General features: G+C 51.2%; 92 protein-coding genes and 1 CRISPR repeat array (1 of these 93 running past the window's edge). Of the genes, 43 read left to right on the top strand and 49 right to left on the bottom strand.

Annotated features, from left to right (window positions below; genetic code table 11):
* Positions 1-380: the 5' portion of a sensor histidine kinase gene (locus tag AC23NW_RS24965; RefSeq protein WP_487452882.1), read on the bottom strand. Its footprint begins 619 nt before the window's first position; the window shows 380 of its 999 coding nt (coding positions 1-380); its start codon is at positions 378-380; the stop codon falls past the left edge of the window.
* Positions 381-723: 343 nt separating this feature from the next.
* On the opposite strand from AC23NW_RS24965, the gene AC23NW_RS24960 reads away from it, so the two are divergent.
* Positions 724-1,290 (top strand): cupin domain-containing protein, encoded by a 567-nt coding sequence (locus AC23NW_RS24960; protein WP_487452880.1) that lies wholly within the window; start codon positions 724-726, stop codon positions 1,288-1,290.
* A 4-nt stretch (positions 1,291-1,294) separates the two neighbouring features.
* Here the strand turns inward: AC23NW_RS24960 and AC23NW_RS24955 are convergent, their stop codons facing one another.
* The 10 genes from AC23NW_RS24955 to AC23NW_RS24910 all read right to left on the bottom strand — a co-directional run bounded on the left by AC23NW_RS24955 (position 1,295) and on the right by AC23NW_RS24910 (position 25,081).
* Complete coding sequence (locus AC23NW_RS24955) at positions 1,295-2,374, bottom strand: AAA family ATPase (RefSeq protein WP_487452901.1); 1,080 nt, start codon at positions 2,372-2,374, stop codon at positions 1,295-1,297.
* A gap of 80 nt (positions 2,375-2,454) precedes the next feature.
* The gene (locus AC23NW_RS24950; protein WP_487452879.1) at positions 2,455-3,387 is read right to left on the bottom strand and encodes a PorP/SprF family type IX secretion system membrane protein; all 933 of its coding nucleotides are present in this window, start codon (positions 3,385-3,387) and stop codon (positions 2,455-2,457) included.
* A 148-nt stretch (positions 3,388-3,535) separates the two neighbouring features.
* Positions 3,536-5,938, bottom strand: coding sequence for an OmpA family protein (locus AC23NW_RS24945; protein WP_487452877.1), 2,403 nt, complete (start codon positions 5,936-5,938; stop codon positions 3,536-3,538).
* Between the two features lie 203 nt (positions 5,939-6,141).
* Positions 6,142-7,119, bottom strand: a complete 978-nt coding sequence (locus AC23NW_RS24940) for a PorP/SprF family type IX secretion system membrane protein (RefSeq protein ID WP_487452875.1) — start codon at positions 7,117-7,119, stop codon at positions 6,142-6,144.
* Between the two features lie 5 nt (positions 7,120-7,124).
* A complete protein-coding gene (locus tag AC23NW_RS24935; protein WP_487452874.1) occupies positions 7,125-17,630 on the bottom strand; it encodes an SdrD B-like domain-containing protein in 10,506 nt (3,501 codons plus the stop codon).
* A gap of 1,051 nt (positions 17,631-18,681) precedes the next feature.
* On the bottom strand, positions 18,682-21,909 hold the full coding sequence (locus tag AC23NW_RS24930; protein WP_487452872.1) for a hypothetical protein: 3,228 nt from the start codon (positions 21,907-21,909) through the stop codon (positions 18,682-18,684).
* Positions 21,910-21,931: 22 nt separating this feature from the next.
* The gene (locus AC23NW_RS24925) at positions 21,932-22,999 is read right to left on the bottom strand and encodes an NAD(P)/FAD-dependent oxidoreductase (protein WP_487452870.1); all 1,068 of its coding nucleotides are present in this window, start codon (positions 22,997-22,999) and stop codon (positions 21,932-21,934) included.
* Entirely contained in the window at positions 22,996-23,712 is a 717-nt protein-coding gene (gene cmk / locus AC23NW_RS24920) for a (d)CMP kinase (RefSeq protein WP_487452900.1), read from the bottom strand. The genes AC23NW_RS24925 and cmk overlap by 4 nt, the downstream gene beginning before the upstream one ends.
* 111 nt (positions 23,713-23,823) lie before the next feature.
* Entirely contained in the window at positions 23,824-24,414 is a 591-nt protein-coding gene (locus AC23NW_RS24915; RefSeq protein WP_293838243.1) for a GNAT family N-acetyltransferase, read from the bottom strand.
* Positions 24,415-24,499: 85 nt separating this feature from the next.
* Positions 24,500-25,081, bottom strand: a complete 582-nt coding sequence (locus AC23NW_RS24910) for a LutC/YkgG family protein (RefSeq protein ID WP_293838240.1) — start codon at positions 25,079-25,081, stop codon at positions 24,500-24,502.
* A gap of 217 nt (positions 25,082-25,298) precedes the next feature.
* On the opposite strand from AC23NW_RS24910, the gene AC23NW_RS24905 reads away from it, so the two are divergent.
* Positions 25,299-25,904 (top strand): DUF4126 domain-containing protein, encoded by a 606-nt coding sequence (locus AC23NW_RS24905; RefSeq protein WP_487452868.1) that lies wholly within the window; start codon positions 25,299-25,301, stop codon positions 25,902-25,904.
* A gap of 48 nt (positions 25,905-25,952) precedes the next feature.
* Here AC23NW_RS24905 and htpG read toward each other — a convergent pair whose 3' ends face one another.
* Positions 25,953-27,785 carry a molecular chaperone HtpG gene (gene htpG / locus AC23NW_RS24900; RefSeq protein ID WP_293838234.1) on the bottom strand — a complete coding sequence of 611 codons (1,833 nt, stop codon included), beginning with the start codon at positions 27,783-27,785 and terminating at the stop codon, positions 25,953-25,955.
* Positions 27,786-27,906: 121 nt separating this feature from the next.
* Between htpG and AC23NW_RS24895 the strand changes: the two genes are divergently transcribed.
* The 3 genes from AC23NW_RS24895 (at position 27,907) to AC23NW_RS24885 (ending at position 30,322) form a co-directional block, all read left to right on the top strand.
* Complete coding sequence (locus AC23NW_RS24895) at positions 27,907-28,215, top strand: rhodanese-like domain-containing protein (protein WP_487452866.1); 309 nt, start codon at positions 27,907-27,909, stop codon at positions 28,213-28,215.
* 653 nt (positions 28,216-28,868) lie between these two features.
* Positions 28,869-29,462 (top strand): tetratricopeptide repeat protein, encoded by a 594-nt coding sequence (locus tag AC23NW_RS24890; protein WP_487452864.1) that lies wholly within the window; start codon positions 28,869-28,871, stop codon positions 29,460-29,462.
* 38 nt (positions 29,463-29,500) lie between these two features.
* The gene (locus AC23NW_RS24885; RefSeq protein ID WP_487452862.1) at positions 29,501-30,322 is read left to right on the top strand and encodes a type IV pili methyl-accepting chemotaxis transducer N-terminal domain-containing protein; all 822 of its coding nucleotides are present in this window, start codon (positions 29,501-29,503) and stop codon (positions 30,320-30,322) included.
* Between the two features lie 44 nt (positions 30,323-30,366).
* Here AC23NW_RS24885 and AC23NW_RS24880 read toward each other — a convergent pair whose 3' ends face one another.
* The 3 genes from AC23NW_RS24880 to rplS are packed head-to-tail and all read right to left on the bottom strand — an operon-like array spanning position 30,367 to position 32,545.
* Entirely contained in the window at positions 30,367-31,296 is a 930-nt protein-coding gene (locus AC23NW_RS24880) for a bestrophin family protein (protein ID WP_487452860.1), read from the bottom strand.
* Positions 31,297-31,348: 52 nt separating this feature from the next.
* Positions 31,349-32,122, bottom strand: a complete 774-nt coding sequence (gene dapF, locus AC23NW_RS24875; RefSeq protein ID WP_487452859.1) for a diaminopimelate epimerase — start codon at positions 32,120-32,122, stop codon at positions 31,349-31,351.
* 60 nt (positions 32,123-32,182) lie between these two features.
* The gene (gene rplS / locus AC23NW_RS24870; RefSeq protein ID WP_293838222.1) at positions 32,183-32,545 is read right to left on the bottom strand and encodes a 50S ribosomal protein L19; all 363 of its coding nucleotides are present in this window, start codon (positions 32,543-32,545) and stop codon (positions 32,183-32,185) included.
* Between the two features lie 231 nt (positions 32,546-32,776).
* Here rplS and AC23NW_RS24865 point away from each other — a divergent pair, with 231 nt between their 5' ends.
* Entirely contained in the window at positions 32,777-34,279 is a 1,503-nt protein-coding gene (locus AC23NW_RS24865) for an NAD(P)H-hydrate dehydratase (protein ID WP_293838220.1), read from the top strand.
* A 432-nt stretch (positions 34,280-34,711) separates the two neighbouring features.
* Here AC23NW_RS24865 and feoB read toward each other — a convergent pair whose 3' ends face one another.
* Complete coding sequence (feoB, locus tag AC23NW_RS24860) at positions 34,712-36,886, bottom strand: ferrous iron transport protein B (RefSeq protein WP_487452857.1); 2,175 nt, start codon at positions 36,884-36,886, stop codon at positions 34,712-34,714.
* 12 nt (positions 36,887-36,898) lie between these two features.
* Entirely contained in the window at positions 36,899-37,123 is a 225-nt protein-coding gene (locus tag AC23NW_RS24855) for a FeoA family protein (RefSeq protein ID WP_083422020.1), read from the bottom strand.
* A 278-nt stretch (positions 37,124-37,401) separates the two neighbouring features.
* Here AC23NW_RS24855 and AC23NW_RS24850 point away from each other — a divergent pair, with 278 nt between their 5' ends.
* From AC23NW_RS24850 to AC23NW_RS24820, 7 genes are all read left to right on the top strand, one after another.
* On the top strand, positions 37,402-38,064 hold the full coding sequence (locus tag AC23NW_RS24850) for a heme exporter protein CcmB (protein ID WP_487452856.1): 663 nt from the start codon (positions 37,402-37,404) through the stop codon (positions 38,062-38,064).
* Positions 37,982-38,758, top strand: coding sequence for a cytochrome c biogenesis protein CcsA (gene ccsA / locus AC23NW_RS24845; RefSeq protein ID WP_487452855.1), 777 nt, complete (start codon positions 37,982-37,984; stop codon positions 38,756-38,758). The genes AC23NW_RS24850 and ccsA (AC23NW_RS24845) overlap by 83 nt, the downstream gene beginning before the upstream one ends.
* A 90-nt stretch (positions 38,759-38,848) precedes the next feature.
* Positions 38,849-39,064 (top strand): CcmD family protein, encoded by a 216-nt coding sequence (locus AC23NW_RS24840; RefSeq protein ID WP_293838206.1) that lies wholly within the window; start codon positions 38,849-38,851, stop codon positions 39,062-39,064.
* Between the two features lie 40 nt (positions 39,065-39,104).
* Positions 39,105-39,539, top strand: a complete 435-nt coding sequence (locus AC23NW_RS24835; protein WP_293838203.1) for a cytochrome c maturation protein CcmE domain-containing protein — start codon at positions 39,105-39,107, stop codon at positions 39,537-39,539.
* 79 nt (positions 39,540-39,618) lie between these two features.
* The gene (ccsA, locus tag AC23NW_RS24830; protein WP_487452853.1) at positions 39,619-42,282 is read left to right on the top strand and encodes a cytochrome c biogenesis protein CcsA; all 2,664 of its coding nucleotides are present in this window, start codon (positions 39,619-39,621) and stop codon (positions 42,280-42,282) included.
* A 169-nt stretch (positions 42,283-42,451) separates the two neighbouring features.
* The gene (locus AC23NW_RS24825; protein WP_071504362.1) at positions 42,452-42,682 is read left to right on the top strand and encodes a hypothetical protein; all 231 of its coding nucleotides are present in this window, start codon (positions 42,452-42,454) and stop codon (positions 42,680-42,682) included.
* A gap of 9 nt (positions 42,683-42,691) precedes the next feature.
* Positions 42,692-43,972, top strand: a complete 1,281-nt coding sequence (locus tag AC23NW_RS24820; protein ID WP_487452851.1) for a hemolysin family protein — start codon at positions 42,692-42,694, stop codon at positions 43,970-43,972.
* 192 nt (positions 43,973-44,164) lie between these two features.
* On the opposite strand, the gene AC23NW_RS24815 is transcribed toward AC23NW_RS24820, so the two are convergent.
* The 5 genes from AC23NW_RS24815 to AC23NW_RS24795 all read right to left on the bottom strand — a co-directional run bounded on the left by AC23NW_RS24815 (position 44,165) and on the right by AC23NW_RS24795 (position 49,247).
* The gene (locus tag AC23NW_RS24815) at positions 44,165-45,250 is read right to left on the bottom strand and encodes a M20 family metallo-hydrolase (RefSeq protein ID WP_487452849.1); all 1,086 of its coding nucleotides are present in this window, start codon (positions 45,248-45,250) and stop codon (positions 44,165-44,167) included.
* Positions 45,251-45,279: 29 nt separating this feature from the next.
* The gene (locus AC23NW_RS24810) at positions 45,280-46,170 is read right to left on the bottom strand and encodes a trypsin-like peptidase domain-containing protein (protein ID WP_293845410.1); all 891 of its coding nucleotides are present in this window, start codon (positions 46,168-46,170) and stop codon (positions 45,280-45,282) included.
* 98 nt (positions 46,171-46,268) lie between these two features.
* Positions 46,269-47,177 (bottom strand): DUF937 domain-containing protein, encoded by a 909-nt coding sequence (locus AC23NW_RS24805; protein ID WP_487452848.1) that lies wholly within the window; start codon positions 47,175-47,177, stop codon positions 46,269-46,271.
* Between the two features lie 162 nt (positions 47,178-47,339).
* Positions 47,340-48,410 (bottom strand): fatty acid desaturase family protein, encoded by a 1,071-nt coding sequence (locus tag AC23NW_RS24800; RefSeq protein WP_487452846.1) that lies wholly within the window; start codon positions 48,408-48,410, stop codon positions 47,340-47,342.
* A gap of 129 nt (positions 48,411-48,539) precedes the next feature.
* Positions 48,540-49,247 (bottom strand): hypothetical protein, encoded by a 708-nt coding sequence (locus AC23NW_RS24795; RefSeq protein ID WP_487452844.1) that lies wholly within the window; start codon positions 49,245-49,247, stop codon positions 48,540-48,542.
* Between the two features lie 141 nt (positions 49,248-49,388).
* Between AC23NW_RS24795 and AC23NW_RS24790 the strand changes: the two genes are divergently transcribed.
* Positions 49,389-50,804 (top strand): pyridoxal phosphate-dependent decarboxylase family protein, encoded by a 1,416-nt coding sequence (locus AC23NW_RS24790; protein ID WP_487452842.1) that lies wholly within the window; start codon positions 49,389-49,391, stop codon positions 50,802-50,804.
* A gap of 80 nt (positions 50,805-50,884) precedes the next feature.
* Here AC23NW_RS24790 and gnd read toward each other — a convergent pair whose 3' ends face one another.
* Positions 50,885-51,781 carry a phosphogluconate dehydrogenase (NAD(+)-dependent, decarboxylating) gene (gene gnd, locus AC23NW_RS24785; protein WP_487452840.1) on the bottom strand — a complete coding sequence of 299 codons (897 nt, stop codon included), beginning with the start codon at positions 51,779-51,781 and terminating at the stop codon, positions 50,885-50,887.
* 204 nt (positions 51,782-51,985) lie between these two features.
* Between gnd and AC23NW_RS24780 the strand changes: the two genes are divergently transcribed.
* The 4 genes from AC23NW_RS24780 (at position 51,986) to gloA2 (ending at position 53,551) form a co-directional block, all read left to right on the top strand.
* On the top strand, positions 51,986-52,231 hold the full coding sequence (locus AC23NW_RS24780) for a hypothetical protein (RefSeq protein WP_293842863.1): 246 nt from the start codon (positions 51,986-51,988) through the stop codon (positions 52,229-52,231).
* Between the two features lie 204 nt (positions 52,232-52,435).
* Positions 52,436-52,936 carry a SixA phosphatase family protein gene (locus tag AC23NW_RS24775; protein ID WP_293842865.1) on the top strand — a complete coding sequence of 167 codons (501 nt, stop codon included), beginning with the start codon at positions 52,436-52,438 and terminating at the stop codon, positions 52,934-52,936.
* The gene (locus tag AC23NW_RS24770; protein WP_293842867.1) at positions 52,933-53,151 is read left to right on the top strand and encodes a hypothetical protein; all 219 of its coding nucleotides are present in this window, start codon (positions 52,933-52,935) and stop codon (positions 53,149-53,151) included. The genes AC23NW_RS24775 and AC23NW_RS24770 overlap by 4 nt, the downstream gene beginning before the upstream one ends.
* Before the next feature lie 10 nt (positions 53,152-53,161).
* Positions 53,162-53,551 carry an SMU1112c/YaeR family gloxylase I-like metalloprotein gene (gene gloA2 / locus AC23NW_RS24765; protein ID WP_293842869.1) on the top strand — a complete coding sequence of 130 codons (390 nt, stop codon included), beginning with the start codon at positions 53,162-53,164 and terminating at the stop codon, positions 53,549-53,551.
* Positions 53,552-53,806: 255 nt separating this feature from the next.
* Here gloA2 and AC23NW_RS24760 read toward each other — a convergent pair whose 3' ends face one another.
* Positions 53,807-54,991, bottom strand: a complete 1,185-nt coding sequence (locus AC23NW_RS24760) for an aminotransferase class V-fold PLP-dependent enzyme (RefSeq protein WP_487452838.1) — start codon at positions 54,989-54,991, stop codon at positions 53,807-53,809.
* A gap of 68 nt (positions 54,992-55,059) precedes the next feature.
* On the opposite strand from AC23NW_RS24760, the gene AC23NW_RS24755 reads away from it, so the two are divergent.
* Positions 55,060-55,638: a class I SAM-dependent methyltransferase gene (locus AC23NW_RS24755; protein WP_487452836.1), complete on the top strand. Its 579-nt coding sequence runs from the start codon at positions 55,060-55,062 to the stop codon at positions 55,636-55,638.
* Positions 55,639-55,710: 72 nt separating this feature from the next.
* Positions 55,711-56,247 carry a hypothetical protein gene (locus AC23NW_RS24750; protein WP_487452835.1) on the top strand — a complete coding sequence of 179 codons (537 nt, stop codon included), beginning with the start codon at positions 55,711-55,713 and terminating at the stop codon, positions 56,245-56,247.
* 126 nt (positions 56,248-56,373) lie between these two features.
* On the opposite strand, the gene xerD is transcribed toward AC23NW_RS24750, so the two are convergent.
* Entirely contained in the window at positions 56,374-57,291 is a 918-nt protein-coding gene (gene xerD, locus AC23NW_RS24745; RefSeq protein WP_487452833.1) for a site-specific tyrosine recombinase XerD, read from the bottom strand.
* A 15-nt stretch (positions 57,292-57,306) separates the two neighbouring features.
* Between xerD and aroQ the strand changes: the two genes are divergently transcribed.
* From aroQ to AC23NW_RS24710, 7 genes are all read left to right on the top strand, one after another.
* Positions 57,307-57,729 (top strand): type II 3-dehydroquinate dehydratase, encoded by a 423-nt coding sequence (gene aroQ, locus AC23NW_RS24740; protein ID WP_293842879.1) that lies wholly within the window; start codon positions 57,307-57,309, stop codon positions 57,727-57,729.
* Positions 57,726-58,763, top strand: a complete 1,038-nt coding sequence (locus AC23NW_RS24735; protein ID WP_487452830.1) for an aminotransferase class V-fold PLP-dependent enzyme — start codon at positions 57,726-57,728, stop codon at positions 58,761-58,763. The genes aroQ and AC23NW_RS24735 overlap by 4 nt, the downstream gene beginning before the upstream one ends.
* Positions 58,764-58,802: 39 nt before the next feature.
* Positions 58,803-59,369, top strand: a complete 567-nt coding sequence (locus tag AC23NW_RS24730; RefSeq protein ID WP_293842883.1) for a MarC family protein — start codon at positions 58,803-58,805, stop codon at positions 59,367-59,369.
* A gap of 205 nt (positions 59,370-59,574) precedes the next feature.
* Positions 59,575-59,973, top strand: coding sequence for a GxxExxY protein (locus AC23NW_RS24725; RefSeq protein WP_487452898.1), 399 nt, complete (start codon positions 59,575-59,577; stop codon positions 59,971-59,973).
* A 237-nt stretch (positions 59,974-60,210) separates the two neighbouring features.
* Positions 60,211-60,675 carry a pyrophosphohydrolase domain-containing protein gene (locus tag AC23NW_RS24720; protein ID WP_487452828.1) on the top strand — a complete coding sequence of 155 codons (465 nt, stop codon included), beginning with the start codon at positions 60,211-60,213 and terminating at the stop codon, positions 60,673-60,675.
* A gap of 19 nt (positions 60,676-60,694) precedes the next feature.
* Positions 60,695-61,960 (top strand): peptidase T, encoded by a 1,266-nt coding sequence (pepT, locus tag AC23NW_RS24715; RefSeq protein ID WP_487452826.1) that lies wholly within the window; start codon positions 60,695-60,697, stop codon positions 61,958-61,960.
* A 179-nt stretch (positions 61,961-62,139) separates the two neighbouring features.
* Complete coding sequence (locus tag AC23NW_RS24710) at positions 62,140-63,090, top strand: MBL fold metallo-hydrolase (protein ID WP_487452824.1); 951 nt, start codon at positions 62,140-62,142, stop codon at positions 63,088-63,090.
* A gap of 51 nt (positions 63,091-63,141) precedes the next feature.
* Here AC23NW_RS24710 and gldD read toward each other — a convergent pair whose 3' ends face one another.
* From gldD to AC23NW_RS24680, 6 genes are all read right to left on the bottom strand, one after another.
* Positions 63,142-63,690 carry a gliding motility lipoprotein GldD gene (gldD, locus tag AC23NW_RS24705; protein WP_487452896.1) on the bottom strand — a complete coding sequence of 183 codons (549 nt, stop codon included), beginning with the start codon at positions 63,688-63,690 and terminating at the stop codon, positions 63,142-63,144.
* 182 nt (positions 63,691-63,872) lie between these two features.
* Entirely contained in the window at positions 63,873-64,163 is a 291-nt protein-coding gene (locus AC23NW_RS24700; RefSeq protein WP_293844263.1) for a hypothetical protein, read from the bottom strand.
* Positions 64,164-64,244: 81 nt separating this feature from the next.
* Positions 64,245-65,024, bottom strand: coding sequence for a TIGR00266 family protein (locus AC23NW_RS24695; RefSeq protein WP_293844260.1), 780 nt, complete (start codon positions 65,022-65,024; stop codon positions 64,245-64,247).
* Between the two features lie 143 nt (positions 65,025-65,167).
* The gene (locus AC23NW_RS24690) at positions 65,168-65,470 is read right to left on the bottom strand and encodes a hypothetical protein (RefSeq protein WP_293844257.1); all 303 of its coding nucleotides are present in this window, start codon (positions 65,468-65,470) and stop codon (positions 65,168-65,170) included.
* A gap of 170 nt (positions 65,471-65,640) precedes the next feature.
* Positions 65,641-67,167 carry a glutamate--tRNA ligase gene (gltX, locus tag AC23NW_RS24685; RefSeq protein ID WP_487452821.1) on the bottom strand — a complete coding sequence of 509 codons (1,527 nt, stop codon included), beginning with the start codon at positions 67,165-67,167 and terminating at the stop codon, positions 65,641-65,643.
* 73 nt (positions 67,168-67,240) lie between these two features.
* Positions 67,241-67,609: a Rid family detoxifying hydrolase gene (locus AC23NW_RS24680; protein WP_487452819.1), complete on the bottom strand. Its 369-nt coding sequence runs from the start codon at positions 67,607-67,609 to the stop codon at positions 67,241-67,243.
* A gap of 65 nt (positions 67,610-67,674) precedes the next feature.
* On the opposite strand from AC23NW_RS24680, the gene AC23NW_RS24675 reads away from it, so the two are divergent.
* Positions 67,675-68,304 carry a TIGR04282 family arsenosugar biosynthesis glycosyltransferase gene (locus AC23NW_RS24675; protein WP_487452817.1) on the top strand — a complete coding sequence of 210 codons (630 nt, stop codon included), beginning with the start codon at positions 67,675-67,677 and terminating at the stop codon, positions 68,302-68,304.
* A gap of 18 nt (positions 68,305-68,322) precedes the next feature.
* The gene (locus AC23NW_RS24670; RefSeq protein WP_487452815.1) at positions 68,323-70,125 is read left to right on the top strand and encodes a DOMON domain-containing protein; all 1,803 of its coding nucleotides are present in this window, start codon (positions 68,323-68,325) and stop codon (positions 70,123-70,125) included.
* A gap of 5 nt (positions 70,126-70,130) precedes the next feature.
* Here the strand turns inward: AC23NW_RS24670 and AC23NW_RS24665 are convergent, their stop codons facing one another.
* Positions 70,131-71,159, bottom strand: coding sequence for a LacI family DNA-binding transcriptional regulator (locus tag AC23NW_RS24665; RefSeq protein WP_487452814.1), 1,029 nt, complete (start codon positions 71,157-71,159; stop codon positions 70,131-70,133).
* A 275-nt stretch (positions 71,160-71,434) separates the two neighbouring features.
* Here AC23NW_RS24665 and AC23NW_RS24660 point away from each other — a divergent pair, with 275 nt between their 5' ends.
* The 6 genes from AC23NW_RS24660 (at position 71,435) to AC23NW_RS24635 (ending at position 82,566) form a co-directional block, all read left to right on the top strand.
* Positions 71,435-74,467, top strand: coding sequence for a SusC/RagA family TonB-linked outer membrane protein (locus AC23NW_RS24660; RefSeq protein WP_487452812.1), 3,033 nt, complete (start codon positions 71,435-71,437; stop codon positions 74,465-74,467).
* Positions 74,468-74,553: 86 nt separating this feature from the next.
* Positions 74,554-76,035, top strand: coding sequence for a RagB/SusD family nutrient uptake outer membrane protein (locus AC23NW_RS24655; protein ID WP_487452810.1), 1,482 nt, complete (start codon positions 74,554-74,556; stop codon positions 76,033-76,035).
* A gap of 51 nt (positions 76,036-76,086) precedes the next feature.
* Complete coding sequence (locus AC23NW_RS24650) at positions 76,087-77,205, top strand: hypothetical protein (protein ID WP_487452808.1); 1,119 nt, start codon at positions 76,087-76,089, stop codon at positions 77,203-77,205.
* Positions 77,206-77,209: 4 nt separating this feature from the next.
* Positions 77,210-79,027, top strand: a complete 1,818-nt coding sequence (locus AC23NW_RS24645; RefSeq protein ID WP_293843046.1) for an FAD-dependent oxidoreductase — start codon at positions 77,210-77,212, stop codon at positions 79,025-79,027.
* Positions 79,028-79,033: 6 nt separating this feature from the next.
* Entirely contained in the window at positions 79,034-80,047 is a 1,014-nt protein-coding gene (locus AC23NW_RS24640) for an FAD:protein FMN transferase (RefSeq protein WP_487452806.1), read from the top strand.
* A 5-nt stretch (positions 80,048-80,052) separates the two neighbouring features.
* Positions 80,053-82,566 (top strand): glycoside hydrolase family protein, encoded by a 2,514-nt coding sequence (locus AC23NW_RS24635; protein ID WP_487452895.1) that lies wholly within the window; start codon positions 80,053-80,055, stop codon positions 82,564-82,566.
* A gap of 22 nt (positions 82,567-82,588) precedes the next feature.
* Here AC23NW_RS24635 and AC23NW_RS24630 read toward each other — a convergent pair whose 3' ends face one another.
* On the bottom strand, positions 82,589-82,741 hold the full coding sequence (locus tag AC23NW_RS24630; RefSeq protein WP_293843040.1) for a hypothetical protein: 153 nt from the start codon (positions 82,739-82,741) through the stop codon (positions 82,589-82,591).
* Positions 82,742-82,771: 30 nt separating this feature from the next.
* Positions 82,772-83,212: a DUF6934 family protein gene (locus AC23NW_RS24625; protein WP_487452804.1), complete on the bottom strand. Its 441-nt coding sequence runs from the start codon at positions 83,210-83,212 to the stop codon at positions 82,772-82,774.
* A gap of 35 nt (positions 83,213-83,247) precedes the next feature.
* Here AC23NW_RS24625 and AC23NW_RS24620 point away from each other — a divergent pair, with 35 nt between their 5' ends.
* The 8 genes from AC23NW_RS24620 (at position 83,248) to AC23NW_RS24585 (ending at position 95,765) form a co-directional block, all read left to right on the top strand.
* A complete protein-coding gene (locus AC23NW_RS24620) occupies positions 83,248-84,996 on the top strand; it encodes a sodium:solute symporter family protein (RefSeq protein ID WP_487452802.1) in 1,749 nt (582 codons plus the stop codon).
* A gap of 29 nt (positions 84,997-85,025) precedes the next feature.
* Positions 85,026-87,122: a glycoside hydrolase family 2 protein gene (locus AC23NW_RS24615; protein WP_487452801.1), complete on the top strand. Its 2,097-nt coding sequence runs from the start codon at positions 85,026-85,028 to the stop codon at positions 87,120-87,122.
* A complete protein-coding gene (locus AC23NW_RS24610) occupies positions 87,097-89,376 on the top strand; it encodes an FAD-dependent oxidoreductase (protein ID WP_487452799.1) in 2,280 nt (759 codons plus the stop codon). Before AC23NW_RS24615 ends, AC23NW_RS24610 begins: the two co-directional genes overlap by 26 nt.
* Before the next feature lie 194 nt (positions 89,377-89,570).
* Complete coding sequence (locus AC23NW_RS24605; protein ID WP_487452798.1) at positions 89,571-90,710, top strand: App1 family protein phosphatidate phosphatase; 1,140 nt, start codon at positions 89,571-89,573, stop codon at positions 90,708-90,710.
* A gap of 202 nt (positions 90,711-90,912) precedes the next feature.
* On the top strand, positions 90,913-93,225 hold the full coding sequence (locus tag AC23NW_RS24600) for a glycoside hydrolase family 20 protein (RefSeq protein WP_487452796.1): 2,313 nt from the start codon (positions 90,913-90,915) through the stop codon (positions 93,223-93,225).
* A gap of 70 nt (positions 93,226-93,295) precedes the next feature.
* On the top strand, positions 93,296-93,931 hold the full coding sequence (locus AC23NW_RS24595; RefSeq protein ID WP_487452795.1) for an NUDIX hydrolase: 636 nt from the start codon (positions 93,296-93,298) through the stop codon (positions 93,929-93,931).
* Positions 93,932-93,984: 53 nt separating this feature from the next.
* Positions 93,985-94,764: an SDR family NAD(P)-dependent oxidoreductase gene (locus tag AC23NW_RS24590; protein WP_293839720.1), complete on the top strand. Its 780-nt coding sequence runs from the start codon at positions 93,985-93,987 to the stop codon at positions 94,762-94,764.
* A 71-nt stretch (positions 94,765-94,835) separates the two neighbouring features.
* Positions 94,836-95,765 carry a glycoside hydrolase family 43 protein gene (locus tag AC23NW_RS24585; protein WP_487452793.1) on the top strand — a complete coding sequence of 310 codons (930 nt, stop codon included), beginning with the start codon at positions 94,836-94,838 and terminating at the stop codon, positions 95,763-95,765.
* Positions 95,766-95,802: 37 nt separating this feature from the next.
* Here the strand turns inward: AC23NW_RS24585 and AC23NW_RS24580 are convergent, their stop codons facing one another.
* The 15 genes from AC23NW_RS24580 to AC23NW_RS24510 all read right to left on the bottom strand — a co-directional run bounded on the left by AC23NW_RS24580 (position 95,803) and on the right by AC23NW_RS24510 (position 114,956).
* Complete coding sequence (locus AC23NW_RS24580) at positions 95,803-96,438, bottom strand: NAD(P)-dependent oxidoreductase (RefSeq protein ID WP_487452791.1); 636 nt, start codon at positions 96,436-96,438, stop codon at positions 95,803-95,805.
* A 100-nt stretch (positions 96,439-96,538) separates the two neighbouring features.
* A CRISPR array of direct repeats spans positions 96,539-98,738; the repeat unit is 30 nt; unit sequence ATTTCAATTCCACACAGGTACGATTAACGG.
* A gap of 214 nt (positions 98,739-98,952) precedes the next feature.
* Positions 98,953-99,216 carry a CRISPR-associated endonuclease Cas2 gene (gene cas2, locus AC23NW_RS24575; protein WP_293839727.1) on the bottom strand — a complete coding sequence of 88 codons (264 nt, stop codon included), beginning with the start codon at positions 99,214-99,216 and terminating at the stop codon, positions 98,953-98,955.
* Between the two features lie 98 nt (positions 99,217-99,314).
* Complete coding sequence (gene cas1b / locus AC23NW_RS24570; RefSeq protein WP_487452790.1) at positions 99,315-100,322, bottom strand: type I-B CRISPR-associated endonuclease Cas1b; 1,008 nt, start codon at positions 100,320-100,322, stop codon at positions 99,315-99,317.
* A gap of 91 nt (positions 100,323-100,413) precedes the next feature.
* Entirely contained in the window at positions 100,414-100,920 is a 507-nt protein-coding gene (gene cas4 / locus AC23NW_RS24565; RefSeq protein ID WP_487452788.1) for a CRISPR-associated protein Cas4, read from the bottom strand.
* Between the two features lie 73 nt (positions 100,921-100,993).
* On the bottom strand, positions 100,994-101,515 hold the full coding sequence (locus tag AC23NW_RS24560) for a hypothetical protein (RefSeq protein WP_487452786.1): 522 nt from the start codon (positions 101,513-101,515) through the stop codon (positions 100,994-100,996).
* Positions 101,516-101,558: 43 nt separating this feature from the next.
* The gene (locus tag AC23NW_RS24555; protein WP_487452785.1) at positions 101,559-102,623 is read right to left on the bottom strand and encodes a CRISPR-associated protein Cas7; all 1,065 of its coding nucleotides are present in this window, start codon (positions 102,621-102,623) and stop codon (positions 101,559-101,561) included.
* Between the two features lie 13 nt (positions 102,624-102,636).
* Positions 102,637-103,962: a hypothetical protein gene (locus AC23NW_RS24550; protein WP_487452784.1), complete on the bottom strand. Its 1,326-nt coding sequence runs from the start codon at positions 103,960-103,962 to the stop codon at positions 102,637-102,639.
* Between the two features lie 6 nt (positions 103,963-103,968).
* Complete coding sequence (gene cas3, locus AC23NW_RS24545) at positions 103,969-106,146, bottom strand: CRISPR-associated helicase Cas3' (RefSeq protein WP_487452782.1); 2,178 nt, start codon at positions 106,144-106,146, stop codon at positions 103,969-103,971.
* Positions 106,136-106,714 carry a hypothetical protein gene (locus tag AC23NW_RS24540; RefSeq protein ID WP_487452780.1) on the bottom strand — a complete coding sequence of 193 codons (579 nt, stop codon included), beginning with the start codon at positions 106,712-106,714 and terminating at the stop codon, positions 106,136-106,138. The genes cas3 and AC23NW_RS24540 overlap by 11 nt, the downstream gene beginning before the upstream one ends.
* A gap of 5 nt (positions 106,715-106,719) precedes the next feature.
* Positions 106,720-107,376, bottom strand: coding sequence for a CRISPR-associated endoribonuclease Cas6 (cas6, locus tag AC23NW_RS24535; protein WP_487452778.1), 657 nt, complete (start codon positions 107,374-107,376; stop codon positions 106,720-106,722).
* A 144-nt stretch (positions 107,377-107,520) separates the two neighbouring features.
* Entirely contained in the window at positions 107,521-108,351 is an 831-nt protein-coding gene (cas6, locus tag AC23NW_RS24530; RefSeq protein WP_487452776.1) for a CRISPR-associated endoribonuclease Cas6, read from the bottom strand.
* 113 nt (positions 108,352-108,464) lie between these two features.
* Positions 108,465-109,463, bottom strand: coding sequence for a helix-turn-helix transcriptional regulator (locus AC23NW_RS24525; RefSeq protein WP_487452775.1), 999 nt, complete (start codon positions 109,461-109,463; stop codon positions 108,465-108,467).
* Positions 109,464-109,539: 76 nt separating this feature from the next.
* Positions 109,540-110,457 carry an EamA family transporter gene (locus AC23NW_RS24520; RefSeq protein WP_487452774.1) on the bottom strand — a complete coding sequence of 306 codons (918 nt, stop codon included), beginning with the start codon at positions 110,455-110,457 and terminating at the stop codon, positions 109,540-109,542.
* A 146-nt stretch (positions 110,458-110,603) separates the two neighbouring features.
* Entirely contained in the window at positions 110,604-112,031 is a 1,428-nt protein-coding gene (locus AC23NW_RS24515; RefSeq protein WP_487452772.1) for a leucine-rich repeat domain-containing protein, read from the bottom strand.
* A gap of 123 nt (positions 112,032-112,154) precedes the next feature.
* Positions 112,155-114,956 carry a M16 family metallopeptidase gene (locus AC23NW_RS24510; protein ID WP_487452771.1) on the bottom strand — a complete coding sequence of 934 codons (2,802 nt, stop codon included), beginning with the start codon at positions 114,954-114,956 and terminating at the stop codon, positions 112,155-112,157.
* Between the last annotated feature and the right edge of the window lie 387 nt (positions 114,957-115,343).

Below are 115,343 nucleotides of genomic sequence, written 5' to 3'. Positions count from 1 at the left end.
CGGCTGTATGTATAAAACAAACTCAGAACCGAGCAAAGGCATACGTCGAATACCAGTCCGAGCAGGACAATCGTCCGTACTGTCGGCCAGTTAAAGGGAGTATTAAATACCGGAAACAGGTGGTAGGCTGCTACATCGATACTGGCCAGTACGATTGTTAACAGGCCCACGCATACGAACATTACTCCCGTCCGCATTACCGTCTGATGGACCTCCGGAAACCGGTTAATGATTTCACGAATGGTGATTGTCAGGGTAATGATCGACAGCCAGTACAGAAAAAAGAGGAGCACCGTTCCGTAAAACAGAACATCCAGTGACTGAAAATAGCGCGGCCCGACCAGAAAATAATTCCCGATCGGAAACAGGATCGGCATCATCAGGATATGATACCAAAGTTCCTGTTTTGTAAAATAGTGATGTATGATACGGGGGGTCACCATTGCCGGCTCTTTTGTAAGAATATTCCAAATTAAGTTACAATCTACTCAATTTGCAGATGAGTCTGTATGGATTGATATTTCCGGCCGCTCAAACCGTAAAATGCAGGGATGAATTGTCAGGCCACTTAGCGACCGGTCAGCTCCGGATACGGGTACCTGCCCGGCAGCTCATACCGGTCTTTTCACAGTTCAGACTGTGAAGAACTCACTTCAATGGACCTCGCCTTGTTACACACGCGGGGGGACGGCATTTTTGCTCCGTAAACAACACTTCCTGCTTATGAATACGCAACGTTCCGGTTCACGTACCATACACCACCCTGTTATTAATGACCATGTTACTTTTGTCCGGACAGCGCGGGAAAGCGGCTTCAACCACACCTGGGTTGAGGTGATACTGGCTCCCGGACGTGGCGTCCATTTACATTATCATCAGGGGCATGATGAAACATTTATGTGTCTGGAAGGGCAACTGAGCCTGCAGGTCGGTGTAAAGGAGCTGACCCTGAAGCCAGGTCAATATGCGTCGGTAATCGCCGGAAGGCCGCACCGTTTTTTTAACAATACCAGTCAGCCTTGCCGGTTTAAATGCGTTATTTCGCCGGGTAGCCCCGCCTTTGAGCAAACCTTGCAGATCGTTTACGGACTGGCCAATGACGGGAAATGCAGCCCCGAAACCGGTGCACCGGGCAACTGGCTGATACGGGCCTATACCTATGCACTGGCTGGCAGCAAGCTCGCCGGACCAATGGCGGTTTTAAATCCGGTTATTCAATGGCTTTATCACCGCGCTGTTTCGACCGGTATTGCCGCCCGGCTCCAGCAGCAATATGTGAAGATTCAGTAGCGTTTCAGAAACCGACGCGTGTGGAGTCGGGCCGGTCTCCGGATACCGTCTGGTCGTCGCGGTTAAAGATTTCGGCGAGTGTCATAGGCACCTTCGTGCGGAAATCAGAGGCCAGATGCTCCAGCAGCCGGTTCGACTTATCAACCGTCAGTTTCCCGAATGCATAATCCACCATCAGCCGGCCTTTTCGTAAAAGGGCTTTATCCAGCAGGCTTTTATTTGCATTAAAGGTCGCAATGACCTGAATGTGCATACAATCAGCCAGTAAGCCATCGGTCAGGTTAAGGATATTCGAGACACTGTTGGTATCACCTCCGGCCTCGCGGGACTGCAGAATCCGTTCGGCATCTTCAATGATCAGGACTGAATCCTTGTTTTCAAGCAGAAACGGAATGATTTCCGGCGATGTCAGGTAATTGGTCATGTAAGGCGGCAGAATCAGCATATCCTTTTTGACCATGGCACTCAGGTGCTTGATATAGGTTGTTTTTCCGGTTCCCGGCTCTCCGTGCAGCAGCATTAAGCCCTTACTCTTCGGCTCTTCAAGCAGCGATACCAGGCGCTCATGAACCGGGATGAAGTCGTCGTTATAGTGCAGATCAAGGTTAATTTCAGGCGGTTTTATTTCAACCCGTTCGGTATGCATACCGCCCATACCACTCTGAATCAGGTAAATATGAGTCTGATTCTCTTCGTGTTTATACTTATGCTCAAACACATCGCTCAGCAGCTTTCTGGTTAGCTCTTCCTGCCCATAATACCCGTGCATCCGGCAAAACCGGTCGCCAAGTAATTCCAGTTTCAGCAGTATTCCTTCAGGGTGCTGAATGATTTGTTCGACTGTCTGCCAGCCTTTTTCGGTCAGCCGCAGCGACGAGTTAATGATTTCGAAGCCCCGGTTCAGCAGCATATCACGCACGCCGGGCCGGAAATCATCACTGAAATAGACATAGTTCGGGTATTGCCCGAATTTCTGAACAAAATACGGAGCAATCGGAAACTCCCGCTCCAGATCGTTCGGAATGTGTAAATTATGGATCCGCTCCCCTACCTCATCATCACGCTTCTTCCAACCGCCGAACATGGTACGCAATTCTGAATTATCTGACTCGTTTTTCAAGGGAGAAATTGCCGTTAGTAATAGCTGAATATACGAAAAAACCGTCAGAACGTGAATTTCTGCGGATTTGGCACATACCGGAACAGCAGCTCAAATACGCTCTTCTGGAACGTATTGACCGGCGCTTCCGGGGCGGTCGAGTTGTAGGTCAACCCAACGCGGATTGCATCCGAGAGCTGATACTCTGCCGATACCTGTACATAGCTGACGGGCTGATAACCGAGGCTGTTATGCCGGTACGACAATCCGAGGCCGGCTTTTTCCATAAACCACGCCTTGGCATTCACGTCAAAACCAATTGGGCGGCCGGTTGCCTGCGTAACCAGCACAGACGGTATCAGCGACAGGTTTTCACCGGACTCCAGCTTATACCCCGCCTGAATAAACAGCGGCCGGACGCTCTGGTAAGAGCCTAACCCTGTACCCAGTCCGTACACGCCTTTACTAACTTCCGGCATGGAAACCCCGCCAAAAAAGGTATCTGAATAATAATAAACCCCGGCGCCGTAGCTCATGTTGGCTTTGTTGGTACTCGTCAGGCTCACCTGATCATACACGGGTAAAAAGCTTACACCGGCCAACCCGCCAATGGAAACGCTGGCTCCGTCGGGCAGGTTAATCCAATAAGACAGGGTGCCATACACACCGGTCGTACCCAGTGTACCCAGCCGGTCATTAACCGCCTGAAGGCCAATGCCAACCTTACCGTCGGCCACCGCACCATCCATCGCCAGTGTCTGTGAAGACTGTCCGCCACCGCTCATTTGCTGCTGCTGTTTACTCTGCACAAAAAAGCCCCGCTTACGGAACATGGCTGTCATATGCAGTTGTTCGCGTAGCCCGGTTGCGGCCGGGTTAATGGTCATCGGGCTAAATTGGTATTGATAGTAAAGCGTTTCTTTTTGAGCATGAGCACGCTTTCCGCAGAGTAAGCTAATCAGAACAAGCGCACAGATTCGCTTAGACAAGTGGATCATAGACATAAGCATCAGAAATTGTTCTGGAAAATTGATGGATTTCGGTCAAAAATCCTAATTCTGCTCGAGGTTGAGGGGTATAAAAAAACTGCTGAGCAACCCGTGTTAACCGGATATAATCAGCAGTTTTCCATTGCCTTTTTTGTTTTTATTGCAGTGACAGAATCTTGATTTCTGTCCGGCGGTTAAGCTGATGCTCTTCTTCCGTACAGTTTGTCCCGTCTTTGCACTGATTCAGCAACTCGCTTTCCCCATAGCCTTTTGCCACCATACGCGTAGCTTTAATCCCCTTGGCCTTCAGGTAGGCTACGGCTGATTTAGCGCGGTTTGTCGACAGCGTTTTGTTGTATTGCGTTGTTGCACGGCTATCCGTATGCGACCGCATCTCGATTTTCATCGTCGGGTACTTTTTCATCAGGCTCACCAGTTTATCCAGTTCGGCTGCTGCGTCGGCCCGAATCGTGGCCTTATTCAGGTTGTAATAAATGTTATCGATCCGGATTACGTCCCCCTTCTTAAACATAGTCAGGTCAGCAACTCCTGCACCGTCCTTAGAGATGCGCGTACCGGTCGTACCCATGCTATCCTTGATGGCTTCGAGCGAATAATCACAGCCCGCCTTTATCGAAAACTCATAGGCTCCATCAGTATCCGTAACTGTTTCCTGTTTTGACTTATCGCACTCATTGGTCAGGATTACCTTTACGCCTACCATCGGTGCCTTGCCCTGCTGGGTCGTTACGCGGCCACGCAGTTTTGAGTTCGCCAGATCCAGACCACTCACCGGCGGTTCGATTACTTTGGGTTTTGCCAGCGGAATTTCAAGACGCGATGGCATATCGTCGGTCAGACCTACGGTTGAGAAACCTACCTGATTATCGAGGTAACCTTCGGTGCTGGCGGCAAGCTGGAAGTCATTTTCTGCATCCAGACACAGGTGGATATTGCCTTCGCTATCAGTTTTCAGGTCTTTACTGTCGCTTTCGTTTGTTTTGTTATCCACTTTCAGCGCAGCATTAGCCAGCGGCGTTTTTGTCTCGGTATCAAACACAACGACGGTCAGCTCACGGCAAGGATACAGTGGCCCTTCCCGTTTGAAGCGGTAAATATCATCGTCGGTGCCGCCGTTTTTCCGGTTACTGCTGAAATAACCGCCACGACGTTCGCCGTCCGTTACAATCCCGAAATCATCTTTATTGGAGTTCAGCGGTTCGCCGAGGTTCTGCACCCATTTTGCATGCACGCCATCGCTCTCCAGTTGGGCGAAAAACATATCCAGATCCCCTAAACCAGGCTGTCCGTCAGACGAGAAATAGAGATTTCCTTTTTCATCAATAAACGGAAACATCTCGTTGCCCTTGGTATTTACCTCTTTACCGAGATTGACGGGCGTTGACCATTTACCGTTTTCGAGTTTTGTTACATAAATATCCGTTCCGCCGAAACCGCCCGGCATATCCGACGAGAAATAAAGCAACTTATCATCCGGACTGAATGAGGGGTGTCCTGTCGAATACTCGTTGCTGTTGAACGGTAGTTCTTCAACCGCCTGCCAGTCGCCGTTTGTCTGAACGGTTGTATAGAGTTTCAGTTTATTAACCCCATCCGACGATTCACGATACTTACCGTTATTGTAGTTGTTGCGTGTAAAAACCACACGGGAGCCATCTTTCGTAAATGTAGCCGGCCCTTCGTGGTATTTGGTGTTCAGGGTCTGGCTGAAGCGCGCTGATTCGGTCAGCGGCTCATCTTCATAGCCCAGACCGGCATTTACGTTTGTGCCGCCGTAGAAGCCGACAGTACGTGTGTCGTTGGATGTCGGCGCGGTGTAATCATCAATGCCAAGTATCCGCCCGATCTTATGGGTCTGCACTTGTTTTTTACTGACAGAGCCACCCAGGCTAGCGGTTTTATCGCCTTTAATTTCTTTTCGTTCCGGCAGGTAATAAAGGTCCAGAAACGGTGTATTATCCCAATTGAACACACGTTTTATGCCATTGCCACCACCCTGCGCCGACACAAATACCAGACCATCCTTATAATAGACAGGGCTAAATTCAGCAGCCTTTGTGTTGAGGTTAAGATAATCGACTTTGTAACTTGCAGCGTTTTTCGACAAAGAGCTAACGTCTCGGTATAGCTTCGAAAACAGCGGACCGCGCTTGTCATCTTTCTGAACGGCATTATACTTTTCGTACGCCTCCTGCGCTTCCCGATACTTGCCGTTACTGGCCAACGCCTGTGCATAGTACAAATAACACTGCACATACTCGCCAGGCAGATCGCCCATGGTTATCAGATCGCGGTATGCCTGTTCCGCCTTCTGACTATCCCGGATCTGCCGGTAACTGTAGGCCAGTTTGGCTTTGGCCGCCCGAACATCCGTATCGGGCATTGATTTTGTATTCTGAAGTGCCTGCTCATAGTATTCAGCTGCTTTTGAATAAGCCATCAGATTAAACTGATTATCGGCCTGTTTCGTCAGAGACTGCCCGAACACCGGCGCAGCCAGCGCTACCAGTACATAGCAGAGTATACAGTGTCGTTTCATACGCTGTAATTGTTGTGAGAAGATGCAATACCAACAAAAAAGGGTACTTTCTGAACAGACGTAATAATCTGTTAGAAGGTACCCTTTTTATAGCAAATACTGTTCCGAAGTCTACAAATTATTCCAGAAACCGGAGAAAAGTATTTTAGAAATCTGAATATAGGTTTACACCATTACTACTTATCGGTTGTCCTGACTATCGCTTAGAAATAACGAGGCGTAAGGATTTTGTTTTTACCGAATCCGAATTCGTAACGCAGCATTAACTCATGCGAGCTCGGCGCCACCTGACCTAAACGGCTTACCGTACGGTCATACGCATATCCCAGACGGAACTGATCGCTCAACTGTAGCTCCAGCATACCCACAACGGCATCGTTGGTATAGCTGGTAAATGAGTAGAACTGATTTTTCCGGAGAGATACACCCAGTGCCACGCGGTCGTTAATCCAGAGGTTAACGTTACCGTCAAAGCCTAGGGGAGAGCCTTCAGCATATTTAACCAGCATTGACGGCTTCAGTTTCAGCGCAGGGCTCAAACCTACCACAAAACCCGCTGCCGCATAGGCATGACGCCGGACAACGGCGCGATTAACACCTGAATCATAATCAGACAGCTTGTTTTTCAACAGGCGCGGTACTGAAATACTCAGATACGAACGGTCATTGCTGATATAAATCCCGGTACCAAAGTTTGGCAGCATTTTGTTGATGTTCTGGGCAAACGCAGGGTCGGCGGATACACCGGCCGGTACCAGTTTTACTTCAGTCAACATAGCCGACAGGTTGGTGACACCACCCTGGAGACCCAGAGCCAGTGTTGAGCGCGAACCCAATTTGATGCGGAACGCATACGACGCAAACGCGCCGGTTTCGTTATACACCCCTATCCGATCGTTATACAATTGCAAACCCACCCCTACACGCTCACGGTTAAGCGGCATATCGGCGGTGAATGTCGCCGTTTGTGGTGCGCCTTCAAGGCCCGTCCACTGGTTCCGGTACATAGCCGTCATGCTGAGTACGTCACGGCTACCGGCATAAGCAGGGTTCAGCGCCATCATGTTGAACATGTATTGCGAGAACATCTTGTCCTGCTGAGCGTGCACCCGGCCGCTGCCGGCCACAAGGGCCAGCAGCAGGACGATTGCACTCTTTTTCAGAGAGAATTTGATAAACATCAGTATTAGCGGTTAATCGTCATGTAACGCACGAACTGACGGCCATCGCTCAGTTTGACGCGGTAGAAGTACGTACCATCCGGTACACCGTTACCGCCTACATTCACGCCTGTGTTGGATGTACCATCCCAGTCGTTCAGGTAGTTGTCGCTCTTATAAACTACGTGCCCCCAGCGGTTGAAGACTTCTAACTGCACCGTACCTGTAGCTCCCCGGATCACGAAGCGGTCGTTGATACCGTCACCGTTTGGCGAGAAACCTTCAGGAATAAACACAGCTACATCGCTTACACGCAGGTTGAGCGGCGTTGCTTCACCTTCATTCGAGTCTGTCGGGTTGCGGTTGCCATTTACGTCTGGCACCAAACCGTTCGTCGAGATATCAGTGATTTCACTACCCGCCGCCGTTGCTTTGGCTTTCGCTGAGTTCAGGAACGTACCTGTTGTACCGTCGGTCTTCACATTGACCACAAAGCGGATAGTATCGCTTTGACCAGCCAGCAATGTGCTGCTTCCCGGAACTAACAGATCAGCGCTCGTTGAGCCGTTATAGCCAGTATTGATCTTCAATCCTGTCTTACCCGTAGCAATTGCTGTGCCAACTACCTTGAAGCTTGCGCCATTCTGTGCGTTGAATACTTTCGATAACGAATCCGTCAGCGAAACATTAGTCATCGGCACAGTTGCGTAGTTTTTCACAATAGCCATGTACGTTACGTTATAGCTGCCATCAGCCTGACGTACGGTATCTCTCACCGAAAGTGCTACCCCAATATACGGACGGAGCGGTACGCTGTTCAACACAACCGGTGTCGGTGTATTGCTTGTCCGTGGATCGAGTGTATTGTTCGGATCCGGATTTGTACCGGCTGTCGACGTATCGGCCACCATTGCGCTGCCGCTGAAGGCAGTTGCGATAGCTGAGTTGTAGAACGTCTGTGTATTGGCATTGGCAACGTTCACCCGGACAACGAAGTTCAGGACACGGCTTGCTCCTGCCGGCAGCGTGTTGGCAGTCGTATCTTTCAACAGTTTAGTCTGTGAACCCTGACCTGTGTACAGCGGGTTAACAATCAGACCTGATGTTGATGATACCGAGATACCACTGCTCAGGATTACCGCCGTACTGAAGGTCTTCGCCAAATCATCAACCACCTGCACTTTCGTCAGGTCATTCCGGCCCAGGTTCGTCAGCTTGATCGAGTAAGCTACGTCGAACACACCATCTTCAACCTGAGTAGGTGTACCTACTGACTTAGCAATACCAATCAGGGCATCCGGCAGATCGAAACGGACAGCTGTCGGCACCTCACCTGTCGGGTTCGGATCAACACCTGTGTTCGATACATCCTGTACGATAACCGTAGTGCTTTCAACCGTACCTTTTGCGATAACACTGTTGTAGAACGGACCGTTGTTGCCGTTTGGCTGTACATTCACGGTAACCGAAACAACACCTGTTTCCTTAGCCGCCAGTGTACCACCTAACAGAATCTCCTGGTTACTGCCACCGGTAAAGGCCGTATTGGCTGTCAGGCTACCCTGTGCAACGGAAGACCCGAGTACCGAGAAGGCTGCCGGTGCACCGAATGCCTGCGTCAGATTATCAGTGACCTGAATACCATTCAGGGCTTTATCGCTAAAGTTTTTCACTGTAATCGTGTACACGACATCGTAGCTACCATCATCTTTCTTAGTGGTTGCAGCTGCCATGGCTACACCGATCAGGTTAGTAGCTGTTTCAGGAGCCAGACGGAAGGTTGTCGTACCCGCGTTGTTTGTCGGGTTCTTATCACCATCCGGATCCGGATCTGCACCGCTTACTGACGCATCTTCGAGGCGACCTGAACCACCCAGTGCTGAAGCCAGCGCTGAGTTGTTGAATGTACGGGTCGTATCGTTTGCGTTCAGTTTCACCTTCACTCGCAGTGTAAACGAAGCTGTAGCGTTCGGATTCAGTGTACTTGCAGAATCAAGCAACTGAATATTACTGCCAAAGCCTGTGTAGTTATTGTTCAGTTTCAACGTAGGGCTGTAGTTCGATGATGACGCCAACGTTACTTCTTCTACGCTATGAGACGCGAAGACATTCGTTAAGTCATCCTGTACACGAACTTTTGTCAGCGTTTCGTCGCCATAGTTCACCACGTAGAAGCCGTAAGTGATTTCAGCCGTATTGGCATCGATCATACGAGCCTGGCTAACCCCCTTGGCAATACCCAGCGTACTGGCTTTGAACGAAGTCGATGTATCGGAAACCGTTACTGTCGACTTGTTATTAGCCGTATTCGGATCTACCTGATCGGCATACGTTACTTCAGCCGTATTTACGATATCACCTTTCTTCGTCACCCGCGCCTGGAAGCTGATCGAGTCAGCAGCACCGGCGGCCAGTGAGCCATACCACTTCGTGATTACGCCACTCGACAGGTTGAAGTTATACGCACCTTGTACCAGCTCCAGACCCTGCGGCAACACGTCACGGATGTTCACGTTAGTGGCTGCCTGAGGACCGTTGTTGCGTACTTTAATCGTGTACGTTACAAGCTCACCACGATTCAGTTTTGTTTTGTTTACCAGTTTGGTAATCGCTACATCTGCACGTGCTGTATCGTTTTTGCAGTCGAAGATTTTCACATCGACCTTGCCTGGCAGACTCACACAACCTGTCTGCGTGCGCTCGAAGATGTAGTAAGTACCTACACCTACCGACGCCGGCGTCAGAACAGTTGGCGAACTAGCCGACTCACCGGTACGGAATTCATATGTTTTACCCGCGGTATTCAGGCTGCTGATTGCCGTATTCAGGTCAACCGTTACTGCTGAACATGTATTGCGCAGGTTCGACACGATCGGCGCAGGAACTTTGTCCGCTACCGTCACGATTACCGCTTCCGATGGCAGCGAGCTACAACCGCTGGCATCCATCAGCTGAACACTGTAAGAAGCAGTTTTCTTCACTGTAATCCGCTGCGTGGTTGCCTTGTTGCTCCACAGGTAACCACTGCCGGCAGAAGCCTCAAGCGTTACCGAATCGCCGTAGCAGAGGTTCAGGGCACCCTGAACCACGCTTACGGTTGGTACGGTCTTAATGCCCTGGATTGTTAATACCATGGCATCCTGTGCTGTCGGACAAGCCGTGTTGTTTGAGCGGCCGGCAAGCGTCAGTGTGACGCTGCCTGCCTGCACATCGGCAAGTGACGGAGTATAGGTTGCGTTCAGGGCAAACGGATTGTCAAACTTACCGCTGCCTGATGTTGTCCACTGTGATGTGGCAACCGGCCCACCTGCCTTACCCGTCAGCTTATATGTTTTCGCTGCACAAATCGAAGCATCCGCTCCGGCATCCGCTGTTACAGGATTAGCCTGATCACATGGTGTCTGAGAACCTTCGCAGGCAACGATGCCTACGTTGATAACACCTGGTAAGCTATAGCAACCTGATGCAGAACGTTCTACTACATAGTACTTACCTGATGTTGCTACGGCACCAGGGTTAGCAACGCGTGTTGCCTCGCCTAACGTCTCTGATGTGTAGAACTCAAATGTACCACCGGTTGTCGTTGCTGTGCTGGTTACACCCTGAACCAGATTAACTGTGTTGAACGGACAGGCATTCGACAGATCCTTCGTTGTCGGTACACCAACTTTTGGCAGTACCGTGACAGCGATTGTTCTTGAAGGCGCGCTCTTACAGTTTGTAGACGAGCAGCACTGAGCTGTGTACGTCATGTTGAAACCTGGTGTTACCGTGATCGTGCTACCGACGTTACCGTTCGACCAGATCGCGTAGCTACCCGCAGGGCATCCTTGTGCTACCATTGTAATCGGAGCACCGAAGCAGCTTGTGTAGCTTGTTACCACGTTCGTGCCTGACAGTACGCCTGCTGTTGGTGCATTCGGACCACCTACGGCAATCGATACGCTTTCTGACCACTGGCTAACGCAACCACCACCAGCAATGATACACTTAGCACGATAGGTATTGTTACCAACCGTCGGTGTTACCGTGATGCTTGATGTTGTTGCACCGTTCGACCATTCCGGATAACCGCCCTGGCAACCTACGGCTGTCAGTACAACGGCATCACCGGCACATACGCTTGCCTTATCAGCGGCGATGGTTGGCGGACGCTGGATTACCACATCAATATCTATGCTTGCCGAAGGCTTGCTTTCGCAACCGTCTTTATAGCATGTTGCCATCTCCCAAATCGTTGTTACGACCGGCGAAATAACCAGTGTATTGCCAGTATGACCATCCATCCAGCGAACAACTCCACCTTCACAACCTGATGCCGTAATGGTTACAGAAGCACCCGCACACACGGTGAGGTTATCAGTATGCAGTACAGGAGCAGGGATCGATTTAACCTTGATCGGAGCACCCGTTACATCCAGGTCAGCACATACTTTCGAAGAGCTGATCAGGCTGATTACATCCGCCGCTTTCGTTACACCCGGAATTACACCTGACAGGTTCAGATAGTTAGGATCTGACGAGTTAGCGTTGTAAACCAGTGTATGGATCGTGAACGTCGTGTTTTCAGCGACAACTGAGAAGCTTGGTGTGCTGCTTGTCTGCTGAATTACCTTATCTGTACCTTTTGTCAGAACATACAGTACAGAGTAGCCATCCGGTTTAACCATACCACCGTTAGCAACCGCTGTTAACGTCAATCTATCCGATGTAGCACATACTTCAGGTGTTTCTGTCCGTAAAGTACCCGCTTTGGCCAGACAGCCAACCGGTCTAACGGTTACAGTTACTGACCCTTCGCTACGGCATGTACGATATTGACAGTAAGCAATGTACGTACGGGTCGCATCCGGTTGCAGCAGTAGCGTGGTTGACGCCGGTGCACCTGTTACGTTCCACGTTACTGTACCCTGACAGCCTGAAGCGGTCAATAGTACGCTTTCACCTGGCTGCAGTTCTGTTTTCGAAGCCGTTACCGTCAGCGATGCAGGCTGGATGATCTGAATTGTATAGATATCCGACGAAGGACTTACACAAGCACCTGAGCGGCAAGTTACACTGTAACCGGTTGTCACAGTAGGACTTACGTTGATGCTAACCTGACCAACCTGACCTGTGCTCCAGTATGGTGTACCTTCGCAGTTCTGAACAGTCAGAGCCAGCGACTCACCAGGGCAAAGTGCAGAATCACTGCATACTACCGTTGGTTTCGCAATTGTTCTGATGTTGAACGAAATTGTGTTCGAGCGCGGGCTACCGCACTGATCACCTTGCTTACAGATAGCGTAGAACAGGTTGTTGGTAGCCGAAACCGTTACCGAAGCTACTGAGCCCGTCTGACCATCTGACCACATTACGGTACCACCTGTACAACCTGTTGCTGTCAGTGAAACCACTTCGCCGTTGCAGGCAACTGTTTGTGGTGCTCTGACAACCGGTGCAGTACCTGTTGAGTTCACTGTAATACGCAGCGAGTTTGATGCTTCGCTCAGACATGATCCGGCCTGGCATCGTGCCGTGTAATCAGTTGTTGCGCCAGGCATAACTTCGATTGAAGCCGATGTCTGTGTCAGACCGCTCCAAACAACCGCACCTGTACAACCTTCAGCAGTCAGGATTACCCGCTCACCTGAACAGATCAGACGCTTATCGGCGCGAATCAGTGGAGCAGTTGGGTTAACAACCGTTATTGCTGCTGATTCTGAACGCTCTGAGCAGCTACGGAACTGGCATGTTGCAAAATAGCTGATGCTGTTAGCCGGACGAACAATCAGGGTATTACCTGTTGTTTGTGCCGCATCACTCCATACTACTTTACCATTGCAGCCACTTGCAGTTAACGTTACACTTGAGCTTGCACAAATTGTGGCGCTCGACAGAGTAACGGTTGGTTTAACCGGTCTTACAACACTAATTACATAATCATCCGACTGCGGACTACTACATGTACCGTTTCTACAGATCACAGAGTAACGGTTGTTGCTTTCCGTTGGACGAACAGTAATACGCGTCGTTGTTTCCGTTGTTGTATTCCAGATTGGCGTACCCAGACAATTCTCAACTGTCAGTTCTACGGCTTCACCAGGACAAACAACCGTTGTGCTGCAAACAATCGTTGGTTTGGTAAGCGTATTACCCAAATCGATTGTTTTCTCAGCCGGTGCACCTGGACAGTTTTTCACAAAACATGTTGCCGTGTACGTTGTCTTCGTCTGGATGTTATCTACGGTAATAACAGAACCAGATACTCCTGTAGACCAGCTTATTGTACCATTATCGCAACCCGTCGCCGTCAGGCTTACAGAACCACCCGGACAAACTCTGTCTGTACTAGCCAGAATTGTTGGCCGTGGTGCACTGATTACCGTTACTGTAATCGGGTTAGATGCCTGGCTTGTGCATGAACCAACCACACAGCTTGCTGTATACGTTGTAGTTACAGCCGGATTCACCTGGATAGATGTACCGTTGCCACCATTTGACCAGATCACATTACCGCTACAGTTATTCGCGTAAATGGTTGTACCGCTACCATCCTTACAGATCTCTGTGATTGCACAATGGATATAAGGAGGCTGTACCGAGCATTCTTCAATTTCGATCGTAACAGTCGACGTATTGTTTTCAGGCTTAGTCGGATCGTCGTTTGTACCTGTAATAACAGCTACGTTCCGGACCGAACCACCAGCCTTCACAACGGCTTCAACAAACAGGTTGCGGCTAGCGCCGGCAGCCAGTTCACCGATCGTCCAGATACCTGTTGCTGCATTATAAGAGCCAACCGAAGCGGTTGCGGCTACAAATGACAGCGATGCAGGCAGTTGGTCTGTTACGGTTACACCCGATGCGGATACCGGACCGTTGTTTGTTGCAGTAACGATGTAAGTAATCCGCTGACCAATACGGTAAGGGCCGCTCGGCGTAACATTCTTAGTTACCGCCAGATCAGCGTTACAGAACCCTACAGTCACAGTTACTGCAGTCCGTGTTCCGCTCACGCAACCTTCAGGGCTTACTGATTCTGCATAGTATACTGATGTAACATTCGGTGAAATTGTCAGTTTTCCGCCACTTTCCGTTGTTCCGATCAGCGTACCATTTGCTGAGTACCAGTTGATCCGGTTACCCGGTGCAAAGCCGATCAGTTTCGTTTTGCTGCCCTGACAAACCAGTGTATCGTCACACGCTACACCAATTGGTGCATCCGGACGCTCATTGATCTGAACAACACGTGACAAGGTAGCAGGCAAGCAAATACCGGTACCGTCAGGGTCATTTGTTGTGGCAGTAAATTCAACAAAACCTTGTGTAATATCCGCTAACGACGGTACATACGTTGTGCTTGTACCTGTTGTTGTGACAAACGTACCCGAGCCGGAAGCTGTCCAGCTCAAGCTTGTAGCCGAACCACCCAATGTCGCTACCAGAACCACTGACTGACCTTCGCAGATTGCAGGTGTCTGACCGATTGTGAGGCTTGCAACATTTGTACAACGGCAGTCAAGGCCTTCAACTGTTAATACAGTTGGGTTACTGTAACAGCCGTTTGGCGATACTTCGAACAGATAGTACTTACCAGCACCAACAGCCGTTGTGTTTGTGACAAGCGGTGATGTTGGCAATGCACCAGTGTGCCACTCAAAACGGTTACCCGGACGTGGCTGGTTGATTGGTACAGTTGTCAGATTGATTGTCTGTTGCAGGTTTGAACAAACTGTCAGACGCTCAGGGCAGGTTGGTGTTGGCGGGATAGCCGTTACCGTTACGATAACCGGTTTACGGTCGCTCTTACAACCGCCGGCCGTTATTGCCTCTGCGTAGTAGATCGTTGTAGTTGTCGGATCAACCGTTAACGATTGACCGCTCGTTGTTGTATACAGTGCATCACCACCAACCGGTGTTAGATACCAGTTGATCGTTGCACTTGTTACACCTGATGCAGTTGCTACCAGCGCAGCAGCCTGATCGGCGCAAACCGTTACGTTATTAATTGCCAGCGTGATGGTCGGACAAGTAGGAATAACACCCGCATCCACATCCATATTCACCTGACCAGCCGTCAGACATACCTGTTCCGTAATACCACCCACACCGGCGTCACTGTCAGTTGCTTCAGTCGCACTGGCAGAATTAGCCATTGTGAAGGTATACCCTGATGGCAGCGTAAACGTTACCTTGTAGCAGCCTGCGTTCAACTGAGTAAACTGGTAGCTACCATTATTAGCTGTAATCTGTGTAGCGACTACTGTACCGCTGTTTGCATCCGTCAATACAACCGTTACACCGTTCAGACCAACCATTTCAGTCGGATCCTGAACACCATTGCTGTTTGTATCAATCCAGACAAAGTTACCCAAGGTAGCTTTAAGCGGAACAACACCCGCGTCGATATCGCGGTTAACCTGACCGGCTGTCAGACAGAATGTATCCGTTGTACCTCCAACACCAGCATCGCTGTTGTTTGCACTGGTTGAGCCAGGCGCGTTAGCCGGTGAGAATGTAAAGCCGGCAGGCGTCGTAAAGGTAATTTTATAACAACCTGCGTTCAGGTTCGTGAACAGATATTTACCGTTACTGTCTGTTATTTGAGTTCCGACAACGGTGCCGTTGTTAGCATCCGTCAGCACAACTGTAACACCACTGACACCAGTTGTTTCACCACTATCCTGAATACCGTTTCCGTTTGTATCAACCCAGACAAAGTCTCCCACAGATGCACGGAGCGGAATAACCCCCGCATCTACATCTACGTTAACCTGGCCAGCGGTCAGACATACCTGCTCAGTGATACCACCAACTCCAGCGTCGCTGTCCGTTGCTTCAGTTGCGCTGGCAGAATTAGCCATTGTAAAAGTATAACCAGCAGGCGTTGTGAAGGTAACTTTATAGCAACCTGCATTCAGGTTCGTAAACAGATAACTACCATTACCGCTGGTAACTTGTGTAGCGACTACTGTACCGCTGTTGGCATCCGTTAATACAACTGTTACGCCATTAACACCGGTTGTTTCACCGCTATCCTGAATACCATTGCTGTTGGTATCTACCCACACATAGTCACCCAATGTAGCTTTTAGTGGAATAACTCCCGCATCTACGTCGAGATTAACCTGACCGGCCGTCAGACATATTGGGTCTGTAATACCACCTGCCCCGGCATCGCTATCATTCGCAGTAGTACTACCAGGCGCTTTCGGCGTTGTATAAGTAAAGCCGGAAGGCAGTGTAAATACAACTTTATAACATCCGGCGTCTAAACCTGTAAAGGAATAAATACCTGTACTACCGGTTACCTGCGTTGAAATCGCCTGATTATTATTTGCGTTCAACAGTGTAACAGTTACACTGCTTACACCCGTAGTCTCAGTCGGATCCTGGATACCGTTTCCATTTGTATCTACCCAGACATAATTGCCCAAAGTTGACTTAAGCGGAATCAAACCGGCATCAACCGTTAAGTTACTGTCACCACCAGCCAATGTATAGGTTTGCGTACGTCCCGTAATCGGGTTCGCATCGCTGTCAATGGTCTGTGCAATTGTTCCGCTTAACGGATTTGTTGAGTTCTGGCCCGTCAATGTAAAGCCACCCGGTGTCGTAAACACAACGTAGTATTCACCCGGTAATAAATTCGGGAATAAATACTTACCTCCGCTATCAGTTGTGGTCGATGCCAGCGGTGTTGTGCTGGTCGGACTATAGAGCGTAACAATTACGCCTGCCACACCCGGCTCACCGGCTGTTTGCTGACCGTCACCGTTATTATCGCTCCACACAAAATCGCCAAGCGACGCAAGCGGTCCTTGCTGCACAATAATGTCACAGCAGTTTCCGGTCGCACATCCACTCAAGGATGTTACAAACGAATAAACACCCGGGCTTTTGATGACCAGATCTCCGTTTGCATCAACTGAAGCAAGGGCTGCCGGAACACTTGACGTTCCGACTTCATTTCCGTTTAAATACCAGCGCGTGCCTGTAAATCCCTGAATAGGAATCGAAACTGTATATTCTTCTCCGGTATACCATAATAATGGTACCGTAAAACACGCATTGGCATAGTCATCTTCTACGATGCTATGCACAGCCGGCGAAGAATTAATATCCGTACCACTTGCAGCAATAATTTCTGCCGTGTTGAACGAAACCCCACGTTCAATGACTCTGGCAGTCAGGATAAGTGTTGCTGACTGACCAGAAGCAAGCGTTCCTACATTCCATTGGGTTACGTTAGAGGCAATAGCTGTTGTGGAACCGGCACCGTTCAGTACAGATACACTCAACAATTGCGCTCCGACAGTAGAAAGACTGTCTTTTACCACGACCCCTGTCGAACTCTCCGGCCCCGCGTTAGAAACGGTTACGGTGTAAGAAACAACGTCGTTCAGGTTTGGCGTTTTGTTACTTACCTTTTTAGATAAAGATAAGTTAACATTGGCTACTTGGGCTGAGCTACTCAACGGAGCAATCAGCAACATGCACAGCATCATCAGGCTACCAATAGCCCAACCTTGCTTGCCAGCGAATGCCATCCGATGAGTCAACCCGCCAAACGTTTGATACTCTGGACTGCTCGCTCTCCGAAGTAATGCTCTTCGGACCGCAGACATCCAACCCCGCTCCGTTCGGCGCGGAGGGGCTTCGGGAGGGCAGGAAGAGCCTTTCAGTAAAGGTTGCTCATTCATTTTGTAAATTGGAATTAATTGCAAAAACGTTTTTTGTTTCAATGGTGGTGGTTCAAGACCGTCAGGGGGTTCAACGCGCATTCCGGCTGATAAAGCGGCTCTGGCGTGTTCTAAGGGCCCTGGTTTCAATGATTTCACCTGCCCAGGCACGCTCCTGCCCGGCGGAGAGGAGATAGCCGAAACGGGCCTCCGACAAATCGTTTGCAGTAAATACTGAACAATTTGCCCCATCACCATCATCACCCTACTTCTTCGATCTGCCGCTACGCCTGACCGAATGGGCCGAGACTGATCCGGCCGTTGGGGCCATTTATCAGGTCTCAATGTAAAAGTTACTTTCATCTGCAACTTGTTTTGGGCGGTGTACTACTTATTTTCAGTTACCGGACAACAACAGCATACGAAAAATAAATGTCATTTTCCGGAAACTGTGTACCAGCACTTTTATCTCCTTTAGAATTAACTAAAATTATGCCAAAACCTGCTATACAGCTTTTTAATATAAAAAAATGACTAATCAAAAGGTGACTATCAGGCATTTGACACAAACAATACATTTTCTAAAGCAATTAAGGACCACATATTCATGCTTATATGGTTACCTGGTAGCCAGCAAGTGGAAAGTTTCCCAAATTAGCCAAAACTATGCCAAAAATCAGGCATTAGTTTGTAAATGACATGTGCAATGAATAGTCTTATCCAATGCCTATACGGTAAATACAGGTAATCGGACTGTTCAGGAAGAGAGAATATATCGGAAGTCAGAAAGAACACCAGCGGCGTGTAACCGGTAATGTACCGGCAAAGATAGTTAATTCCCTATGACCTCGGGTGTCATTCAAAAAAAAATACCCTTCCGTCCGGAAGGGTATGAAGCTGATAGCTTACTATTTATCTGTCAGAAGTCGTATCCTAACGTCAAATAAGCAATAGGCCGGCTAACGACATTATTTTCAATGCCCCAGGCATAGTCAAACTTCACATAGTAGCCAAACAGCATGGTACGCGCTCCTGCCCCGTAACCGATCAGGAAGGGGTTTTTAAAGTTTGTTACCGTGGCCAGGAACGGCAGGTTGCCGCCACCGACAATTTCCGTATTCAGGCTGTTCTGACGATTAAACGGTCCGCGTCCTACCCAGGCTGTTCCTACATCGGTGAAAGCAACCAGCTGCAGATTCCGCAGGAAGTTTGATGTGATGTTACCACGGTACAGGTATTTGATCAGCGGCACACGCAGTTCAACGTTCATCAGTAAGTGGCTGTTGCCGGTTAGCTTGCCTAAACGGAAACCGCGCAGGTTTGACGCAAAATCCAGGAAGAACACATCACGGAAATCTTCCCGCTCCGGAGCCAGTGCGTTCGGTACCCGCAACGGATTGGTAGCCACATTTTCGTTCTGAATCTGCGAAGAACCAATCCAGTTTTCCATACCACCCAGTGTGCTCTGTTTCGGCGCTGCACCACCCGACTGGCTGAACGACAGGCGGCCGGCCAGAATCAGGTCACGGTGAATTTTCTGATAGTGGCGTAAATCGAGCGACAACCGGTTAAAACTCTCGGATGCAGACCGGATACCGGCATAATTCTCGAAACGCACTTTGGCCCGCGTACCCGAAATCATGTTCATGCCCGTGTTCTTGGTATTGTCGAAAACCGCTTCGGCCCGGATACCGGCATAGTCTGAGGTCAGATCCGGCTGTACCAGATTTGATAAATCTACCCGCCGGGTCAGGGCATAGAACGGTGACAGGGTCAGGCGCGTTGTAGCGGATACCGGGTAGGACGCCATCAGGGCAAAGCGGTTATACCGGTAGCGCTGACTCAGCAGCTGATTATCCAGGAATAACGTCTGCCGGTCAAAACGGGCGCCATAATCAATCCGGTGTTTCAGATTTTTATATTCAGCAAATAAATCGCTGTTCCGCAGGTTTGTCGTGATAAAGAAACCGGCATTGATGACGTGATTTTCCAATAAGTCGTTCATCGTCACATTCTGCTGGAACCCAAATCCCCGGATCGGATCAACCCGCCAGTTCGACTGTCCGTCATTGACGGTAAACAGTCCCTGGTAGTTGAATGGCCCGCGAATCGTTACGTTTTCGCGGCGGCGGTTACGCGGTGGCAACGCCGAACCAATGGATAATGACGTAGCAGAACGCCGCTGACGGTATTCCGCAGCTTTAAGCACTTCAGGATCAAACTTGTAGTTCGTAACGTCAACCTCACCTGGCTCCAGTGCCATGCGTTTAACGGTATCTGCCGGAATAGCTTTCGCGGTGGAATCGACCGACGCAGGCGCCTTTACCTCTTCTTTGACTACCGGTTTGGCAACAAGCCCAAGTAACTGATTACGCTGTGTCGGGGCCGGATCAACCGATGCCGTGAGCGGTAACTGAGCGCGGTAGCCGATATACATTTCACCGTTCCGGAGGCTGCTGTAAACAAACCCTCCGCCTGTCGGCACAAGATCATACTGGTAAATACTGTTGGCAAAAGCCGTTGTTTGCCGGATCGTACTATCCTGAAGACTTAAGCGGTACAGATTCTGAATTCCGCCGGATGCCCCCAGAAAATAAATTGTGTTCTCTCCGCCGGCAATTGGCCGGTAGGCACTCGACAGCGAATCCGTCAGCCGGCTGACAGATGTTGCCCGTGCGCCGCCTTCATGCATGAACAGCGAAAACCGGTCCTGAATAGTTCTGTACGAGCCTTTATCAACACCAAGTGTATCCAGCTTACGGTTTGAGGCGAAGACAATTTTTCCGGATGTGCGGCCGACAAACGTCGGGTTCATGTCATCATACAGGTCATTGGTCAGCTGCGCATAATTGCCCCGGTTAATGCTGTAGAGAAACAGGTCGTTCTGCCCGCGCCGGTCGGCACTGAAAACCAGGCTTCCGCCGTCGTCTGACGCATCAACGCTGACAATCTGCGTCAGTCCGTTAATGGTGCGTTTGATTTTCTGTTTGGGCCGTTTCTCAATGTCGCTATATATATATAGGTATGATTTACCGCGCTCTTCCGTAATAATGACCAGGTTGTTTCCTTTTTGCCAGGTAACAAGCGGTGTACGGGTGTAGGTTGCGTGACCATCCAGACGATACCCGCCCTGAACGATACTCATTTTTTTCTGATTACTAGTGTTAACGACTTCTACGTTGTAGCGGCCATCATGCACCGTTGTATAGGCAATAAACTGTTTATCAGGGCTTAATTTGACATCATTCAACGTCATGGTGCCATCGGCTGCCTTTAGTTTGATCCTGAAGTCATCTTTGCTTTCCTGATACGATTTACTGACGATACCGGCCATACCGGCATAGTAATCACGCCATTCACGAAGGAAACGGCTGTAAGGAACTCCCAGTGTACTTTGAATACTGCTTTGCTCATTCCGGATAATACGGGTGAGGTTGAGGATATTCGAAATATTATCCCGGCCGTATTTCTGCACAATGTAATTCCAGATTGAATGACCGACCCGCTCAGCCTCACGGCCTGACAGCAGTGACGGTTTCCGGATAGGGTGTGTCAGGGCCACATCACGCATATAATCGTCCAGTTCGACACTCCATCCTTCGGCTATATACGACGCAATACCGGGCATAAACCAATCGGGCAGGGTCAGCAACAGGGAGCTTTGAAGGGCATCTTTCAGGCTACCGCCATAGAGCATGTCATAGACAAAAAGCATCGAAACATCACGGATCAGCTGTTTGCGGAAACTCATCTGATCGCCGGTAAAGGCAATTTCGAGCCGCGATTTAGCCATATCCAGTTCACGGCCGTTCAGATCGCCGAGGGCGTGCAGGCCAATATTACTCTGCGCCAGGTCAGCCGGCGAGTTGAAGAGGAAAATCTTGATCCGGTTGTAGGGCGTATAGCCAAGCAGCTCCGTAATCCGGTCAAACTCAGACTCAGCGTATTGTGCGGTCAGCGTAGCAAGCTGGTTTCCATCCTGATAAAAGTAGATCTCAAAGTTGGCCGTTTTAACAATCTTCCAGGTGAACTCCCGGTACTGAATACGGTTTTTACCAAATTGCTCCTGGGATGGATAGTTCTGTGCTACAGCCGCCGACACAAGCCCTAGCAGTAGACTTGCCAGCAAAAGGTATTGTTTTCGCATAAAAAACGCTAAGCCCTTAATATTAACTCCGGTAATATAACGAAAGACACCGGTTAATATTCGTTTCCGGATCTAATTCTTCGTTATTAAGTAAAAACCCTGCATACTGCTGCGCAAGATAAGGAGCCAGTGAGACTCCTTTGGTACCAAGCCCGCCGAAGATGCCGACAGACGGATACTCAGGATGCAGCCCCAGAAAAGGCCGGCGGTCTTTGGTAGACGGCCGCAGCCCCGCCTGTTGGGCAACTACCTGATAAGGCACTTTTATCAACTCCTGCACTTTCTTCTCCAGAAACGCCCGGCCGTCCTCAGTTGTTTGCCAATCCAGGTCATGCCATGAATAAGTTGCGCCGATTTTTATTAACCCGTCCCGGAGTGGTAAGATGAATACCCCTTGATTAACTATATTCTTGATAGGATAATGGTTAACCGTCGCGGTGAGAACCTGTCCTTTTACAGGATTATACGGCAGCCAGTCGAATAACGGATTCTCGCGGCCTTGCGACCCGTCACAGAATATGACTTTTTTAACGCTCAGGTTATCAATAACTACTGAATCACCGGTCATTTCCAGCCAATCGGCCTCAACTTTCACTTCGGCATATTGATTTTTTTCAAGAAAATAGCCTTTGATAATTTTGAGGAACTCAGGTAAATCAACCCAGCCGCTTTGGGTAACGGTAAGACCACCGAACGGGTTATTGATTACATCACTATACATCTCATCCTCAGTGCCTTCCAGTATATATTTCGCTACTGAAGGGTCTCTGGTAATATTCAGATAAGCCTCTTTTTCGGTTAAATTCCGGAAAGGCCGGTAAATATTGCGCGGATGGAAAAAACGTACACCCAGCTTGAGCTCGATCTCACGGTAGAACTGATGCAGAAACGGGAAGAGCTTATCCGCCTGCCAGGTCTGCACCAGCTTGCGGCCGGTCAGCGGATTTACAATACCGGCCGCTACACGGGCGGCCGACGGAAGTTCGGGCGCATTAGTAACAATGACCTTGCACCCGAGTTGATCTAATGTCCAGGCGAGAACAGATCCGGCCACTCCCTGTCCAACAATCAGATAGTCGGCAGTTCTCATGGCCTCTTCTGTTCTGTCGCTTCTTTTTGTTTGATGACCTCCACCTGTTCTTCTACACGGTCAACTACCCACTGAATCTGATCAGCAAGATTCATGGCTGACGTATCCAGCAACAACGCATCATCCGCACGCCGCAACGGGCTTTCGGCGCGGGTTGAGTCGATCCGGTCACGTTTTTCCAGATTTTCAATAATTTCGGTCAGATTCACGAGCTCGCCTTTTGCCAGCAGTTCCTGCTGACGGCGCTGCGCCCGGATCAACGTGTCGGCTGTCATGAAGATTTTCACTTCCGCATCCGGAAATACCTTTGTGCCAATATCGCGGCCATCCATCACTACGCCCCGCTTACGTCCCATTTTCTGCTGCTGGGACACCATCGCCCGCCGCACCTCAGGAATGACACTTACTTCGCTGACCATATTGGAAATATACATCTTCCGGATTTCGTCTTCCACGTTTAATCCGTTCAGATATGTTTCGTTACGGCACGTTTTCGGATTGTAATGGAATGTAATATGAATATGATCCAGCGCGGCAAGTACCTCTTTAGTGTTTGTCAGGGAAACATGGTTCTGGCTGAAGAATAAACTAACCGAGCGATACATGGCGCCGGTATCAATGTAGGCATATCCCAGACGGGCGGCGACGGCTTTTGCCGTTGTGCTTTTACCACAACTCGAATAGCCGTCAATAGCAATTACGATTTTCGACATAAATTCATCGGACTGCCGCAGCAGCGAATTATCCCGCAAAGAAACGAAGAAATTAGCAGGGGGCATAGAATATACGTCATACCTCCGCCAAGAAGTCGGTCAGCTGTATGCTCAGACAATATGCTTATGCACCTGGCTTTGCGGTTCGTTAGCGTTCATTGCCTGCTTTGCCGCTTCCAGATAGTCCTGTTTCAGTAACGCAAATACGTGCTCGTCGAGGTATTTGTTATTTTTAATGGCAGCCTTGCGGTGAATAGCTTCCGGACGGAATCCGGCTTTTTCAAGCACACGCATCGAGCCTTGATTGCCCTCAAGCACACAGGCAAAAATCCGGTTGAGCTGGAACGATTTGAAAATGTAGGTTACCATGACCGGCAGCGCTTCGGTAAGGATACCCTTTCCCCAATAGGCTTCTCCCAGCCAGTAGCCGATTTCGGCGTTGTACCGGTAAATATCATCTTTTATAGTAAACCCAATATTCCCCACTGCCTGACCATTTATTTCGATCGCCAGGTTCATAGGTTGCTGGTACGACTTATTCGAGCGTATCCACGAATAGGCGTCCCGCTGCGTGTACGGATACGGAAAGAAATCCCGCACGTTGTTCCAGATATTGCGGTTACTGGCATGGTAAACCAACGACTCTTCGTCCCCATCCCGCCAGGGGCGAAGCCGGCACGTGTTGAGTTGAAATGTAATCAAAGGATCAGGTAATTTTTCGCAAACTACGCGTTTGCTAGCCGAATAACAATCCGCTATGGCAGAATGTTGGCAAAAAGTAATTGCCTTACAGCAACACCACTACCAGACTACGGGCACCGTGTGCACCAATCACCAGCGACTGCTCAATATCAGCGGTCTTCGACGGTCCCGCAATAAAAACGCCGTAGCTTAGCGACTCTGTATCAATGCGTTCATACGCTTCATGCATATTCAGCACCAGCGTTTTTTTCTCAATCAGCAGCACCAGATGCTGGGAAATAAACGGTAAGGCACGGTTCAGCATATTCGCTTCGGGCACCCAGATCGCCGCATTTTCCGCTACCCCGAACTCACCTTTCAGAACAGCTACATCCATGGCTTCCAGAGTAGCCTTATCCGTTTCATCGGTAATCTCTGTCAGCGGAATACCTGCCAGCGGTACTAATGAAGCGATGCGCTCTGCATCCGGATATACCTCACGGATCAGGTCTTCGAGCGTTTCAGATGCTGCCAGTTCGCGGGGCGTACCGCCGATTGATGTCAGAACACTCTTGTAACGGGCAACCAGATCGTCATTGCCGTCATTGAAAAACGGAATTTCCGGAAGCGGCAGTTCTGTCAGGTTATTATCACGGATTTTGGCCAGAATCGTATCGCGGACGCTCATTGTTTACACGGATTTTGTACGTAATTTATGTTTCTGCGCAAACCCTGCCTGCCGTTCGGCAGTTGATATAATGCCGTGTCGGGGTTGGGATGTGTTTCTAAAAGGCAAGTTATACAACTTTCTCATCCGAAGCTGCCTGTAGTGTCAGGTTTTGCCCCTCCCCTACCCGGTTATCTTTTTATTACGTACATTCACCCATTCGTTTAACTGAATGATTATGAACTGGGATTGGGTTATCAGTGCCTGTCTGGGCGTCGGTTTGGCAGCCTGTTGCGGGTTCCGGATTTTTGTTCCTATGCTCATTGCCAGCCTTGCGGCAAAGCTGCATATTATTGCGCCCATGCAAGGATTTGAGTGGATCAGTACCACCCCCGGCCTTTTGCTGCTGGGTATTGCTACGCTGGTTGAAATCGGGGCCTATTATATTCCGTGGCTCGATAATGTGCTGGATACCCTGGCTGCTCCGGCCGCTATCGTTGCCGGCACCCTGCTCAGCACATCGTTTCTGAAGATCGACAACCCAATCCTGGACTGGGGTCTCGGACTTATGCTGGGCGGTGGTTCGGCCGGACTTATTCAGGCCGGAACCAGTCTGCTGCGGCTCGGTTCAACGGCGACCACAGGCGGTCTGGCCAATCCGGTCGTAGCCACAACCGAGAATGCTGCATCGTTCGGTTTCTCCATCCTCGCAGTTTTGCTGCCGCTTTTTGCGTTCGTAGTGCTGTTTATCGTTGTTCTGTTTTTTGCTGCCCAGCTGGCGCGGAAAGGGCGTGTCTGGTTTACCCGCGCGGCCCAACGCAGGCCTCTACCCCCTAAAGTATAAAAGCCGGGGGAGACCCCGGCTTCCATTCAGATTTATCTACTCTGCCTGTTACAGTGTTCCGACCGTGCGTTTTACAAACGCCGTCAGGTCAGCACCGGTCAGCATGTTTTGCGACAACAGCGCCAGGTCATACAGCTGCTTCACCAGTTGTTTCTGGCTTACTTCGTCGCCCTGCTTCAATACGCGGTCAGCCAGCGGGTGATTGGCGTTTACAACCAGATTGTATGTAACCGGCATAACCCCGTAGAATGACTGCTCACCGCTCAGCTGCGACATATCCTTCATCCGGCGCATAAATTCCGGCAGCGTAATTGTCACCGGCATTTCGTCAGCCGGCATAGCTTCCACACTAACGTTCAGGCTCTTATTATCCAGTACGGTCTCGAACAGTTCTTTCAGTTTTGTCTGATCTGCTTCCGACAATACGCTCTGATTCGACAGACCTTTGTCAATCAGTTTATCCAGTGTATCGGCATCAACGCGCTTCAGCGACGTTTTTTCCAGCTTATACTCAAGGTGGTTGATAAAGTGCGGATCAATGACCGTGTCCAGCACCAAAACATCATAACCGCGACGGGTAGCTGACTCAATATAGCCGTGCTGCGCCTTCTGATCCGTTGAATACAGCCAGATTACCGCGTCATTTTTGTCAGTCTGGTTAGCCTGTACATGCTCACGGTATTCGTCGAATGTGTAGAATTTGCCTTCGGTATTTTTAAGCAGCGCAAACTCTTTTGCCTTGTCGTTGAATTTTTCGTCGCTGATAATACCGTATTTGATGAATAATCCGATATCGTCAAACTTCTCCTCAAACGCCTTCCGGTCAGCCTTAAACAACTCTGTCAGTTTGTCGGCTACTTTACGGGTAATATAACCGTTGATTTTCTTCACGTTTGAATCCGCCTGCAGGAAGCTGCGTGATACGTTCAGCGGAATGTCCGGCGAGTCAATTACCCCGTGCAGCAACATCAGGAAGTCCGGCACAATGTCCTTCACTTCGTCGGTAATGAACACCTGACGGCTGTAAAGCTGGATTTTCTCCCGCTTGACCTGGAAGTCGTTTTTCAGTTTCGGGAAATACAGTACACCGGTCAGGTTAAACGGATAATCCACGTTCAGGTGAATCCAGAACAGCGGTTCTTCCGACATCGGGTACAGCTCGCGGTAGAATTTCTTGTAATCCTCGTCGGTCAGTTCAGACGGTGCTTTGGTCCAGATCGGTGTGGCATCATTAATGATTTCGCCGTCAAACTCAATCGGCACTGGCAGGAAGCGGCCGTATTTCTCCAGAATTGAGCGGATACGGGCTTTGTTCAGGAACTCTTCCGCATCAAGGGCAATGTGCAGCACCACATCGGTACCACGCTCAGCCCGTTCGGCCGCCGAAATTTCAAACTCGGTCGAACCATCACAGACCCAGCGGGCTGCTTCAGCTCCCTCTTTGTACGAACGGGTAACGATTTCGACCTGCTCAGCCACCATAAAGGCTGAGTAGAAGCCCAGACCGAAATGGCCGATGATGGCTCCCTTGTCGTCGACTTTATCTTTATATTTTTCTAAGAACTCAGATGCGCCCGAAAAGGCAATCTGGTTAATGTATTTCTTAATCTCATCGGCTGTCATACCGATGCCCGAGTCGCTGATGGTAATGCTTTTACCTTCCTCATCGACCGTTACCGTTACCTTCAGATCGTCACCGATCTCACTGTTCACCTCGCCGAACGAAGCCAGTTTCTTTAGTTTCTGCGTTGCATCAACGGCATTGGAAACAAGCTCGCGCAGGAAAATCTCATGGTCAGAGTACAGGAACTTCTTGATGATCGGAAAAATATTTTCCGTGTGGATGGAAATTTGCCCCTTTTCTGTCTGTACGGCTTCCATAAAATGATTAATTGATTGGTTTAAAAATATGCTTACCCACGGGGCGGCAATTTTTGTTCCAGATCATTTCCGGCTGACAGATTGGCAGAAACTTCCTGTTTCAGATCGTCGTTTTACCTGTATGCAAGACAAACCTGCGTATACCGATATTTCGCTTTCTGAGCTGATGCAGCTACAGCGTAACCCTGACACAGTGGTCATTGATGTCCGCGACGAATGGGAATTTGACGAGTTTAATATCGGCGGCCTTAACATTCCCTTACCGTCAATCCGCGAGCAAAAAGACAGACTGATCCCGTATAACACACTGATTTTTGTCTGTACTAACGGCGTTCGCAGCCGCATTGCTGCCAAAGATATTTTACGCCAATCTGAGTTAATAAATAAAACCATTTTGCACCTGAGTGGCGGAATCCTCGAAGCCGAATAACAGCTCTTCATGATTCCTGCCGGGCAAAACACACCGTTACCGACCTAGCCGTTTCAAGCCAGAGACCTGACTCTCTGCTGGTAATCTGACTATGTACTTATATAGATGCCAATCTTGCGTAAAAATTGACTACGGAATTAACCATAATGTATATTTCATATAATTATTATCACCAAGTATTTGTATAAATGAATCTATGGCGTATTTTTGGTTTATAGTGATATCTATAGTTTAACGTTAAACAGTCTGTCTATCGAACACAAACAACTTCACCTGAGAGATTGATGACTAATGGGGGTTAGTGATCAAATCGAGTTATTAGGGTTGGTAACTCACTCACATCTATCTTTTTCTGCTCTTGCAAGCTGCTGCAGTATATGCCTGCGGTTGGTGTATTGTTGTACACGAAGGCAAACTATGTACTGACAGTTGCAAACTTGTAGGTAGTCATCCGACTGCTTTTACAGTGCTGTTGCATGGAATACGGCAATCTCTGATCTAAACAATGTATGTTTTTCTTCCAAAGGCGTCCTTTTATCAGGATGCTTCCTGTTGCCTTGTCTATGATTATTCCTTTGTCAGGCCCGTTTGCTCAAAAGGAACCAAATAAGCCAAAAATTACGCATGCCCGACATCTGTCAAACGCTGATAGCTTGTGGCAGCTCAAACGCGAACGATTACAGATTGCAAAGGCTAAGCGTTTATATCGTACCGGAAAAATAGCACAAGCCTATCGGCTGCTTTATCGTGTCCGGCAATCAACCACATTTGACGCCGAAGCCCGGCTTTTTCTAGGGAAATGTTTTTTACAGGTTCAGGGCCGAAATAAGCCCAATGTCCGGCAGGCAATCCGTTACCTGAGCAGTGCACTCCGGAACCGGAAAACAGAGGCCGAAGCGGCTTATACCCTTGGCAAGCTCTACGTATACGGCTTTGCTGACCTTACTCCTGATTTCCGGAAAGGGCTTGACCTGCTAAGCCGGGCGAATGCCGGCAAAGAAATACGGGCGACCTGCCTGCTCGGAGAGCTTTATTTTCAGGGTACGGCAAGTATAGAAAAGAACGAAACAACCGGACTAAGCTACCTGGAAAAAGCAGCCACTTCGGGCTCTTCTGACGCACAATGGCTGCTGGCCACTATTTACACGCAGGGCACACCAACTGTGCCAAAAGATTTAAAAAAAGCAAAGTTCTGGTATTCCCTTGTCGCGCAGTCACGCCGGACACAGCTTAACAGTACCCTTTAAACCGCATTAAACCACTTATTCAGACTGATCACTACAACATGAAAACATTTGTATTTTTTGCCCTGCTGCTAAGTACACTTACTGGTATTGCCCAGGATATACTTACACCAGGCAGCGCTGTCAATATCTCTGGTAAGCAACGTATGCTTTCTCAGCGCATGGGAAAAGATTTTATGTGCCTGTATGCCGGCCTCCAGCCTGAAGCAGCTCAAAAAGAACTATTGAGTTCACAGATTATTTTTGAGGAAAATCTTAAGGCACTAAAAGCGTTCGCACCCAATGATGCTATACGCGCCAAGCTGGTCAGAGAAGAAGAATTATGGAAAAAGTATAAAGAGTTGCTGACGCAAAATCCGGCAGACAAGGCAAATGCCCAGAACGTACTGGATTTCAATACGCAGATCCTGACTGCCGCAGACGATGTTGTACAGGAAATTGTAAAACATGTGGCCACCCTACCCGGCCGCAGCGAAACCATTACCGGAGCAGCAGTAGGCCGCAATACAAATATCTCAGGGCGTGTCCGTATGCTTTCGCAACGGCTTACGATGTACTACATTGCCTATAGCAACGGCATTGGAGAACCCAGCAGCGAACTAGTGATCATGAAAGAATCTGCCGAAAAAATACAGAGCATTATGAGTGCACTGATGACCTCTGATATCAATACAACGGATATTGATGAATCCATCAGCGAAATCATCATTGACTGGCGGCAGATTGAAGAACGATGTACTATCAACGATTGCATCAATTTCGAAAAGAAGAATGTGGATGCCAGAAACATGTTCCTGATCACGAACCGCATTGTTGCCAAAACAGATAAAGTAGTGGGTATGTACGCACGGTTATTAGACTAAGCGGGATAGGCAGCAGTCCTGTTATTGGGCTGCTGCTCCGTTTTTCAGGTCACAATCATAAAGTCAGGAATGGCAGCCTGTTTCTCGACCTGCGGCAGGTAAATGCCAAAAATTTCATGCACATTTACCCGTATCATTTGTGACAGCTGATTAAGCGGCAGGTTATTACGCTCCAGACCGAACGGCTCCTCAATCTCCTCACCGATCATCTCCAGCCCCACCAGGACGTAGGATACCAGTAACACAATCGGAACCGTGAGGTAGCCAAACTCTTCAATGATCGTAAACGGCAGCACGATCAGGTAAGCCGTGATGAAAAACTTAATGAAGTAGTTATAGGAAAACGGAATCGGCGTGCTCTTAATCCGTTCACAGATACCGTTGATGTCGAGCAGTAGAATCAGCAGTGTATTCAGGTTAATGGATTGGGCATCCGAAATTGTTCCTTTACGATACAATTCCTCTGTCCGGTTCCGTAACTGACTGACAACACCGCCGGGTACATGGCTGCGCTGTTCCAGTTCAGCAATGCCACCGATTACGGCCTCATCCAGTTCACTGAAATCACGGGTAGCACGCAGGTGATTTTTCAGGGCAAAGGGAAAGTTGGAGATCGTTTTGGCAAAATACAACCGCTCTTCAATAGCTTCTTTGGGCAGAATTGCGTGGTAGAGCACTGCCAGGTTGCGGGTTGTATTGACCAGAGCACCCCATGTCCGGCGGCCTTCATAAAAGCGGTCATAGGCCGTATTGGTCCGGAAAAGAAGTAATAAACTAAGCAGAATGCCCATTGCGCCGAAGAATTCGGCCGGGGTATAGGAGAGTTTTATGTCATAGAATGTCAGCTCGGTAATCGTTACCGCCGTGACATACAATCCGACAAAAAATAATCGCTTCAGCAGGGAAATGGCGGTCTTTCCTGTGTGGAAATGCCAGATTGCCCGCAGCCAGTGATGCCGGTTATAGAGAATCATGTGCTACCGTTGCGTGAATGAGTTTGTGGTCAGAGTACTAACCACAAACTCATCAAACTGTTGCACTTCCCGTAAAAACCTGTTTGGCCGGTCCGGTCAGGTAAACAGAGTCAAAGGTTGCTTCGCCTGTTTCTTCGAAAGAAACACTCAGCTGACCACCTAATACCTTAATCGATACCGGACTTGGCAGACCAAACTTCCGGAAGGCAGTTAAGGCCGCAGCCGTTACGCCCGTACCACATGAATACGTTTCATCTTCTACGCCACGCTCATACGTCCGGACAAATAACGTCTTATCAGGCATTATCTGCACGAAATTAACATTGGTGCCGCCCGGCTTAAAGGTGTCACTGTAGCGGATTTCCTTTCCAACGCCTACAACATCATACGATGCCAGATCGTCGACAAACCGGACAACATGCGGCGAACCGGTATTCAGAAAGGTATAATCTTCCTGCATATCCATGCCGGTCACATTACTCATCTTCAACGACACGACATCGTCTGACACACTGGCAATGTGTTCACCATCGACGGCAATAAAGCGGGTTGTCTCCTCAAACATGCCCAGATCGTAAGCAAACTGCACAATACAACGTCCGCCGTTACCACACATACTTCCTTCCGCACCATCGGCGTTGAAATAGACCATCCGGAAATCATAATCGGGGTCTACACGCAGCAAAATCAGGCCATCGGCACCAATACCGAACCGGCGGTCGCATATACGGGCAATCAGCGCCTGATCGCCGGCCGGGAAATTATCAGCCCGGTCATCGATCATCACAAAGTCATTGCCTGTACCCTGGTATTTGTAGAAGTTCATAGAAAAAATAAAAGCCGTCCTTTCAGACAGCTTTTTATAAGTTGGTAGTGCTGGCTGGTACTATGCTTTAACTTTACGCTCTTTAACGCGTGCAGCTTTACCTTGACGGCCACGGAGATAGAACAACCGTGCGCGGCGTACTTTACCAAGACGAACTACTTCGATTTTCTCGATGTTTGGCGACAGCAGCGGGAATGTACGCTCTACACCAATACCGTTAGAAACCTTGCGAACGCTGAACGTTTCGCCATTTGAATTTGGGTTACGGCGCTGGATAACCGTACCTGTAAAGACCTGAATCCGCTCTTTGTTACCTTCGCGGATTTTCACGTGCACATTAACTGTATCACCGGCACGAAACTCTGGCAGTTCGCTGCGACGTGATGCGTTTTCAGCCTCTACCAATTTAATCAGTTCATTCATGACTGTATATATCGTCAGATAGGAATTTACGTCGGACCACTCCGGCTACCCGGTGCCGAAGCGAAATGAGCCGCAAATATAGCCTTTTTTTCGGTAGCGTAAAACCCAACCCTATTAATTTCTTGAATAACTGATGGATAAGTTGGTGAAATAAGCGTAGTACTTGTAGAGTTGGCTTGTTTTTAACTAATTGCTGTTCTAAATAAACCCTTTGTTTCCGGATCATCACGCATGAAAATACTTAATATCGATCAGATCCACGCGCTTGATCAATATACGATTCAACATGAGCCGATTGCTCCGATTAACCTCATGGAACGCGCTGCCCAGGCCTTTGTCAACTGGTATGGCGTCCGTTTTTCGGCCACTCAGCCCGTTAAGGTTTTCTGCGGTTTAGGGAATAACGGCGGCGACGGTATGGCCATTGCCCGTCTGCTGATCCAGCTCGATTATCAGGTTGAGGTCTATGTGGCCCGCTATGCCCCGCGCGAATCCGACGATTTCGCTCATAACCACCGGCGGCTCAAGCTCCTGACAGCACCCGTTTATATTGAGCAGCCGCATGATATTCCGGCGCTCCGGCACAACGAGGTTGTGATCGATGCCATTCTTGGTTCAGGCCTCTCGCGCCCGACAGAAGGTATTATTAAGGAGGTAATTCAGGGCATTAACCGGTCTCCAGCCACGGTGATTTCGGTAGATATTGCCAGCGGTTTATATGCCGACCAGCCCAATCAGGCAGAGGATATTATCATCGAACCGGATTATACCGTTACCTTTCAGCTCCCGAAATTAGGCTTGCTGCTGCCTAAAAATGAACGGTTTGTGGGTGAATGGCATGTCGTTAATATCCAGCTGCATCAGCGGTTTATTGATCAGGCACCTACCTCCTATTATTATACCATGCCGGAAGAAGCCCGCCTGCTGATCCGGAAGCGAAACCGTCATGCGAACAAGGGTACATTCGGTCATGCTCTGCTGCTGGCCGGCAGTTATGGTAAGGTTGGGGCGGCTATTCTGGCGGCGAAGGCCTGTCTACGTTCCGGTGTGGGGTTGTTAACCATTCAGACACCCTTGTGTGGCTACAGCGTCATGCAGACGGCTGTACCCGAAGCCATGTGCCTGCCCGATACGCATCCGTATGTGCTGACCGGCCACACGGAGGTCGATAACCTGCCCCCTAACGATTATGCTGCCATCGGTATAGGTCCCGGTATCGGTAAGGCTCCCGAGACGCTTGCCATGCTTCGGGATGTGTTAACCACGGTCCGGAAACCGATGGTACTCGACGCCGATGCGCTGAATCTGCTGGCCGTAAACCGTGATTTACTGGGTTTATTGCCAGAGCGTAGTATTCTGACCCCGCACCCGAAAGAATTTGAACGGCTGACCCAGCGCTGGCAGAACGACTACGATAAGCTGGAAATCCTGCAGGACTTTGCCCGTCGCTTCAAAATCGTTGTCGTGCTGAAAGGCGCTCATACGGCCATCGCAACTCCGGAGGGTGATATTCACTTTAATTCAACCGGTAATCCTGGTCTCAGCACCGGTGGGACAGGTGATGTACTGACCGGCATTCTGACCGCATTGCTGGCGCAGGGCTACGACCCTGTTGAAGCTGCCGTACTGGGCGTATTCAGCCACGGACTGGCCGGTGACCATGCAGCAGACACCCGTGGTCAGATCGGTATGGTCGCATCTGATGTTATTGAGTCGCTTCGCTGGGACAAATAGCACACCAACCTAAGCAACAGTTACTTACCCTATAAATATAATCGGGAGTGTAGAAAACAATGCCATAGTTGTAGGCATTATTCTACACTCCCGATTTCTTTTGAATAAACAAGACGCGATGCTAAATTCAGAGAATACCCGCTCCTGAGGTCCGCAACCGTATTTCTACCTGCTTACTAAGTTCCGTAGTTGTACGCTAAAATCTTTGCTTTAATGGCACAAAATTTGTCTCGTAGCAAATACTAAATCTTTACGTAATTATGAAAAATTTGGCGCAACGAGACTGGAGGAATCACCGCTCATCGAAAAAAGCGGCACAAGGTCTGGATCAGACTGTGGCATTAGGGGGAGTTACGCTGGCGTTATTCACCTATATCCTCTACCATTTCATCTACCCACTACTATCCAAAGGTTTACTATGGTAGCATAATACTACCGGAATAGCTGATATACAGCAAAAGCTGACATATACGCAAGGCCCGTCATGTACAATAACTGTATGGCGGGCCATTTCCATTCTTTGGTCTCCCGGTACGTTGTCGCGATGGTACTCATACACATCATGGCAAAGACATAAAACACCAATAATGAGTACGCCAGCGCCGGTGTATACATCACCCCGCCTGTTTCCGGATTACGTTCAGCCTGCAGGCGTTGCCGGATCGTCGCTTCGTCTTCGGCATCACTGCCCCCGATACTGTATATCGTTGCCATGGTACCCACAAATACCTCACGGGCAGCAAACGAACTCAACAAGGCAATGCCGATTTTCCAGTCGTAGCCAAGCGGCTTAATAGCAGGCTCAATCATGTGTCCGAACCGGCCGGCATACGATGCTTCCAACCGCTCTGAAGCCACATGGCTTTCAATCGCAGCGTCCGGCTGACCGGCATACTGCTGACGGGCTTTTGCTTCAGCCTGGTCCAGCGAATCGCCGGGACCATAACTGGCCAGTACCCAAAGTATGATCGAAATGGCGATAATCACACGACCGGCTTCCCACACAAACGCCCGTACGCTCTCCCAGACTGTCAGGCCAACGTGGTTCCAGCGGGGCATTTTAAAGGTAGGCAGTTCCATGATAAAGAAGCTGCGCTCGTTAACATGGAGCAGTTTCTTGAAAACCCAGGCCGCCAGTAATGCCGCAACGAGACCAAGCAGGTATAAGCCCATTAAGGCCAGTCCCTGTACATTCAGAAAGCCTAATACCCGCTGTTCAGGCACAACCAGCGCAATCAGGATCGTATAGATCGGCAGGCGCGCCGAACAGCTCATCAGCGGGGTTACCATAATGGTAATCAGACGCTCGCGTCGGGTACCGATGCTGCGGGTAGCCATAATCGCCGGCACAGCACAGGCAACTCCTGAAATCAGCGGTACCACACTCCGGCCATTCAGCCCGAAGCGGCGCATGATGCGGTCCATCAGGATCATTACCCGCGACATATAGCCGGATTCTTCAAGGATGGAAATCAGGAGAAATAAGGCGGCAATCTGCGGAATAAATACCAGCACCCCGCCAATCCCGGCCAGAATACCGTCGGTAAGCAGATTGGTAAACGCCCCTGCCGGTAAACTGTCTTTCAGCGCCCCGCTCAGATAGGCAACGCCCTCGTCGATGGCATCCATAAACGGCTGCGCCCAGGCGAAAATAGCCTGAAAGATCAGCAGCAGAATCAATGTAAAGAAGATATAGCCTCCTACCGGATGCATCAATATCCTGTCCATTTTCTGGCTCCAGGTTGGCTGATTCAGCGGCCGGCTATCGGTCACGGCTTCTGTCACAACAGCTGCAATGCGCTGATAGCGCTGGATGGTTTCTTTGGCCTGAAACTCTGTTTCAACAAACTGATGCTTCTCAATGAGTTCATCAAGCCCGACCCGTTGCCCGCGATCCAGAAACGAGAAGCCGTCATGCTGAATAATGTATTGCAGGGCGAGGTAATTATTGGTGAGGCCATACCGGGCCTTTGTATCATCAATCAGACCGGCAATATCCTGCGCCGGATCAAAAAAGAGCCGCTCCGGCAGCGTCGGCTGACGCAGTTGCCCGGTTACCGCTTTCTTAAGCAGCCCCAGCCCTTCGCCCGTGCGGGCATTTACGCGGACCACCGGTACACCTAAGCGCATAGCCAGTTTTACGGCATTTATTTCCTGATGCTGCTGATGGGCTACATCCAGCATATTCAGGGCCAGTACCACCGGTACGCCCAAATCAGTAATCTGGGTAAAGAGCAGCAGATTCCGGCGAATGTTGGAGGAATCAACTACCACCACGGCAACATCCGGATAATCCGGGTGAGCGGGGTTCGCCAGAATATCAGTAACAATCTGTTCGTCAGGAGACTTGGGATAGATGGAGTAAACGCCGGGAAGGTCAATGACCGTGGCCTCAGTCTGGGCATCGAGCAAACACGTACCCGACTTCTTATCAACCGTTACGCCCGGGAAGTTTCCGGTCTTTTGCCGTAAACCGGTTAACTGATTAAATAGAGAGGACTTACCAGCGTTAGGATTACCAATTAAAGCGATTATAGGTGCTGCTTTCAATGAATCTTTCCGGGAAGACCTGGCCGGTTCGGTGCCGGCCGGTTCACGACTCAACATAACTACACTCCTTTACTCTACCAGAATCGTGGCAGCTTCAGACTTCCGCATGGATAAGCAGTAGCCCGATACATTTAAACAAATCGGATCACCAAGCGGCGCTTTGCAGTGTAAGCAAACCTCAGCACCAGGTAGACAACCCATCTCCAGCAATTTCAAAGACATCCACTGATCGTTAAATGACTTGATGGTGGCTCTTTCTCCAATTTTCAGATCTGCTACACTTCTTTTGCTCATGTTGGTAGTCGGTTGGCGTCCGTCAGTTACGTAAAATAAGCCCAGAAACTATTTAGACTCATTCAAATTAACGCAATTTTACGGCGGAAAGTTTGCAATACCAAACTTTCCCGGAATTATTCCTGCATGATCTTAATCAGTATTCCGGATGCTTACAGCGCTGATGACAATCACCTGCGAAATCTCCCCCTACCGATTGCTTTTTGTCGTATTTTTGTAGTCAGTATTACCTGAAGCTACTCACAGGTTTCGGGACAATGACTTTTGACTGAGGATCTATGCGACAGATCAGCGCGCTAATGCGTAAAGAGTTTTTACTGGAATGGCGGCAGCGATATGCCCTTAACGGCATGCTCCTCTACATTGTAGGGGCCGTTTTTGTCTGTTACCTGAGCTTTAACGCCCGCCGGAATCTGTTAACTCCGATTGTCTGGAATACGTTATTCTGGATCATTCTGCTGTTCTCCGCTATTAATGCAATTGCCAAGAGTTTTGTTCAGGAACGGGCCGGCCGCATGCTCTATTATTATACACTGGCCAGTCCGCAGCAGATTATTATTGCCAAGATCCTGTATAATACGGTGTTAATGCTGGTTCTGGCCGGTCTTGGTTTTGGTGTCTATGCCTTTATCTTAGGGAATCCGGTCAACGATGTTCCGCTCTATATAGGTGCTTTAGTACTGGGAGCGGTGGGTTTTGCCGGCTCACTGACGCTCATTGCCGGTATTGCCTCGAAAGCAGAAAACTCGGCGACGCTGATGGCTATCCTCAGCTTCCCGGTAGTGCTGCCGTTGCTGCTTATGCTGCTTCGTCTGTCAAAAAACGCACTTGACGGACTTGATCGTAGCGTTAGTTTAGATGAGGTCAGTATTTTGCTGGCGATTGATGCCATTGTACTGGCACTTTCCTGGATGTTGTTTCCGTTTTTATGGCGGAGTTAATTTTTTTCTTAGTTCTGATTTTGTACGAATGCATATGCGTATTGCCTGGTGGAAAATTGTCAGCGTTGTTATTTTAACATACGTCATTTTTTGGGGATTGATCGGAGGTGTTCCGCGGCTACCTATTCTAAACGAGAGTATCCGCAACGTGTATTTCCACGTACCGCTCTGGTTCGGGATGGTGATTTTGCTGCTCACCTCCATGATTTTCTCGGTTAAATATTTACGGAATAACCGGCCCGACGATGATCTGGTGGCCGTTGAATTTGCCAATACGGCTATATTGTTCGGCCTGCTGGGCTGCGCAACGGGATCGACCTGGGCCAATTTTACCTGGGGTGAACCATGGCCTAACGATCCCAAACTAAACGGTGTGGCCGTGGGTATGCTGCTGTACTTTGCCTACCTGATTCTGCGTGGCTCCTTTGACGATGAACAGCGCCGGGCACGGATCTCAGCCGTATACAACATATTTGCCTTTGCGGTATTCATCCCGCTTATTTTCATCTTACCCCGCCTGACAGATACCCTGCACCCAGGCAACGGCGGTAACCCTGCATTTGGCCAATACGATATGGATAACCAGATGCGGATGGTCTTTTATCCGGCCGTTATCGGATTCACACTGCTGGGTGTCTGGATTACGGACGTGCGGGTGCGGCTACGCCGTGTCCGTGCAGCGCTGGAAGCATAAACCGGCGGAATGTTTTATTTTCTTTTTCTGTTTCACAAAATGTAACGATATGTATCCAATGGTATCATTCGTTATCCAAAAGCATACGATATGACGTTGTTAACAACAGTATCTTTCCTTCAGGAGCAGGTCGAAATGGCCGATCAGCTTCGGTCCGACGGCAAAATATGGGTCGTTGTGGCGGTTATTGCCCTTGTATTCGCCGGCATTATTACTTATCTGATCCGGCTCGACCGTCAGGTAGGCAAGCTGGAAAAAGAGATTAAAGACACCCAATCACACAAATCAGCCGCGCGGATTTCCTGACGGCCGTATTCCGGTTTTACTCCCTTTTTCAATTAAAACCATGAAAATCTCTCACATATTCGGTATCATCGTTATTGCGATTGCCATCGGTATTATTGTATCAACCGCAGGCGATGCCAGCTCATACGTAACGTTTACGAAAGCGCAGGAAATGGCCAGCAACGGGGATAATGACATGATCCACGTGGTAGGTAAACTACAGAAAAATACCAGTGGTCAGATTACAGATCTGATTTACGACCCGCGGATTGACCCGAACCATTTTGAATTTACACTGGTCGATAATGAGAATAAACCCTGCAAGGTTATTTACAACGCCCCGAAACCGCAGGATTTTGACCGTTCGGAGCAAGTCGTTGTTATCGGCGCGATGCAGGGTAATCACTTCCAGGCAGACAAAATTCTGCTGAAGTGCCCGTCGAAGTACCAGGAAAACAAACTGGAGACTAAAGAGTACACCGCAAAAAAAGTTTAATGAGTGCGTGACCGGACGGTCAGGGTAGCCCTGCTGCCGGCTCTTCCGGTCACACGCTGATTCACTCCTTGTAAGCCTTATGCATGCAACCATTGGTAATGTAGGTCACTTCTTTGTCATCCTGTCGTTTGTGACAGCCCTGGTGTCAACAATTGCCTACTTCATTTCAGCACTCAACCGACAGGAAACTGCTGCGGTCTCAATCGACGAAGAACCGGAACTGGCCTATGCCTCGGCCGATGGCACGGTGGTTAAATCTGCCAGACGGACAGGTGCACGGTCTGCCGCTGCCGCCGCCCCGTCAACCGGAACAAACAGTGACGACTGGCGGAAACTGGCCCGCTGGTCGTTTTATGTGCACGGAGCAGCGGTTATCGGCGTTATTTACTGTCTGTTCTCTATTGTCTACAACCATTATTTCGAGTACCACTACGCATGGAGTCACTCATCGCGGGCGTTACCGCTGAAATACATGATTTCGTGTTTCTGGGAAGGACAGGAAGGGAGCTTCCTGCTCTGGCTTTTCTGGAATGCTCTGCTGGGAATCTGGCTCATTAACAGTAACGGCAAACAGTGGGAAGGCCCGATGATGACGGTGTTTGCCCTGGTACAGGCGTTCCTGGCATCGATGATCCTGGGCGTGGTGTTCGGCGGGACGTTCAAGCTGGGCAGCTCGCCGTTTCTGCTGCTGAAAGAAGCCATTCCGGATGACCCTATCTTCAAGATGGATCCGAACTTTATTCCGGAAGACGGTAACGGTCTGAATGCCCTTTTGCAGAACTACTGGATGGTCATTCACCCGCCAACCCTGTTTCTCGGCTTTGCGCTCACGCTGGTACCGTTTGCCTACTGCGTAGCGGGTCTCTGGCAAAACAAGCCTCTTGACTGGATTCGCCCTGCCCTGCCGTGGTCATCGCTGGGTGCGCTTATTCTGGGCGTCGGGATCATGATGGGTGGTTACTGGGCCTACGAAACCCTGAACTTCGGCGGCTACTGGAACTGGGACCCTGTCGAAAATGCGGTTTACGTGCCGTGGCTGGTACTGGTTGGTGCCATCCATACCATGCTGATTGCCCGCAAGAGTTCAACCGGCCTTAAAACCGCCATTATTCTGACCATTGCACAGTTCCTGCTCATTATTTATTCGACTTTCCTGGCACGGAGCGGTATACTCGGTAATGCCTCGGTGCACTCCTTTACAGACCTCGGTCTGTCGGGGCAGCTGCTGATCTACCTGCTGGCGTTCATCGCCCTTTCGGTGGCCCTGATCGTGAGCAAATGGAAGCTGATTCCGGGCGACGAGCAGGAAGTGGCGGTCTACAACAAGGAATTCTGGATTTTTATCGGCGCAACGATTCTGTCGCTGGCCGCCTTCCAGGTGATTGCAACGACCTCTATTCCGGTATATAACAAAGTGGCTGAGCTGTTCGGCGTTGTGTCGAACCTTGCGCTCCCTGCCGATCAATCGGCCCACTACAATAAATTCCAGATCTGGTTCTTCGTTGCTATTGCCATTCTGACCGGCATCGGGCAGTTTCTGTGGTGGCGCAAGATTGAGAAAAGTAACCTGAACGCACTGGTTACGCCTGGCATCGTTACCCTTCTGATCAGTGCGGCAATTATTGCACTGGCCAAAGTCGGCGACCCGATCTACATGGTGTTGCTGGTGTCGTCCGTATTTGCACTGGTGGCCAACTCGACCATCATGATCGGGGTGCTGAAAGGCAACTACAAGCTGTCGGGTGGTGCAGTCGCCCACATCGGCCTTGCCCTGATGCTGATCGGGGTGCTGTTCTCGTCCGGCTATTCGCACGTTGTCTCCGTAAATAACAGCGGTCTGCTGATTTCCCGGCAGGAAGAATTCACGAAAAACAACAACCGCGAGAATAAGGAAAACGTGCTGCTCTGGATGAATCAGCCGGAGAAGATGGATAATTACCAGCTGACCTACCGCGGCGAGCGGATTGAAATCCGGGATGTACCGGGTTATGTACCGCGTTCATGGGTATCGGTCATTGAAGGCGATTTCCACGGCGTGGCACAGCGGGACATCATCCAGAACGGACAGCTGTATCACAAAAAAGGAGATACCATGGCGGTCTATCCGGAAAATACCTATTACGAGGTAGAATACCGCGAAGCCAACGGCAAGATCTTCTCGCTGTATCCGCGGGCGCAGGTTAACGAAAAAATGGGGCTGCTGGCTTCTCCGGATATTAAGCGCAAGGTGGGCCGCGATCTGTATACCTACGTTTCGTCGATTCCGGATCCGGAGCAGGGCTCTGAGTGGGAAAAGACCGAGACATATAAGGTGGCCATCAAAGACACATTCTTCCTCAATGATTACGTAGCGATTCTCGACAACGTGGTCCGGACGAATGACATCGACGGCATGACACTCGGGCCTCAGGATGCCGCCGTGAAGGCCGTTGTCCGGGTACTCGACAAAAATAAGGAGCATATCATTTCGCCGGCCTTTATCATCAAAGACCGCGTTGTGGGCCGGAAAGCTGAGATTAACGAAGACCTTGGCTTACGGATTCAACTGAACGAAATTGATCCGGCATCGGGTCAGTTTACCTTCGCCGTTAACCGCACACAGCGGAAATGGATTGTGATGAAAGCGCTGGAAAAACCATACATCAACCTCCTCTGGATTGGTACGCTGGTGGTGGTACTGGGCTTTGCCTTATCCACTGTCCGCCGCTACCGCGATTTCTCCAGAATGAGACTGCGGGATTAAGAAACAGGCAATGTAAAATGAATAATGGTTAATGAATGCTTCGGGGCTTAGCTAGTACACTCCTTCCACTATCCATTTTACATTGCTCATTATTCATTCAGATAAGCATTGGGTACGACAGAACATTCGGGCGTCGTACCCGTTTTTTATGTATTGCTGATTACAGATTATGAAACTGAAAGACACCGTTCTGCTCTCGCTGGCTATCGGCAGCTTTTTACTGTGGGTGCTTGAGATCCGCAGAACGAACAACTTTGCCGACAGCTATCCGTTTTTAATGCTTGCCCTGGCTTTTCTGCTGGCCTTTCAATTCGTACGGGTCAAACGGCGTCAGGAGAATAAAGAAGTTTCGCCAACGATTAAAGACATGGCGGAGCGCAAAAAGAAAAAGAAAAAATAACCCTCACTTATGGAATACGGCTTATTGCTGGGTGCATTTCTGGCGTTAATTCTGGCAGGCTTTTTCTCCGCAGTCGAGACGGCCTATGCCTCGGTAAACCGCCTGTATTTCGAATTACAACGCAAAAACAGCCCGCTCGGCGAAAAACTGGTCTACGGCTTCCTTAAAAACCCGATTCTGTTTGTTGGTACGACACTGACCGGCAATACGCTTTTTCTGGTGTTGTATGCAGTGCTGGGCGTACTGGCGCTAGATCCGATTCTGGTTGCGGCTCTGCCCGACGCCTACGATAATTCCGCCATCGTTATCCTGCTGGAGACTATTCTGCTAACCATTGTCTTTCTGCCTTTTGCCGATTATGTGCCCAAAAGCCTTGCCTTAATCCATCCTGACGCTTTCATGGAACGGCTGGCGATTCCGATCTGGGTAATTTACCAGGCCATCGCTCCGATTGTACGGCTGCTGGTGGGTACGGCCCGCTTGTTTATCCGCTATATTCTGCGGCAGAAATCACCGGAAATAAAGCCGGTTTTCGGGCTTACCGATCTTAATCACTATCTACAGCAGGTTAACCAGAAAGTATCACCCGAAGAAGAAATAGAGGTAGACACCCGCATTCTGAACAACGCCATTGAGTTCAAGGATGTACGGGTACGGGACTGTCTGGTGCCCCGGCGGGAAATCTGTGCCGTTGAGGTAGAGGATAGTCTGGACGACCTCCGGAAAGCATTTCAGGAAAGCGGCCATTCAAAAATTATCGTGTACCGCGATAATATTGACGATGTGATCGGCTATTGCCACGCTCTGGCTTTGTTTAAAAAGCCCTCATCTATTGCCAGCATTCTGACACCGGTCCTAACGATTCCGGAAACGATGCCGGCCAACGACCTGCTCGTGCGGTTTCTCTCTGAGCGGAAGAGTATTGCGCTTGTCGTCGATGAGTTCGGCGGTACGGCCGGTATCATTACCGTCGAAGATATTGTGGAGCAGATATTCGGGGAAATTCAAGATGAGTTCGACAGCAATGAAGACTGGGTAGAGCGGCAGCTGGACGAACACACATGGCTCTTAAGTGCCCGCCACGAAATCGATTACCTGAATGAGACATACGGCTGGGCGATCCCGGAAGGCGATTACGATACGCTGGGTGGCCTGATTCTTGCCGTCAACGAAGACCTGCCCGCCACCGGCGAAATCATTGAGTTTGCCCCTTTTGTGTTCACTATCGACGCAATGGACGGTACACGCATCAATACCGTTAAAGTCTACATCAATCAAAATCTGCTGTAGAGACGCAATATTTTGCGTCTCCTTACGCGGCAGCCTTATGCATAAAATGAGGCTTCTTATGCATAAAATGAGACGCAAATTTTATGCATAAAATAAGACGCAAAATATTGCGTCTCTACTGGCGCCAGCCTTCAATACACAAAAATGAGACGCAAATTTTATGCATAAAATGAGACGCAAAATATTGCGTCTCTACACGACTTTTTCCAGCATCTGAATATACATGCCGATCCCCTCTTCAATCTCGTGGAGGTAAATAAATTCATCGGCTGTATGCGACCGCTCAGAATGCCCCGGCCCACATTTCAGTGACGGACAATCGAGCAGGGCCTGATCAGAAGTTGTCGGCGAACCATAAGGCTTACGGCCCATCTCAATACCTGCCTGAATGATCGGGTGCTCCACAGGAATACTCGACGGCTTCAGCCGGATCGACCGCGGATTGACCTCCGACGCAATGTTTTCGCGGATTATGGCAATGATTTCTTCGAGAGTGTACTGCTCTGTCACCCGTACATCGACGGTAAACGTGCAGGCATCCGGCACCACATTATGCTGTGTTCCGGCGTTGATAATCGTTACCGACATTTTTACCGGCCCCAGCGTCGGCGATACTTTCGAGAACTGGTATGTGGTCAGCCAGTTAATATCCTGAATGGCTTTGTAAATCGCGTTTTCGCCCTCGTTACGGGCAGCATGACCTGACCGGCCGCGGGCAGTGCAATCCAGTACCAGCAGTCCTTTTTCGGCCACAGCCAGATGCATCTCGGTCGGCTCTCCTACAATCGCGAAACTAATCGGCGGCAAATCGTCAACAATCAGCTCCAGTCCGTCGCGGCCTGAGATTTCTTCCTCAGCCGAAATAGCCAGCATAACGTTGTAGGTCAGATCGGTGCGGTCATAGAAATAACAAAACGTAGCAATCAGCGATACCAGGCACCCGCCCGCATCATTACTGCCCAGACCAAACAGTTTACCATCACGGACAACCGGCTCAAAAGGGTCAAGCGTCCATGACTTGTTAGGCTTCACCGTATCATGATGTGAGTTCAGCAGCACAGTCGGTTTTGCCGGGTCAAAGTGCTGATTGTAGGCCCAGATGTTATTTTTTTTACGCTCAAAAGGAATATTTTGTTCAGTCAGAAACGCTTCGAGCAGCAGGGCCGTCCGGTCCTCTTCACGGCTGAACGAAGGCGTGGCAATCAGGCGCTTAAGCAGCTCAATAGCAGCTTCTGTTAATACGGCCTGACGGGAAGATGTATCAGTTAACAGAGACATAATTTGTGGGCATTGTTACTCAAAGATACCTATTCTTCATGGAATTTCACCCCCCGCTCTCTTAGAAAGTTCTTAATTACGTCGACATGGACACATTGCCCGACGTTCAGAAACGGGTAATTCGAGACCTTTGCCTTCCGCCCGTTGACCAGTACTTCGCGGTCCTCAATATCAAAGCCCAGGTGCAGGTGACGCGTCGAGCTCTGCAGGCCGTAAATAACGCCGTTCGTATCAAACAACGGCCCGCCGCTCTGTCCGCGCAAGCCCGGCGTACTGATTTCCACGCCCGAAATACCCGTCATATTCGGCTCGGTGATCAGCCGCGTCACAATACCGTCGATCGGAAACGGCGGCGAACTCGAGCGACCTTCGGCGGTCCATTCAATATCGTCAATCAGCGGATTAAACCGGAAATTAGTGAAGTCAGGAAACGGATAACCGTACCGGCATAAACTGCGGCCCGGCTTTATTTTGCTGCTGTCTTTCAGGAAATAGGCGTGTGACTGATACAGGGTTTTGTTATAGCCCACAAACCGAATCAGTGCCAGATCGACGTACGGGTGCATGTCTACCTTCATCTCGGAGAACGTATCCACACAGTTATGGAAATTGTTCCGGATCCGGATCATGCTCTCCGGCCGGAGCTTATACTTTTCCTCAAGCTTTGATAAATGCTTACCGTAGTGCGTGTCTTTCAGCAAATGGCGGCGTTCGCCCTGAAAATCCAGAAAATTCCGGTAAATGCTGTCGGCCGTCAGGATCAGATCGGCCACGTGTTTACAGGTGATGGCACACGCTTCGTCGTTGACAAAAAAGAGGGTGGCACTGCCGGGAATAATTTCACTGTGACCATACAGCCGGATAATCGAATGAAGGGGTCGCGTGAACTGATTTATGCGCTCAATAGCGTCTACAAACATACAGTAATGGTAGTCGAGGTCTGTTATACCACAAACATACAACCAACCGCCTCATCCACCAATACTGTATGCTATTCTTTATATGGCCGTTGGTTCAATTATCGGTCGGATGAGTCGCGCGTACCCAGCGGCCCTGATCCGGTTGAGTCATAAACCTGTCCGTTCGCGTCTTCCACACGGCGTTTCGTAGCCGCTGATGTATCTTCAACGGCATCCGGTTCAGCCCGTCGCGTAGTATCCGTATAGACCCCGCTTGTGCTATCCTGCGGCTCCCGGCATTTCTGAATGGCCAGCCCGAGCACCAATACGCCTACAAGAAGCAGTATCCAGCGAAACCAGCGGTTGTTTTCCCGTACCCGCTCTCCTTCCGTACTCTTCGGAATATTGGGATTAACCGGTGTGTTTTCAAAATGATCAACGCCCTGAACGGCCTCAACAGACCGGTCATCGGTTTTTATGCGGTCAATACCCAGCAGTGACTCTATGGAAGCCAGACCCGCCGGCAAGCCTTCACGAATATAAGGCACCTGCCCCGCCATCAGCGACGACAGATTAAATGCCGACAGCCCCTGTTCCTGCGCCTGCCGGCCCAGAATACCCGTCAGCGACGCCCCGATCAAATCCATGATCACCAGCGCCGACGAAGGCTGTATGCCACTGTAGGCAGCAATCCGGTCAGCCGCCGCCTGTGTATTGTCTCCCAGTACCTGCGTAATAAAATTACTGCCGGCACCAGCTGCTGTCTGTGTGTCCAGCGTACTGCCCGACACCTGACTAATATCCGGCGGGGTACTTTGCAGGCTGTAGTTACCGTTTTTCAACAAATCCAGAACTCCCGACACACCTCCCTGCCCGACGCGTTGCGCCAGCGCACCTAATACGGTCGGCACGGCCCCATCAACGGCCCTACCGGTCTGTTCAGGAAATTCATTCAGTTGACGGCTGATTTGATCAATAACCGTCGGCGGAAACTGTTCGCGTAAATAGGTCAAAAGATTTAAAGCCATGATTCATAACGTTTTTATAAATGGCTTTACAACCTCTCGTACAGGTGAATGTTCGGAAAAGAGAGCTTTAGGGGCGAATAGCAAAGGGCCGGGAGCCTAGGGCAAGGAGCACGACCTCCTACGCTCTAAGCTCCCGGCCCTACGCTGCCGGCCCTACGCCCTTTACGCCAGTTCCAGGCTTTTTGGCACGGCAACCGGTACAATCCGCTGCGTCCGCGCCCGCATTACGGCAATGGCCTCTTCGTCATCGCGGAACGCTCCGTTAATATTTACCATGTGCCGGACCAGTACATCATAGCGCTTGTTCATGAGGTAGTAGAATACCTTCAGAAAGTCCAGACCATCGAACACAATAGCCTGATTCTGTGCATATTTATCTATTGTCTTCAGGAAAAATGTCGGGTGCTCCGTCCAGTGCATTGCCGGCCGGTAATGATGGCTGATGTGGTAACCATCGTTCCAGCATTTATGGTTGTACTTGACATTGATGCAAGTGATGCTGTTGCGGTACGGGTTATCCGGATCGCTGGCATCCACAAAGGCATGCTGAGTGAAATTCCCCAACATAGCCACAAACCGGTAAATCAGGAATGGAACGATAAACACGACAACGGTTGCTGCCAGGTTAACAAAGCAAAGCGCCGCGACCATAGCCAGAAAGCTGAATTCACCCAATAACGCCCTGTAAACTAACCGTATGCGGTTTTTCTTTTTCAGATAGGTAACCAGCTCCGGAATACCAAAAAAGAAGAAATCGGTAAAATAAGCCATGAAACTCCGGAAACTATCACGCTGATAAGCCATCGTGCTGCTCTCGTCCGGATCAATGTTGTTTTCGGGATGGTGCATACCGATATGGTGACTGAAATACGTTTCGGGAGTCTGCCCGAAAAACGGGCTGATAATCCAGGTCAGGTGGTAGGTCATCCACTTGTACTCCGGTTTAAACAACGGACGGTGGCTGCTACAATGTAACATTAACCCATAAGGACCTTTGAAAACCAGATTATTCAGCACCAGATAACCCGTTGCCAGCAGTGCCCACACCCAGCCGGTAATGAACGGCATAAACAGCAGAACGGCCAGCGGAATGATCGTGAACGTGAGTTTCACCATCAGGTAGGCAAAGGGCAGGTCACGTTCGTCTTTAATAAAGCGGAGAAAAAAGCGGTCAGTGGTAGTATGCGGTTTCGGGGAGAAGGTTGGGTCGTGAATCGTTCCAAGTTGCTTCATGCAGGCTCATTTAGAGGATTGAACAATCGTGTATATAAAGTAAACGGCAATAAGCACCCGCTCATTGCCGTCTATCAAACATATCGATTTAATCACCCGAATCAAATCCTGCGGTCAGAATCCTATTTACTACTTTGCACTGATTTCGCCGCCGCACTCCTGATCCAGCAGAAACACATGCTCATTGAAATCACGCCATGCAAAGTTTTTGCCGTATTTCGACATAACCGCCGGACAGGAGCCAAACAAAGCCGGGAAATAGTCGTCGTAGTTTTTCTTCTTCAATCGGAACACTTTTCCGTTTGCCTTGACATAGAACGACTTATCCATTCCGCCCGTAACTTGTATGCCATATACTCCTACTCCGGTTGTTTGGGTAGCAAAAGGGTCATCAAAGACTTTTATGCGTGAATCAAAGCCGGGGTTCAGCAGTTGGACCAGTACATCGCGGTCCTGATCATCCAGATGCTCCTGCGAGAAAATAACCAGATTCCGCGTTGACTCATTAACTTTCGTTTTCTGGGCTTTCACAACCGAACTTGTGCTGTTCATCACCGAACTGAATTTTGCATAATCAGACGGGTTCAATCCCAGCTCCTGAATCTCAGCGGCTTCGTATTTAAACTTTTTGCCATCGGTCGTTTTGCCCTCAACCCGGATAATCAGCCCCTTTTTACGGTCCAGATCATCCAGTGTAAAATCAATCCGCTCACCCGCTTTGGTGATCAGATACCCCGGCTTACTGCCCGAAAAACGATCAATTGATGGCAAAAAGGATTGCGCCTGTGCAGTCAGACCCAACACATATACCAAAAGAGGTAGTAGTAATTTCCGCATAAAGTGGTTTAGTAAACTGATAAAATAATAAGGGTAGCTTTACCACAAAACAACAGATTATCCGCTACTTTCCCGGTATTGTTTTGAGCAAGAGGTACAGGATACTACTTTTATTCTGATAACCGGATCGTACAACAACCTATGGATCTTCTAAGCAATGCCTACTCCGCAGAGACCTTCCGCCGGCAAGCCCACACGCTTGTTGATCAGCTGGCGGATTACCTGCAATCCACTCAGGACCAGAGCACTCAGACAGTCATCCCGTATCAGTCGCCTGACGACAGTTACCAATACTGGCAAGCCGATTTTGCAGCCGGAACCGGCGACCTGAACGCTTTTTTTGAAGACGTCATCAAGCGGTCAACCCACCTGCATCACCCGCAGTACATGGGGCATCAGGTCTCGCCGCCGCTGCCGGTTGCCGCCCTGGCCGGCCTGTTGTCGGGTTTGCTTAATAACGGTATGGCCGTCTACGAAATGGGCCTCGTCTCCAATCCGCTGGAACGCATCGTTTCTGAATTACTGGCCCAACGCATCGGCTTCGATCCTCAGACGTCATCCGGCCTGCTGACATCAGGCGGTACGCTGGCAACCCTCACGGCCCTGCTGGCCGCCCGCGCCGTTCAGGCCCCCGACGTATGGCAGGATGGGACGCAGGAAAAACTGGCGGTTATGGTGTCTGAAGAAGCACACTACTGCGTCGATCGTGCTGCCCGTATCATGGGGCTCGGCGCTGACGGTATCATTAAAATTCCGGTCAATAACCGGTTTCAGCTGCGTGCAGAACTTCTGGAGGCGTATCTGGAGCAGGCACGGGCGCGCGGTTTCAGGGTGTTTGCAGTTGTCGCGAGCGTTTGCTCTACCTCTACCGGTGCCTATGACTCCCTTCCGGCCATTGCTGATTTCTGCGAACAACACCGGTTATGGCTTCACGCCGACGGGGCCCACGGCGGGGCCGTTGTGTTCTCGGATACCTACCGGCATCTGGTCAGCGGGATCGAACGCGCTGACTCGGTCGTGGTCGACTGGCACAAGATGCTGATGGTACCTGCCCTGGCCACATCGGTGATCTTCCGCCGGAACGACGACGCGTTTAAAACTTTCCATCAGCAGGCACAATACCTGTGGGCCGATCAGCAATCGACAGACTGGTTTAATTCCGGCAAGCGTACGTTTGAATGTACGAAGCTGATGATGAGCGTCAAGATTTATGCCGTTCTGAAAACGTACGGCGAACAGATACTGGCCGAAAACATAGAGCGTCTGCATGCGCTGGCAGCCTACTTTGCTGACGCAGTAACGAAAGCGCCTGACTTTACGCTCGCACTCCGGCCCGAAAGCAACATCGTCTGTTTCCGCTATCAGCCGCAAAACGGTGAGGTTGAAGGAAATGAACTGAACAGCCGTATCCGGCAACGCCTGTTGGAAGAAGGTCGTTTTTACATCGTCCAGACAACTCTGAACGGCAATCTTTATCTGCGGATTTCGATCATGAACCCGCTTACCACGACCGGCGATCTGGATGCCCTGCTAGATGAAATACGGGGCGTGGTGTAAACAAATTAAGGCCCCTGGCAAACAGAGCAGCGTTGTCAGCTTCTTTGTTCGCCAGGGGCCTTAACAGCTAATCTGTAGTTTTATTTCTTCTCTACCGCGTGTCCGCCGAACTCATTGCGCAGGGCAGCAACCACTTTGCCGGTGAAGGTATCATCCTGTAATGACCGGTAGCGCATCAGGAGTGAAAGCGCAATTACCGGTGTCGGTACGCCCAGGTCAAGGGCCGTTTCAAGGGTCCATTTTCCTTCACCCGACGAATGCATGCGGCCTTTGATTTCATCCAGTTTTGCATCCTTCCGGAACGCATTTTCAGTCAGTTCCATCAGCCAGCTGCGGATTACCGAGCCATTGTTCCACAAACGGGCAACGGCTTCGTAATCAAACGGGAACTGACTTTTTTCCAGAACTTCAAAGCCTTCTGCAATCGACTGCATCATGCCATACTCGATCCCGTTGTGCACCATCTTGGTAAAGTGGCCGCTCCCGGCCGGACCGGTATACAGGGAGCCGTTTTCTACCGAAATATCCTTAAATACCTGGTGCAGCGGCTCAACAACTTCCGGATCTCCGCCGTACATTGTACAGGCACCGTTCAGTGCGCCCGACATACCGCCCGAAGTACCACAATCTACATAGCCAATACCGCGCTCCTTCAGAAACTGATGGCGGCGAACTGAATCCTGGTAATGCGAATTTCCGCCGTCGATCAGCGTATCGCCCGGATGCAGAAAGGCAAGCAGTTGATTGATAACCGTATCAACCAGCGGCCCTGCCGGAATCATCAGCCACAATACACGCGGCTCTGGCAATGCCTCATAAAGTGCTTCGAGAGTAGTAACGCCTCCGGCGCCTTCAGCTTTGATGCCATTAACCAGTTCTTCGTTAATGTCGTAGCCGACAACTGTGTGTTTGTGCCGTAACAGGTTCACAACGAGGTTATACCCCATTTTGCCCAGGCCAATAAATCCGATATGCATCTGGTAGCAATAGTTTATCAACAATAACAACCGCAGACAGCAGTGGCTGTCTATATGTGCTACAAAGTAAGATGTAAAATTGTTCAAATCCTCACGGCATTCTAACCTGATGCGGTTACATCTGGCAGCAAGGCGGCGGAAAAGCCACGTTTCACGCTGAACAATTCAGGATGGGCATAGTTTTTTCAGAAACCAGTTATCGTTATGGAGAACAAACCAAATGAAGACGAAATCAGGGCGAAACAAGCCATTTCGCCCAAGGGCATGAGTGATCGGTCGGCAGAGGGGATAAATGGCCCGGCGGCTCAGATGGATGACGTTCCGGAACCGGAGCCCGACGAATTTGAAGAGAAATACATGGATGGGGATAATCCGGCAGCTGATTTACCAATGAAGCACCCCAACCGCAATCTGAATAAACCGGATATTGACAAACCGTCTTACAGTTAATAACTTACCCCCTCTGCTAGCCCGTCTGTAGGGCTACCGCAGAGGGGTTTTGTTAAGTGTTCGCTAAACAAAACGGGTGTTTTTTCCGGTATTTCAACGTATATAGCTAACTAAAAATCTGAGTCATAAAGGTTAAACAGTACATATTTCACATCTTTAGGGACCAGAATCAGTATCAACTATCTTCATTAACCAACATACCCCATGCGCCGAACCCTGTACATTGTCCGCCACGCTAAAGCCGAAGACCGTGCCATTTTTCAACAGGACCATGATCGTGATTTAGTACCCGAAGGAATTATGGCTGCGGCAAGGATGGGTGCTCACCTGAAACGTAACGGCGTTGCCCCTGATGTCATCATCAGCAGCACTGCTAACCGCGCACGCGACACGGCAAAGGTGATTGCCGAACAGCTGGGCTATGAGACAGACCGCATTGTTTACAATGAACGACTGTTTGACGGAGGCCCGAGAGCCTATCTGGCTGAAGTCAACGAACAGCCGGAAACCTGTAGTTCGGTCATGATTGTAGGCCATAATCCCGACGTTTCTTACTTTTCTGAATTTTTAACCCATCAGGATGTGGGTTCAATGAGTAAAGGTTCGGTTGCAGCTATTACTTTTGATGACCTGAACTGGGCCGAAGTATCGGGCCGGACCGGACACCTGAGTTATTACATTGCTCCCAAACAGTTACCGCAATGAACCGTAACAAACGCATTTTTATAATTGTCTTTCTTGCTTTTTTACTGGTTGTTATCCTGATTACCATCGATATGGCGCGCCGGACGACCGCTCCCTGGAATAAGCGCAAGCAACTTGAACGGGCCTTGCCAGGCGGGGCCATCAGGGACACCAATGCCGTTATTGACGGTACTGCAATTGACACAACCGGTCTTGATACCGTTAAAACGAACTAATTTTTGACGCATGGCCCTGCTAAACGCCGTACACCACATTGCCATCATCAGCTCAGACTACCAGCGGGCAAAACAGTTTTACACCGAAATCCTCGGCCTGACCATCATTCAGGAGGTATACCGCGCCGAACGTCAGTCCTACAAACTTGATCTGGCGGTGAACGGGCTGTATCAGATTGAGCTTTTTTCGTTTCCTGATCCGCCCAAACGTCCGTCTCGGCCGGAAGCTGCCGGTCTGCGCCACTTAGCCTTTTCGGTTAACGATCTTGACGAAGCCGTAGCCGACCTGCAAGCCAAAGGCGTTGAGCTTGAGCCGATCCGTATCGATGAGCTCACCGGTAAACGCTTCACCTTTTTCGCTGACCCCGACGGCCTGCCGCTCGAACTGTATTCGATCTAACTTTTTTAGTTACTGATAGTTCCGGGTTATTGTGTTAATCAACGTTTTAATCGTTGCTGGTTGTTGCTGATGGTTCTGAGTTATTGCGTTAACCAACGTTTTAATCGTTACTGATAGTTCTGGTAGTTCTGAGTTGTCATGCCACCACTACACTTCAGAACCCAGCAACAACCAGCAACCACCAGAACCACCAGCAACAACCAGTAAACACCAGAACAACCAGCAACCATCAGAACAACCAGAAACAACCATCAACTAAAAAAGGCATCCGGAAAGCGCTTCGGTCAGGGCCGCCATGTCCGCAGGTTCATTATATACATTCGGAGCAACCCGCAGCGCACGGCCACGCGCCGAGACAGACACCCGGTTTTGCTGTAAAACCTGCTGTACCGCCATCGGATCAGCTGTTTCAGGGAGCCAGACGCCAACTAGGTGATTCCCCCGGCCGGATGCCGGTTCGATACGACAGCCCAGCGCTGTGAGTTCAGGCAGGTAATTGTCCAGTAAGCCGGCACAGTACGTCTGAATGCGTTCCGGCTGCCAGTGTATCAGTTGGGTGAGCGCAATTTCCAGCATCGGCATGTGCGTAAAATGCGAGTGTTCACCCATGTTGTAGCGGTATGCCTTCTCCCGGTAAGCCGGCTGGTAGTCGGTCAGGCGGTGAAACTGATTACTGTCAAGCCGGTTCATCCATGACTCTTCCACCGGCACCCCTCCGTCAAAGGCTTCACCAAAATAAGCCAGACCGGTTGAATACGGGCCCATCATCCATTTATAGGCCGCACACACCAGGGCATCCGGCTGAATCGCAGCCACATCAAACGGCAAGGCCCCGACCGATTGTGTACCATCAACGACCAGCCACGCCCCGACCGACCGCGCCCGTTCGCCAATCGCTTCCAGATCAAACCGATTGCCGTACATCCAGTGTACATGCGGCACAACAACCATGGCGGTATCGGGCCCGATGGCTGCCAGCATCGCTTCATTCCAGCGGGCGCTGACCGACTCACCCTCAGGTACATGCGGCATCGTAACTGTTTTGATAGTCAGACCCAGTTCGGTCGTCACCCGGTCCCAGGCATAGACATCGCTCGGAAATTCGGCATCAATCTGCAGAATGTGCTGCCCTGCCCTGATACCCGGCTTCCGGTGAAGATTGCGGGCGACAATAGCCATCCCATACGACACTGACGATATGACCGCGATCCGGTCCGGATCGCCTGCATTGATGAGCTGCGAGAACAGTTCCCGTACCTTGACGGCTCCCGAAAAAAACGCATCCGGCGGCAGGCCAAACGGGTTCATTTGCCTGTCAATGGCTTCATGACCGGCCATGGCGACGGTCTGGCTGAAAGGTCCGCGGGTAGCGCAGTTGATATAATGAACGTCGGCGGGAAGTGCAAACAAATGCTTCTGACTGGTCAATTGATTTGACATACGGGTTGTTTGTTGAAATAGGCAAGTTAAGGAAAAACACGTTTCTTTGGCACATAAACGAAGGCGTCATGAGTTCTCTCCTTTCCCTTATCAAACGAAAAGTGCTCCGGATTAACCGCGACCGCTGGAACTACCAATACGACAAAGGCCTGTGGCATGGGCTGAAAGCGCTCGATGAACTGGGACGTTTCAGCGTGGTAGTCGGGTATATCAAATTTCTAAAACCGGACCAACCTGCTATTCTTGAAATCGGGTGCGGAGAAGGCCTGTTGCAACAACGCCTCCAGCAACAGAACTATGGTCGCTTTGTCGGACTTGATATTTCAGACCGCGCTATTGAGGCTGCCCGTGCCGCCGCCGACCCGAAATGCACTTATCTGGTCGCGGATATGGACCGCTATACACCTGAAGGAACATTTGATCTGATCGTTTTCAGTGAGTCAATTTATTACAGCAGCCACATCCTGAAAACCCTGCAGCGGTATACGCAGTATCTCAAACCGGATGGTTTATTGCTGATTACCATTAATCAACATAAGCACAGCGATACGTATTGGGCAGAAATCATGGCTGGTTTTCAGCTGGTTGATGAAACTACGGTTACCACACCCAAGGGTGCATTCGTTTGCCGGCTGGTGAAGGCCTGATATTTACCGGCCAATTCAGGTATCTTGGCACATGGTTTGCCTGTTAAGGCCTTAAAAACAGATTTCCGTACTATGCAGCTATTATTGGGTATTGGCTCCCGCATCCGGCACAGCGAATTTGGTGTAGGCGTTATTATCAATCTTAAATCAACCGGCTATATCATCACCTTTGTAGACCACGGCGTCAAAGTCATTAAGTTCGATACGCCGCTCGACATTATTGAGCAGCTTGAACCGGAAAGCGATCTGGTCAGCCTCTTCGATGTGGAGCAGTCTTTGTCACGGATTCTACAGAAATGGGTTGACCAGACGGAAATCATCCCGCTCGGCGACAAGTGGAAAGGCGGTAAACTGATCCTGAAACCGGGACGTAATGATCTGGCTGCCAAAGAAATTCCGATTGATACCTTCTTCCACAAAATTGTTATGATCCGCGACCGGCTGCGTGTACTCGAACAGCGCGTCAATGCCAGTGAACTGGACGATGAAGCCAAAATAAATATTCAGCAATACATCACTCGTATATACGGAAGTTTGACTTCTTTTAACTTATTATTTAAAAATAGTACTCAGGGTTTTATTGGTGATAAAACTTCAGCGGATAACTAGGATATTGGCATGATTATCGCTAGATTTACTTTCAGGTACAGACAGATAAAATAGTGTATTTGACTAGGGTTAAAACAGAGCCAACAGAATCCCCGTTTTCATCATAACGGGGATTTTTTTGTGCCCTTACCGCCGGCTTCTCGGGTGGTAATCAATCAGTGTCTGTTTCAGGTAATCACGGTCAAGGTGGGTATAAATCTCGGTCGTTGTGATGGACTCATGGCCCAGCATCTGCTGCACGGCCCGTAAATCGGCCCCACCCTCAATCAGATGCGTTGCAAACGAATGCCGGAACGTATGCGGGCTGATCGCTTTCTGAATACCGGCCTCCAGTGCCAGCCGCTGTATGGTTTTGAAGACAGACACCCGCGACAAACTACTACCACGCAGATTCAGAAACACCAGATCTTCAGCCCCTTTCTGTATATCCAGTCCGCGCCGGACGTGCTCAATGTACAGACTCGTATAATGAATGGCGTCTTTCCCGATCGGCACCAGCCGCACCTTACTCCCCTTCCCGAATACCCGGATAAACCCCACATCAAAGTGGCAGTTGGTCAGCCGGAGATCCAGCAACTCTGACACCCGCAGGCCCGAACTGTACAGTGTTTCAAGTATTGCCCGGTCGCGTGTGCCGCCCGGCGTCGACAGGTCAATGGCCGCCAGCATCGCTTCAATTTCCGGAAAACTGAGCGTATCCGGCAGTTTACGGCCCAGTTTCGGGGCTTCGACCAGCTGCGTCGGATCGTGCTGAATCAGGTTTTCCAGCAATAAATATTTGTAAAATGCCTTTAGCCCCGACAGAATCCGCGCCTGACTATGGGCCGACAACCCCATTTCGGCCAGGTATTTCAGGAAATTCATCAGGTGTTTTTCCGTCACCTGAAACGGCGACGGTACGTCATGGCCCAACTCCTGCCCCATCAGTTCCAGATACTGCCACAACTTCGCCACATCGTGCAGGTAGGCCTCCACGGAGTTTTCTGACAACGAACGCTCGAGGGTCAGGTAGTTCTTGAATGCGTTTATATAACTTTGCCACATACTCCTTTATTACGCATGAAAAAGATTCTGGTACTAAACGGCCCCAACCTCAACCTGTTAGGCAAACGGGAGCCCCATATTTACGGCAGCCGCACGTTTGTCGACTATCTTGAAACGCTGGAACAACAGTTTCCCGACGTGCAAATTCACTATTTTCAGTCAAATCACGAAGGCGAGCTGATCGATAAAATTCACGAACTGGGCTTTTCTATCGACGGTATCGTGATCAATGCCGGCGCCTATACCCATACGTCTGTTGCCATTGCGGATGCATTATCGGCCGTGACGGCTCCTGCCGTTGAGGTGCATATTTCCAATGTACATGCCCGTGAGGCATTCCGTCACCACAGCTACCTGTCGGCTAAATGCAAAGGCGTTGTGGTGGGTCTGGGGCTGATGGGTTACGAGATGGCCGTCCGTTATTTGCTCAGCCTATGATTACGTTTTATCCCGGCCCGTCGAAAATCTATCCGCAGGTCGCTGATTATGCCGCCGAAGCCCTGCGCAACGGTATTGTCAGCCAGAACCACCGCAGTCCGGAGTTTATGGAGGTCGTAGCCGAAACGATGCGGCTCCTGCGGGAAAAGCTGGGCATACCGGCAGATTACCACATTGCCTTTACTTCTTCGGCAACCGAGTGCTGGGAAATAGTCGCCCAATCGCTGACAGCCGAAACCAGCCTGCATGCCACCAACGGGGCGTTCGGCGAGAAGTGGCGCCAGTATGCGCATCGCCTTAAACCACCCTACAACATCAGCGAAGCCGATGTGTTGTGCCTGGTGCAGAATGAAACCTCCAACGGCACGCAGGTTCCCATGCCGATGATGAGGAGATTCCGGCAGGAGTTCAGCGGCCTGATTGCCGTTGATGCCGTTTCATCGATGGCGGGGCTTCAGTTCGACTGGACGCTGGCCGACGTCTGGTTTGCCTCGGTACAAAAGTGCTTCGGCTTGCCGGCGGGGTTGGCGGTACTGGTCTATTCTCCGCAGGCGCTCGAACAGGCCGAACGTATTGGTGAGCAGGCGCATTACAACAGCCTGCTGTTCATACACGACAATTTCCGCAGGTTTCAGACACCTTACACGCCCAACGGGCTGGGTATTTACCTGCTCATGCGGGTGTTGCAGCAAATCCCGGACATTGCCGTAACCGATCAGCTGATCCGGCAACGGGCCGCCGGTTGGTACACCTTCTTTGAGCAGGAAATGGCCGGCTCACCGTTCCGGCCGCTGATTGGTGCCGACGACTCCAACGGCTCTGTACGGTCGGACACGGTCATTGCCATAACAGGTGACAGCGCCGACATTAAAGCCGTGAAAACGAAGGCTAAACAAGCCGGCCTGATACTCGGCAGCGGCTACGGCGACTGGAAGGAGAATACATTCCGGATTGCCAATTTTCCGGCCATTACCGATGAGGAAACGGGGAAATTAAAAGACTTTTTACGTCAGGAATACGGTTTCCGCGCGTAATGTGACGATCTTTGCCGCTTCTTATCATGTCATCAACCTATGGAACTCAACTTTAAAGAAATCATCTCGGTAACGCTCATTCTGTTTTCGGTAATTGATATTGTCGGCTCGCTGCCGGTCATTATTGACCTGCGCCAGAAGGTCGGACGCATTCAGTCGGAGAAAGCCACATTGGCATCGGGTCTGCTGATGCTGCTGTTTCTGTTTCTGGGCGAAAGCATCCTGAAACTCTTCGGCGTCGATGTATCGTCCTTTGCCGTGGCGGGTGCACTGATCATTTTCCTGATCGGGCTGGAGATGATTCTGGGGAGGACTATTTTTAAGGCTGAAGTCTCAACAGGCGGCGCGACCCATATTGTACCGATTGCCTTTCCGCTCATTGCCGGTGCCGGTACGCTGACAACCCTGCTCTCGCTCAAAGCTGAATATCAGACCATCAATATCATTGGCGGCATTCTGATCAATCTGGCCCTGATCTATTTAGTGCTGCGGGCCTCGGAGTGGCTCGAAACACGCATTGGCCCCGGCGGACTGGATGTGCTCCGGAAAATTTTCGGCATCATCCTCCTCGCTATTGCCATTAAACTCTTCAAGAGTAACTTCTGACCTATGATTTTTATGAGTGAATGAGTGGCAGGATTTCTGACTATGTGAGTTGTTTGATTGAAGGAGCGACAGGATCGTATTTTAATCAGTAAGCTCATTTAATTATAAAATACACAGCTACCTGACCAGGGTTGTATCGTCTAAATATGGTTCTGCGCTGATGAACAGACGTCAGCGTATTAACTCACCCAACTTATTTGAGACGATGATTGACCACCAGTATAAACACTCTGAATTGACTGGCCGGATTATCGGATGCGCCATGGAGGTACACAAACAGATCGGAAATGGCTTTCAGGAAGTAATTTACCAAAGAGCCTTATCTATCGAGCTCAGTCTGGCTGGTATTGCCCATAAACGCGAGTTTATCATGCCCGTTTACTACCGGCAACAGTTGATCGGCAGACGGCGCGTTGATTTTTTAATTGAAGACATACTGGCTGTTGAGCTCAAGGCCGTTATCCAGCTGGAAGACGTTCATCTCGCTCAGGCCATAAATTACCTCGAAGCCTACAACTTGGAAATCGGCCTGCTCATTAATTTTGGCAGCCGAAGTCTCCAGTTTAAGCGGGTAAGCAACAATAAATTTAAACCATTACCCTGATTCAGCGTAATCATTGAGCCAAAATCAGCGTAATCATTAAATCATACCAATCACAGTCCGAATCAGCAGCATCTTTTAATCACTTAATCATTGAATCATACTAATCACAGTCCGAATCAGCAGCATCTTTTAATCACTTAATCATTAAATCATACCAATCATAGTCCGAATCAGCAGCATCTTTTAATCACTTAATCATTGAATCATACTAATCACAGTCCGAATCATAGTCCCGTTATGCAGTCACCAGACGCCTTAAACGACGTTGCGGAATTTCACCGTACCTTTCATCATCCGATTCTGGAAACCCCTCAAATTCCGGCCGAAAACCGTTGCCAGTTGCGGGTCGCGTTGTTAGCCGAAGAATTAAAAGAACTCGAAACAGCCATTGCCCAAAACGATATTGTTGAAGTAGCCGACGCACTCTGCGATCTGCAATACGTACTGGCCGGTGCCATCCTTGAGTTTGGTCTGGGCGAAAAATTCAAAACGCTGTTCGACGAAGTACAGCGGTCGAACCTCAGCAAAGCCTGTCATACAGTGGAAGAAGCAGAGGCCACCGTGGCACATTATCAGGCTAAAGGCGTCGAATGCCACTACATTGAGTCCGACGGCAAATACCTTGTCTACCGGACAGCCGATCAGAAAACGTTGAAAAACGTCAACTATTCACCGGCCGATCTGGTTTCGCTTGTAAGCTAACCGGTAACCTTCCCCGCTTATGAAAGCCTATTCGTTCACCGTCGTTGACCGTTTTTTACGCTACGTACAGATCGACACCCAGTCGGACCCGCAGTCGGCAACCAATCCGTCGACCGAAAAACAGAAAGACCTGAGCCGCTTGCTGGTACAGGAACTGCTGGGCATGGGCATTACCGATGCAGAATCAGACGAGTTCGGGTATGTGTATGCTACCATTCCGGCGAATACCGCTAAGCCCGGCGTGCCGGTTATCTGCTTCTGCTCACACGTAGATACCTCACCGGACGTAACCGGAGCCGGGGTGAAGCCGGTTATTCATTATAACTACGACGGCAGTGATATTGTACTGCCCGACCGCGAAACACCGGCCGATCCGCCTCAGGTAATCCGGCTGGCCGATCACCCCGACCTGAGCAATCAGATTGGCAATGACATCATTACCGCCAGCGGCACAACCCTCCTCGGAGCCGACAACAAGGCGGGCGTGGCTGAAATTATGGATGCTGCCCATTACCTGCTGACGCATCCGGAGGTAAAACACGGTCAGATTCGGATCCTGTTTACCCCCGACGAAGAAGTGGGCCGTGGCACCGAAAAAGTGGATTTGCAGCGGCTGGGCGCCGATTTCGGTTATACCATCGACGGGGAGTCGCTGGGGGCGCTGGAGGATGAAACCTTCTCGGCCGACGCCGTAAAAATCGCCATTCAGGGTGTCAGTACGCACCCGGGATTTGCGAAAGGGAAGCTCGAAAACGCGCTGAAGATTGCCGCTGATATTCTGGCGGCACTGCCCAAAGACAGCCTCTCACCGGAAACCACCGAAGGCAAGGAAGGGTTTGTGCACCCGACACGCATGGAGGGCAATCAGGATAAGGCGGTGCTGGAGTTTATCATCCGCGATTTTACCGTGGCAGGTTTACTCGAAAAAGAGCATTACCTCGAAGATCTGACCAACCGGATACTACAACAGTATTACCCGAATTCGACGGCAACCATTCAGGTGTTTGAGCAGTACCGCAACATGAAAGAGGTACTGGACCAACATCCGGCCGTAGTCGACAATGCCCTGGAAGGCATCCGGCGGGCGGGTTTACTGGCCGAACCGCGTAGTATCCGGGGCGGCACCGATGGTTCACGGCTTTCGTTCATGGGCCTTCCCTGCCCGAACATTTTTGCCGGTGAACACGCTTTTCACTCGCGCCAGGAGTGGGTTTCGGTACAGGACATGTACAAGGCCGTTGAAGTCATCGTGAATGTGGCGCAGGTCTGGGAAGAGCGCGCTTAACATCTAATACGCTGACTTTACTTTACCACATCAGCCATATAGAAAAATATAGAGTTCCGCCCTCTGTGTACCTATGTGACTGATGTGGTAAATAGTTTAATAAACCCTCTTGCCTAAAGTAGTACTTTCTAAACCTTTCGAATACAAGCCGGTTAAGCCTACATAATTACTCGATTTTTATGGAAGCTTTAACCACAACTCAACCGCTTACCGCCTACGACGTCACGGACGATGTACGCGGTATAAAAACGGCTTTCGTCAACGTATTTTTCATCGGCCATCCTGGTCAGGGAAATCCGTGGGTACTCGTCGATGCCGGGCTGCCCGGCTATGCCGATGACATCCGGCAGAAAGCCGAATCCTTGTTTGGCGACGATAATCCGCCCCGTGCCATCGTACTGACACACGGCCACGGCGACCACGTTGGTTCACTTGAAAACTTACTGGAGAACTGGCAGGTACCGGTGTATGCGCACCGGCTCGAACACCCGTACCTGACCGGTAAGGCAGGCTACCCGCCACCAGATCCGGGCATTGGCGGGGGCCTGATGGCCTATATGTCCTGGATTTTTCCGACGAAGCCAATTGATATCAATACGAACCTACGGCCGGTTCCGGATAGCGGTACAATCCGCGAACTGCCCGGCTGGCGCTTTCTCCATACACCTGGCCACGCACCAGGCCACGTTTCTCTGTTCCGCGACAGTGACCGGACCCTTATTGCGGGCGATGCGTTTGTCACGACAAACCAGAATTCAGCCTATGCCGTGGCAACGCAGAAAATAGAAGTACACGGCCCGCCGGCCTACTTTACCATCGACTGGGAGGCCGCCCGGCATTCCGTTCAAAAGCTGGCCGATCTGCATCCGGCAGCCGTTGGGACCGGACACGGCCAGGCTGTCCGCGGGCTTGACTTACAACTTGAACTGAGCCGGCTGGTGAATAACTTCGATAAGCGTTCGATTCCGTCGAAAAACGGGCGTTATGTGAAAGAACCGGTTGTGGCCGATGAAAACGGCATCGTATCAATGCCTGCCCCAACCTCGTTTTATGTTGCCCGCGCCATCGGTATTGGTGTGTTAACCGGTTTGGTACTGGCAGGGGTCGGTAAGCTGGTGTCCCATAAATAAATGAAGGGCAACTGCCAGGAAGTTCAGAACTTCCTGGCAGTTGCCCTTCATTTATTTACGCCATTTCAGCGTCTGCAGCATGTGCAGCATATCTTTTTTGATGTAATCAATTACCGGCTGAAGTGAATCGTTGTCAGTGGCGGTATTGAAATACAGCGCTCCGCGCAGAAAGTTTGTCGTGGTATCGGTCGTAATAAACTGCATCTGACTCGGCACTTCCCCCCGCAGTTCAATCACATTTGCCCAGATACCCGACGGCAGCCGTGTCACCTTCTCCTGAATTGAATACGCTTTGATTTTATGCTTCCCGGCCAGCTTATAAGAGTCTTCCAGCATCCCTTTCAGCCGGGCAGGATCGTTCAGTACGGGCTTATAGGTCAGCTGGATGCTGGCGTTAAACTTCGGATAATTTACGAAAATCCAGTGCGGCTCTGCTCTGGCAAACGTATCCGGCAGGATACGCGCATATTTTGAGTACTCAAACTGATACGGGTGAGTAGGCTCCAGAGGCTGATAGGCGTGGCCCGGCAGATCAATGCGGGGATACCCTTTAGGCTTGGGCACAAAGTCAACGCTTTTTTGGCCGCCACAGGCCGCCATGGCCAGCAGACTCACAAACAGAACGTATTTGATCACGGAAACAGAATAGGTGGTTAACACCGGTTGATGATCCGGTGATTAGAAACGAATTGCAGAGGCCGTTTCTTGTATAAAAAAACGTTGCTGACCGACAGCCACCCGTCCGGGCAGCAAACAATCAGCAACGCCATGTCTTCAGCGACTTATGAATTAGTCAGTTCGAGCTCTTCCTGCCGGACAGGCTCACCCATCAGCGTCGTAAACCGGTTGATGTTAAATGTCGGTTCAAACCAGACTTCGCCCAGCACCGGATGTTTCACCGGCACATCGGGATTCTGAATTTCGTTCAGCAGTACACCGGTTTCGCCGTTGGTGTGGCGTTTTACCAGCCGTACGCTGTACATTTTTTCTTTCTTAGGCGTCTGCACCCCGAACTCGGCATAAAAGGCCAGCACCGGGGCCGGAAAACTATCATTTACACAAATTACTTCCATATACTCCCTTACTAAACAAGGCGTTATTAGCAATAAGTCAGATTACCGGATGAAAGTTCACAAAGCGACCGGAAGTTTACCCTAGTCTTCAAACAGGCTGCCCAGGCCGCCCAGCACAGAGCCGCCTTCCTTGCGCGCCTGCCCGCCGCCCGGCGACAGCCGTTCAACCAGTTTCGAAATCGGCATGGACTGAATCCAGACGCGGCCCGTACCCCGCAACGTTGCCAGGAACATTCCTTCACCACCGAATACCATACTACGCAGACCACCGGCCCGCTGAATGTCAAAGCTGATCTGTGGTTCAAACCCAACGACACAACCGGTATCAACCCGTAAGGTTTCATTGTTCAGTTGCCGCTCAATGACCACGCCCCCTGCATGAATAAAGGCCAGACCATCGCCCTGGAGTTTTTGCAGGATAAATCCTTCGCCGCCAAACAGGCCCGTACCAATCCGCTGGTTGAAATGAACGTTCAGACGCGTACCCATAGCCGCGCACAAAAAGGCATCCTTCTGAACAATCAGCTGATTACCATAAATATTAGCCAGGTTGATCGGCATGACCGTACCCGGATATGGTGCCGAAAAGGCAACTTTCCGCTTCCCGACACCACGGTTGGTGAAGTGCGTCATGAACAGCGACTCACCGGTCAGCAGGCGCGACCCGGCCTGGAAGAGTTTGCCCATAAAGCCCTGATCAGGCTGTGAGCCGTCGCCCATTTTGGTTTCAAACGTGATGCCGTCTTCCATGTACAACATGGCGCCGGCCTCGGCGATAACGGTTTCATTCGGATCCAGTTCGATCTCGACAATTTGAATGTCTTCGCCTATAATGCGGTAATCGATTTCGTGAGAATACATGCAGATTAAACGTTTAGTATGAACTTACAGAAACAGGCTGCAAATGTAAAGCACTTTCGCGTTAGCGGAACAACTGATCGGGACAGACCGCCGTTTCCGGCAGAAGAGCGGCTGTTTTACGGCATCATCCGGTAAACTAACCGTTAGAAACGCTCGTCGTCTTCATCCAGATCAGCACTCAGATCAAGGCGGTCGTCATCCTCTTTTTCCTCTTCGTCATCGAACTCGTCGCCGCTGCGTTCGCCTTTCAGTTCGTCCAGATCTTTGCGGTGGCGTAGTTTTTTGTCGTCAACCGTTTTGTTGAGAAACTGATTGATCTTGTCGATTTCAAAGCTCGTCACGATTTCCCCGAAAGAATTGATCTGAATATCAAAACCTTCCAGGTCTTTATGAACCCGTGGTTTGTCACCCTGCGGATTGTCGGAATTAGGTTTCTTCTTAGCCATAACTTTTATTGTTTGAACGTTACCACAAAGTCGTGAAGGCGGCTAAACCAATATGTAAACTACCACAAAGACGTGAAGACAAAAAGGAGCACAAAGGTTTAGATAAGTGTACGTTAGTTAAATCTTTGTGCTCCTTTCGTTCTTAGTGCCTTTGTGGTGCCATCAATCATTTACAGTTTTTCCAGCGCCAGACTCAGGCGGTGGAGCACCTCATCGCGGCCGATGATTTCCATGGTCATCATCAGGTCAGGACCGGCACCAACGCCGGTCAGGGCCAGCCGCATGGCCTGCATTACTTTGCCCTGCTTAATACCTGCCTGTTGCAGCGTATCCGACAAGGTATGCTTAATGGCATCGGCCTCGAACGCGCCGTCGAACGACAGCAGTGCCTCACGGAAAACGGTCACTGCCTTACGGGCATCGTCGTTCCATTTGGCCGTTGCTACCGCCTGATCGTAGCTGTCGGGCGTGTAGAAAAGCGTTTGTCCTTCCGTGAACAGTTCATGAGCAAAGTTGACGCGCTCTTTCAGCAAACCGGCTATTTTTTCCGCTTTTTCGGTTGAGCACGTCAGACCGGCGGCCTCTGCCTGCCGGATCACAGCGGGTGCCAGCCCGGCATTTGGCTGCTGGCGCAGGTATTGGTGATTAAACCAGGTAGCTTTCACAATATCGAAGCGGGCACCTGCCTTATGAATCTGCTCAATATCAAATGCCTCGATCAGCTCATCCATCGTAAACAGCTCCTGCTCTGTGCCGGGGTTCCAGCCCAGAAACGCCAGGAAGTTCACCAGCGCTTCCGGCAGATACCCATCTTCGCGGAAACCACGGGCGACATTCCCCGTAAACGGATCCTGCCACTGAAGCGGGAATACCGGGAAACCACCCAGTTCGGCATCCCGCTTACTCAGCTTACCGTTACCTTCCGGCTTCAGCAATAGCGGCAGGTGCGCAAAACGCGGCATGGTATCTTCCCAGCCCAGATAACGGTACAGCAGGACGTGCAGCGGTGCCGACGGCAGCCACTCTTCGCCCCGGATCACGTGGGTAATGCCCATCAGGTGATCGTCTACTACGTTGGCCAGGTGATAGGTCGGTAACCCGTCTGACTTGAGGAGTACTTTATCGTCAATCGCCGACGAATGGACATTTACCCAGCCACGGATCAGGTCATTAAGCCGTACTTCTTCTTTGCGCGGCGTTTTCAGGCGGATCACATACGGTGCGCCGCTATCAATCCGGGTCTGTACCTCATCGGCAGACAGCGTCAGCGAGTTTTTCATCTGCATCCGCGTAATGGCGTTGTACTGGGCAGCCGGTGCATTGGCCGCTTCCAGCCGTTTCCGCATTTCGTCCAGCTCCTCCGCCGTGTCGAAGGCGTAATAGGCCTTGCCTTCCTCGACCAGCCGCAGCGCCTCCGCGCGGTAGATGGCCGCACGCTCTGACTGCCGGTACGGACCGTGCGGACCGCCGACACCTTGCCCTTCGTCGATCTGGATACCGATCCATGACAAGGCTTCGATGATGTAGTCTTCTGCTCCCGGCACAAACCGGTTCTGGTCGGTGTCCTCGATCCGGAGCAGCATTTTTCCCCCGTTTTTACGGGCAAACAGGTAATTATAAAGAGCGGTTCGTACGCCGCCAATGTGCAGCGGCCCCGTCGGGCTGGGCGCAAAACGAACCCGTACAGTATCTTGCATGATATTGAGTGATTGAGTAGTTGAGTGATTGTGCGATTGACTGGTTCACTCAATCGCACAATCACTCAATCACTTATTGAACGGCTATCACCGAAATTTCGACGTTGACATCTTTGGGCAGGCGGGCCACTTCGACGGTTTCGCGGGCTGGCGGATCGCTGGTGAAGAAACTGCCGTATACCTCATTGATCGCGACGAAATTGTTAAGATCTTTGACAAAGATGCTTGATTTAACAATGTTTGTGTAATCCAAACCGGCCGCTTTCAGAATGGCACCGATGTTTTCCATCACTTTCTGCGTTTCGGCTTTGATATCACCTGAGGCCGCCACGTCGAGCGCAATCTGACCGGAAACAAACAAAAAGCCGTTGGCCTTCACCGCCTGGCTGTAAGGACCGATCGCAGCCGGTGCCTCTTCTGTATGAACAATTTGCTTTGACATTGTTTTTTGCTTTTATAGCCACAAAGACCAGAGCAACCGCTCCGGCCCGCGTGAATGGCTTACTGATGAATTATTCTGCAAAGGTAGCAATCAAACCACCGATGACCGACGAACACGTCATTATCTTCGTAAAAAACCCGGTTCCCGGCACCGTAAAAACCCGGATTGCCCGAACCGTCGGCGATGAACAGGCTACGGCTGTCTACCGCCACCTGCTCCGGCACACACAGACCATCGCCGGTCAGCTGACGGCACAGCCCGTCGTGTATTACGGTGATTTCGTGAATCCCGACGATGGCTGGAACGGTTACCCTAAATACCTGCAAACCGGCGATGACCTCGGGCAGCGGATGCTGCATGCGTTCCGTGAACAGTTTGCGGCCGGCGCTACGCGGGTCGTTATTATCGGCAGCGATTGTCCTTACATTTCCCCCGCCCATATCGGCCAGGCATTTGACGCTCTCAGGGACCACGACGTGGTGATTGGCCCCGCTCTCGACGGCGGCTATTACCTCCTGGGCCTGCGCGAACCCCTTGCATTCGTATTTGAGAACAAGCCCTGGAGTCAGCCCGACCTACTGACGATTACGCTGGCCGAACTAACCCAAAAAAAGATAAGCTATACCCTGCTCGAACCCCTCAGCGACATCGACGAATGGGCTGACTATGAAGCATGGCAAGGTAACAAACAGTAAATCAACCTGTCTTACGTTATGAAAATAGTTGTGCGGTTGCAATACGTCACCCTGCTGATACTGCTCGGCAGTGTCTTCCTCTTTTCGGGTAAACCAGCCTTACCCGTGCCCCAGGACAGCGGCAATTCGCCGATCCTGCCGCCGCTGAGCAGCAACTGGGCGGCTACCGACGGCGCAGGCCGTAAACTGCCAATGGCCGGTGAGGTACCCCGTTACAAGGGCGGCAAGTACGTCGGCATATTCTACTTTTTGTGGCACGGGCATGATGTCACACCGGTTTACGACATTTCAAAACTCATCAGACAAAACCCGGCAAAACCGGCGTATGGACCGGCCGGCGCCTTTCACTGGTGGGGCGAGCCGGAGACCGGCTATTTCCGCGCTGATGATCCGTGGCTGATTCGCCGCAATCTGCAGCTACTGACCCTTGCCGGCGTCGACATCCTTTTTCTGGATGTAACGAATGCCATCACCTACCTGCCGACCGTGGAAAAACTCTGCCGGATTGCGGTCACGATGCGGCATCAGGGCATTCCGGTACCGTACATAGCATTCGTTACCAACGCGCGTGGCACTGAGACCATTACTGAGCTGTACCGCCAGTTCTACGCCCCCAACAAATTTTCCGAGCTGTGGTTTCGCTGGCAGGGCAAACCGCTGGTCCTCGGGCAGGAACGCGACATGACCGACCCGGCCATCCGCAATTTCTTTACGTGGCGCTACAGCTGGGCATGGACCAACTCCCGCAATGAACCCCATCACTGGCAATGGATAGACCGGACACCCCAGCATTATGGCTGGGACAAAGACCCTGCCGTACCCGAGGAAATCCCGGTAGCGGTGGCCAGCCATCCAACACTCAACGTGGGCAAAAGCCATCAGAAAGGCGTCCAGAAAGCAATGTCGGGGCAGGGCCGGACCGCCATTACCGAGCAGGGCGCTTATTTTGCCGAGCAATGGCAACGGGCGTTACAGGTCGATCCGCAGGTAGTGTTCGTGACGGGCTGGAACGAATGGATCGCGCAGCGATTTGTGGCGCAGGATGCCCCGAATGGCCGGCAACCCGACGGGTCGTTTATGGGTAAACCGCTGAAAAAAGGCGAGTCGTTTTTCGTCGATCTCTACAACGAAGAGTACAACCGCGATATTGAACCGATGAAAGGCGGCTATACCGATAACTATTACTACCAGCTCGCAGCCAATATCCGGCGGTTTAAAGGCATGGATGCGCCCGTACCGGCTACTCCCGCCAAAACCATTCAGATCGACGGTACATTCGACGAATGGAAAACCGTTGAACCGTTGTACGGCGACCCCACGGGCGATACCGAACACCGGAACTGGTTGGGATACGACAACAAACGGCGGTACATTAATGCAACAGGCCGCAATGACATTACACAGGCACGCATGACCTACGACGGGAAAAACCTGTATGCCTACGTACAGACAGCCGGAAAACTGACCGCACCAACCGGCAAAAACTGGATGCTGCTCTTCCTGGATACGGATCAGTCGGCTAAAACCGGCTGGGCAGGATATGACTACCTGATTCAGCCGGCTAAACAAGGTACCGCCTGTACCATCAGCCGCTGGACCGATAAAACCTGGCAGGTCGTGCAGCAGGGAGCGGCCCGCTTTTCGGGTACCGGTCTGGAACTGGCCATTCCGCGAACAGCCCTGAAACTCACCGGCAACCGCATCGCAGTTGATTTTCACTGGGCCGACAATATCCAGCGGCTCAATGCCATCACCGAATTTTTCCTGAACGGCGACAGCGCTCCCGACCGGCGGTTTAACTACCGGTTTGTCTCGCGTTGAGGCAATTATGCGGCCGTGCCCCTACCCGTCGACCCCCGCACGACCAGCCGGGTCGGCAGGGTAATGGTGGTTGGTTCGGTGGCCTGGCCGGCCGAAGCCGCCAGGTGAGCCAGTAATAAGCGCGCGGCCTCCTGCCCGATTTCACTGACCGGCTGTGCCACACTGGTTAGCCCGGGCTCAATGAGGGCCGAAATCGGGTCATCGCTGAACCCGACAATGGCCAGGTCGTCGGGCACGCGCAGCCCACGGCTTTTCACCACTTTTAATGCTTCGATAGCCGTCGGGTCATTGATGGCAAATAAGGCATCCGGCGGCTCGGGCAGGTTCAGCAGGTGATTCACGTAAATATTGGCCTTCTCCAGCGTCAGGTCGTAAGAAATTACCAGCGACGGATCAACGGGAACGTCGTAGTGCTTCAGCGCATCCAGGTAACCGTTCAGGCGGCTCCGGCTGTTGGGCAGTGTGTCGGGGCCGGACAAATGGGCAATCCGCCGGCGGCCGGTCTGAATCAGGTGTTCTACCGCCTGATAGGCCCCCGTATAATCATCTACCACCACCTTCGATACGTCTTCATTTTCCCAGACCCGGTTAAAAAACACCACCGGAATGCCCTTCCGCGTAAACGTCCGGAAGTGGTCGAAATTCCGGGTCTCTTTCGTATGTGATACAATTAACCCATCTACCCGGCTGGCAAACAGCGATTTGGCACTGGTCACTTCAATCTCATACGACTCATTGGAATGGCAGATGACCACGTTGTAGCCTGCTTTAGCCAGTTCCTCCTGTGCCCCGATAATTACCTTCGGGAAAAAGAAACTGATAAACTCCGGTACCATGATGCCGATGGTACGCGTCTGGTTGGTAAGCAGCGAAATCGCCAGCTGATTACGCTGGTAGTCCAGTTTCTCGGCAAGCTCAAGCACCTGTTGCCGGGTCTTCTCATTTACATTCGGGTGCGCCGTCAACGCCCGCGACACCGTTGACTTGGAAATACCAAGCTGACGGGCAATATCAATGATAGTAGGCTGATGCATTTTGTATTTTTCTAATAATTAACCGGTTTCTTCCTGTTATACCCGAATTGATCGCTTTTCATTTTGGGAACATTCCCAATCCATTTTGGGAATGTTCCCAAAAAAATAATGAAAATATTTCTTGTTATCAGTCAGAGGTGCTGGTAAATTAATAGAAAGGCTGCGGACAGTAAACAACAAGCAACTGAAAAACAGCCAGTTAGAGACAAATTTCCTAATAGCGCTAAAACAAGTATCAAACCAGGTAAAAATTGAACTATTCCTACCCGACTTTTATGGCAAAGATTGTACAATGTTTAGCAGTCAGTCTACTGCTGCTGCTAACTTCGCTTCAGGCAGTGCTGGCACAAAGCCGCTCTGTCAGCGGTCGCGTCATTGCGGAGGACGCCGGTATACCCTTACCGGGCGTCAATGTGGTTATCAAAGGCACCCAACAGGGAACTACTACCAATGCCGACGGCCGGTTTACGCTGTCGATCCCGAATGGTGCCGTTACGCTGACCTTCTCGTATATCGGCTACATCACGCAGGAAGTATCCGCCGGTAATCAAAGCAGCGTGGAAGTACGCCTCCAGGCCGATGACCGGTCGCTGAGTGAGGTCGTGGTTGTGGGCTACGGTACGCAGCGGAAAATCGAAACTACCGGAGCCATTGCGTCGGTGAAAGCTACCGACCTGGTACAGACACCGGTCGCTAACGTGGCTCAGGGCCTGCAATCGCGCGTAGCCGGGGTGCAGGTCAGCCAGAACACCGGTGCGCCGGGCGGTAACATCAGCGTCCGGATCCGCGGAACGAACTCAATCAACGGAAACTCGGAGCCGCTGTATGTCGTGGATGGTATCCAGATTTCAAACGGTGGCGGCATTAACGATGTCAGCCCGCTTTCGACGATCAACCCGAACGACATCGAATCGGTCGAAATCCTGAAAGATGCTTCGGCATCAGCTATTTATGGCTCACGGGCGGCTAACGGGGTAGTGCTCATTACCACGAAACGCGGTAAATCCGGAGCGACCCGCATTACGCTGGACAGCTATTATGGCGTGCAGAAGGTGAATAAAACACTGCCGGTGCTGAACGCGGCCGAATTCGGGCAGCTGGAAAACGAAGTCTTTAAAAACAACTACTACCAGAATCCGGCCTCGCTTGGCGAAGGCGTGAACTGGCAGAACGTTATTTTCCGCGAAGCACCGATTCAAAGCCATCAGTTGTCGATCAACGGTGGTACGGAGAAAACGCAGCTGGCGCTGTCGGCCAACTATTTCAATCAGGACGGGATTATTATCAACTCGAACTTCAAGCGGTACTCTTACCGCATGAACGTAGACCATAAGGTCAGCAACTGGCTGAAAGTCGGCACCAGTATTCTGGGCAGCTATAACGTAAACAACGGCATCACCACCGGTTCGACCACCATCGGTGACGCGGCTGTGATTACAGCCTCCATCCTCGGCGCAGCCGTTGGTGCACCGCCGACCCTGCAACCGTACCGCACCGACGGCAGCGTTTTCCCGTTCGGCGAGCAGGCCAATGGCCAGTACCGCGAAGTGGTGAACCCGCTGAACTTTGCGTCTACCCTGAACCGCACAGACCTGCGCCGGACACTGGCCAATCTGTATGGTGAAGCCACGCTGCTGAAGGGCCTGACCTACCGCGCATCGTTCAACGTCGACATGCAGAACAGCATCCGTGATACGTATTCGCCGCGGTCGATTGTGGCAAAAAATGACCTGAACGATAACTCGGGCTCCGGTTCGAAAACGAACTCCAACTACCTGGCGCTGCTGCACGAAAGCATCCTGACTTACAACCACAATTTTGGGGATGTACACTCACTGAAGGCTACCGCGGTATTTGCCACACAGTCGGAACTGGCTAACTCGAACAGTATCAATGCCACGGGTTTCCCGAATGACGCTACGCAGAATGAAGCCCTGCAACTGGCCCTGAACCGGACCATCAGCTCAAACCGGACGAGCCAGCGCCTTGATTCGTACCTGGCCCGCGTGAACTACGGCTATAAAGACAAATACTTTATTGATCTGACCGCCCGTGTCGACGGGTCGAGCCGGTTCGGAGCCAATCACAAATACGGTCTATTCCCGGCAGCATCGGCTGGCTGGCGGATCATCGAAGAGCCGTTTATGAAAAGCCTTACGTGGCTGACCGACCTGAAACTGCGCGCCAGCTACGGGATTACAGGCAATGCGGCCGGTATCAGCCCGTATCAGTCACTGGCCACCGTGTCGGCATCGGGAAGCGATTACAACATCAACCATGCGTATGTGACCGGTATCAACCCGTCGGGCATTGCCAACCCTGACCTGCGTTGGGAGCGCTCGGCACAGGCGGACATTGGCCTCGACATCAGCGTATTACGCAACCGCTTCAGCTTCATTGTCGATGTATATCAAAAAACGACAAGAGACTTGCTTTACGTGAAATCCCTGCCGTTGAGCTCGGGCTACAGCACCATCACCGGTAACTTTGCCGCCCTCGAAAACAAGGGTCTGGAACTGGCCGCCAACGCCCGCATTCTCGACGGTGCGGTGAAATGGAACGCTTCGGCCAACATGACCTTTAACCGCAACAAAGTGCTTGACCTCGACGGCGGCACTACGCAGGAGCGTTTCATTACGACCTATACCATCCTGCGGGTTGGCAGTCCGCTGGGCCTGTTCAAAACCTACATGTTTGACGGCATCAACCAGACCGGCGAAACCATTCTGCCAGGCTACGACGGCCGGTTGGGTGGCCACAAGGTGAAGGACATTAACGGCGATGGCACCATTACCGCCGCCGATCAGGTGGTCACCGGCAATCCGAACCCGAAATTTATTTACGGTTTCTCAACCAATGCTTCTTACAAAGGCTTTGACCTGAGCCTGTTCCTGTCGGGTTCGCAGGGCAACGACATTTACAACGCCAGCCGCCTGTCGTTTGAAATGCCGCTGGGTCAGCGCAATATGCTGAAAGGCGTGGTTGACCGCTGGTCGGCGACCAACCCGAGCAACCAGTACGTGAGTGCGGCTCAGGGTGGTCGTCTGCCGATTACGAATTATGTGGTGGAAGATGGTTCATACATGCGCCTGAAAAACGTCACGCTGGGCTATACCCTGCCCCGCATCAAGGGCATCCAGCAAATCCGGGTGTATGTCAGCGCCAACAACCTGCTGACGGTTACGAAATACAGCGGCTTCGATCCGGAGGTGAACACCTACGCCGGTTCCAACACCGCCATCGGCATCGACAACCTCGTGTACCCACAAGCCAAATCCTTCCTCGGAGGATTGCAGGTAACGTTTTAGCCATTTGTGGTTGAGCGAATGAGTGATTGAGTGCCTTTCGGCCCCCTTTCACTCATTCGCTCAACCACTCAATCACTCAATTCAATATGAAGCTCAATAAAAAACTCCTATACCTTATCCCGCTCATGGCGTTGACGGCTTGTGAGCTTGACGAAACGATTTATTCGTCGATTTATACGGAAGCGTTTTACAAAACGGCGGCCGACGCCGAAAAAGGGCTGATTGCAGCGTATGACCCGATCGGCGACCTGTACTCGGGACCGGCCATGACCCTCGTGGCTGATTTCAGCGACGACCAGACCTACCCGCGCGGGGTGGTGGGCCGGAATACGCTGACGCTGTTTTCGTACGACGTAAACTATACTGTCCAGAAAAGCAACGGACGCGTCAATGAGTCGCCGCAGCAAATCTGGGCATCGGGTTACGACGGCATCGAAAAAACGAACTGGATCATTGAGAAAGTACCGGCTGCGGTAATGGACGAAACCCGTAAGAAGCAAATTATCGGGGAAGCGTATTTCCTGCGTGCCTTCTACCTGTGGGGACTGACCAAAAACTTCGGCGATGTAGCCATTAAAACGCAGGCCAGTGTGTCGGAAGCGGCCGCGGTAGTGGGCAAAAGCACCAAAGCCGATGTCTACAAGCAAATCTACAGCGATCTGGATCAGGCATTTGCCGCCGGTCTGCCGTCATACCCGAACGTAGACAAGGGCCGGCCATCGAAAGAGGTGGTCAATGCGCTGTATGCCAAGGCTGCATTGTATAACGAAGACTGGGCCAAGGCGCTGGAGAAAGCCCAGGCGGTGATTACCTCGGGGAAATATTCGCTGATGCCGGATGTGCGCAACGTCTACAAATACGATCAGGAGGATGCTGCCCGTATCGAAAACATGTGGGCGTATGAAGTGGACCCGATTTCGCCGGGCCGCTCGCACCAGATGGTTGGTCTTTGCGGCCCTCCGGGCAGCGCCGGACCGGAATATGGCAGAACAACCTTCGGGTCAATGTTTGCCTACATGTCGTTTTACCGGTCATTTAATCCGGCTGATAAACGCCGGTTATTGCTCGATACCACTTACGTCGATAAAGCCGGCAAGCTTGTGGCCCAGAAAAACATTACGCCGATTACGGCCGACGGCGTGCTGATCAAGAAATATCAGGATCCGGTTTCGACGGTAAATACAATCTCAAACATCCCGATTCTGCGGCTGGCCGATGTGTACCTGATTGCGGCTGAAGCCGAAGCGCGTCTGAACGGAGCGTCTGCCACGGCCTATGGCTACATCAACACGGTTCGTCGCCGGGCCGGTTTACCCGACCTGCAGACGGGCCTCAGCAAAGATGCGTTCATCGACGCGGTGATTCAGGAACGGGCATGGGAATTTTTCGCCGAGGGCGACCGCTGGTATGACCTGACGCGGACCGGTAAATTCCTGACGGTGATTCCGAAAGCAGTCAACAGCGTCTATCCGTCGCGGCCCGTACTGCCTAAACACAAGTATTTCCCGATTCCGCAGGATGAGCTGAACGCCAACCCGAAAATGGAGCAAAACCCGGACTGGAAGTAAATCATTATGTTTCAACCACATAGACACATAGACAAAAAAGAAGGCTTGCTCATGTCCTTCTCAGGCCAACTGATGAGGCTGGCGGTGTTGTGTGCCTGTGTGGTTGGGCAACAGGTAGCGGCGCAGACGGTTCCGGTCAGGGAGTATCCAGTGGTCATTAATGATACGACTACCTATACCCTGAAACTGGCCGTTGACCCGCAGAACCGGCCGGATCATTTTTACTGCAACGTCTTTACACCGGTTTGCCTGACGGGCGAGTGCAAACCGGTGTACATCAACCTCTACTGGGACCTGCTGGGCAACTATACCCACTTTGACCTTCCGGCCGGCGAGGAACTGACCAGAATGGACCACAAGCCCTTCAAACAGGAAGATTACGACAAGCTTCAGGCCATTCTGGGCAACACCCAATCGCTCCTGAAAGACGTATCCATGAGCGATCTGGTCAGCAAAGGCACCGAAAACCTTGCCGACTCAGTCGATGCAAAGGCGGGGGCCACCCTGAAAACGGTGAAAAACGAAGTAATCGACGGCGCGGTCTATACCTGCTACACCCTCTGGCATATTGCGCACGATCAGGTGGTACCAACGATGCGCCGGGTGACCGAATCCATGTCGGACGATGCGCAGCTGCACCGGTTTCTGGGCAGCACCAACTACCATTACCAGTATTGGGCCATGGATAAGGTCATCGGCACCGACGGAAGCGTCAGACCGGCATTCAGTGAGGATGTGCTCCGGATACTGCGGGGTAAAAACATCTTCACCGCCCGCTATGCCCTGCAACACCTGAACGCTGCCTTCTGGGCGGCGGAAGAGCGGCAGCGCTGGCTATGGGAAACCTACCGGCAGGCCCCGTATACGTTACAGATTGCCGTCCTGAAACAATTACCCGCCCTGCCCCTGACACCGTGGCTGATCACGCAGGTAGCCAGGCAGCTGGGTCAGGTAAATCCTGAACAAACAGGCTTGCTCGTAACCCTGCTCGAACGCCAGCCAACGCTGACCGGGGAAACGCAACTGATTGTGGCCGACTTTCTGCCGAACGCGCCGGACGCGAAAACGGCCCTGCGGCTTTACGATGTACTCAACGCAAAAAAACCGGCAAACCGGCTCGTCAGACAGCGATTAGCGGACTATGCCCGAACACTCAACCAAACCCGATAAAGTCATGAAGTCTGTTCTAAAAACCATTTTCCTGCTCCTGCTGACGCTCCATGCGGTTGCGCAGGAGCACCTGTTTGTCGAAACCGAGTCCTTTGCCGATAAGGGCGGCTGGGTGATTGACCAGCAGTCGTTTGTTGTGATGGGCTCGTCGTATCTGATGGCACACGGCATGGGTCGCCCCGTTAAGGATGCCCGCACCACGGTAACTGTCCCGAAAAAAGGCACGTACCAGATCTGGGTCCGGACCAAAGACTGGGCACCGTTTCCGAAAGGCCCGGGCAAGTTTCAGGTTATCCTCGACGGGAAACCGCTGAAACCGGTTTTCGGTGAAAGCGGCTCCGATGAGTGGAAATGGTATTATGGCGGCGAAACCAGCATTCAACAGGATCAGGTTAGTCTGAGCCTTCATGACCTGACCGGCTTCAACGGCCGCTGCGACGCCATTCTGCTGACCAGCGTGCCTAAATTCACCCCGCCAAACGCGCCGGAGGCCCTGTCGGCCTTCCGCAAAAAAATGCTGAACCTGACCGACAAACCGGCTGATGCCGGACACTTTGACCTCGTTGTGGTAGGCGGGGGTATTGCCGGCACCTGCGCGGCGATTTCGGGTGCCCGCATGGGCCTGAAAGTGGCCCTGATTCAGGACCGGCCGATGCTGGGCGGCAACAATAGCTCCGAAGTGCGGGTGCATTTACGGGGTGATGTCGATAAAAACCACTATCCGAAACTGGGCCGTATCGTTCGTGAGATGGACAACGGCGATCCCGGCAACGGCCACCCCGACGCCCAGGAATACGGCGATGCCCGTAAAATTGCCATCGTCAAAGGCGAGCGGAATTTGTCGCTGTTCCTGAACACCCATGTGGATCAGGTCGAAAAACAAGGCGATAAAATTATAGCCGTAACCGGCCGCGACATTGCCACCAACAAGGAAACGCGCTTTACCGGCACTTACTTCTCCGACTGCACGGGCGACGGCACCATTGGCGCACTGGCGGGTGCGGAATTCCGGATGGGCCGCGAAAGCAAAACCGAAACCGGCGAATCGCTCGCCGCTGACAAATCCGACGACTTTACGCTGGGCACCTCAAACCTCTGGGCATCGCTGGACCGCGACACCGTGTCGGCCTTCCCCGAAACACCCTGGGCCCTCCCCTTTTCCGATGAATACCACATCGACGAAGCACGCTCTGACTGGCAGTGGGAAACCGGTTTCGGCAACTTCAACACCATTACCGACGCCGAAAAAATCCGCGACCATAACCTGCGCGCGATCTACGGCAACTGGTCGTACCTGAAACACCACAAACAGGCGAAGTACGCAAAGAAAGAACTGGCTTGGGTGGCCTACATCGGCGGTAAACGCGAATCACGCCGGATCATCGGCGACCACGTCCTGAACCAGATGGATATTCAGGAAGGCAAGCAATACCCCGACGGAACAGTAACCGCCACCTGGACCATCGACCTGCATTTCCCCGACGAAAAGAACAAACAATACTTTGACGGTCAGGAGTTTTTTGCGGGCACCAAACACATTAAAGTGGCTCCGTATACCATCCCGTACCGCTGCCTGTATTCAAAAAATATCAGTAACCTGTTTATGGCCGGCCGCAACATCAGCACCACGCACGTCGCATTCGGCAGCACCCGCGTAATGCGGACCTGCGGGATGATGGGCGAAGTGGTTGGCTTTGCGGCCTACGTCGCGAAGAAGCACAACACCTCACCGCGGGGCGTGTACCAGACCTATTTGCCCGAACTGATGGGCATTGTCCGGGACGATGTACCGGCAACCATAACACCCGAAGCACGGAAGTAACGATCTATGAAACTGACACTCCTGTTTTCACTCCTTTCCCTTCTGCCCGTTATTGGTCAGGGGCAGAAGGGTATGCAGGCAGGCGAAACCCTGGTCAGTTTTTCGGGAGAGGCGCAGGGCACGACCTATCACATCAGTTATCAGGACGCTGGCCGCCGGCAATTTAAGCGGCAGACCGATTCGCTGCTGGCCGACATCGACCGCGCCTTATCGACCTACCGGCCCGATTCGGAGATCATGCGGTTTAACCGTTCAGGGCAGCACCGGTTTGAGTCGGTCCATTTTCCGGCAGTGCTGACCAAAGCCGGCATCATCTACCGGCAAACCGACGGGGCTTTTGATCCGACCATTATGCCGCTGGTCGATGCCTACGGATTCAGTGCTGCACAGAAAACGGCCACCGGTGCCATCAATGTGGACTCGCTGCTGCAATTCGTCGGTTTTTCAAAGATTACGTTCGACGCCACCACACTGCGCCGGCAGTCGGCAGGTGTGCGGCTCGATCTGAATGCCATTGCGCAGGGATATAGTGTGGATGTGGTAGCCTCGTTTCTCGAACAGCAAGGCATCCGCGATTACCTCGTCGAAATCGGCGGGGAAATCCGCGCCAGGGGCGAAAAAGCACCGCAGCAGTGCTGGACAGTCGGGATTGAACACCCCTTAAAACGCAGTCTGATTTACACAACGTTATGCATTCGTGACCGGTCCATGGCCACGTCCGGCAATTACCGCAACCGCAAGGAAGTGAGCGGGCTGGTCATGGGCCACATCATTAACCCGAAAACCGGCTGGTCGCAGCCCGGCTTATCGCAGCCGGAGCAGCATGCATTGGTAAGTGCCACGGTATTTGCCGGTGATGCTGCTACGGCCGATGCCCTGGCCACGGCCTTTATCGTCATGGGTCTTGAGGCAACGCAGCAGTTTCTTAACCATCGGGCCGATCTGGATGCCTGTCTTCTCTACACTGATGAGAGCGGGCAACTAAAACGCTTTTCGACAAAAGGATTACTTGAGTTATGACATTGATGAATTATCGGCTACTCTGTTCGGTAGCGTTTCTTTATTTGGTAAATGGCTTTTCGCCCGCCAAGGGCCAGTCTTTGTCCCTCGCCAACGACCGGATCAGGGTAAACTGGTCGGCCAAAGGCGCTGGCTGGCAGATACAGCAGGTGGCTGTCAACAGAGGCGGCAAATGGGTCAATCTGGCGACACCTTCCGGCGAAAACACGCTGTTGTATGCGGCCGTAAAACCATCGGATAAACCATCGCAGACCTTCAAAACCATTACCGGCGAAGAGTTTCCGGGCGAAAAATACCATTACCAGCAGGTTCAGTGGGCCGAAAGCACCAATCCGGTGTCGCTCAATACGGCTGGTGAAGCCATCCACTTTTTCCCGAAGTCGGGGAAGCAGACGGGCACCTCACAGGTATCGTTTCAGCACGAAACCGACGCCGCTACGGTCAACACCGAGTGGTCGTTTGATCCGGCATTTCCGAACGACATCCTCGTCAAACAAACGCTGACCGCCCGCAAAGACGGCTATTTTTCACTGGCCACGCCCACGCTGTCGAGCGTATCGTCGCAGCAACTGGCCTGGTCAAGCGTGCCGGGTTATTTCCTGGGCAACCATCTGGAACCCAATTTCGCACTGGCGTATGCCTATGGCCACGGCATCCCGAGCCTGCCGGTCGTGTACCGGGAGCGGTGTGCCAGTACGCTCTCACCACTGGTCACTACCCGCGACGGCCTGACGCTGTCGGTTATTCCGGAGCCCGGCCTCGCCCGCGATCCGTGGGCAAAAGACAAAATCACCCAGATCGACTGGCACATCGGCCTGTCGCACATGAACCGCAAGGCCCAGCTTTCGCCAACGCTTTACTACCCGGTGCTCGGCGAACAGAAGTCGGGTATGAAAGCAGGGGAAACCATCACCTACACGTTCCGCTACAGCCTCACCGATGGCGACTGGTTTAAGGCCCTGAAACATGCCATTTACGATGTGTACCGGTTCAGGGAGTCGCTGGCTATCCGCCGGAGCTCCCAGTCACTGACCGACCGCATCCAGAAAATGCACCATTACCTGACCGATCCGCAAACGTCGATGTGGAACATTGAGCCGTTCGACGGGGTAAAAATCGGCGCGCAGTCGTACCTCGGCGGGGTAGTCGGGTCGAACAAGGATGCGATGAAAAACTCGGATTACGGTGCCATGTGGATGCTCGCCAACGCGACTAAAGACCCGCTGCTGACCGAAAACGTACTGCCTTATGCCGAAAACTTTAAGCTGAAGCAGCAACAGACCAGCGACGGCTTTTTCAAGGGTGCTGCCATCGGACAGTACTATCTGGCAAAATCGAAAAAGTTTGTCGAAGAATGGGGTGAGGTGGTTGAGCCTATCGGTCTGACTTACTACACCATGCTCGATGTCGGCAATATGCTCCTGTTCGAACCAACCGATCAGGAGCTCCGGAAACGGCTCCTGCTGGGAGCCGAGCGCCTGCTGACCTGGCAGAAACCTGACGGCAGCTGGGCCGTGGCCTATGACCGCCACACGGAAAGCGAAATTTTCAGGGATGTGAAAGACCTCCGGCCAACGTTCTACGGCATGATTGTCGCTTACCGGCTGCTCAACGATCCGAAATACCTCAAAGCCGCCCGGAAAGGTGCCGACTGGATTATTCAGAACGCCGTTAAAACCGGAAGCTACCTGGGCGTTTGCGGCGATGCCCGCTACGCGCCTGACTTTGCCACTGGCCAGACCGCCCAGGCCATGCTCGACCTGTATGACCTGACCAAAGACAACCGCTACAAGGACGCTGCCATTGCTGCCGCCAAAGCCTATACGCTGTCCATTTACACCCACCCTATTGCCAGCCACGCTCCCAAAACCGTCAACGGCATTGCCCGCGAAGACTGGGAAATCAGCCAGACGGGGCTGAGCTTTGAGCACGGCGGCATTTTCGGGTCGGCTACGCGGCACGGCCCTATCCAGCTGGCCAGCCACGCCGGCATGTTTATCCGCATGTACCAGCTGACGAAAGAACCGCTGTTTGCCGACATGGCACGGGCTGCCGCCATTGGCCGCGATGCGTTTGTGGACCCGAAAACAAGCGTTGCCTCCTACTACTGGCAGGCGATGAACAAGGGAGCCGGACCGTATCCGCACCATGCCTGGTGGCAGATCGGCTGGATCACCGACTACCTGCTGGCCGAAGCCGAATTACGGTCCAACGGACAGGTAGCTTTCCCGCGCGGGTTTGTGACACCGAAGGTCGGCCCGCACCAAACCTACGGATTTGCTCCGGGGATGGTCAACGGCGAAAAGGCGAAACTGGTCATTAACGAGAAGTTGGTGCAGGTCGATAACCCGTCGGTAGACTACCTGCTGGCGGAGAGTACAGACAGCAAAAAAACGTTTGTGATCCTGCTCAACAACAGCGCCGCTGCCAGCAGCTACGCCGTCACGGTCAACGGAAAGAAAGGGCCTGCGAAGCAGTTGCCGGCCTTCGGCATAGAGGTCATGACGGTAAACAGATAAGCGCTGTGAACGATCCGGTAGATTATCCTTCTTTGGGAAACTTAGGTATCCCCGCCTTAGCAAAGGCAGCATTGGCACGAGCAATTTTTTCGGCGAAAAGCGGCTTGCCGTCTTTTCCTTTCAAGGGTCGCTCTGGTACAATAACCGGCGAAAAACTCTCTTTTGACGTTTTCATGGACTATTATTTTGTATCTAAAAATAGACGTTATTTTTTATTAATCAAAAACAGTTCATAATCGTGAATAGGTTCAAACTTTTCCCAATTGTCTTGCCGGAAACCTAATAAAAAATATGATTCTGTGATAGTGTGGAGCTCTTTATTGATTGCCATTCTGTACAAGCGATTTCGAGATGGGGTATTGCCGGTAAAGATGATTTGGTGATCTGAGTGCTGCTGTAAATACAAATCTATGATTTTATAAACTGTTGCTAAAATTTCAGCAGTATCATCATTATCACTTACAGCAAGATCATCAACCTCGTTGGCAGTTTCGTCGTAATCGCCAAAGCCCAGGTTATAGATATTTTCTACCCCAGTTGGTGTAAAAACCACAACTTTTCGAATAAGACCATTTTTGCCGGAACTTGTGAAAAAGAATTGGTTCGCGTTCGGACTTTGGGAAAAAATATAGCTCGGATAATGCACAGTTACAGTTTAATTAAACGCAAATATAAACAATCTTGAATACATCCATTGATACCGCCGTCATCATCATTTTCTCTGCTTTTGTGCTGGGAATCGGGATGTTATTTGCCCGGACGGGACGCAATCTGAAGTCGTTTTTTGCCGGTGGCGAAGCTGTGCCCTGGTTTATCGGCGGGCTCTCGCTGTTCATGAGCTTTTTCTCGGCGGGTACGTTCGTTGCCTGGGGCAGCATTGCCTATAAACACGGCTGGGTGGCCATCACCATCCAGTGGACCATGTGCATCGGTGCCCTGGTGACCGGCCTTTTTCTGGCTCCCCGCTGGAACAAGACCGGTGCACTCACCGCCGCCGAATTCATCCGCGGGCGGCTGGGCACTACGGTTCAGAAAGTCTATATCTTCATCTTTACCCTCGTCAGCGTCTTTATCAAAGGGTCGGTGTTGTATCCGGTGGCCAAACTGGTCAGTTCATCGCTCAACCTGCCGCTGATTCCCTGTACCATCGGGCTGGGTATTTTTATGATTGCATACACCGCTGTCGGTGGCCTGTGGGCGGTGATGGTAACTGATATTCTGCAATTTGTGGTGCTGTCAGCGGCCGTGTTCATTCTGCTTCCCCTATCGTTTACGAAAGTCGGCGGGTTCGATGCATTTACGCAGAAAGTCCCTGACGACTTTTTCAACCTGCTCAACGGCGACTACACCTTCGGGTTTGTAATGGCGTTCATTTTCTACCACATTGCCTACATTGGCGGAAACTGGACGTTTGTGCAGCGGTATACCAGTGTCGACAGCCCGAAATCAGCGCGTAAAGTTGCCTTTCTGTTTGCTGCCCTTTACCTGATCAGTCCGGTAATCTGGATGCTGCCGCCGATGATCTACAAAGCCATTGATCCGTCGTTGACCGGCCTTGACACCGAAAATGCTTACCTGAAAATCTGCCAGCTGGTGTTGCCGCCGGGCTTACTCGGCCTGATGCTCACCGGGATGTATTTTTCCACCTCTGCCAGCGCCAATACAGCCCTCAACGTGGTATCAGCGGTCTTTACCAACGACATCTACAAAGGACTGATCAACCCCGGTGCTTCAGACAAGCAGTTGATCCGCGTCGCGCGCGGCTCGTCGTGGTTTTTCGGGCTGGGCATGATCGTGATTGCCTTGCTGGTTCCGGCGGCCGGTGGTATCGTGGAAGTCGTCCTCAGCATCTCTGCTATTTCGGGTGGTCCGTTGCTGGCACCTCCCCTGTGGGCCTTGTTCTCCAAACGGCTCAACAGCCGGGTTACGCTCTGGATTACGGGCATCGGCCTGACCGTCAACCTGTTTTTTAAAGTTCTGTCGCCCTGGCTGCTGGATTACAAGCTCAGCCGTGCGGCGGAAACTGTAATCGGTGTCGGATTGCCGCTGCTGCTGCTGCTGGCCTATGAACTGTGGGCGGCCCAACGCAAGGAAGTCGCCCGTGAGTACCTGCGCTACCGCATGGACCGTGAACAAAAACAAGCCGAAGCGCAGGCCCGTCAAACAGAAGATGTGGAGGAAGCACAGGCCATTAAAGCCCAAAACCGGTTCGGACTGCGTGTCATTGCCGGATCGCTGGTTTTTACGGCGCTGATGCTGTTCGGCCTCAGCTTTCTGACCACGCAGGGGGCGGGCATCACGGCCGGTATTGCCGTGGTCGTGCTCATTGCCGCCCTGATTCCGTGGCGGGCAGCGGGCAAGGCAGACCATCAGCCGGCCGTAATGCCGGATAGTGTATCTAATCCTTCAGACTCAACCTATTCCCGTTAAACCGTAGCGGGTATCCGATTAACATCTGTATGCTTTTATTCCGTAAATTAACTTTCGCCTTCCTGCTGTGCGTTCTGGTGTATCCCCTCTGCGCACAGTATGCCATCCGGCAACCGAATGCGGTGCCGCTGCATGGCGAATGGCTCTTTGCCCTCGACCCTGCCAACATGGGTGAGACGGGCAAGTGGTTCGCCGATAACCAGCCCACCAACCGCTGGGATAAGGTTACGGTACCCCATTGCTTCTCGGTAGACCGGCGGTATCAGTTCTACACCGGTAAAGTCTGGTACCGGCGTACATTCCCGTGGCAGCCGGCAGCCGGTAAACGGGTGTTGCTGCACTTCGACGCCTCGTTTCATACCACGACGATTTACCTGAATAACCAGAAAATCAGTACGCACGAGGGGGGCTATACGCCGTTCCATATCGATGTTACGGGTCAGCTGAAAGCGGGAGATAACCTGCTCGTCGTTTCGGTAGACAATAATACCTGGAAGCCTGGCTCCATTCCGGGATCGAAGGATAACAACCAGGTCAATGATCCGTTTATGGGCTGGATCAATTACGGTGGCCTTATCCGGCCCGTATACCTGACCACCGAAGCGGACACATACCTTGAGAACCTGAAAGTAGAGACTGTACCGGATCTGGCAAAAGGCACAGCTACGGTCCGCGTACGGGCCCGCATCCGCAATGCGTCGGGGCAGTCCGTTTCGCCGAAGCTGGTGCTGAATCTGGCGCAGCAGGGCCGTCCGGTAACAGCTACCTGGAAAATGCCTGCAATCTCCATCCCGGCCGGTCAGACGGTCCTGCTGGATGCGGAAACAGCCCTCAAAGCTGCTGATGTGAAGCTCTGGGGCCTCGATACCCCTAACCTCTACAACCTCACGGCGGCCATCACCGGCGATACGCTCCGGACACGGTTTGGTATCCGCAAGGTCGAGGTAAAAGGCATTCAGTTGCTGCTCAACGGCCAGCCGATCAAGGCGGCGGGCGGTAACCGCGTGGTCGATTATCCGGGCCTTGGCTCCCTCGAACCGGAATGGCTGGTCGAAAAGGATTTCCGGCTGATGAAAGAGGCCGGCATGGAATTGCACCGGCTGACGCATTACACGCCATCGGAAAGCATCTACGACTGGGCCGACGAAAACGGCATGCTGATCATTACCGAAGCCGGTAACTGGCAGCTGACACCCCGGCAGATGGACAATGACACCATCCGGGCCAATTTCCGGCAGCAGTTCCGCGAAATGGCCGAACGCGACTGGAACCACCCCTGCGTGATTGCCTACAGCGTTGGTAATGAGTACCTGTCGGAACAACCGGCGGGGCAGCGCTGGACCAAAGACATGATTGCCTTCGCCCGCGAACTCGACCCGACACGGCTCTATACCTTCGCGTCGATGCGGCTGAATATCCTGCCGAAAAAACCGGAGGACGAAGCCAGCCAGTACTGTGATTTTGTGTCGACCAACACCTACGGCAATCACCTGAACGTGCTGAAACACATTCATTCCCTGTATCCCGACAAACCCATTTTCATCAGCGAATACGGCACCCGCGCCGACGGACCGAACGGCGAAGCAGGACAGGTGACCCATCTCGACAAGTTTCTGTCGGATGTCCGCCAGCTGCCGTATGTGATCGGGGCTTCGTGGTGGTCTTTCAACGATTACCAGAGCCGCCACCACGGTACCAATCCGAACGGCTACCGGCCATGGGGGCTGGTGGGGCCGGAGCGTGAACTGCGGCCGCTGTACAAGGCGCACCAGACCGGTATGGCGCCGCTGACGATTGAAAAAGTGCGGTTTGAACAAGGCCCGGAAGGCGTTCATAAATTAACCGTGCGCATCACGGCCCGCAACGATTTTCCGGCGTATGCCCTCAAAGGCTACCGGCTCCGGACAGGCCAACCGGCCGATCTACAGGCGACGTCGCCAACCCGGAAAAGCACAGCCGGCGAGCTGATCATTCCCGACCTGCAACCCGGCCAGAGTACCGACCTCAGCATTCCGGTGCAGGGCTTTGATAAAACGCTGACCATTGACATTAGCAAACCGACAGGCTTCCACATCCTGTCACAACAAGTTGATTTAACGAATGATACGCGAACAAGCAACCGATAAGCGCAGCCTGAAGACAGTCCGTTACGAGGGCGATTTGATAGTAGTGGGCGGCGGGCTTTCCGGCGTGTGCTGTGCCATTACGGCCGCACGGGCAGGTACCCGCGTGGTGTTGGTCCAGGACCGGCCGGTACTGGGCGGCAACTCCTCAAGCGAGGTCCGCCTCTGGGTACTGGGAGCCACCTCCCACATGGGCAACAACAACCGCTGGGCGCGTGAAGGCGGGGTGGTCGATGAGATTCTGCTCGAAAACCTGTACCGCAATCCGGAAGGGAACCCGCTGATTTATGACACCATCCTGCTGGAAAAAACCGTGCAGGAGCCGAATATCACCCTGCTGCTCAATACGGCCGTTCACGACGTGGAGAAAGGAACGGGCGACGCAGCGGACAAAATCAAATCGGTACGGGCCTTCTGCTCACAAAACAGCACAGCCTACGAACTGACGGCTCCGTTATTCTGTGATGCGTCAGGCGATGGTATTGTGGCGTTCCAGTCCGGTGCTGCCTTCCGGATGGGAGCAGAATCCAAAGACGAGTTCGGCGAAAAATTCGCACCCTCGGCCGACTACGGTGAACTGCTCGGCCACTCGCTGTATTTCTACACCAAAGATACCGGCAAACCGGTCCGGTTTGTGCCGCCGGCCTATGCCCTGGACGACATTACCAAAATCCCGCGCTACCGGCGTTTCAATGCAAAAGAGCACGGTTGCCAGTTGTGGTGGATTGAATACGGCGGGCGGCTCGATACCGTTCATGACACCGAAACCATTAAATGGGAGCTCTGGAAGGTGATTTACGGAGTCTGGAACCACATCAAAAATTCAGGGCAGTTTCCGGAAGCGGAGACCATGACGCTCGAATGGGTCGGCCAGATTCCGGGCAAACGCGAAAGCCGCCGGTTTGAAGGCGATTACATCCTGACCCAACAAGACGTGGTCGAACAACGGCCGCACCCCGACGCGGTGGCATTCGGCGGCTGGTCAATTGACCTGCATCCGGCCGACGGCGTGTTCAGCGAAAAGCCGGGCTGCAACCAGTGGCACAGCAAAGGCGTATACCAGATTCCGTACCGCTGTTTTTATAGCCGTAACGTCAGCAACCTGCTGCTGGCAGGGAGGATTATCAGCACCACCCACGTCGCGTTCGCGTCGTCGCGGGTCATGGGCACGAGCGCACACGGCGCCCAGGCCGTTGGCATGGCCGCCGCACTCTGCACCAGACAGGGGGTGTTACCACGGGAACTGCCGGTTCAGGACCTGCAAACCGAATTATTAAAAACAGGGCAACACATTCCGGACCTGCATCTGGCCGATAACCAGGACCTGGCCCGCCAGGCCACGCTGTCGGCTTCCTCCGAATATATCTTAACCGAATTACCGGCCAACGGGCCGTTGCTACCGCTCGCCTCGTCGGCCGGGCAAATGCTGCCGCTACCGGCGGGCCCTGTCCCGGCGATGACAATCTACCTCACCGCCGATCAGGAGACAACGTTGACAGTAGACCTGCGGCGCAGTAGCAAAGCCGGGAATCATACTCCCGATGTAACGCTGCAAACGCTGACCCTACCCGTCCGGAAAGGACAACAGGAAGTAACGCTGCCTTTCACGGCAGAAGTGCCTGAGGCTTGTTACGCCTTTGTGTTGCTGATGAAAAACGAGCATATCCGGCTTCAGTACAGTGCGGTTCGGGTAACAGGGGTGCTGTCGGTGTTCAATAAAGTGAATGCAGCCGTCTCGAATTATGGCAAGCAGGAGCCGACCGAAGACATTGGCGTTGATGCCTTTGAATTCTGGACACCGGAGCGGCGGCCCAAAGGCCATAATCTGGCCTTCCGCCTCGACCGGGGCATACCGGTTTTCGGAGCAGCCAACCTGACCAACGGCCTCCAGCGGCCAACCAGCCAACCCAACGGGTTTGTGGCGCAGCTGACCGACAACGACCCGACGGTAACGCTGTCGTGGCCGTCACCGCAATCCATCAAACAGGTGGTACTGAGCTTTGACTCCGACTTTGACCACCCGCTGGAAACCGTGCTGATGACCCATCCGGAAACGGTTTCGCCGTTCTGTGTGGCCGAGTACATCCTGTGTAACGACCGGCGGGAGCGGATTCACCACGAGACCGCCAACCACCTGTCACAGAACACAATCACGTTTGCGGAACCGGTCATTACCCAACACCTGACCATTCACCTCAAGCACCCCGGCACTGCCGTCCCTGCCGCACTCATGGAAGTGCGCTGCTACGGGATTTAACGATTTATTTGTCTGTGACAGGCGTCTTTATCTCCCTGTCACAGACAAACCTTTGTAAACTTTGTTCAAATCTTTGAGTTCTTTGTGAAGTCAATCCATCCACGAAAACGCAAAGGCCAAAGGCTCACTATTCTTCTTCGTGTTGCTTCTTTTCTTCGCGTCTTCGTGGCTAACGATCACCCGTTTAGTCAACCATGACCCTGAAAGAACGATTACTGAGTGTGGCGGTTGTCGCCGAAGATAAATTTGACCGGCTCAAAGACCGGCTGTTCAGCCGCCTCGACGCTGATAAGCCCTACCAGATTGTGTATTACCGTGGCTTCGGCAGCCCGTCGGCGGTATGGCTAAAAGGACGGGTCCTGCGGCAGCGCGACCTCCCGACGCCCAGCGACCGGGACACCTTCTGGCACAACCTGCTGGCGACCTACCAGCGGTTCGAGAGCGATGAAGTCCCCCGCGTAACCGTCCGGATCGACGCGTTCGGGCAAAGCCATACGACTGTAGCCGACGAGGAAGGGTATTTTGAGTTTACGATCAACCCGCCCAACGACCTGCCACCGGGCCGTGTGTGGTTCCCGATCCGGTACAGCCTCGACGGCATCACTCAGCCCGGCACCGGCGAACCGGTCGAAAAGAACGGGCACCTGATGATTTCGCCGCCGTTCAGCCAGTTCGGCATTATCTCCGATATCGACGATACCGTATTACAAACCGATGCCACCAGCCTGCTGCAATCGGCACGGCTGACGTTTCTGGGCAATGCCTATACGCGGTTGCCGTTCGCGGGGGTAGCCGCATTTTACCGTGCCCTGCAAAGCGGGCCGGTCACTACCCTGTTTAACCCGATCTATTTTGTGTCGAGCAGTCCGTGGAACCTGTACGATCTGCTGGTCGATTTTTTCCGGATTCAGGGCGTTCCTAAAGGGCCGATCCTGCTGCGTGACATCGGGCTTACCCCAACGCAGTTTATCAAAAGCTCACATTTTGACCATAAACTGGGCATGATCCGGAAGGTGCTGGACGTCAATCCGCAGCTGCCGTTTGTGCTCATCGGCGACAGCGGGCAGCACGATCCGGAAATTTATTCGCAGGTTCTCCGCGAGAATCCGGGGCGTATTCTGGCCATTTATATCCGCGACGTATCGGAAGACCGGCGGGACGAAGCCGTCCGCGAACTGATTCAGACTGCCGCGACGTTCAATGTGCCGATGCTATTGGTACCCGATACGCTGGCCGCCGCCGAACACGCTGCCGCCCTCGGCCTGATCGACCCCGATACCATTCCCGAAATACGCGCCGACCGGCGGGCCGATAAGACGGGGGAAATGGTATAGAGACGCAATATCTTGCGTCTCTATACCATTTCATTACATTTGCCTGAATCAATGTAGGGGCGACCCCGCGTGGTCGCCCTGCACTGGCCGCGCAGGTGGAATATGCAACGCCCGTACACTGGCCGACCTGCGCATTCACATGGTGGGCGACCACGTGGGGTCGCCCCTACAGTTTTCCGGAAATCTATTTTTTTCTGTTTACATGCATCGTTTTTGTTATCTCTTCCTCTTCCTGTTTGTCACGACGGCTTCGCTGGCGCAGGAAAACACCTACAACCTTGTCCCGTTTCCGGCACGCTTTAATGGCACCGATGGCCGCTTCACGGTGTCGGCAGCGACACGCGTCGTCACCACCCCGAAAGATGCCGGTCAGCTGGCAGCGGCTCAGCTGTTGATTGGTCAGCTTAAAACCGCCAGTGGTCTGCCGGTTGCCGTAGTTCCTGCGTCGCCGGCGGTGGCTAAAGGGAAAAACATCTTTTTTCAGGCGCACAAAGCCGGCAAATGTGGTCCGGAAGGCTACGTGCTGAAGGTAACGCCTGACCGCGTAACGGTTGAGGCCGAGACGCCGAAAGGCTATTTCTACGCCGCCCAGACATTGTTACAGCTACTGCCGACACAGGTATTCAGCCCGAACAAGGTGGATAACGTGTCATGGTCAATGCCGGCCTGCGATATTCTGGACCGGCCGCGCTACGGTTACCGCGGGCTGATGCTCGACGTAGGCCGCTACTTTATGCCGGCGCCGTTTATCAAGCGCTTCATTGACCTGATGGCCCTGCATAAAATGAACACCTTCCACTGGCACCTGACCGAAGATCAGGGCTGGCGGATCGAAATCAAGAAATACCCGAAACTGACGCAGATTGGCTCGAAACGGAAAGAAACCGTTGCCGGTCACAACAACCAGAATTATCCGCAACAATTCGACGGCAAAGAAAACGGTGGGTTCTATACGCAGGCCGACATTAAGGATATTGTGAAATACGCAGCCGCCCGCCATGTCACGATTATTCCGGAGATTGAAATGCCGGGCCACGCAATGGCGGCTATCGCGGCCTATCCGGAACTCTCCTGTACGCCGGAAGCCCCACACGCCGTAGCCACGACCTGGGGTGTGAAGGAAGATGTGTTCTGCCCGTCAGAAAAAACATTTACGTTTTTGCAGGATGTGCTGACTGAAGTGATTGCCCTCTTCCCGGGTAAATACATTCATATCGGCGGTGATGAGTGCCCGAAAACGGCCTGGAAAAACAGCGCGTTCTGCCAGGACCTGATCAAGAAACTGAAGCTGAAAGATGAGCATGAGCTACAGAGCTACTTTATCCGCCGGATCGAAAAATTCCTGAACAGCAAAGGCCGCGCTATTATCGGCTGGGACGAAATTCTGGAAGGCGGCCTGGCCCCGAACGCTACCGTAATGAGCTGGCGCGGTACGCAGGGCGGCATCGAAGCAGCAAAGCAGAAGCATAACGTGATCATGACGCCGAACACCTATGTGTACCTCGACTACTACCAGGGCAATCCGGCGAAAGAACCGCTGGCCATTGGCGGGTATCTGCCGCTGGAAAAGGTCTACAGCTACGAACCAACGCCATCGGAATTGTCGCCGGATGAGCAGAAGTATATTCAGGGTGTGCAGGCTAACGTCTGGACAGAATACATCCCGACACCGGCCCAGGCTGAATACATGACCTACCCGCGCGCCATTGCCGTGGCTGAGCTGGGCTGGATTCCGCAGGGGCCACGCAACTTCGAAGACTTTGCCGTTCGTCTGAAAGAGCACCTGAAACGTCTGGATTACAAAGACGTTAACTACTCAAAACGGTTCCTGGATGTACGGGCAACCACCCAGTTTAACAACGAAGGTCAGTTGCAGGTAAAGCTGGACAAAATTGACTCCGACAGTAAGATTTACTATACCCTTAACGGCAAGGAACCCAATACCGCGTCGACCGAGTACATTACGCCGATAACGCTGAAAAATACAACTACGGTAAAAGCCATCACCACGGCAGGGGCAAAATTTGAAGAAACCTTCTTCATTCACCGCGCCAAAGGGAAACCGTATACCTTCAGCGATGCCTCGCTCGACAAGGCCGATCCCGACCATAAACGCCTGACGGACGGACAGGTCGCGCAAAGCCCGCGTAACGATGCGGAATGGGTACGTATAAACGGCAAAGACCTTGAACTGACCATTGACCTGGGCGAAGTACGGCCGGTGACGAAGGTTTCGGCTAATTTCCTCAAAAAAGCAATGAACTCCATCCTGCCGCCATCCTCGGTTGATATCTCACTTTCGCGTGACGGCAATGACTTCAAGGACGCTATTGCGCAGCCGGTCAAGTACAGCGTTGAGGGTTCGTGGGAGATTCTGCCGGTAGTGGCTGATTTTAAGACGGCACGGGCACGTTACATCCGCGTTAAGGCCAAAAACCCTGGTCCGACCCCGCAAGGTCACCCGTATGCAGGACGTCCGACGACCATTGCCATTGACGAGGTAGTTGTCGATTAACCCGGTATTAAGCGCGGGTTGTGTATTTTTTATCCTTACATTTGAAAAATAATGATGCCTTAATATCAGAATGCCTGCGACGAATTACCACTCCTTTATAGATGCCCTTCAAAAAAGGCTGGAAAAGCCCCTGCCCGGCGAAGAAGCCCATCGCAAAATGGCTTCTTCGTCGCGGTTGCGGCTTACGGCAAAGCCTAACGAGCGCACCCGTCGCAGCGCGGTACTGATCCTGTTCTACCCCTATCAGGGCGCTATTTACCTGCCGCTGATTCTCCGCCCGCAGTACGATGGTGTGCATGCCGGTCAGATGGCGTTTCCGGGCGGCCGTATGGAACGCACCGACGAAAACCTGATCCGGACAGCCCTGCGGGAAGCCCAGGAAGAGATTGGTATCCGCGTCAATGATGTTAAAGTATTGGGGCACCTCACCGAGATTTTTATTCCGCCCAGCAACTTCTACGTCCTGCCCGTAGTCGGCACTATTGGCCATGCGCCCGACTTTTATCCGGATCCCCGCGAGGTTGAAGCAGTAGTAGAAGTACCGCTTGACGTGCTTCTGGATGAAACAATCGTCGGAGATACGCAGATCGACGTGCGCGGTATTACCATTGATGCTCCCTTCTACCAGATCGAAAATCAGCGGGTATGGGGCGCAACGGCTATGATGATTGCCGAACTGCTGACGATTATTGCCGAAACGGAATAACAGTCATTGCCTGAGCCTGAGACGCAAGATGTTGCGTCTCTACTATTATTACCATGAATCACTTTCACGACCAGACAGCTATTGTTACCGGTGCCGGTCAGGGAATCGGTTTTGCGATTGCCCGTGCCCTGGCAAAAGCCGGAGCCACCGTCGTTCTGAACGACCTCGACGCCGAACTCACCCGACAGGCCGCCGAACAGATTCAGGCAGAAGTGGCCGACATGGGGCCCAACCGCTGCCTGGCGGTTTCAGGCGACGCATCGGATGTTGCCTTTATCGGGCAGCTGGTTGATAAGGCCGTCCAGACATTCGGGAAACTGACCATTACCATTGCCAACGCCGGCATTACGATTTTCGGCGATTTTCTCGACTACACTCCCGATAACTTCCGGAAAGTTCTTGACCTGAACCTGCAGGGGAGTTTCTTCCTGACCCAGGCATCGGCGCGGCAAATGCGGGCGCAGGGACAGGGCGGCAGCATTCTGCTCATGTCGTCGGTGGTCGGGCATCAGGCCCACCCCGGACTGGCGGCCTACAGCATGACCAAGGCTGCCCTCGAAATGCTGGCCAAAAACCTGGTACTGGACCTGTCGCCGCTGGGCATCACCATCAACGCCGTGGCCCCCGGCGCTACCCAGACCGAACGGACCCTCAACGACCCGACCTACATTCCGATCTGGTCGCGGATTACGCCCATGGGCCGGCCGGCTACCGTCGATGACATTACCAATGCCGCCCTGTTTCTGGTATCACCGGCCTCGCGGCACATTACCGGTCAGAGTCTGGTCGTAGACGGCGGCTGGACCAGTGTCAGCCCGCCCCCTGTTGAGTAAATAGTAACCAATATCAGGTTAGAATTCACCCTACTGAGGTAATGTAAAGGTAATCTTCGTTCTTTACCGCTATGAAAACGATTTATTTGCTTTTGTCCCTGCTCACGGTATCGGGGTATACCCTGGCGCAGCAGAAGGATACCTATTATCTTTTTACCTACTTCAAAGGCAATGGTGAAGACGGGCTGCACCTGGCTTACAGCACCGACGGCTACCGGTTCGAAACACTGAAAAACGACGCCTCGTTTTTGACCCCGACCGTCGGAAAGGACAAACTGATGCGCGATCCGTGCCTGATCAAAGGCCCCGACGGACTGTTTCATATGGTCTGGACCGTCAGCTGGAATGAAAAAGGGATTGGCTATGCCTCATCGAAAGACCTGATTCACTGGTCGGAGCAGCAGTATATTCCGGTGATGGAACACGAAGCCGGGGCACGGAATACGTGGGCACCCGAAATTTTCTACGATAAAGCCACAAAACAGTACATGATTTACTGGGCCACGACGATTAAAGGCCGCTTTCCGGAAACACAAAGCACCGAAGAAAATGCCTATAATCACCGGATGTATTACGTTACGACGAAGGATTTCAACACCTTCAGTGAGACGAAGCTGCTGTATGAACCGGGCTTTAACGTGATTGACGCTACCATTCAGCAGAACGGGAAGCAATACGTGATGTTCCTGAAAGATGAAACCCGCACACCGCCGCAAAAAAACCTCAAACTGGCATTTGCCGATCAGATTACCGGCCCGTATACCAAAGCGGGTGCCCCGATCACGGGCAACTACTGGGCCGAGGGACCAACGGTTGCGAAAGTCGGGAAGCAATGGGTGGTTTATTTTGACAAATACCGCGACCACAAGTACGGCGCCGTTGCTTCTGAGGACCTCAAAACCTGGACTGATATTTCGGATAAGGTCGAATTCCCGAAAGGCACCCGTCACGGCACCATTGTACCGGTTACGAAGCAGGAGCTGGATGCGCTGCTGAAATAGGCATGAACGGAGACACCGGAAACCGTGTCTCCGTTTTTTAGTACAGTACCGGTGCCTGGTGCCGAAATGACGTCGTCTCCAGCTGATCGAGCATGAGCCGTGCCACATCCTTCCGGCTGACCGACGGCATGGCGAATCCGGTAAAGGCCGCATCCAGGCTGGCACGGGCCGACGTAGTAGCGGGGCCGTTGGTCAGCCCTACCGGCCGTACGATGGTCCAGTCGGCCGCACTTTCCTGCACATACTGTTCCTGAAGAGCCTTATCTGCAAAATAGGACCGCAGCAACGTCCGGAACAGGAACTTTTGCAGGGTGCCACACTGATTAATGCTCTCGCCTACGCCGATTGCCGTTTCAACCACGATGCGGCGCACCCCTTGCCGGGCCATTTCCTGCAGTACATGGTTGGTACCTGCCGAGCAGACCGGCTCATTGACAAACGGTTTACGGCCAAGGGCACACAGGACAGCATCCTGTCCCTGCAAGGCAGCAGCCAGGGTGTCCGGTTTCAGCACATCACCCTGCACGATCCGCAGCCGGTCATGTTGAACAGGCAGGCGGGCCGGATCTCTGACGAATGCCGTCACCTGATAATTTCGTTGCAGCGCCTGTTCGGTCAGTGCCAGGCCGGTACCACCGGTAGCGCCGAATACGACGATATGTCTGATTGCCATCGTTTTTTCTTTTCCCAAAAATAACGCACGTTCGCATCAATGGAAATCATGGAAAACCATGAAAATAGGCATGTCAGGTAATCGGATTAACGGTCTACATTGTTCAATGCCACACAGGTACGATTAAGGGGCAGCACGCCACGCGAACTGTTCGTTCCCTCAAATCATTTCAATTCCACACAGGTACGATTAACGGAATCCGAGGAAGTCAGACGGTATATCACTCCCTTTCATTTCAATTCCACACAGGTACGATTAACGGAGCAATTCCTGCGACTTAACGCCGGTCTGCGAATCCCATTTCAATTCCACACAGGTACGATTAACGGTAATAAGTTCGATTTAAGACGTTTTTATATAATTCATTTCAATTCCACACAGGTACGATTAACGGAAGTTATCCGCAATAATCTGTTTAACCTGGTTTTCTATTTCAATTCCACACAGGTACGATTAACGGGGTTAATACATCTACAACAACCCTGAATTTCAACGTATTTCAATTCCACACAGGTACGATTAACGGCCAGCCTCTTGAAGGGTTACAGGTAGCCAGAACTATATTTCAATTCCACACAGGTACGATTAACGGCACTTAGCGGACCCGACTGTAAACTTTATTCTGTAATTTCAATTCCACACAGGTACGATTAACGGGTACTTAAATTCCTTATCCATTAATATTTCATCAAATTTCAATTCCACACAGGTACGATTAACGGCGATACAGGACGATGCACTACACATATAAGCACGAATTTCAATTCCACACAGGTACGATTAACGGGCCGTGACGCTGTGCGGGTTGTTTGTATTAGCTGCGATTTCAATTCCACACAGGTACGATTAACGGGGGCGTTCGCGGCGGCGGACAACGTTCTTGTTAAATTTCAATTCCACACAGGTACGATTAACGGTTTATTCGGATGTGCTCGCTGTCGTATTGGCCTCGCATTTCAATTCCACACAGGTACGATTAACGGGCGATCAGCGCAGCTGGGGGTACTGGTGTACGATGATTTCAATTCCACACAGGTACGATTAACGGTCCGGCAGCGGTGATCGCTAATCAGAACCGGATCATATTTCAATTCCACACAGGTACGATTAACGGAATCGTGACCTTGCCACGGCTCAGCAGGAGCGGGCTTATTTCAATTCCACACAGGTACGATTAACGGTTGATGCCATTGTTTCCAGCCAGGCGGCGGTATCGTATTTCAATTCCACACAGGTACGATTAACGGAAAACGCTTCGGTGTCCTGCGGGTCCCATGTTTTCAATTTCAATTCCACACAGGTACGATTAACGGCCTATCACCAATTCCTTGAACAGGAAGCGAAAACCCATTTCAATTCCACACAGGTACGATTAACGGGCAGCAACAAGGGAAGAATAGGCAGCAACAGCGTTGTATTTCAATTCCACACAGGTACGATTAACGGTTGTTCCGGCTGTATTGTCAGGAACAACAATCCCTAATTTCAATTCCACACAGGTACGATTAACGGACCTCGTCGTTGGTGTCGGGAATGATACCGATGTAGTATTTCAATTCCACACAGGTACGATTAACGGGAACTACCCGTATCGTCGCGGGTAATCGAGGTGTCAAATTTCAATTCCACACAGGTACGATTAACGGGGGCCGCTTTCAGCGCGTCGGCGAGCTCCTTTGCCCATTTCAATTCCACACAGGTACGATTAACGGTTAATGATTTCAAAACCGGCGAGAGGGTGCACCTGAATTTCAATTCCACACAGGTACGATTAACGGAGGTTCACCCCGCCCGCATCGTAGATCGCCTGCATAGATTTCAATTCCACACAGGTACGATTAACGGCGACTTCTGGCGCAGCAGCATTCCGCACAGCGTAATTTCAATTCCACACAGGTACGATTAACGGCTGCTGCTGCGGCGGGTGGCGGGCAAGCTCCACAAGATTTCAATTCCACACAGGTACGATTAACGGCCGGAAACGATTAACGAAAACCATGCCCGGTTACATTTCAATTCCACACAGGTACGATTAACGGTAGTGATCTTTGTCATGTCCAATTCTCGTACCAGATTTCAATTCCACACAGGTACGATTAACGGTTCGGTTGACCCATTTGGCCGGATAGTAAAAAAGTAATTTCAATTCCACACAGGTACGATTAACGGCATTCAGACGCTGATCGACATGGGCTTTTCCAGCAATTTCAATTCCACACAGGTACGATTAACGGGGTTCGTTTACCTCTTCAATGCCGGCAAGAAACCGTATTTCAATTCCACACAGGTACGATTAACGGCCGTGAAAATTGGCAGAAAAAAAGGCTTTTCCAAGCCAGTTTCGCGGTTTTATTTTAGAAAAATGACACTAAAAGTCGTCGGTCGGCAATTGTACGAAAACACCCGCCCACCGACGACTTCTGATAATCAGACAACTATACCCAAATAACTCCTTTTAGAGCAGCATTTTCAGGATGTCAAAGAACACTAACACCGCCACCGACGACAAACAGCCTATAAAAACTGATCGGTCGGCGACCGCTCCTGCCCGATAATCTGCTTGTCGAGCCACTTTGCATCGCGGTTTTTAAACAAAATCAGACTGTCCTGATCTTCGTCCATAATCCGTTTCGCCTCGTAGACCAGCTCCTTCAGCTTTACCTCCGTAATTTCCCCCTCAAACACCGAATTCTGCACCCAATGCAGGTACCGCCGACACAATTTCAGCATCTTCCCCACCCGCTTCTGCCCGATATCGTAAACCAGAATGACGTACATCTTTTATTGAGTGATTCGTGAATGAGTGATTGAGTGTCGGCTAAACAATATAAGAGCTGATGTTCACAAATCGCTCAATCACTCATTCACACAATAATTTACCACCACATTTTAAACGGTTTATACTCGTCGGCGCCGATCAGGTGTTTGGCGAGTTTGTAGCACTCGAGCCGGACAAGGTATTTATAACTCACGCTCCGCCCGAGACTGCGGTGCTGGATCGTCTCCCGCAACCGGTCCTCAAACACCTGCACAAACGCCTTGCGTCCCCGCTCCTTTAAGGTACAGCGGTTCAGTTCCGTCACAAAGTCCGATGGCTGTAACTCCTTCTTGTTCAACATTCTGAAAATCGTACGGTCAACCAGCAGCGGCTTAAACACCTCCGCCAGATCGAGCGCCAGCGAATACCGGCGCGCACCCGGCTCATGCAGAAAACTGATCGTCGGGTTCAGCTGCGTGTGGTAAATAGCATCCAGACACACCGTATAACACATCATGTTGCCGAACGACACCAGCGCATTCAGCTCATTGTTAGGTGGTTGTTTTGTCCGGTTGCCCATCGCATAGCCCGGCACAATCCGGTCGAAACAGCCGTAATATACCTGCCGGATATTGCCTTCTACGCCCATCAGTTCGTCCACCTGCGTCGTTTCCGGAATCCGGCCGGCCAGTGTTTCGATCTGACCAATATCCTCGTCCAGTTCCTTACCCCGATTCTGGTAATAGCGCAGGTTCTTCACCATGTTGACGGCTGCCCCCTCCAGCAGGCGCTGCGCCACCAGTATCCGCTTTTTCGGACTCAGGTAATGGCGTGTCTGCTCCACCTGCATTTTCCCCGCCAGCAAATACTCTTTAGGATAAAACGAACCCGTGTAGTGCTCGTAATAATCGAAAAAATGGGCCGTCACCCCCGACTTACCCAGAAAATTAAGCAGGGCCGAATTCACATCCAGATTCCCGAACACGTACAGATTGTCGACATCCTCAACGGGCAGGTAGCGCGCCTGCCCCTCCTGCCCCGTTTCTTCGTCGACGGGCGTAAATTTCAGTGTGTTGTCCTTACGGGCCAGCCGCCCCGGATTAAAGAGGTAAAATGTCTTTTTCATGGCAACTATGTAAAACGGAATGATATTCCGTTCAGCGATTCATAAAGGGTATCTGCACAGTTTGACGCCTGGAATCCCGTTCCGTGATCCATCACTCGCCCACGTAGCAAAAATCAAAGTAGCTGCACGACCGGCATTTCGACTTTTTGAGCCGTTCCGGAATGTGTTCATCGGCCACGATACGCTGAATATCCTGCACCCACTGCTCAATTTGGGGCACTTCTTCGTCGGTCAGCTCCACCCGCTCAGTTTGGCGGAGTTTCGGGTATTCGATAACGCCGGTTGCTCCCTCAACGCCGTTACGCCGGAGCAGGTAGAGGTAAAATTTTACCTGCGCAATGTGCGAGTGCTCAAATTTGTCGGATTTCTTAATCTCATGGACGACTTTGTTGTGCGGATCATAAAAGTCGATTTTTGACCCTTCCAGCTCAATTTCGCGGAAGCGTTCGGCGCGCTGCGGGTAGGTGCGTTCGTGCAGTTGTTTCCCCTCCGCGACAGCTTCCGATGTGTGTTCCATCCGGATCTGATTGGCGTGCAGCCAGAGTTTCCGATGACACAGATGGTAATACCCGACAAGTGTGGCTGTTGCCTGGATCATAGCTCAAAATAGTAGCGTATTGGTAATGTGCATCGCTGCGTCGTCGTACCGATCGTATCGGTTCTGCCAGGATCTACCGGTTCAGAAAGTAATCACGGAATTGTTCCAGTTCTTTATTCTCAATAGCGAGCGACTTGTCAAAAATTTTGTCCCCCACCTGATGACGCAATCGGGCAATCCCCACATCAATCAGTCGAAGACCATTTTCAGTGAGCAGAATATTGTCGAAGGCCAGCCCATCAAGATCCGACGGGCGTTTCAGATCACCATGCACAAACCCTGCCCGATGTAGTTCCCTAAGTTCATCGGCAAAGACATCAAACCAAAGCTCACGCCGTTCCACCTCGTAGGCGCGGTAGTCAATCGGCCTTATCCGCTCCATAACCAGCATTTCGGCCTGTAGCTCCTCGTTATAATCCAGCCGGACGAACCGCACGACGAGGTCATTCACCTGATTAGCGAATTTCATCTTTTCGGCTTCCGACCCGATGTCGGAGCGCGTATCGCCCACAAACAGTTTAGCCGCCTCTGTGTCGGAAAGGGCAATCACGGCGTTGTTGGCACCGGCGGAGAGTTGACGGGGGTATTTTTTCATGGGGGGGTTGGATTGGCCAGGCTTATAACCCAGCCAATCAATATTACGAAACTTGATTCTCGTAATCAAACGCTTTCATTTTCTCTATAAGCGTTTGTTCTGCCTTATCAAGTGCATCAAATGTTTCACTATGAACCGGTATATAAGCCGCACAGGCAAGGGTCACGAATACATCAGTCCCGGGTATACTTTCATCCACAATAGGTTTAGCTTTGTTTTCGTCATCTTCAACCAGTTTGGCACGAATAGCTCCGGCAATGCGGTTAGCATTTTCACTAATGGCAACTGCCAGCGTTTCCTGTGGGCTGTAGGTACGGGCCTGATTTGTTGTGACCCGCCAATTTAGTAAAGCATGAGCCAGTGCAGGAATGATTTCTTCGCGACGCTCTTTTGGACAGATAAAGCAGGGGCCGAATGCGTTTTTACCTTCAACCCAACCTGCCTCTTTCAGACGCTCAATAGTAGCTTTTGATACTTCGGGTTCGAAAGGGTTCATTGATACTGAGAAAAGCGTTCTTAGGTCAATTGCCACATCATAGACAAAAAAGCCTGTTGCACGGCGATTATCAGGTATCCATTTTCTTCTTAAACTACGATCTGTACCAACTAGAAAATTTTCAACCTCTTCATCACTTAAAACCTGACCGGCGGCATTACGAACCACTACTTTATGCAACTGTGGCTTATCACTTCTGTCAAATGTAATATTTTCCCGATCCTGTGCAGTCGCTAATAAAGGGTGTAATGGCCTCATAGCAGAGATAGATAGAGGACTGCGTCGCTTAATAGTCCGGCTCCCTCCCCCTTGTTGTGCACTCATCCAACCGCCAAGAAGTTGATCTGCATATGTAGGATCACAAATAGAAAGTACTTCTCCTTCACCTAATTGCTGTTTATCAGTAACATTGAAAACAAACGTGGTAGGGGACTGTTCTTCACCCAACTTTGCACCCAACTCTTCTAAAATTGAGCGCTTTACCTGCTGGCCACTGGAATAGGGTAAACTACGGCCAAAATAAGGATCACGATAGGTCTTCTGACCATCTTGTACAACAAAAACAGTGTGATCAGCACGGCGTAAAACTTTTAAATAGACAAAGGAGTTCATAATCGGTCAGTGTTTATTTTTTAATAAATGCGTAACGGAAGCGGATGAGCGTCATGAAATAAGGTACATTGTCTTTGGGTAAAAAATGAACCACTTTACCCAGTTTAAGGAATGGTTCTTTGATTTCAGCCTTCTCGGCAATTGTAGCTAAAGCCGTCAAAATGGGCTTTTGAAAGCTGCTCGCCAAAAATGTTTTGACATCGTTTGTGCGGTCCATACGGCCTTTCCCGGCTCCCGCTTCATAGGCAACTAAAGCCTGTGCATATGTTTCAGCTTCATTCCAAAGCTCTTCGTTATTTAACATGGCTATAATCCAGGTTATGTAAATACTGAAGGTAAGAGGTTGAGATTCGGTATTTTTGGGGTATTTGGGAAGTTTGGCGTCTGAATCTGGCGTTCCAACATAAGCTCGGACACCCTTAGGTTCCATTGCTTTAAGACCAATGACACCCATTTCGCAAGCTTTTAAAAAGCCGTTTTCTGTACCAAAAAGGTCTTCGATTTTTTCGGCTTCTAATTTTACGTCAGATCCGAACAGCTTGCGAAATAATGTCAAAGGACGCTTGATCTGCGGGAGTACAAAAGGGATGAAGCCAATAGAACGGTTTGTTTGGCCATAGCTGTAGATATAGCCTGTTAGTCTTTCGACTGGATAGTTCATGGAAATACCCGCTAAAATGCGTAACCATGTCTGCGTTTCCAGACGTTCGCCAGCCTTGTCAAGAGGCGAAAACCCAAGCAAAGGATGCTCCGGCATATAGTCTTCGCTTAGATAGTGTGCTATCCATTGACCATTCCAGGTTTCAATCTGACTACCTTTCAATTTGGAAATCTTATTTAAAAAGCTTCCGCGATAAATAGCCCAGCCTTCAAATAGCGATAAAAGAATCTCGGCATGATTTAGAAAAATACATAAACCACCCTGAACACCAATACCAAGGCCACTGCCAATCCAGGAAAAGTATAATGTTTCACTGTCAAGCGGAACCGGCAAATTAGAAACCTGACTTGACGTTGTGGCATATTCTGTCACGTTCTCTCCCTTAGAATCGAGTTTGTTTCCGGCTGGAAACCCTACGGCAATACCCGCATGAGGCTTTACGGTAGCTATATCCTTTTTGAGTTTGGCAAGGGTATTTTTTCTGTCGGCTGGATTTCCGTGCTTTTTCTGTTTCGACAATTGGTCAAATGCAGAATTAAGAACCCATTGCATGTACTTCTCATCATCATAAAACAGCGGAAAGAATATCTTTTCAAAAAATTCTTCCGCCGAAAAACGGGTACCCTCCCGCGCATTATAAGCGTCGAGGAATGTTTTACCAATGGCAGATGCAATCATGGCAGATTAGAGAAAGGTGTATTGACTGTCATAATTTTCCGGTATGCAGTTAGCCAGTTCAAGCCCCAAGTCAAATGAATAGGCTTTATCTGGTATTACAAACGGGCTTGAGCCTACTTGCTTAAGTCTTTCTAGCTTACGATAGGCAATTGAGTTGAAATGCACTGGTATTTCAAGCATTGCCCGCTCTTCTGATCTGGAGACACTATAGTGTTTGACATTCTGTTCCCGAATACACGTTACTGAGTCTATGTCGAGCAAATCAAGAAAAACAGACTTTTTGTGATGCGTTAGTTCGCGAATGATAAATTGCCCTTCCTGAAAAATTGTATGCTCGTCAATCGTAGTTGTATCAACCGCAGGAAAAACCAAATCAATTTTTGTCTGTAGGTCTCGTTCGTGCAGAATATCTCCATCCGGTAAGCTGTCGTAACTTCGTTTCAGCACATCCAGGGCATACGGGCGAGCATCAGCCTCAGTATCTGGCGGCGGCAGTACGTATACAGGCTTAAATTTACCAATTGTGTTTTCCGTTCGCTTGCGGTTAATACGCCCAAATCGTTGAATAAGCGCATCAAGCGGAGCAGCTTCGGTAATCATCAGGTCGAAAGAAATGTCCAGACTAACCTCTACAACTTGTGTTGAAACGACAATACACCCATTCGTTTTATTGTTATACACCTCTTTCAGGTCTTTTTCCTTTTGGCTACGGTCGCTGCGCATAAAGCGGCTATGAATGAGCATCTTTTCGGTTTTCGGATAAGCCTCCTGTAATTGTCCGAAAACCTCTTGTGCCCGTTTAACCTGATTACAGACAATCAATATCTTTTGTTGAGCCTTAAGCGCTGTTTCAATAAGAGGGAGAGCTGCATCCCAACTTGTCAGTTTATGGACAATATGCCGGTCAAAGAGATTTAAGGCATCTGTAGACAGAGCTACCTCGTATACTTTCACAGGGCCACCCAGAATACCCAAAAGTTGCTGATAAAGTACAGAAGGCATGGTTGCTGTGCCGATATGAACACGGCAACCTAAATGCACCAGCATTTCAACAATTTTCAGAATAATGGCTTTTGTAACATCGGTATACGTATGAATTTCATCGAGTATGATGTCACACCCGCGTAAATCGAGCATCAGTGCCTCATAACCGCGAATCCCGAAAACCATCCCTGCCATCTGATGCGGTGTAAGTACTTTAACAGCGGCTCCGACTTTATCCTGAATAAGCCGTTCTTCCAGCGCCATTCCGCTTTGGCTTAATACAACTTTAGATGCGCCATGCAAAAGGCGGATGTCCAGGTCGGGGTTGTTATCTTTTAAATCTTCGGAAATCCGCCGGAACATCGCATTGATGGATGCCTGAAATGGTAATGTATAGAAGAAGCGACCCCTGCACCGCCGAATCAGGTAATCCGTTTTGCCGGCTCCTGTTGGAGCTACTACAAGTGTATGTAAACGTGGATCACTGGCGGATATCGACGATAGAGGATGCAACAAACTCACCCGGTTATAAAACCTTAGATCAGGTATTTGAAATGACCGTAATACCTGACGCTGGGTTGCTTCGATAGCGGCAGAGGCAAATTCGTCAGCCGCCATTAATGCACCCCGATATATGGACCACCCCAGTTTTTTGTATGCTTTCTGACAGTAAACTGTAGCAAAGTCGAATGCCTCCTCTGCTTCAATCAGCGTAATAGGTCGTTTTTCAAAGTCTCCGAAGCTCACCAGCAAATCAATGGCTACAGGACTCCATTCATCCCATTGGAGAGCATGCATCCCGAAAACAACATTCTCGCCTTCTTCTTCTTCGAATTCATTTAATAAGTCAAGCAAGCCCTTTTTCCGGCCATCGTTTTTAATGGATTTGTGGTGGGCGACAATTAATTCCACCAGAGCAGGCCAAAGGTTACGGTCGACTAAAGGCAGAAAAAACAAGGATGCCAGTTCATGCCGGAATGGCTTCTGATTAATTTGTTTTTGCTTTTGAAAAAGGCGCTTTTGAAAAACAGGGCTTGCTTTACCAATGTCATGAAGTAGTGCAGCAGTCCGCAATAACCGCTCATCTAATGCCCATGCACGGGCTATACAAGTAGCCGCTATAGCAACATGGTCAAGATGGTCACGCAAGGTAGTACCACCATTATCAGGACTTTTCGCATAAAGGGTTTTAGATATCATTCGTCTTTAGCGGATTTTGTGTGGATTCAATCCAACCATACATAGGTGCATTATTAAAGCGGTTGTATCCCACCAAAAAAGAGCCGTAAGCTTGTCCAAAGCGAAGCTCAAAACCATTTATCTCATTGAATTGCTCTTCTGACATTTGTTCAATCTTTTCACTTGGCCATAGTAAGTCTTCATTACGGCACAGGCAAATGTGTTGTAATGAAGCTTGTTGAGCGTCTTCCAGCGACTCAAACGCCAGGTATAAGTCCGGATAAAGCAGGACGCCTCGTAACAGGATGGAAGATGGGCGCATCAGCATTTTATCTTTTTTCTTGTACTCCCAGCCTAGGGTCTGGGTCTTTTCCTGCTGGCGACTGATACCGGCGTAGGTCAGCCGATGACGAACTATTTTCTGAATTCCCTGCATCGACAGTAGTTCGGGAAATAATTTCTTTTCAATACCCTCTATGATTGAAGGTGTCAAAAATTGCTGACTGAAGGTTTCGCTGTCCCTTACTGCTGTCCATGGTTTAATAAACCCAAAATGACCTTCGTATTTAACTACGTAAAATGTTTGCATAGCTTTCAGAGAAGTGCGCCAAAACCAATTCCTGTTGAATTACCTATCCCTACATTCCAGGCGAATGTTATTTGTTCAGGTGTTCCCTCGACAATGACCGGGCAAAGGGATGCCTTATTACCAATTTGCCGGTAGTTGACCTTTTTGGCCTTCGCCATAGGGTAACCTTTATCAAATTGAACCCGAACGCCCTCCTCTGATAGTCCGGCTTTCCATAGCTTGGTTTGCAGTGTTTGAGTAAGTAGCTCATCTACGTTCGGATCAGAGAAGATAAAATGTTTTTCTTCCTGAGCTACTTTGCGTTTAGCAAGTACAGGCCCGGCCACCTTGAAGTAGGCTTTAGGCCCAAACTCCGGAGTTTCCTGAAAAACAATTTCCTGCACTGCTAACCCAAAATTGATACTGGGATCCTGCTGAATACCACGTACCAATTGCCTGACTACGTCTTCATCAAATGCACTGATAAAAAAAGAAGTACCTTTTTGAAAATGTAGTCCGGAAGCATTGCCTTTTCCGCCTGTAAGCCAGGAAAAGGAATACAAAGATTCTGCATCGTGAAGCTTATTTGGGCCAAGCCACTTGTGAATAGCTCCAACTACAAAAGGAAGATGGTCGTATGGAACAGGTTCCCTGTTAGGTGTAAGTTTTAAGTGGATACGCATATTTGTTTATTTAGTTTAAACCACTAACCTTGTCTAAGCCCCTCATTACGCCCATGGCATCAGCAAAGAATACAGTCTGCAAACCAAACCAGTCTGGTAAATACGCCAATGCCGAAGAAACAGTGAAAGTCAAAAACAAACCGCTCATTGCATTGGAGAGAAAACGGCATGTACAGGTAAAAAATCTGTCATAACACACCCGCACCCCTCCGCATTGTACCGCCCGAAACCCGCGTTCAAACCCACTTCCAGTACCTCGCGCGGGCCTGACAACGTAAAATTGAAGTCGTACCAGCCGCGTACCTGCGTCTGCGCCCGCGAACCCTCCTTGATCGTCATCAGCCGCGACCGTGGCTCACGCGCCGGTAACAGGGCAAACACAAACTCACCGGGATCGTACGCCCGCGCATCCAGCTGAATGCTCCGGTATTTATCAATCAGGTTCTGAATCAGCAGCCGCCCGAACAACGCCTCCGACGGGTGCAGGTACTGATCCATCCCCGACGCATCCTTTTCGGCCACTACCATCGGCGACAGCGTCCGCAACGGCAACGGCTCCCCCGCCGGCCATTGCCCCGACAGGTCCGGCAACGACTCTACCCGCTCAATCAGCAGGTCGGCCCGATGACGCGGACTCGCAATCGTAATATCCTGATTCTGAAAAAGACCCATCAGAAAATGCTCCGCCGCCCGCTCCACCTGAAAACAGACGTACCAAACCACCGTCGGCGACCGCACCTCAATACCGCCGAGGTCTTGCCGGATCGTGAACGTCGGAATCTGTAAATCAGAAAAGGTAAAGAGCTTAAAGCGCTTGGTCGTGCTGACCACATAGCCACGCTCGTGCAGAAACTGCGCATAGGCCGGTTCTGCATCGTACAGCAGCCCATACAACCAGCCGGTCAGGCGATAGGCATAGTTAAAGGGAATGATCGTCCGTGGCTGTGCAGGGGTCAGGGTTAGTTTGAATCGCATACAAGGGTTTATCGGATGAACCACAAAAAGGTAAGTGGCTTTTCAGTACTTTTTTTGTTCGTCGGGTGAAGATAGAAACAGCCGGTAGCCGGAGCGGACATTTGCGCGTCCGCTTACGGATTTTTTTCGTCGGAATAGCGGCTAATCAGCATCTGCGCATCGTTCAGTAACCGCTCCCGCAGTACGGCCGGCGACAACACGGTGATACCCGTCCCCCAGCTCTGGCAAAACGACCGCATTTCCTCAAGTCCCTCCAGCTCAAACGACACCACCAACCGCCCGTCCGGACGTTCTTCCTCAATCAGCTGGGTCGGATGGTAGGTCCGCTGCCGGAAAAACAGGGCCTTTTCGGGCTCAACCAGCAACCGCAGCTCATAACATTCACCGGCCGTGATAGCGCCCAGCGAGGAACGGAAATACTGGTCGGGAACAAAGTTTTCGGGCAGGTCAAAATAACAGTCCGGACAGGGTTCTACCCGGCTGATCCGCGACAGGGCAAACGTCCGGACCATCCGGCGCTGATGGCAGTAGGCAAGCAGCATCCAGGCACGGTGCCGCTTGGCAAAACAATAGGGGTCTAACCGGCGACCTACGGAAACATGCCCGTCTTTGCCCCGCTGGTAATCGACCAGAATCGACCGGCGCTCATCCATGGCCGTTTCGATCTGCCGGAAAAACGAGGCGGCAATCTGGTCGGTCGCCTGATCATCAAAATGCCATTCCTGCAACGGTTCATCGACGTCAAATACGTAGGAAACCGGCCGCACCCGTTCGAGTAGTTTGGTAAATGCCCGTTGAAGCGCCGGTGCATGCGGTGTATCCAGCAACACCGACCAGCTGGCTTTGGTCGCGATGGTCAGTGCCCGCAGTTCGTCGGCATCGAGCGCCAGATCCGACAGCGTAACCTGCTGCTGGTGGGCAGGCAACGAGAAGACTTTGACAGGGCCTTGCCGGCGTTCGAGAATGGTCAGACCCTCCGCACGGCATTGTTTAAAAATACGGCGTATGTGGCGCGGTGTAACGCCTGTAGCCTGTTTGATGGCCTCAATGGTAAGCAATTCACCGGCATGCAGCCGCCGGCGGATCCATTGGTCCGGTGTGTTAGGGGTCATTGTTGTGGGATAAAGGAATGAAGCGATAAGCTAACATTATTTATCAAAACAATGACAATTCATTTATTTAACGTAGTTACCGGTTACGCCCCAGTGTGATCAGCACCACACCCGCTACCACAATCCCGGCCCCGACCAGCGACGCCGGTGCCAATGACTCGCCGGCAAAAAGCGCTCCTAACAACATCGCCACCACCGGATTAACATAGGCATAGGTAGACAGCAATTGCGGTGACGCATTACGGGCCAGCCACGAGTAGGAAGAAAAGCCGACAATGGAGCCAAACAGGATCAGATACAGCAACGCACCCAGCGCTTTCGGCGGCGCAACCGTAATGGTATCCAGCGCAACCGGCTCAATGCAAAAGCTGATCAGCATCAGTACTATGCCTCCGGCCAGCATCTGAATACCGCTCGACATGATCTGGGCAGGCAGCGTCAGGCGCGGCGACAGCAGTGTCCCGATAGCCCACGATGTATTGCCGATCATGATGAAACCGGCACCGATCAGGCTGGCATTCGCACTGCCAACACCCTGAAAATTACCCGGTTTAATCAGAAAAAAGATACCCAGCAGACCCAGCAGCAAGCCACCCAGCGCCAGATTCGACGGACGGGTTTTACCGAAAGATACCCAGTTCATCGTCAGCAGGAAAATAGGCAGGGTACTGGTAATCAGTGCCGCTACACCGGTCGGAATGTATTGAAGCGCCATCGCCAGACAGCCATTGGCAATTGTCAGCAGCAACACGCCGATAGCGCCGGCGGATAATACCTGTTCCCGCGAGGGGCGGGGAGTTCCCGTCAGCCGCGCATAGGAATACAGCAGCGAACCCGCTACCAGAAACCGGATCGATGCCATGTATAACGGTGGCATGTGCTCGGTCATGAAGTGAATAAATAAGTAGGTCGATCCCCAGAGAATGTAAACCGACGTCAGGGCAAGCCACAACGTCATCCGGTTGGGAGAAGCAGAGGCAGTAGACGTAACCATAATCCTGTTTTGCTGTACGGGAAGACAACACGCAAAAACAGGATTTTTCTCCCGCTAACTGCCTTATTTTTAGATTGGTGTGGATATAGATATAACTTAGTCAATAAATCATATTATTTCTCTATAGAGTACTTTACTTACAGACACTAATAAAATACCTCTGTCTTGTTCGCCTCCAGCTGATCAATCAGTGCCGCATAGTCGGCCGGCTTTCCTTCTTGCCGGCTTAGGGGATTTCCCCGCAGGTGGAAGGTTTTCAGCTTTGTCAGGTTGCCGAGTTCCGCTGGTAATCTGGTCAGGTTATTGTTACTCATATCCAGATCTTCCAGATTCGCCAGGGCAGGAATCTGCGTCGGGAACTGGCTGAACCAGTTATAGCCAATGTCCAGTACCCGCAAGGATTTCAGCGTCGTAATGGTCTGCGGCAACTCGCTCAGCTGATTATGGTGGGCAAAGAGCACCTCCAGCCGTTTGTTCCGGCCAAGGCTCTCCGGCAGCGATTTCAGCTTATTATTCGACACCGCTAATTGAGTCAGCTGTTTCAGCCGGCCGATCGTTGCCGGTAGTTCTGTAAAGTTATTATAATACAAATCCAGAATCTGTAAACGCTTCAGACGGGCAATCCGGCGTGGTAATTCGCTGAGCCCGGCATTGTACAGATTCAGATCGTTCAGACGGCGCAGCCCGCGGAAAGACCGGTTCGCCAGCTTTTTGTCCAGCGGGTTATTGCCTACCCACAAGCTCGCCAGCCGCCGGTTTTTACGAATAGCTTTGGGAATGTCGGGCAGCTTATTTCCCTGAATATTCAGCGCCAGCAAATGTTTGTTGCGGGTCATAAAAATACTGTCCGGCGACAGCGTATTTTGCAGCAAACTGAGCCGCAGCAAGGTTGGAATACGGCCGGTAAGCTCAGCCGGTAAATGCCGGATCGCATTTTTAGATAAGTCGATTTCTTCAAGCTTCGGGAAACGGTACACTTCCTGCGGAACACTGGTCAATTCCAGCTGATTCAGTAACAGAATTTTAACGGTATCGGGCCGTGTTGTTTTCCGGGCATCTTCCAGCGACGAAATAATGCCCGGGCCTTTCCGGACCGTACGCTTAACATACCCCCCGCCTACTGACAGAGCACTCATTTTATAAAGACCTTTCGGCGTAGTTATTGGAAACGGATTTGCCTCATAGTGTTTTTGCAGGAACGCAGTAAGTGCCTGCTCCTGCTTCCCGGTTACCGATTTCGCTACGATCGAGAAAAATACATAATCAAATTTGCCGGATGGGCCCACAAACTCATCCATGAATAATGAACCGGATGTCAAGCCAACCTTATTGGCCTCCGTAGTTAACGACTCAAACAGCTTTGTCCTGGCCTGCCAGCGGTTTATCGAATCTAATACTGACTTCCCTTTGCCTTTAAAAGGGCTTTCCGCCCCCCACATTGGTGGATATTCCTTCTTCAACCGGGTAGGCGTTACCTCATATTTTGCCGTATCTTTTACTAAAATAACTTTTACCTGCGCACTTGCCGGCGCAAATCCCATCACGACTACCAGTAAAAACAAGAGCGTTCTCATAGCTAAACGTATTTTTTAGTGAATTAACGAAAAATGTAGTTAATACCCATAAAAAAATCCGGACAATAATTTTGCGGTCCCTGGAGACGCTAAACCATTGTCCGGAAAAACGAGCGTATGTACTTAATTTTTACTGCCACTCACCGACGAAGCCGGCTGTTTATCAGCAGTTTTCTTGGCCGCCTTGTCGAAATCACCGGCCTGGATAATAGTCAGTTTTGCCGGATCGATATATTTCTTCATCGCAGCGTTTACCTGCTCAGGCGTCAGTGACTCCATTTTCTTTTCGAAGTCAGCATCCCATGCCATCGTCCGGTTCAGGTACAGGTAGCTGTTCAGCGTACCGGCCAGTGTCGGATCCTGCGCCCGCGATACCTGCCGTGACTGCAACAGACCCGATTTGGCTGCTTTGATTTCTTCAGCTGTAAACCCTTCTTTCTGCACCTTTTCAAGCTCTTCGCGCAGGGCTTTCACCAGACGCTCCGCATTTTCCGGGTTGTAAATCGCATAGGTGGTAAAGGTACCGGTTTTATCCAGCGGGCTTGCCGACAAGCCGGATCCAACGCCATAGCTGATACCTTCTTTCTGACGGATACGGACAGCCAGACGTGAGTTCAGGAAGCCGCCACCCAGCATGTAGTTACCCAGAATTAACGCTGCATAATCAGGATCATCATCGCGTAACTGCAGGTTATAACCCGCTACCAGCATGGCATTGGCTTTGTCCGGTGTTTGCAGTGACTGCGTTCCTGCCGGAATTGATTTATACTCGCTGACAATCCGGCTAAACGGTTTTGCTGCCTTCCAGGTACCGAACTCGTCGGTTACAATTTTACGGATCTGCGTTTCGTCAAAGTCACCGACTGCCGCAAACGTTGCATTCTGTGCTCCGTAGAATTCTTTGTAGAACTTCTTCACGTCGTCCAGTTTGGCCGCCTTAATGGCATCGGCTTCTTCGTCAAACGTCATCACATAACGGACATCGCTTTTAGCATACGGATTCAGGGTACGCTGGTACGAATTAAAGGCAATCGCCTGTGGTTCCGAACGCTGTGATTCAATACCAGCCAGTTGTTCCTGTTTCAGCTTTTCAAACTCATTGGCATCGAACAGGGGATTTTTCAACATGTCGCCTACCAGCCGTAATACAGCCGGCAGATTTTCCTTTGTCGTTTTAATGCTTACATTAGCCTGGTTTCCGCCACCGGAAACACTTACCTGTGCTTTCAGCTTATCCAGTTCATCCTGAATCTGCTGACGATTGCGCGAGGTTGTGCCTTTATTGAGCAATGAAGCCGCAACACTGCTGACCACCGCCTTATTTTCCAGACTTCTGATATCACCGTAGCGAACGGTCAGACGGGCGTTAACCTCATTCCCGCGCGTTGACTTCGGCAGCAGCGCCATTTCGATTGAATTCGGCTGCTCAATCCGCTTGGTACGGCCATCAATATTAGCCGGTGACGGATCAAAGGCTTCACCCTGTGCCACGACCGCACGTCCTTTGTAGTCTTTCACCAGTGCCTCTACATTCGGCGCTTCCGGCACTTCTGTACGCTCCGGATTAGGATCCGGCATAAACATACCAATTGTACGGTTCGACGGTTTGAAGTAATATTTTGCTACCCGTACAACGTCATCCGGTGTTACTTTTTCCAGTTTATCCCGATACAGGAAGCCAAGCCGCCAGTCACCGGTCGCAATGAATTCGCTCATAGCCAGCCCCAAACGATCTGAGCTCTTGAACGCCAGTTCAAAGTCTTTCAACAGTTTTGTTTTGGCGCGTTCTACCTCATCTTTTGTCGGCGCCTTAATTGCAACTGAATCCAGTGTGCCCAGAAGGGCCTTCCGCGCATCCTCAATGGATTTGTCCTTCAGCAATTCCGCAGCAAAGTAAACGAAGCCTGGCTCTTTCAGCGAAAAGGCATAGCCATACTGCTGCGACGCTTTTTTTGTTTCAATCAGGCTTTTGTATAACCGTCCCGACGGCTCATTGGTTAGCAGTTCAACCACCACATCCAGAGCAGGATAATCAGGGTGAGACCCCGGCATAATGTGATACCCTGCCGCAACCGCCTGAGTATCGCCCACACGCCGCAATACGACAGAGCGTTCTCCGTCCTGCACCGGCTCAATCGTCGGAACATCGGTCAGCTGACGCGCCGGTTTCGGAATACTTCCGAAATAGTCATTTATCAGTTTCAGGGTTTTGGCCTCATCGATCTTCCCGGCAACGAGCAATACAGCATTATCCGGTTGATAGTACTTTTTATAAAAGGCCTGCAGGTTTTCAATCGGCACCCGCTCAATGTCAGACCGGTTCCCGATTGTCGATTTACCGTAGTTATGCCACAAGTAAGCGGTTGACACTATACGTTCGTTAAGCACGTCCTGCGGCGAGTTCTCGCCCATCTCAAATTCGTTCCGTACGACCGAAAATTCAGTGGCCAGATCTTCCTTTTTGATAAACGAATTAATCATCCGGTCCGACTCCAGATCAAGGGCCCATTTCAGGTTTTCGTCAGAAGCGGCAAATGTCTCAAAGTAGTTTGTCCGGTCAAGCCATGTCGTACCGTTTGGTCTCGCGCCATGTTCGGTAAGTTCCTGCGGGATGTTGGTATGTTTAGTTGAGCCCTTGAACACCATGTGCTCCAGCAAATGCGCCATACCAGCTTCTCCTTTTCCTTCATGCCGCGAACCGACCAGATACGTGATGTTAACCGTAATGGTTGGTTTCGACAAATCAGGGAAAAGCAGCACTTTCAAACCGTTCTTTAAACGGTATTCCGTGATTCCCTCTACCGAAGCTGTTTTCGTAATCCCTTCCGGTAGTGCCTGACCGTTAACGATAGTTCCGTGCAAAAGCCCTGACAGGAGCAGCGCCGCCAGCAATCTTTTTCCCGGTGCAAAGTTGTGTGTTAGCATATACTATTTGTTTTGCAAAAGACAAATAACGAAATGTATAGTTAACTATATCCGGTTAAGATCGCAAGTACAAAATGGATAAGCGGTTTATTTAATTGACGTAAAGAATGAATAATTTACAATTGAGTAATCAGGTATTAATACTTTAAACTAGTAGGGATCAGTAATTCGGGAGCTGGTAATAGTATCTCATCGAAGAGGAAGTGGTCATCAGCCGGGAGAAAGCCACCGATTTCAAGAAGTGGATGGGTAAATAATGTCCGCTGACGCCTGTTGCCGACCAACGGGCGTTTTTTTGCGGGTTGGAGGAGGTATAAACGACAAGAGCCGACCCTTGCGGATCGGCTCTGTCAATTACTGAGGTGGCAGTGACCTACTCTCCCGCCG

This window comes from Arsenicibacter sp. R0_47 (assembly GCF_057652235.1).
Note: the sequence above shows the minus strand (reverse complement) of the source record. Positions and strands in the feature narration are given on the sequence as shown.

Coding starts and splice junctions, on each gene's coding strand:
- AC23NW_RS24720 (WP_487452828.1), top strand. CDS start 60,211: ATGCAGTCACCAGACGCCTTAAACGACGTTGCGGAATTTCACCGTACC.
- AC23NW_RS24670 (WP_487452815.1), top strand. CDS start 68,323: ATGAAAATAGTTGTGCGGTTGCAATACGTCACCCTGCTGATACTGCTC.
- AC23NW_RS24805 (WP_487452848.1), bottom strand. CDS start 47,177: ATGGCTTTAAATCTTTTGACCTATTTACGCGAACAGTTTCCGCCGACG.
- AC23NW_RS24515 (WP_487452772.1), bottom strand. CDS start 112,031: ATGAGAACGCTCTTGTTTTTACTGGTAGTCGTGATGGGATTTGCGCCG.
- htpG (WP_293838234.1), bottom strand. CDS start 27,785: ATGGAAGCCGTACAGACAGAAAAGGGGCAAATTTCCATCCACACGGAA.
- AC23NW_RS24855 (WP_083422020.1), bottom strand. CDS start 37,123: ATGAGCAAAAGAAGTGTAGCAGATCTGAAAATTGGAGAAAGAGCCACC.
- cas2 (WP_293839727.1), bottom strand. CDS start 99,216: ATGTACGTCATTCTGGTTTACGATATCGGGCAGAAGCGGGTGGGGAAG.
- AC23NW_RS24775 (WP_293842865.1), top strand. CDS start 52,436: ATGCGCCGAACCCTGTACATTGTCCGCCACGCTAAAGCCGAAGACCGT.
- AC23NW_RS24730 (WP_293842883.1), top strand. CDS start 58,803: ATGGAACTCAACTTTAAAGAAATCATCTCGGTAACGCTCATTCTGTTT.
- AC23NW_RS24650 (WP_487452808.1), top strand. CDS start 76,087: ATGTCCTTCTCAGGCCAACTGATGAGGCTGGCGGTGTTGTGTGCCTGT.
- AC23NW_RS24520 (WP_487452774.1), bottom strand. CDS start 110,457: ATGGTTACGTCTACTGCCTCTGCTTCTCCCAACCGGATGACGTTGTGG.
- AC23NW_RS24835 (WP_293838203.1), top strand. CDS start 39,105: ATGAAAATCTCTCACATATTCGGTATCATCGTTATTGCGATTGCCATC.
- AC23NW_RS24850 (WP_487452856.1), top strand. CDS start 37,402: ATGCGACAGATCAGCGCGCTAATGCGTAAAGAGTTTTTACTGGAATGG.
- AC23NW_RS24605 (WP_487452798.1), top strand. CDS start 89,571: ATGACCCTGAAAGAACGATTACTGAGTGTGGCGGTTGTCGCCGAAGAT.
- AC23NW_RS24955 (WP_487452901.1), bottom strand. CDS start 2,374: ATGTTCGGCGGTTGGAAGAAGCGTGATGATGAGGTAGGGGAGCGGATC.
- AC23NW_RS24780 (WP_293842863.1), top strand. CDS start 51,986: ATGGAGAACAAACCAAATGAAGACGAAATCAGGGCGAAACAAGCCATT.
- AC23NW_RS24885 (WP_487452862.1), top strand. CDS start 29,501: ATGAAAACATTTGTATTTTTTGCCCTGCTGCTAAGTACACTTACTGGT.
- AC23NW_RS24585 (WP_487452793.1), top strand. CDS start 94,836: ATGAAAACGATTTATTTGCTTTTGTCCCTGCTCACGGTATCGGGGTAT.
- AC23NW_RS24910 (WP_293838240.1), bottom strand. CDS start 25,081: ATGAGCGTCCGCGATACGATTCTGGCCAAAATCCGTGATAATAACCTG.
- pepT (WP_487452826.1), top strand. CDS start 60,695: ATGAAAGCCTATTCGTTCACCGTCGTTGACCGTTTTTTACGCTACGTA.
- cas1b (WP_487452790.1), bottom strand. CDS start 100,322: ATGAAAAAGACATTTTACCTCTTTAATCCGGGGCGGCTGGCCCGTAAG.
- AC23NW_RS24660 (WP_487452812.1), top strand. CDS start 71,435: ATGGCAAAGATTGTACAATGTTTAGCAGTCAGTCTACTGCTGCTGCTA.
- AC23NW_RS24905 (WP_487452868.1), top strand. CDS start 25,299: ATGAACTGGGATTGGGTTATCAGTGCCTGTCTGGGCGTCGGTTTGGCA.
- cmk (WP_487452900.1), bottom strand. CDS start 23,712: ATGTCGAAAATCGTAATTGCTATTGACGGCTATTCGAGTTGTGGTAAA.
- AC23NW_RS24755 (WP_487452836.1), top strand. CDS start 55,060: ATGAGTTCTCTCCTTTCCCTTATCAAACGAAAAGTGCTCCGGATTAAC.
- AC23NW_RS24810 (WP_293845410.1), bottom strand. CDS start 46,170: ATGTTTGTAGACGCTATTGAGCGCATAAATCAGTTCACGCGACCCCTT.
- AC23NW_RS24790 (WP_487452842.1), top strand. CDS start 49,389: ATGGATCTTCTAAGCAATGCCTACTCCGCAGAGACCTTCCGCCGGCAA.
- AC23NW_RS24815 (WP_487452849.1), bottom strand. CDS start 45,250: ATGTCTCTGTTAACTGATACATCTTCCCGTCAGGCCGTATTAACAGAA.
- dapF (WP_487452859.1), bottom strand. CDS start 32,122: ATGAACTTCTACAAATACCAGGGTACAGGCAATGACTTTGTGATGATC.
- ccsA (WP_487452855.1), top strand. CDS start 37,982: ATGAGGTCAGTATTTTGCTGGCGATTGATGCCATTGTACTGGCACTTT.
- AC23NW_RS24690 (WP_293844257.1), bottom strand. CDS start 65,470: ATGGCTAAGAAGAAACCTAATTCCGACAATCCGCAGGGTGACAAACCA.
- AC23NW_RS24750 (WP_487452835.1), top strand. CDS start 55,711: ATGCAGCTATTATTGGGTATTGGCTCCCGCATCCGGCACAGCGAATTT.
- AC23NW_RS24655 (WP_487452810.1), top strand. CDS start 74,554: ATGAAGCTCAATAAAAAACTCCTATACCTTATCCCGCTCATGGCGTTG.
- cas6 (WP_487452778.1), bottom strand. CDS start 107,376: ATGCGTATCCACTTAAAACTTACACCTAACAGGGAACCTGTTCCATAC.
- AC23NW_RS24925 (WP_487452870.1), bottom strand. CDS start 22,999: ATGAGAACTGCCGACTATCTGATTGTTGGACAGGGAGTGGCCGGATCT.
- cas6 (WP_487452776.1), bottom strand. CDS start 108,351: ATGCGATTCAAACTAACCCTGACCCCTGCACAGCCACGGACGATCATT.
- AC23NW_RS24935 (WP_487452874.1), bottom strand. CDS start 17,630: ATGGCATTCGCTGGCAAGCAAGGTTGGGCTATTGGTAGCCTGATGATG.
- AC23NW_RS24630 (WP_293843040.1), bottom strand. CDS start 82,741: ATGAAAACGTCAAAAGAGAGTTTTTCGCCGGTTATTGTACCAGAGCGA.
- AC23NW_RS24800 (WP_487452846.1), bottom strand. CDS start 48,410: ATGAAGCAACTTGGAACGATTCACGACCCAACCTTCTCCCCGAAACCG.
- AC23NW_RS24525 (WP_487452775.1), bottom strand. CDS start 109,463: ATGACCCCTAACACACCGGACCAATGGATCCGCCGGCGGCTGCATGCC.
- AC23NW_RS24560 (WP_487452786.1), bottom strand. CDS start 101,515: ATGAAAAAATACCCCCGTCAACTCTCCGCCGGTGCCAACAACGCCGTG.
- AC23NW_RS24510 (WP_487452771.1), bottom strand. CDS start 114,956: ATGCTAACACACAACTTTGCACCGGGAAAAAGATTGCTGGCGGCGCTG.
- AC23NW_RS24640 (WP_487452806.1), top strand. CDS start 79,034: ATGAAACTGACACTCCTGTTTTCACTCCTTTCCCTTCTGCCCGTTATT.
- AC23NW_RS24540 (WP_487452780.1), bottom strand. CDS start 106,714: ATGCAAACATTTTACGTAGTTAAATACGAAGGTCATTTTGGGTTTATT.
- rplS (WP_293838222.1), bottom strand. CDS start 32,545: ATGAATGAACTGATTAAATTGGTAGAGGCTGAAAACGCATCACGTCGC.
- AC23NW_RS24550 (WP_487452784.1), bottom strand. CDS start 103,962: ATGATTGCATCTGCCATTGGTAAAACATTCCTCGACGCTTATAATGCG.
- AC23NW_RS24760 (WP_487452838.1), bottom strand. CDS start 54,991: ATGTCAAATCAATTGACCAGTCAGAAGCATTTGTTTGCACTTCCCGCC.
- AC23NW_RS24645 (WP_293843046.1), top strand. CDS start 77,210: ATGAAGTCTGTTCTAAAAACCATTTTCCTGCTCCTGCTGACGCTCCAT.
- AC23NW_RS24960 (WP_487452880.1), top strand. CDS start 724: ATGAATACGCAACGTTCCGGTTCACGTACCATACACCACCCTGTTATT.
- AC23NW_RS24865 (WP_293838220.1), top strand. CDS start 32,777: ATGAAAATACTTAATATCGATCAGATCCACGCGCTTGATCAATATACG.
- gldD (WP_487452896.1), bottom strand. CDS start 63,690: ATGGCGGCCTGTGGCGGCCAAAAAAGCGTTGACTTTGTGCCCAAGCCT.
- cas4 (WP_487452788.1), bottom strand. CDS start 100,920: ATGATCCAGGCAACAGCCACACTTGTCGGGTATTACCATCTGTGTCAT.
- AC23NW_RS24820 (WP_487452851.1), top strand. CDS start 42,692: ATGGAATACGGCTTATTGCTGGGTGCATTTCTGGCGTTAATTCTGGCA.
- AC23NW_RS24795 (WP_487452844.1), bottom strand. CDS start 49,247: ATGCGGAAATTACTACTACCTCTTTTGGTATATGTGTTGGGTCTGACT.
- AC23NW_RS24700 (WP_293844263.1), bottom strand. CDS start 64,163: ATGGAAGTAATTTGTGTAAATGATAGTTTTCCGGCCCCGGTGCTGGCC.
- AC23NW_RS24770 (WP_293842867.1), top strand. CDS start 52,933: ATGAACCGTAACAAACGCATTTTTATAATTGTCTTTCTTGCTTTTTTA.
- AC23NW_RS24840 (WP_293838206.1), top strand. CDS start 38,849: ATGACGTTGTTAACAACAGTATCTTTCCTTCAGGAGCAGGTCGAAATG.
- AC23NW_RS24940 (WP_487452875.1), bottom strand. CDS start 7,119: ATGTTTATCAAATTCTCTCTGAAAAAGAGTGCAATCGTCCTGCTGCTG.
- AC23NW_RS24725 (WP_487452898.1), top strand. CDS start 59,575: ATGATTGACCACCAGTATAAACACTCTGAATTGACTGGCCGGATTATC.
- gltX (WP_487452821.1), bottom strand. CDS start 67,167: ATGCAAGATACTGTACGGGTTCGTTTTGCGCCCAGCCCGACGGGGCCG.
- AC23NW_RS24590 (WP_293839720.1), top strand. CDS start 93,985: ATGAATCACTTTCACGACCAGACAGCTATTGTTACCGGTGCCGGTCAG.
- AC23NW_RS24680 (WP_487452819.1), bottom strand. CDS start 67,609: ATGTCAAAGCAAATTGTTCATACAGAAGAGGCACCGGCTGCGATCGGT.
- ccsA (WP_487452853.1), top strand. CDS start 39,619: ATGCATGCAACCATTGGTAATGTAGGTCACTTCTTTGTCATCCTGTCG.
- AC23NW_RS24665 (WP_487452814.1), bottom strand. CDS start 71,159: ATGCATCAGCCTACTATCATTGATATTGCCCGTCAGCTTGGTATTTCC.
- AC23NW_RS24930 (WP_487452872.1), bottom strand. CDS start 21,909: ATGCGAAAACAATACCTTTTGCTGGCAAGTCTACTGCTAGGGCTTGTG.
- AC23NW_RS24580 (WP_487452791.1), bottom strand. CDS start 96,438: ATGGCAATCAGACATATCGTCGTATTCGGCGCTACCGGTGGTACCGGC.
- AC23NW_RS24635 (WP_487452895.1), top strand. CDS start 80,053: ATGAATTATCGGCTACTCTGTTCGGTAGCGTTTCTTTATTTGGTAAAT.
- gnd (WP_487452840.1), bottom strand. CDS start 51,781: ATGCATATCGGATTTATTGGCCTGGGCAAAATGGGGTATAACCTCGTT.
- AC23NW_RS24600 (WP_487452796.1), top strand. CDS start 90,913: ATGCATCGTTTTTGTTATCTCTTCCTCTTCCTGTTTGTCACGACGGCT.
- AC23NW_RS24595 (WP_487452795.1), top strand. CDS start 93,296: ATGCCTGCGACGAATTACCACTCCTTTATAGATGCCCTTCAAAAAAGG.
- AC23NW_RS24695 (WP_293844260.1), bottom strand. CDS start 65,024: ATGTATTCTCACGAAATCGATTACCGCATTATAGGCGAAGACATTCAA.
- AC23NW_RS24950 (WP_487452879.1), bottom strand. CDS start 3,387: ATGATCCACTTGTCTAAGCGAATCTGTGCGCTTGTTCTGATTAGCTTA.
- AC23NW_RS24675 (WP_487452817.1), top strand. CDS start 67,675: ATGAATTATTCTGCAAAGGTAGCAATCAAACCACCGATGACCGACGAA.
- xerD (WP_487452833.1), bottom strand. CDS start 57,291: ATGTGGCAAAGTTATATAAACGCATTCAAGAACTACCTGACCCTCGAG.
- AC23NW_RS24555 (WP_487452785.1), bottom strand. CDS start 102,623: ATGAACTCCTTTGTCTATTTAAAAGTTTTACGCCGTGCTGATCACACT.
- AC23NW_RS24610 (WP_487452799.1), top strand. CDS start 87,097: ATGATACGCGAACAAGCAACCGATAAGCGCAGCCTGAAGACAGTCCGT.
- AC23NW_RS24945 (WP_487452877.1), bottom strand. CDS start 5,938: ATGAAACGACACTGTATACTCTGCTATGTACTGGTAGCGCTGGCTGCG.
- AC23NW_RS24825 (WP_071504362.1), top strand. CDS start 42,452: ATGAAACTGAAAGACACCGTTCTGCTCTCGCTGGCTATCGGCAGCTTT.
- AC23NW_RS24710 (WP_487452824.1), top strand. CDS start 62,140: ATGGAAGCTTTAACCACAACTCAACCGCTTACCGCCTACGACGTCACG.
- gloA2 (WP_293842869.1), top strand. CDS start 53,162: ATGGCCCTGCTAAACGCCGTACACCACATTGCCATCATCAGCTCAGAC.
- AC23NW_RS24615 (WP_487452801.1), top strand. CDS start 85,026: ATGCTTTTATTCCGTAAATTAACTTTCGCCTTCCTGCTGTGCGTTCTG.
- aroQ (WP_293842879.1), top strand. CDS start 57,307: ATGAAAAAGATTCTGGTACTAAACGGCCCCAACCTCAACCTGTTAGGC.
- AC23NW_RS24735 (WP_487452830.1), top strand. CDS start 57,726: ATGATTACGTTTTATCCCGGCCCGTCGAAAATCTATCCGCAGGTCGCT.
- cas3 (WP_487452782.1), bottom strand. CDS start 106,146: ATGATATCTAAAACCCTTTATGCGAAAAGTCCTGATAATGGTGGTACT.
- feoB (WP_487452857.1), bottom strand. CDS start 36,886: ATGTTGAGTCGTGAACCGGCCGGCACCGAACCGGCCAGGTCTTCCCGG.
- AC23NW_RS24880 (WP_487452860.1), bottom strand. CDS start 31,296: ATGATTCTCTATAACCGGCATCACTGGCTGCGGGCAATCTGGCATTTC.
- AC23NW_RS24895 (WP_487452866.1), top strand. CDS start 27,907: ATGCAAGACAAACCTGCGTATACCGATATTTCGCTTTCTGAGCTGATG.